We start from the raw sequence: 115,343 nt of genomic DNA on the forward strand, positions 1-115,343 counted from the left end.
CACCCTGCTCGCCCAGGCCGCCGGGACCCGCAAGGACGCCGCCGACGTGGTGCGCGAGGCGCTCGCCGCGCTCCCGGCCGACGCCCCGCTGCGCACCGTCGTCGTCGCCGTCGGTGACGTCACCGCACGGGAGAAGGAGGGCGCCCGGATGCGCCCCGCCACGGCCAAGGCCGGCCCCGTCTTCGACGCCATGGCCGTCGCCCTGCCGCCGGGCGTTCCCGTCCACCTGGAGAACAACGTCAACTGCGCCGCGCTCGCCGAACTGCACGAGGGCGCCGCGCGCGGTCGGCGCACCTTCGGCTATCTGCGGATCGGCGTCGGTATCGGCCTCGGCATCGTGGTCGGCGGCCAGGTGCTGCGCGGAGCCAACGGTGCCGCCGGTGAGCTGGCCCGGCTGCCCTACCCCTGGGACGACGGCCGCGAGCCGCGTCACGAGGCCCTGGAGGAGTACATCGGCGCCCGCTCGCTGCTGAGGCGGGCGGCCGAGGCCTGGCGGGACGAGGACGGGCCGTGCCCGAGCACCGCCGAGCAGCTCTTCGCCCTGGCCGGCGAGGGCCGGGCGGCGGCCCGCGGTGTGGTCGGCCGCCATGCCGCCGACGTCGGCCGTCTCGCCGCCGCCGTGACCGCCGTACTGGACCCGGGACTGATCGTCCTGGGCGGCAGCACCGGCGCGGACCCGCAGGTACTGCCCGGTGTGCGGGCGGAACTCGCCCGGCTGAGCTGGCCCACCGAAGTCGTCAGCAGCACGGTCGGCGATCTCGGCACCGTCGTGGGCGCCGCCCGGCTCGCTGTCTCCCGAGGAGTCCAAACCGTGACCGAGGCCGTGGGGGCGAAGGATTGACGGCCTCCGACTCGACGTGCCAATGTCCGGACAAGCGCTTTCTAAGTCGGCCGGGACGCCGACTCCGGGTGAGCCTCCCGCCCGTACGCGAAGTACGGCAGCCGCACGAGGGCGTGCTTGTGCGACGACGGCCCTCATGGCCGGGGACTCCACCCGTCAAGGCGACGCGGCCGGGCGAGGCCGTGCCCCCGGAAAGCGAAATCTCCTGCAAAATGCACCCGTGCAGCCTCGGCTGGCGCCGTGCTCCGTCCAGTACGACGAAAAGGGATCGAAAATGACCAGTGTGGGTGTGCGGCGCTCCCGCCGACTCGGCCGCGGCGGCATACGCCGTGTGGTTCCCCTCGCTGCCGTGGCCACGGCAGGTGCCCTTCTGCTCACCGCCTGCGGCGGATCGGGGTCCGGCTCGGGCGGGAACTCCAAGTCGCTGACGTTCTGGATCTCCACGGTTCCGGGGCAGGACGCGGGCTGGAAGAAGCTGGTGGCGCAGTACAAGAAGGAAAACGGCGTCGACGTCAAGCTCGTCAACATCCCCTACGACGGCTACGCGACGAAGCTGCACAACGGGGCGCAGGCGAACTCCCTGCCCGACGTGGCGGCCGTGCCGGCGCTGGACCCGATCTGGTCGAACAAGCTCATCGACCTCAGCTCCATCGCCGGCAACAAGAGTTACAACATCAACTCCAACTTCCTGGCGAAGGACACGTCCGGGAAGGTGCTGGCCATCCCCTCGGACGTCACCGCGTCCGGCCTGTTCATCAACAAGACGCTGTTCAAGAAGGCGGGCGTCTCCTTCCCGGCCTCGCCCCAGAAGACCTGGACCTGGACCGACTTCATCGCGGCCGCCAACAAGGTCCGGGAGAAGACCGGCGCCAAGTACTCCCTGACCTTCGACCAGTCGCCGTCGCGACTGCGCGCCATGGTGTACGAGATGGGCGGCAAGTACGTCCACGCGGACTCCTCCGGCAAGTTCTCGGTGGACGCCGCGACCAAGAAGGCCGTGAGCACCTTCGTGGGATGGAACGACGACAAGACCATGCCGAAGTCGGTGTGGACCAGCGGCGCCGACCCGTCGGCCATGTTCCAGAGCGGTGACGTCGTCGCCTACTGGTCCGGGGTGTGGCAGGTGGCCGCCTTCTCGGAGAGCATCAAGAAGTTCGACTGGGCCAGCGTCCCGACCCCCGCCCAGCCCGTGCAGGCCAGTGACGTCAACAGCGGCGGCCTGATGGTGGGCTTCAACAACAACGGCGCCGCGGCGACCGCCGCGAAGAAGTTCATGACCTGGGTGTACGACCCGAAGCAGTACACCGAACTGGTCGAGAGCTCCGGGTTCCTCCCGGTCGAGAGCGGTCTGAACCCGAACTACCCCTTCAAGTCCGAGGCGGCGCAGTCGGCGTTCAAGCTGTACAACGAGGAGATCCCGCTCTACGCCCCGATCTCCGGCTACTTCAACGGCGCGCAGACCGCCTGGGTGCTGAAGGGCAAGAGCCTCACCACCGACCCGACCAAGACGGAGCTCGGCAAGGCGGTCAACGGCCAGCAGTCGGCCGACAAGGCCTTGGAGAACATCGTGACCGGCTACAACCAGCAGGTCGGCGGCGGATCATAGGCCACAGGGCCGGGCGGCGGGGCAGAGGCACCGCCGCCCGGCCCTGGGCGCCCGCGTGATGCCGGGCTCATGGCGTGAGCCCACCGGAATCCCTTCCACCAGCACGGAGTCAGGAAGATGACAAAACGCGCCTCGGACGTGTCCGCGAGCCCGCCCAGGAGACGCAGCAAGTACACCCTTGCGCCGCTCGTCCTCATCGCGGCCAATGTCGTGCTCTTCGCGCTGTTCTTCCTCTGGCCGGCGGTGATCGGGCTCGTCTACTCCTTCACGAACTACACGGGTGTGGGGGCATTCCAGTTCATCGGACTGGACAACTACCACAACCTGTTCGGGGACTCCACGTTCTACGACGCGCTGACCCGTACGCTGCTGTACGCCGTGCTCTTCGTACCGCTGAACTTCGCGCTCTCGTTGCTCGCCGCCAACCTGGTGGTGAACAAGCACGCCAAGGGCGCGTCGGTCGCGCGAATCATCTTCTTCATCCCGTGGCTGCTGTCGCCCATCGTCGTGGGTGTCCTGTGGCGGTGGCTGTTCGGTGAGAACTTCGGACTGGTCAACTACGTCATCGAGAAGCTCGGCGGAAGTGCCGTTCCGTGGCAGTCGAACGCGGACCTGTCGCTGCTGGTGGTGGTGATGGCGGCGTCCTGGGCCTGGACGGGATTCTCGATGCTGCTGTTCATCGCGGCGATCAAGAACGTACCGGTGTCGTACTACGAGGCGGCCGCGCTCGACGGCGCCGGACCGTGGCGCCAGTTCCTCAGCATCACGCTGCCGAGCATCGCACCGACCTCCTTCATCGTCATCCTGCTCAACACGATCAACGCGATGAAGGAATACCCGGTGTTCGTCTCCCTGAACAACGGCGGACCCGGAACGTCGAACAACCTGCTTGTCCAGTACATCTATCAGACCGGCTTCCAACGGGGCCAGATCGGCTACGCGAGCGCCGCGTCGTTCGTGCTCATGCTCATCCTGATGGCCGTCGCGATCATCCAGCTGATCGTCAACCGGCGGGTGGAGAACCGATGACAACCACAGAAATGCCGCGCCGGGCCGACGCCGGTCCCGGACGAGCCGTCTCCAAGAAGCGGCCCCACAGGGCGGACACCGGTGGGATCCGGCAGGCGGTCTCCGCGACGACACTGCTGTGGATCATGGCGTGCCTCTACGGGCTGCCGGTGCTGTGGTTCGTCCTCAGCTCGTTCAAGCCCGCCAGCGACCTGTTCTCCTATCCGCTGACGCTGGTCCCGCACAACCCCACGCTGTCGGGATTCAAGGCGGCGTGGGACAGCGCCAACTTCTCCCAGTACTTCATCAACACGGCCATCGTGTGCGTGATCACGACGATCCTCACGGTGGGAGTCAGCTGCTGCACCGGGTACGCCCTGGCCAAGTACGACAACAAGTGGCTCAAGGCCTTCTTCATCTGCATCCTGGCCACCACGATGCTGCCGGGCGAGGTCATGCTCGCCCCTGAGTTCCTGGTGGTCCGCAACCTCGGCCTCTACAACTCGTTCGCCGGCATCATCCTCCCGGCCGTGCTCACCGCGACCGGATGCTTCATGTTCCGCCAGTTCTTCCTGACGGTTCCCGACGAACTCGTGGAAGCCGCGCGCATCGACGGCGCCCGCGAACTGTCGATCTTCCTGCGGATCATGGTGCCGCTCTCCCGGCCCATCATGCTGACCCTCGCCATCCTGTCCTTCCAGTGGCGGTGGAACGACTACATCTGGCCGCTGCTGATGCTGAACGACCCCAACAAGTTCACCGTGCAGATCGGCATCCAGAGCATCGTCGGCGCGCAGAACATCAACTGGTCGGTACTGCTCGGCGCGTCGGTCATCTCCATGATCCCGCTGATCGTGATCTTCCTGGTCTTCCAGCGCTACGTCATGGGCGCCGACATCAACGCCGGACTGAAGGACTGACCTTGCACAACCCGCTCGACCAGGAGTTCGTCCGCGCGGCGGCCGCGGCTGCCGACCGGTCGGCCCTCCCGATGGCGGCCGCCCCCGACGAGGAGCCCGCCGGTGTGCCGCACCGTGGTCTGGCGCGCGGGGTGAAGACCCTGGTCGCGGCGTACCGTTCCCCGGACTCGGCACTGCACGGCAGCGAGCGGGCCGTCGCCGCCGCGACGACCCACCTGCGCGCCCTGCGGGCCGTGCAGACCGGCACCGGCCTCTTCGCCGGCGGCGACAACGTGCAGTCCCCGCCGGACTCCGCGTTCACCGTCAACGACGTGTGCGACGCGTACGTCCTCGCGGCGGGCGGAGGGCCGGAACTGCACGCGGTCAAGGCGGCGCTGGCCGAGATCGCCGACGCCGCCGCGGACAGTCTCCGGACCGGTGGGGTGCACACTCCGAACCACCGCTGGGAGCTGAGCGCGGCGCTCGCCCGTCTGCACCGGTCGTTCCCCGACGGCCGACTCCTCGAACGCGTCGAGGAGTGGCTCGCCGAGGGCGTCGACATCGACACGGGGGGCCTGTACTCGGAACGCAGTGCCGTCTACGCGTCCCTCGTGACCAACCCGTCGCTGCTGTTGCTGGCCGAGGTGCTCGGGCGTACCGACCTGATGGACGCCGTCGAACGCAACCTCGCCACGACCCTGGACCTGATCAGGCCGGACGGCACGGTGGAGACCGTCCACTCGCGCCGCCAGGACCAGAAGCTTTCGTTCCCGCTGTGGCCCTACCTGCCGCACTACCGGCTGCTCGCGATCCGCACCGGCCGGGGCGACTTCGCCCGCGCGGCCCGCCTGGCGGCCGCCGACGGCATCGACGACCCCGACCTGCTCGCCCAGACCCTCCTCACCCCGGATCTGCGCCGCGCCCTGCCGGCCCCGGACGCGGAGAAGCTCCCGCGCTACGGGTACCTCCCCACCGCGCGCCTCGCCGCACGCGCCTCGGCCACCGCGCACACCGTGGTGTACGGCGGCTCCGACGTGCCCGAGCACCGGCGCATCCGCTCGGGCCTCGCCTGCAACCCCACCTTCCTGCGCCTGTTCGCCGGTGCCGCCGTCCTCGACGCGGTCCGCCTCTCGCGGGTGTTCTTCGACCTGGGCCCGTTCCGTGCCGCCGACATGGAACAGCTCGCCGACAACCGGTACCGGCTCACCCAAACCCTCACAGCCGCCTACTACCAGCCGCTCCCGAAGGACCGGAGGCGCGACGACGGCGCCTACCGCCTGGTGGACGAGGGCCGCTTCTCCGCGGCGATGGCCTTCCCCGACCGCCCTCAGGACGAGGTGTCCCACACGACCCGCGTCGAGGTGGACCTGAGGGAGGACGGCGCCGACCTGCGGATCGACATCAGCGGCCCACCGGTGCCCTGGGCCCTCGAACTGACCTTCCGGCCGGGCGGCGAGCCGCAGGGCGCCGTACCGCTCGGCGACGGAAGCTGGTGTCTGACGACCGAGCCGTTGACCTACCGCGTCGGCGACGACGAGATCCGGGTCGAGGCCGCCGTCGAGGCGGGCGAACCGCTTGCCGGGCCGGACCGGAGCGACATACTGCGGTACGACCCGGGCCAGGACTACACCGTGGTGGGCGGCACCGACGCCACGACCGGGAACCGCGTCTACATCGGTGGACTCGGCCCGCACACCCTGACCCTCGCACTGCGCGCCCGCCGGCCCGCACCCGTCGTGTGACCCCGACGACCCACGCCACGGCCACCTCAGGCATGAAGGGCTGATCCCCGTGCACCTCCTCCACCAGCGCGGCCCGCTGCACGACCTCCCGGACACCCCGGAGGCGTACGACGCCGTCCTCGCCGACGTCGTCGAGCAAGCCCTGCGGCGGATGACCCCGGAGGGCAATCTCGAACACCCCGACTGCGTCGACGACATCGGCGACACCTCGCTCGGCATCACGTCCCTGCTGGTGCTCGCCCTGCAGCGCACCAAGGACACGCGGCTCCCGGAGGCGGTGCACCGCAGCCTCGCCTTCCACCTGCGCGAGCGGGTCCACCTCGACGACAATCCGGGCTACCCGAACCTGAGGATCCGCAACTCGGGCTTCCCGTACGCCCGTTACGTCCTGGAGGCGGGCGCCCACCCCATCGGCGACTGGCCGAGCACGGTCTGGGCGCTGCTTCAGGCGGTCGACATCCTCGACGCGCCGGACGGCCTGGTCGATGCCGACCAGCGCGCCCGACTGCTGGACGTGGCACGGGGCTACTGGCGTTGGCTGACCGAGGCGACCTTCTTCAACCCGCAGGAGGCCGGCAACCAGGCCATCGGGTGCGTGGTCGGTGGCCTGATGCTGGCACGGCATCTCCCGCCGGAGAAAGCGGAACCGGTCCGCGCCCGGGCGATCGGCCTGTACACCGACGAGATCCGCGCGCACCGGGTGACCGATCGGGGCGCCCTGCTGCCCCCGGAGCACGGTGGCGCCTACGACAACAACTACGGCCCGATCTCCCTCTCCTTCCTCGCCCAGGCCCACCGGGTCAGCGGCGAGGAGATCTTCGCGGAGGACGGCGACGCGCTCGCCCGCTACATCGACGCCCGCCTCACGGGCGGCGGCTTCGACAGCGGCGGTCCGCGCTACAGCGAGCAGCACTCCGGCTTCGAGTCGGTCCTCGGCCTGCGCTACTTCGGCCGCCGTATCGGCTCCGACCTGGGCCGCTACCGGGGCGACACCCGCTGGGGGCGGCACGCCGTGAAGCCCGACGGCGGTGTCGACGGGCACTTCGCATGGATGCTGGTCTGGCAGATCCAGGACCCCACGCGCTGGCACCGCACGCCCTCGACCGTGCCCGTGCGCCACCAGCTCCGGGCGGGCACCGTCTCGGTGGCCTTCGACGACCGTATGACCCCGTCGGTCGTCGAGGCGGGCGGCACCTACTACCTGCCCGCGGCCGTGAACCGCCAGCATGGCTTCGGCCCCGTGCTGGACGGATTCGTGTTCTGCCGTCCCATGGGCGAGGTCCGGGTACGGGATGTGCGCATCGACGGGCTGGCGGCGAAGCTGGTCACCAAGCCGGTGGTCGGCCGCGACCACGTCCTGCGGCACGTGCGGTCCCTCTACGTCACCGACGGCACGAGCCTGTGGACGGCGGTCGTCGTGGACCGCCTGCCCTCAGAGCCGTATCTGCTCGCCGGCCTGCCGTACGCGGCCGACGACGGCGACCGGGTGCGCCGGACCGCCGAGGGCGCCGTGGCGTCGGCGGGCACGCTCCGTCTGACCCACCCGCAGGCGCAGGGTTCGGAGCATTTCGACGCCCGTGCGGAACTCACCCAGGAACAGGCGGCCTTCGCGCTCGCCGCCGACCCGCGGGGCTACGGCAACCCCGACGACGGCTGGCGCCACCTGGTGAGCTCCACCGCCCTGGAGGCGGGCCCGGTCCCGGGCGCACCGGATGATCTGCATGCGTTCGCCGTACGGTACGGCTCCGCGGCGCCGCTCACGCTGTCGGTCGAACGGGCGGCGGACGGGCTGCGCATCGAAACCTCGGCCTTCACCGCGGTGATCGGCGCCGACGACGAGCGGGGTGAGCCGCAGCTGACGCTGCGCGCGGTCAGCCCTTGAGGGCGAGTGCGTCCACCGGCACCACCAGGTCCGCCCGGTCACGGGTCGCGGCGACCAGCTCCGCGTTGCGCTGGTCGCTGCGCAGCACCCAGGCCACTGCCTCCTGGTGCGCCTTGCCGAACTCCTCGTGCCGGGCGATCAGCCGCCGGAGGCGTTCCCGCTCGTCCAGTTCGCAGAACCACACCTCGTCGAGCCGGCTGCGGACGCGGGGCCAGGCGCCCGTGTCCAGCAGCAGGTAGTTGCCCTCGGTCACCACCAGCCGTGCCGTCGGCGGCACCGGGACGGCGCCCGCGATCGGCTGCTCCAGCACCCGCTCGAACCCCGGCGCGTACACCACGCCGGCCTCGTCGTTCTCGCGCAGGCGGGCCAGCAGTGCCGCGTACCCGGCCGCGTCGAAGGTGTCGGGCGCTCCCTTGCGGTCCCGGCGGCCCAGCCGGTCCAGCTCGGCGTCGGCGAGGTGGAAGCCGTCCATGGGGACGTGCGCGACCCACGGCTGCTCCGCCGTCCCGTTCAGCTCCCGCACCAGGTTCTCCGCGAGGGTCGACTTGCCTGCCCCCGGGCTGCCGGTGATGCCCAGGACGGCGCGGCGCCCGCCTCGGGAGAGCGCGCGGGCACGGGTCAGCAGATCGTCGAAAGTCAGCGGCACACGGCAGAGTGTGTCACCCGGGTGGCGGTGCGATGAACTGCGGCGGCGCGGGGAGGCGTCTCAGTACAGGGGACACGTCCGTGGTGAGGAAGGGAGCCGGTGCCGTGCCCGACGACGCAGCGCAGATCCGCACACTGATCGAGAAGTGGGCCGAGTCCGTCCACCGCGGCGACCTCGACGGAGTCCTGGCCGATCATGCCGAGGACATCGTGATGTACGACGTCCCGCCCCCGCACGAGGGCATCCACGGACTGGCCGCCTACCGCGCGAGCTGGCCGCCGTTCTTCGCGTGGCAGGCCCAGGGCGCCTGCTTCGACATCGAGTCCCTGCACGTCACCGCCGGCACCGACGTCGCCTACGCGCACGCACTCCTGCGCTGCGCCACCCCGCAGGAACTGGCCGAACACCCCACGCTCCGCCTGCGGTTGACGTTCGGCCTGCGCAAGGAGCGGGACCGCTGGCTGGTCGCGCACGAACACCACTCGTTCCCCCACGACTGACGAGCCCCGCGCCTGCTACTGGCGTTTCCCGCGGTCCTGGTTCAGGTAGGAGTCGGATGTCGGGCCGACGAGGAGGGGGAGTGGCATGACCGCGAGTGACACGGACGGCCGGTTGGGGGAGGAGTTCTTCACTCCGGGAACCGCGTCCTTCACCGAGTTCCTGGCTGCGCACCGCCCCGAACTGCTGCCCACGCGCCGCCCCTTCCCGGACGGTGTCCGGGCCGAGCCCGGCCAATTCCCGCACGGCACCACCGTGCTCGCCCTCGCCTACCGGGACGGCGTGCTGATCGCCGGCGACCGCCGCGCCACGATGGGCAACCTCATCGCCCAGCGCGACCTGGAGAAGGTGCACCCTGCGGACGACCACACCGCCGTGGCCTTCGCCGGCTCCGTCGGACTCGCTCTGGACATGGTGAAGCTGTACCAGGTCGAGCTGACGCACTTCGAGAAGATCGAGGGCATCCCGATGACCCTCAACGCGAAGGCGAGGCGCCTGTCGGGCATGATCCGGCAGAACCTCGGCCAGGCCATGCAGGGCCTCGCCGTCGTACCGCTCCTGACCGGCTACGACGAGTCCGCCCCGGACGGCGAGAAGGGCCGCATCTTCAGCTTCGACGTCGTCGGCGGCCTGTACGAGAAGACGGACTTCCACGCCGAGGGCTCCGGATCGCCGTACGCCCGGGGCGCGCTCAAGAAGCTGTTCCGCAAGGGCATGGACCGGCGCGAGGCGGCACTGGCCGCCCTCCAGGCGCTCTACGACGCGGCCGACGACGACTCCGCGACCGGCGGCCCGGACATCAACCGCCGTATCTTCCCCATCGTGTCGGTGATCACCGAGGAGGGCTTCGAGCGGCTGTCGGAGCCCGAGACGGAGGCGCTGAGCCGCGAGATGGCCGAGCAGCGCCGCAGCCGGCCGGACGGGCCGACCGCCGCTCCCTGAGAGCGGACCCGGGCTTTGGTCTTTCCCCTTCCATGGTGAAGAGCTGTCGCGGCCTTTGCTGCACATAATGTGCAAGTACTGGAGTATGGCACCAGGTTGCGGACGCAGCCGCTGTGCACCCGAAAGAAGACCTCCCCGAATGACGGCCGCCCCCGACACCGCTTCGCCCCTCCCCGTCAAGCGCCCGGCCTGGCAACGCGTCCGCAGTTCCATGACACGGGAGGAGTGGACCAGAATCGGCGGGATGGCAGCGTTCGTGCTGGCCCTGCACGTCGTTGGCTGGTTCACGCTCGTCGGGATCGTCGCACCCGAGCACTACAGCGTCGGCACGCAGTCCTTCGGTGTCGGCATCGGCATCACCGCGTACACGCTCGGCATGCGGCACGCCTTCGACGCCGACCACATCGCCGCGATCGACAACACCACCCGCAAGCTGATGGGCGAGGGACAGCGGCCCCTGTCGGTCGGCTTCTGGTTCTCGCTCGGGCACTCCAGCGTCGTCTTCGCCCTGGCGCTGCTGCTCTCCTTCGGCGTCAAGGCCGTGGCGGGACCGGTCCGCGACGACAACTCCCGGCTCCACGACCTCACCGGCCTGATCGGCACGACCGTCTCCGGGACCTTCCTCTACCTCATCGCGGTCATCAACATCGTGATCATGGCGGGGATCTGGAAGGTCTTCCGGCGCATGCGCTCCGGCCAGTTCGACGAGGCGGCCCTGGAGGAACAGCTCAACAACCGCGGCTTCATGAACCGCCTGCTGGGCCGGGTGATGAAGTCGGTCACCAAGCCCTGGCAGATGTACCCGCTCGGCCTGCTCTTCGGCCTCGGGTTCGACACCGCCACCGAGATCGCCCTGCTCGTGCTGGCCGGCTCCGGCGCCGCCTCGGGACTTCCCTGGTACGCGATCCTGTGCCTGCCGGTCCTGTTCGCCGCCGGCATGTCCCTCCTCGACACCATCGACGGCTCGTTCATGAACTTCGCCTACGACTGGGCCTTCTCCAAGCCGGTCCGGAAGGTCTACTACAACCTCACCATCACCGGCCTCTCGGTCGCCGTCGCGCTGCTCATCGGCACCGTCGAACTCCTCGGTCTGCTCGCCCAGCAGTTCGGCCTGCACGGGGCGTTCTGGGACTGGATCGCCGGCCTCGACCTCAACACCGTCGGCTTCGTCATCGTCGGCCTGTTCTTCGCCACCTGGACCGCGGCCCTGCTGGTGTGGAAGCTGGGCCGCATCGAGGAGAAGTGGACAGCGGGCCTGTCCCGGCCCGCGGAACAGCCCGCGGACTAGACCCGCCGTCCGTTCAGGCTCTCAGTCCCGCAGCTTCAGCTCCTTGCGCCACTTGACGAACTGCTGGTCCGGATCTCCCGTGTACGACCAGGGAGTCCGTGTGGCCCGGCGCCCCAGCATCCCCAGCACGGTGGCGGCGACCTCCGGAACACGAGCGTTGCAGGCCGCGTGTGCCAGGTGGTTGAGGTCGCGCAGTTCGCCGGGGGCGATGCCGCTGTCCGTGCGGCCCATGATCCAGCGCTGCCAGGTGCGGCGCACGTCGCTGACCGCACCGTCGTGGTTCCAGTGCTGTCCGAGACCCACCGCGGACTGGCTGCCCTGCGCCGTGTCGAGGGCGTAGCGGTACTCCTCCACCCGCGCGTACTGCACCAGAACCGGCAGTGCGCAGCCCGCGGGTGCCACTCCGGCCGCGTCGCGGGCGAAGTCGTACATGAGGCCGTGGGTGCCGTGCCAGCGTGCCGAGTAGTAGTGCAGGACCTGGAGGTGGCCCTCCACGCTGTACGGGTCCCGCTGGTGCAACTCGTCCCACCAGCGCGACAGTTCCTGGCGCCGCACCCCCGAGGAGTAGAGCCGGGCCACCGAGATCAGGGAGATCCACGGCGTCGGGTCGTCCAGGTATGCCTCCGCGGCCTGCAGACAGGCCGTCACCGCGGTGTCGATGCGGTGCTGGTCGATCGGCACGCCCCGGCCCGCGGCGACGGCCAGGTTGAACGCGCGGGCCGTCTCCGTCGCCGCCCGCAGCACCAGCGCGTCACCGCTGTGGGGCTCGGCCGCCAGCCACGACTCCACCGTCGAACTGCTCGCGCAGGCCTGTGCGAGCAGCCGGACGCGGTGGCCGCGCGAGAGCCAGTCCGGGCCGGTGGCCCGCAGCAGGTCCCTGAGGCCCTGCCAGCGGCCGATGACGATGTCGTGACGTGCGTTGGTCAGGGACGCGTCCCCGCAGTCGGGGTCGTAGTCGGGAGCGAATCGGTCTCTCGCCATCGGGGTCTGCCTCAGAAGTCGGTGGAGAGACCTTCGTGGACACGGGTGTTCCCCGCCGGCCGGTCGTCGGGCACGTACTCCGCCTCGACGGTGCGGCTGGCGTCCAGGCGGGCGGGCCGGTAGTAGTCGCTGCCCCGCCTCCAGTACCAGAGCATCGGGACCAGTCCGACGGCGAGCCCGCCGATGCCGATCGCGATCGCCGCGGTGTCGAGTTCGCTCAGCGACTCGGCGAAGATCCAGAACATGAACAGCGCACCGAACAGCGGCCACAACCCGCCGAGCAGGAGGTTCGCGGCCGACTTCAGCAGCATCTTGCGGTACGCCACGACCACCGCGAGGCCCGCCAGGCCGTAGTACACGGAGATCTGCAGACCGATCGCCGAGATCGCGTCGGAGAGGATGTCGCCCACCGAGCCGAGCGCGTTGGAGGCGATGAACATCGCCAGCGCCACCCCGCCCACCACCGTGATGGCCACCCACGGGGTGTTCCACGTACGGTGCACCCGACCCAGCGCGGACGGCATCGTACGGTCGCGCCCCATCGCGAACAGCGAGCGCGTGACCTGGATGAGAGTGGTCTCCAGGGTGGCGATGGTCGACAGCATCACCGCCACGATCAGCAGCTTGCCGCCCCAGCCCGGCCAGATCGCCTCGCCGAGCGCGCCCAGCACGTTCGCGTCGTTCGCCTCGATCTGCTTCGAGGTCAGGATGACGTTCACCGCGATGGTGAACACCTCGAAGAGCAGGAAGACGATGCCCACCCCGATCAGGCCCGCGAGTCCCGTCGTACGACGGCTGTTACGGGTCTCCTCGCTCAGGTTGCTGGTGACGTCCCAGCCCCAGTAGTAGAAGGCGGCGACGAGTGCGCCCGACGCGAAGCCCGACACCCCGTCGAAGTGCGAGAAGCCGAGCCAGGACCAGTCGAACGCGCGGGCGTTGCCGGTGTGGAAGACGGCGAGCACCGCGAACAGCGCCAGTATCGCCAGCTCGACGCCCGACATGACGAGCTGGGCGCGGACGGTGAGCCGGGCGCCGCCCAGCACCACGAGCAGCATGATGACGAACCAGGCCGCGCCGACCACCGTCGACAGCGCGGTGTTGTCGGCGAGGCCCTCGTCGAACAGAGCGAGGGTCATCGACCCTGCGGGCAGTGAGCCGGCCACCATGAAGATGGTCGCCGAGATGACCAGCGCCCAGCCGCTGATGAACCCGAGAAAGGGATGGAGTGTGCGCCCCACCCAGGAGTAACTGGCGCCCGCGTTCACGTCGATACGGCCGAGATAGCTGAACGCCAGCGCGATTCCCAGCATGGGTATCGCGCAGTACAGCAGCGCGGCCGGGCTGGCCAGGCCCACCGCGCCGACGAGGACGGCGGTGGTCGCGGCGATCGAGTACGCCGGAGCGCTGCCCGCGACTGCCATCACCACGGTGTCGAACGTACCGAGGGCGTTGGCCTGCAGCCCTCTGCCCCTGCTGTTGCTCATGGTTGCGCTGCTTTCCGTCTTGCACGACGCGAGGGCGACCCGCCCCGACGGCGTAGGGGGAGGTGGGGGGTTGTGAACCCGCCCCGGACCACCGAGGGTTGGCCTCGGAGCAGATCAAGGGCAGCGAAAAACGAGGGGGTGGTGGAGAGCGCACGGCCGCCTGCGTTGTCGTTCGGTCACGCCGTGTATGCGAGTGATGATAGCCCTACTCCTTGACCTTTCAAGATTGACCAAGGGGTAACCTCCTGCGCCGCCGGGGACTCCAGTGGTTGGACGGCGCGCAACGGGAAACGCGGATCGGGACACCGTACGAAGACGACCCGCCGCAGCGCCCGAGGGAGGCACTCATGGGCAGCGAACGCACGCGCCCCGAACCGATGGCCGACGACGCCTACCAGCCCACCGCGACGAACGAGGAGCAGGAGGACGCGGCGCCGCTCGACCTGCAGGACGCCATCGACGAACGCACCTACGACGACACCCTCGACGAGGGCTACTCCCCACCGGAGAAGCCCCTTGGCGTCACCAAACACGGCACGACCGCCGCCGAGCAGCGCACCGGCGAGAGCCTCGACGAACGGCTCGCCGAGGAGGTCCCCGACGGGGCCGGGCCCGCTGGTGACGAGCTCGGCGACCTCCCCGGAGGCGAGGGCGAACCGGTCGACCCCGAGGCCGGCACGGAACGCGCGGGCCGCCTGGTCGCGCCGGACGAGGGCGCCCACCCCGACAGGACCAAGGAAGCGGTCGCCGACGACGTGGGCATCGACGGCGGTGCGGCCCGCGCAGACGAGGCCGCCGTCCACATCGTCGAGGACGGGACGCGGCTGCCCGACGCCGGCCAGGACCGCTGACGCCGGCCCGTCAGTCGCCGATCCGGTCGATCTGCCGGAGCTTGTTCGTGGCGTCGAGGGCGGCTACCTTGTAGGACTCCGCCAGCGTCGGGTAGTTGAAGACCGCGTCGACCAGGTAGTCGACGGTGCCGCCGCAGCCCATCACCGACTGGCCGATGTGGATGAGCTCGGTGGCACCGGTGCCGAAGCAGTGCACGCCGAGCAGGGTGCGGTCCTCGGGGGACACCAGCAGCTTCAGCATGCCGTGCGAGTCTCCGATGATCTGGCCCCGGGCCAGTTCGCGGTAGCGGGAGATGCCGACCTCGAACGGCACGCAGCCCTCGGTGAGTTGGTCCTCGGTCCGCCCGACGAAGCTGATCTCCGGGATGGTGTAGATGCCGATGGGCTGCAGGCTCTGCATCCGGCCGACCGGCTCGCCGCAGGCGTGGTAGGCGGCCGACCGTCCCTGCTCCATCGACGTCGCGGCCAGTGCGGGGAAGCCGATCACGTCGCCGACGGCGTAGATGTGCGGCACCTCGGTTCGGTAGTGCTCGTCGACGGTGATCCGACCGCGCCTGTCCGCGGACAAGCCGGCCTTGTCCAGGTCGAGTTCGTCCGTCAGGCCCTGCCGGCCCGCCGAGTACATCACCGCGTCGGCCGGTATCTTCTTGCCGCTCTCCAGGACGGTGAGCGTGCCGCGCGGATGCCGTTCCACCGCGCCGACGGTCTCGCCGAACCGGAACGTCACCGCGAGATCCCGCAGGTGGTACTTGAGCGACTCGATGACCTCGACGTCGCACATGTCGAGCATCCCGGCACGCTTCTCGACGACCGTCACCTTGCTGCCGAGCGCGGCGAACATGGAGGCGTACTCCATGCCGATGACCCCCGCACCGACGATGACCATGGAACGCGGCACGCGTTCCAGCGCCAGCACGTTGTCGGAGTCCATGATCGTACGGCCGTCGAACTCGACGCTGTCGGGCCGGGCCGGCCTGGTACCGGTGGCGATGACGATGTGCTCCGCGCTGAGCAGCCGTTCGTTGCCGGTGACCTCGCGCAGCGCGATGGTGTGCGGGTCGACGAAACTGCCGGTGCCGGCGAAGAGGGAGACGTGGTTGCGGGAGAGCTGGCTGCGGATGACGTCGACCTCCCGGCCGACCACGTGCTGGGTGCGCGAGGTCAGGTCGGAGACGGTGATGTCCTCCTTCAGCCGGTAGCTCTGCCCGTACAGATCGCGCTGGGTGAGACCGGTCAGGTACAGCACCGCCTCGCGCAGGGTCTTGGAGGGGATGGTTCCGGTGTGGATGGAGACCCCGCCGACCATGTCGGGGCGGTCGACGACGGCGACCCGGCGGCCGAGCTTGGCCGCGGCGATGGCGGCCTTCTGCCCACCCGGGCCGGATCCGATGACAAGCATGTCGAAGTCGGGCACCTTCCGGAGTCTGTCAGCCCCGCCCCCCGCTTCGAAAGACTGAACGGGCAACGATCGCCCACGAAGTGACGGGGCGGGAGCCCCCGAAGGGGCGCGGGACTGCATCGATATGCGGCTCCGCCGCGTGGGCGCGACCAGCCACGATGAACCCGCGGACAACTGACGGCACATCGCGGCACACCCCGGCGGAGCGATAATGCAGCTATGGGCCATCGACTCGCCGACGCGAGCACCCCCGCCCGGCTGGCCGCACCCGACGAGGGCATCGGCCGGGACGAACTGGCGCTCGCCACCCGCAACCACGGCCTCCCCCTCGAGGCACTGCGCTACGACGTCACCCCGCCGGGTCTGCACTACCTGCTGACGCACTACGACATCCCGTACGTCCCCGACGGCACACCCTGGCCGCTGACCGTCGGAGGCCGGGTCCGCCGTGCGCTGCAGCTGGACCTGGCCGAACTGCGCGCCCGTCCCCAGGTCACCACGCGCGTGACCATGGAGTGCGCGGGCAACGGCCGCGCCCTGCTGGCCCCCCGTCCGGTCAGCCAGCCCTGGCTCGTCGAGGCGGTCGGCACCGCCGAGTGGACGGGCGTACCGCTGCGGCTGCTGCTCGCCGAGGCCGGAGTGCAGCCCGAGGCCGTCGACGTGGTCTTCACCGGCGCCGACCACGGTGTGGAACGCGGCGTCGAGCAGGACTACCAGCGGTCCCTGCCGGTGGAGGTGGCCATGGGCACCGAGCCCGAAGTGCTGGTGGCGTACGCGATGAACGGTGCCCCCCTGCTGCCCCAGCACGGCCACCCGCTGCGCCTGATCGTGCCCGGCTGGTACGGCATGGCACAGGTGAAGTGGCTCCGCGAGATCACTGTCACCGACGCACCGTTCACGGGATTCCAGCAGGCCGTCGCCTACCGGCTCCGGCAGGACTCCGCCGACGAGGGCCGACCGGTCACCCGGATCGAGCCGCGAGCCCTGCTGATCCCGCCCGGCTTCCCGGACTTCATGTCCCGCTCCCGCGTGCTGCGACCCGGCCCGGTGACGCTGGAGGGCCGAGCCTGGTCGGGGCGGGCACCGCTCGCGCGGGCCGAGGTGAGCACGGACGCCGGGCGCACCTGGCACGAGGCCGAACTGGAACCCGACGGCGGGCGCCGGTGGGCATGGCGGCGCTGGCACCTCGAATGGACGGCGACCCCCGGCGAGCACGTGCTGAGCGCGCGGGCCACCGACGCCGAAGGACACACCCAGCCGCTGGAACAGCACTGGAACCGTGGCGGCTTCACCAACAACCTCGTCCAGCGGGTGCCGGTGCTGTGCCTGGAGCCCGGCGACACGGACTGAACCGGCACCGGGTCTCCAGAGGGGCGTACGGAACGGGCAGGGCTCTACGGAAGCAGCTTCTCCAGGGCGGCGGGGCCCTCCGTCTCCAGCTTGCGCCTGGCCCATTCGAGGTTGCGCGGGGTGATGTCCCTGCCTGTGGCAAGGACGAGGTCCTCCGGTGACACATCGGTGCCGGTACGGGTGTGGAGCAGGTCGTCCGGGGTGACGCGGTCCTCGGACGGCCCGGACACGTCGGGCTGTGACGTCGGCATGATCTCTGCTCCTCGGGTCCGGATCGCTTCTGCTAACACCATTCATCGCAGGAGCCCGGCGTGCATCCGGAAGAGAACGCAAGCGGCCCGAGATGCCGGAGTGACAGGGCGGGCGTCTAATGAAAAACAACGACCGTCCGGACCGGCAGAGAAGGCCGAGGCCATGTCACCGACCCGCAAGGACGCCGGGGGCGCGGGGGTTGCCAGCGGAGGGGCGCTGCGACGGCTGGGGGAGTGGTGCGCCAGGCACTTCATGATCGTCATAGTGGCCTGGCTGGTGGGGCTCGTGGCCTTGCAGACCCTGAACCGGTCCTTCGGCGGGGAGTACTCCGACAACTTCTCGCTGCCGGGTGTGCAGTCCCAGCAGGGCCTGGACGTCCTGAAGAAGCACGACCCCGCGGCAGGCGGCTACAGCAGCCAGATCGTCCTGCACGACGGGCAGAAGTCCCTCACCGCGCTGAGCTCACAGATGTCCACCACCATCGGCGACGTGCAGAAACTGCCGCACGTCCTGTCGGCACAGAACCCGCTGTCCGCCCCCGCCTCGAAGGTCGGCCCCCTCGCCTCCGACGGGAAGACCGGGTACATCACCGTCCGCTTCGACGTCCAGCCCTCGACCCTGGGCGACACCTACCTGAGCGGCGTGGACAAGGCGGTCCAGCCGCTGCGCTCGGCCGGCGCGCAGGTCGAGTACGGCGGACCGCTCGGCGAACTGGGCCGGCCCGCCCCCGACGACCGGGTCAGCGAACTCATCGGCTTCGCCGTCGCGATCGTCGTCCTGCTCATCGGCTTCGGCAGTGTGATCGCCGCCGGCCTGCCCCTGTTCACGGCACTGGTCAGCGTGGTCGGCGGGCTCGCGATCCTCGGACTGCTCGCGGCCGCGTTCACGTTCGCGACCGTCTCGCCGACCCTGGCGACCATGATCGGCCTCGGTGTCGGCATCGACTACGCCCTGTTCCAGCTCACACGGCACCGCCAGAACCTCATGAACGGGGCGAATCCGGTACGTGCCGCGGGCCATGCCACCGCCACCAGCGGGCGGGCCGTGCTCGTCTCCGGCTGCACCGTGATCATCGCGCTCGCCGGCCTGTACGCGTCCGGCGTGAGCTTCATCGGGAAACTCGGCCTGGCCGCCGCCACGACGGTCGTCTCAGCGGTCATCGGCGCCCTGACACTGGTCCCTGCCATGCTCGGGCTGATCGGCAGACGCATCGACCGCTACCACGTCCGGCGTCCCGTCGCCGAGACCGACGCAGAGCCCGGAGCCGAGCCGACCGGCACCTGGCACCGCTACGCCCAACGCGTGGAGCGCAGGCCCTGGCAATTCCTGGCGGCAGGCGTCACAACCGTCGTCGTCCTCGCCATCCCGCTGTTGTCCATCCAGCTCGGCCACATCGGAGACGGCGCCGACCCCACCTCCTTCACCGACCGCCGCGCCTACGACCTGATGACGAACGCCTTCGGCCCCGGCTCCAACGGCCCGCTCACCGTCGTCATCGACCAGACCTCCGTACCGTCCTCCCAGCGCTCCGCCCTCTCCTCGCAGGCCCAGAAGACCCTGAACGCGGTGGCAGGGGCCTCCACCGTCACGCCGCTGACAGCCACCAAGGACGGGGACGTCCTGGTCGGCACGGTCTACTCGAAACAGTCCCCGCAGAGCGCCACCACCACGGACCTGACCAACCGGCTGATCCACCACACCCTCCCGGACGCGGTATCGGGCACCTCCGCCAAGGGATACGTCACCGGCACCACCGCGGCCCAGGTCGACTTCCGCGACATCGTCGCCAGCCGGCTGCCCCTGATCATCGGTGTCGTGGTCGGCCTCGCGTTCCTGATCATCCTCGCGGTCTTCCACGGCCTGCTCGTCGCGGTCAAGGCGGCCGTCCTCAACGTGCTGTCGATCGGCGCCTCGTACGGCGTCGTGGTGGCCGTCTTCCAGTGGGGTTGGGGCGGGCCCGCACTGGGCGTCCACGGCAAGGTGCCCATCGAGAGCTATGTGCCGATGATGATGTTCGCGATCATCTTCGGCCTGAGCATGGACTACGAGATCTTCCTGCTCTCCCGCGTCCACGAGTCCTGGCTGCGCACCGGGGACGCCAAGGCCTCCGTCGCCCACGCCCTGGAGATCACCGCCCGGGTCATCACCTGCGCCGCCCTGATCATGGTCAGCGTCTTCGCGGCCTTCATCGTCAGCGACAACATCGTGGTCAAGATGCTCGGTCTGGGCCTCGCCGTGAGCGTGCTCATCGACGCGACCGTCGTACGGCTGCTCATGGTGCCGGCCGTGATGACGCTGCTGGGGCCGCACGCCTGGTGGACGCCCCGCTGGCTCGACCGGATCATGCCGCACATCGATGCCGAGGGCGACCAGGTGGAGAGTCCCGCGTCGGACGTCAGCCGCCGTCCGGCGACGCGGGCGTGAGGACGAGCATCGTCACGTCGTCGTCCACAGCAGGGCAGTACCGTACGAGATCCGCCCAGACCCGGTCCGCGAGTACGGCCGGGTCGTCGTCGGCCAGCGCGGCCAGGCGGTCGGTCAGCGGGTAGAAGGTGCCGGACGGGTCGCGGGCCTCGCTGACGCCGTCCGAGGCCAGGAACAGGCTGTGGCCGGGCTCCAGCCGCAGCGTGAGCCCGGTGTGCGGGCCGCCGTCGGACAGGCCGAGACCGAGCGGTGTCCAGGCCGCGAGCTCGATCTCGGTGGCCTGCCGGCCGCGCAGCAGCAGGGGTGCCGGATGCCCGCAGGACACCAACCGGACCGACCGGCCGTCGGGCGAGAACTCCAGCAGTACGGCGGTCGCGAACAGCTCGGCGTACCGGGCCGACGCCGAGTCCAGCTCCAGCCTGCGGTCGAGCCGGGCGGCGACCGACTCCAGGTCCGGCTGGTCCAGCACCGCCTCCCGGAAGGCACCCAGCAGGGAGGCGACGGTGGCGACCGCCGCCAGCCCGTGCCCCTGCACGTCGCCCATCACCGCCCGTACACCGTGCGGCCCCTCGCGTACGTCGAAGAAGTCGCCGCCCACCAGCGTGCCGCGCTGCGCGGCCCGGTACAGGCCGACACAGCGGACCGGGCCGACCCGCTCGGGCAGCGGCGGGACCACGGCGCGCTGCGCGGCCTCGGCGACCGTGCGCTCCAGATCCAGCTGGGCGTCGCGGCGGCTGCGCACATAGGACACGAACACACTCAGCACGGACACGAAGGTGATGGTCAACAGGTCGGTGTTGCCCGGGTGGTTCAGCTGGAAGGCCGGGATGTTGAGCACGGCGACGACCACCCCGCCGAGGAGCGCGGTCGCCAGCGGCCCGTACGAGAGGACGGCCAGCGGCGGGATGGCGCCCAGCAGAAAACCGATGTCGAGGGGGTCGTGGCTGGCCAGGGTGGCCGCACAGACGCCCGCGATCAGGACGAGCGGGAGCAACCGCACCAGCCGGGGCGGTGGCGCGCCCCGCAGCCAGCCCCGCCGGTCGTGGTCCTGTCGCCGTGGTGACAGGAGGTGCACCTTTCCCACAGCACCACGCTCCTACGGAGGGACGCGGCCCGCACGCCGGGCCGGCTGTCGGTGCCGGGTGGCATGCTGATCAATGGCGTTTAGCGGCGGCTTGCGGGGGAGGCGGCATGGGGTTCATGGGCGAGGTCTGGCAGGTGCGCACCGGGAAGGAGCCGGTCGGGGAGATCCTGATCGACGACACCGACTTTCCGTGGCTGTCCGGCCGATTCACGGCCGGTCCGGCCTTCGAGGACGTCCGGGAGCTGTTCGCCCGTGAACTCGCCCTGATCGAGCGGGACGACGAGGAGCACCGGCAGAAGTGGGAGACGGCCTACGACGAGATCACCAGACGGGTGTCCCTGTCGTCGCCGGGCGGACCCGTTCCCGAGTTCCTGCTGCACATCGAGGGCGACCGGGCCTGGTTCCGCTGGAGCGACGAACCGTTCGAGCATGCGTAGGGGAGTGGGGGTGCACGGCGTACGCGTGGTGCTGATCGGAGGCACGTCGAACGTGGGCAAGTCGACGGTCGGGCGAGCGGTCGCGGAGCGTCTCGGGTTCGCGTATCGGTCGACAGACCTGCTGGCCCGTCACCCCGGGCGGCCCTGGAGAACCCCGGAGCGGGAGGTGCCCGGGCATGTCGCCGAGCACTATGCGTCGCTCACGGTCGACGAGCTGATCACGTCCGTGCTCGCCCACTACGAACGGCTGTGGCCCCGCATCCGCACACTCATCGCAACTCATGCGGCCCAGGACGAGGCCGGCGCGGGGCTCGTCCTGGAGGGCTCGGCGCTGTGGCCGGTCCGCGTCGCCGGACTGGATGTCCCGCACACGGCCGCCGTGTGGCTGACGGCCGACGAAGCCGTGCTGCGCGCCCGGGTGCGTACGGGCGGACGGTACGAGGCGGCGACGGCCGAGGAGCGGGCACTGATGGACAGCTTCCTGGCCCGCACGGAGCGCTATCAGAGCCTGATGGTCGAAGCCCTGGACGAGTTGGGCCTCGGCTGCATCGATGCCGGTGCCGGGAGGACGGTCGCCGCGCTGGTCGAGTCGGTGCTGGACGCGGTGGCGGAGCAGGGTGCGGCGGACGGGTCGTGACGCAGTGTCAGCTGACCGCTTCCCAAGGGGCCTGGGCCTCGGCTGCATCGATGCCGGTGCCGGGGGGACGGTCGTCGCGCTGGTCGAGTCGGTGCTGGACGTCGTGGTGAGCAGGGGGCGGCGGATCGGCTGTGACGCCGTGTCAGCCAGCCGAAAGCTCCAACAGGGCCTGGGCCTCGACGAGGATCTCGGTGACCCGCTGCCCGAAGGCGGCGTCGCATGCGTGCGGTCGCCCGGTGTTGGCGGCGGCGAGGAGCGTGTCGGCGGCGCGGACGAGCGCGGCGACGGCTCCCGCGGTGCTGTGCGGCAGCACCGACACCCCTGCCTCGCCCCGGAGTTCGACCGCGGCACCGGCCGCCGCGGGCGGTGCCGACAGACTGAGCGTCACGGTGCTCGACGCGCCGCCGACATGGTCGAGCACCAGATGGGCCGTGTCCCCGGGACCGGGCGCCGCGGCCGCCACCCGACGCACGTCACCGAGGACCGGCAGCAGCACGGACAGGGCATGGGGACCCACGTCCCACAGCGCGCCCTTCTCCTGCCGCCACGGCGAGTCCGCGAACGCGCTGTGGCTGTCACCGCCGAACAGCGACCCGAGCCACTGGGCATGGGCCGTGAACCAGCCCCCCACACCCGCCTGTTCGGCGATCCACGCCTCGGTCTCGGGCAGGAAGCGGCTGGTGAAGAAGACGACGGAAGCGACCCCGGCCTCCCGGACCGCCTCGACCACCGCCCGTCCCTGCCCGACCGTCGTGGCGAGGGGCTTGTCCAGCAGCAGATGGCACCCGGCCCGCGCTGCGCGCACCGCGAGTTCAGCCTGCACGGCCGGCGGCAGGGCGACCGCTACCGCGTCCACATCGGCGAACAGGGCGTCGACGTCGTCGTAGGCACGCGTGCCGAACCGGTCGGCGAGTTGCTTGGCGGCCTCCGAGCGGCGGCCCCACACCCCCACGAACTCCAGCACCGAGTGCTCCTGCAGGGCGGGGGCGTGTGTCATCTCCGCCCAGGGGCCGGTACCGAGAAGTCCCGTGCGCATGCCGCCGCCTCTCCACTCCGCCGCCCGTCGTGACGAGCTGGTCGCCAGTGAGCGTCGCACATCGACCGGCCGGGTGCGCAAGCGGATCCGGTGGACGCGGGGATTCAGTTGCGGGGCTGCTGAATGCGTTCTCTTTCCTCTATTGGACCTGCGGCCCGCGGGCGGGTCAGGCTGGAACGCGTCCGGCTTCGCCGTACTCCATGTGCGGTGGGCCGAACGCCATTCGGTACCGCGCGACAATCGGAAGAGGTCACGAGCACATGCAGACCCGCCGCATCGGTGACGTCGAAGTCAGCGCGATCGGCCTGGGCGGAATGCCCATGTCGATCGAGGGACGGCCGGACGAGGCGCGCTCCCTCGCCACCATCCACGCCGCCCTCGACGCCGGCGTGACCCTGATCGACACCGCCGACGCCTACCACCGGGACGCCCACGAGGTCGGCCACAACGAGACCCTGATCGCCAAGGCCCTCTCGTCCCACGACCGCGGCCGGGACGTCCTGGTAGCCACCAAGGGCGGCCATCTGCGGCCCGGCGACGGCAGCTGGACCCTCGACGGCAGCCCCCGCCACCTCAAGGAGGCATGTGAGGCGTCCCTGCGGCGGCTCGGCGTGGAAGCCATCGGGCTCTACCAGTTCCACCGCCCCGACCCGAGGGTGCCGTACGCCGAGTCCGTCGGTGCCGTCCGGGACCTTCTCGACGAGGGCAAGATCCGGCTGGCGGGCATCTCCAACGCCGACCCCGACCAGATCAGGCAGGCGAACGACATCCTCGGCGGTCGGCTGGTCTCCGTGCAGAACCAGTTCTCCCCGGCCTTCCGCTCCAGCGAGCGGGAACTGGAGCTGTGCGACGAACTCGGCATCGCCTTCCTGCCCTGGAGCCCGCTCGGCGGCATCTCCCGGGCGCGTGAACTGGGCTCCGCCTACGCGCCGTTCGCGCGGATCGCCGAGGCCCACGGGGTCAGCCCGCAGCGCGTGTGCCTGGCGTGGATGCTGGCCAAGTCGCCAGTGGTCGTCCCCATCCCCGGCTCCAGCCGTCCCGAGACCATCCTCGACTCCCTCGCCGCGCCCCGACTGGAACTCGACGCCGAGGAACTCGCGCAGCTCGACGCCGGCTGACACGCCACACACGGTCACCACGGGGGATCCCGCCGATGGCGTCGTCGTCGGAAGGGCCCCTCGACCACCGCTACCGTGACGAACACCCGATCCGCACCCTCGGGTACCTGTTCCGCGCCGACTGCCGCCACCTGATCGCGGCGGTCGGCGTGTTCAGCGTCAGACACAGCCCCGTCCGGCTGCTACCGCTGATCACCGCGTCCATCATCGACACCGTGTCCAGCACCAGCCGACCGGACGGTCCGGCACCGTCATCATGGTCAGCGCCTTCCCGACCACCCTCACCGACTCCACCACCACACTGGCGGGTCCGGCCCCGTCATCACCGAGGGCCTGGAGTCGGTCCGTTCGGTCGGCGAGGTGCTGCAGGCCCCCGAACTCGAGGACAACGACGGCAAGGCGGAGCTCACCCTCACCGTTGCGCCGGGCGAGACCGCCGCCCTCGTCGGCGCGTCCGGCGCCGGCAAGTCCACGGTGCTCAACCTCGTCATAGGGTTCATCCGCCCCATCTCGTGCCGGATCCTGCTCGATGGCACCGACATGAACACCCTCGACCTGCGCACCTACCGGTGCTTCGTGTCGGTGGTGCCGCGGGAGCCGTTCCTCTTTGACGACACCGTCCGCGAGAACGGCGCCTACGGCATGGACGAGGCCGACGAGGAAACGGTGCGTGCGGCGCCGACCGACGCCAACGCCCTGGAGTTCGTCGAACGTCTGCCGCAGGGCCTGGACACCGTCGTCGGCGAGCGGGGCGCCCGCCTCTCCGGTGGGCAGCGCCTGGTGAGGGGCGACGGCCGCATCTGGAGACGCGGACGCACGAGGAACTCCTGCGCGGCGGCGGGGCGTACACGAAGCTGCACGGCGGACAGGTCGCCTGAGCCGCCTCACGTCCGCCCCGCGGCCGTCTCCTCAGGCGGCGCTGCTGCGTCGCATCCCGTGCGGGCAGGTCGAGTCGTGGTGAATGCCGAGGCTCGTCCACCACCGTTCGCAGCACGCGGCGTTCAGCTCACCGCGCACGATCTCGTCGGCGGCCGTCCGCGCCGGGTGGCGCGCCACCACGGCGGCCCTGCGCAGGTCGCGGATCAGGGTCTCGCGGACGACGGCGATGACCGGGACCAGGCTCGCCGCGGCGAACAGACATGCGGCCCAGCGGGGGCCGTGGAGGATTTCGAGGACCGTGGTCCAGGCGAGTTCGGCGCTGGTGGTGAGGTAGAGGGTGCAGAGGAGGCGGCCGGAGCGGTTCATGGGCTTCACCGTTCGTGCTGAGGGGGTTACCCTCTGTTCAACGCCTCGCGGCGCGCTGGGAATCGGGTCGGACGGCGGTTTTGCGTCAATTGAGGCCCGGGGCACGGAAGATGCGATTGGTCCGGGCCTGGCCGGGAAGGCGAGGCGAAACCAAAGAGAGGGGCGCTTCGTGCTCGTTCCGGACCCGAAGGTCGTCAGAACCTTGCTCACCAGATACGCGTCACTGCGCATCTCGCAGGCGGAGTGTGAGAAGCCGCAGACCGTACGGGAGTTGGCGGACGTCAGCCGCGCACTGTGCGCCACCATGGGAGTTTCGAGCGTCGAGGACGCGATCGCGCAGGCGGACGCCCTGCTGATCTCCTCGCGGCGGGCCGCTGACGGGGACGGCGGTCTGTCCCTGGCCGTCTGACGCGACGACGGCAGCAGTGAGGAAGCGCTCAGGCAACCGCCGGCTGTTCGTGCACGATGAACTCGGCCTTCCCACCATCCCGTTCGGGGTGCGTGACGCACGTCCGGCCGGTCACACCGTCGTGCCGGGGTCAAGTGCTCCTGGAGAATTCACACCCACGTATCCCGGGGCGCATACACTCGACAGCCGTGCCCATGTGCATGGGCCACCACACGAAAGGCGCGTCGGTGTTCCAGGATTCCCCGATCTACGACCGACTCGTCGCCGAGCGCGGCGACGTCCCCACTCAGGCTCGCCGGGAGGCCGAGCGCGTGAGCCGGGAACTGGAGTACGCCATGCGGCCGCTGCAGTCCTTCGGCGCCGTACCCTCCCCCGATCGCCATTCCTCCCCGGGGGCCGGGTGGCAGCGGACCGCTCTGCTGCCCGGCTCGCTGCCCCACTGACCGTCGTCCTCAACACGCCGTGGTGCTGGAGCCGTTGACTCGTGTCCGCGGCTCCGGCCCGGGACGGGCCAGCCACTCCGCGATCGTCCGGGCGATCGGCAGACCCGTCTCCACCTCGACGAAGCCGAACTGCCCGGACTGATTGCACTCCAGGAACCACCAGGTCCCGTCGGCGTCCTCGGCGAAGTCGAAGGCGCCGTAGGCCAGTTCGGCCTCGCGCAGATAGGAGCGGACGGCGTCGGCGACACGCGGCGGGACGTCGGTCGGATGCCACGGTATGCCGGCCGGGGCGAAGCGCACGTCCACCGACCCGGGATCGTCCGGATCCGCGTCCTGCGCCGTCGCCTTGCGGGCCGCCAGCAGCCGCTCGCCCACCACGGTCAGCCGTACGTCGGCCCGCTTGCCGACCCGCCGCTGCAGCAGCGTCGGACCGAACGCCACGGCGGAGAAGTCCGTGTCCGGCGCGACCCGGCTGGTCGGCACGGCCCGGGGCGGATCCTGCGGATGCGCCCCGGAGACCGGCTTGACCACCAGATCCGGATAGCGGTCGGCGAACTCCCGGGCCGCCTGCGGGAACGTCGTGATCAAAGTGGCCGGCACGGGCAGTCCGCAGCGCTGGGCGAGCCGCAGCTGCCACGGCTTGTGGCGGGCCCGGCGGGCCGCGTCGGGGTGGTTCATCCAGCGGGCGTCCGAGCCGAGCAGCATGCCGTAGAGCGCCTGGGCGGACTCCTCGGTCAGCCACGCGGAGGGCTGGGCCGCCCGGGCTGCCGCGTCCCCCGGCCTGCGCACCCAGACCGACCGCAGCCCGGCGATGCTCACCAGGCGGCCCGCGGACTGGAGGTGGCCGCGGAAGCGGCCGTGCACGTACTCACCGGACAGCGCGACACCCCCGGGGAGGTCGGCGGGGTCCAGGCGGACCACCGGGACCCCGGACGCGTTCAGGTGCACGACCACCATGTCGGCGGTCACGTCCTCTTCACAGGTCAGGATCAGCACGGTCATGTTCGGCGGTTCCGCGTTCAGTCGTCGAAGTGTGTCTTGGAGCCGGCGGTGGACGTCGTGGTCCCCAACTCTCTGAGCAGCGCGAGGTCACCGGCGGCGACCCGGCCGTCCATGAGCACGTTCAACTGCAGCCCGGAGTCGTAGACGTACGGAGTCGTGGCTTCCAACTCCACCGCCGGACGTGCGTAGTTGAGCGCGAACGGTTGCATCGTGTCTCCCTCGTCAGTGCAGCACCGACCCGGCGGTCCGCTCCCCGCGGCGCCACCCGGCCCGCCGACTGCATTGCCCTTCCAGTCACTTATACGAATCGAACGAGTGATTGGTTTCGTTACGCTGCGTAGTCACAGGGAGGATTCATGATGATTCGGCCCCTCCAGAGGGCCGCGCATGCTGCGCAGAGCGAGGAGAAGGACGCCGATGTCGTCCAGGTAGACCGGGTCGGGCAGCAGGTCGGTCGGCAGCAGGAAGTACAGGACGGCACCCCAGAAGACCCAGCGCCGACGGGTCGGAAGCCCGGCACGCCTGAGGTCGCGCCGCGCCCGCACCAGCCGCACGAGCAGAGCGATGGCCACGGCGAGCGCGAGTGCCGCGAGGGCAACGGCGACCACGATCACCGCTGTGGTCCATGTCACGATCCTCCTCCATCCGGCGTGCCGAACGGCGCGCCCCTTGTCTCGGATTCCCGCATCCGGCGTTCGTACGTGTCCCCCGTCGATCCGTCGCCCCGTCAGAAGCGCGGCGCGGGCTCACACCTGTGGCCCATCCCGACTGGCACGGACCGGAAGCGGCACTTAGTAATGGCACTGCATCGCTACGTCGTGAATCGCGCCGGGAGATGCGAGAGCAGGTGAACCGTTCCGTCTATTCCATGGAGGAGAGTCATGAGCATCCGCTCTTCGTCACCCCGTCCCTACGACCCCTCCATAGTCGGCGCGCACGACGACCCGGCCAGCGCCTTGGTGCACGCCGCCATCGCGGACCGGCCTCTGGAGGAAGTCGCCAACCTGATCACCATGCTGGAGCAGTCCCCGCAGTATGCGAGGGCCACGATCGACGCGCTGCGCGCGGTCGGCACCGACCGCTCCGTGGAGGACGTCACCCGTCTGGTCACCCTGCTGACCCAGCCACCGCGCGACCCCTCCAGTGCGGACGAGGTAATCCGTGCGGCGGCCGAGAACCGTCCGGTGGAGGAGGTGACCCGGCTGATGGCGCTGCTGCACCTGCCGTCGACCGAGCGCCGCTTCGGGCAGGAGGCGGCAAAGGCGGTCGCCGCGGCGCGGTCCGTGGAGGACCTCGTGGAACTCATCGGCCGGCTCAGCACGGAACGCGCCTCCCACTCCGGCCCACCGAAGACGGAGCCACCGCCTCCACAGCCCGGCGAGACGGACTGGCGCCAGGAAGGCACCGGCCTCCCACCCTTCCCCACGGTCCTGCCTTCCTACGGCGGCGACACCATGCCGAGGCAGCCCGTCGGTGCGCCGCATCGCGCGGCCGAGCGTCCGCCGTGGGCGGGCCTGCTCGTCGCAGCCGCACTCTTCCTGTGCGCGCTGCTCTGGTTCCCGATGTACCAGTCCGGTGAGCCCGTCGACGTCTACGCCTCCGGTATCGCGGTGTCGGTCCTGTACGCGTTGCTGGCCGTGCTGGTGACCCTGCGGCCCGTCCGGGCCGTTCTCGTGGTCGCGGTCATGCTGCCGACGCTGCTTGCCGGGGCCGAGCTGTACCGGGGGCTCCGCTCGTCGTCGCAGTTCCGGGCGCTCGACCTCACGCTCGCCCCGGGCTGGCTCGCGGGCCTGGCCGCCGTGATCGCGGCACTCACGGCACTGACGGCCCTGGTCCTGCGCGCAGCCGCCCGCCCGCCCGCCCTGGGCGCTCCCGCCCGCCCCCTGGCCACGGCGAGGCGAATGGACTGAGGCACCGGTTCCCCGACGGCCACAGGCCGTTGTGGTCCCCCGCCCGCGGTTCTCCGGACCGCGGGCGCTTCAGCGACTCCGGACAAGCCCCCGCACAGGCGGGGCTTGTCCACGGTCGCTCAGCGGCCGGACTCGTCCGACCGCTCGACTGCGCCTTCCGGCTCCCGCCCGCCGTCCGCGGCGGACGCGGGACGCAGGGCCTTTGCGGTGTCCTTCAGGCGCTCCAGCCTCCGGGTCAGCTGCTGGAACGGGGAGCCCTGGGCGGCGGCGGGCGGCTGCGGCCGGGCGGGCGGGCCGTCGCCGTTCTCGCGGTAGACGGCCAGTGCCTCGTGCGCGCGCTCGGCGGCCTCGCGGTACAGATCCCGGGACTTGGTCATCGCCTCGAGCGCCTCGGCGTACATGGCCACGAGCCCGCGTGCGCGGGCGAGTTCCTCCTCGAGCGTCATCAGCTGCCAGTCCTCCCGCAGCGCGGTGACGACCCCCTCGGCGCCGTCCGGCTGCGGAAGCGGCAGCGCGGCGTAACGCGCGAGGGCGTCGAGAAGTTGTGCCGGCCGTGAGCCGTCGAGAAAGACGGTGCGTACGGAGAAGTCGTCCCCGTCGAAGCCTTTCGGGGCCGGCGCGGGGGGCAGCAGGACGGCCCCGCCGCGCGGGACCTGCACCCCGAACTCGCGCAGGACCCGGTTCACGATGCGCAGCTGGTCCGGTGCGGCACGGTGCTCCAGCACGCGATGCCGCAGGCTCGGCGGCAGCAGCGGGCCGATCGGCAGCCGGCCGCGCTCGTCGGGGGTCATCGCCTCATGCACGACCAGGTTGATGTTCCATCCTCCGCGCACGGAGTTGCGGAGCAGCCGCCGGATCTCCTTGTCGTCCGTGGGAAGGCGGTTGGCCTCCCGCAGGCGCAGCCCCGTGACCGGCTGGCGGTCCCAGGGCGCATCCGGCTCCGCGGGCCAGAACATGGTGGCGGGGGACGGCCATCCCTGGTCCCACGGTCGTTCCGCCTCCGCCGCCAGCACCCAGTCCGCGCCGGGCTCGGCATCGTGCACCAGGGTCAGCCGGGCTCGCACGGTCACCGAATCGGCGACCGTCCAGCGCGCCTCGAAGACGGAGTCCGAACTGCTGCTCGCGGTGGCCTCGGGGACAGCCACTTCGAGATGGTCGTCGATGGTCCCGTCGTCCTTGAGCCGGTGCAGCGTCCGGCGTACGACGTCTTCGGCATCGGGTTCGGGATGGCGGCCGCGGGCCAGCCACAGCGTGGGGGACGGGGTCGGGCGGACGGAGGGCGAAGTACGCATGAGTCCATCTGAGGGCGGGGGCACGTGCACGCACCAGTATTGTCGCCGCGCGTCGGCGGGGTTCGCCCGGGGTGGTCGCACGGGAGCTGCCCGGCGCACTCGGGGTGCGAGGAGTCCACTCCAGGAGACCCGGTTCACCCGTATCCCCGGCGCACCGGGCCCGCCACAATGGCGCCCGCGAACAGGGCCCGCCCACCATCCGCTTAGGGGCGGGTCCTGTTCGCGCCTCCCCACGACGTATGACTCGCCCTTGCGCTATATATCGGAAGCCGAGATATCATGGCAGCATGGCATCGAGGAGCATGACTCAGGCGGCGTTCTTCGTCCTCACCGCTCTGGCCGACCAGCCCCGGCACGGCTACGGGATTCTGCGGGAGGTCGAGGAACTGTCCGACGGCGCGGTGCAGTTGCGCGTCGGCACCCTGTACGGCGTGCTGGACAGACTCACCGCGGACGGGCTGATCGTCCTGGACCGCGAGGAGGTGCACGAGGGCCGGCTGCGGCGCTACTACCGCCTCACCCCCGAAGGGATGCAGGCCCTCGGCACGGAGGCGGAGCGCATGGCTGCCGGCGCCAGCGCCGCCAAGGAGCGGATCGCCGCGGGGCGCAGGGCCCCCGGCGCGGTCGCGAAGCCGTCCGCAGGGCCCGGATTCGCAGGAGGTGTGGCATGACGACGCTGCTCGAGACGCGCTACCGCACGGTGCTGCGCCTGCTCCCCGCCTACTACCGACGGCACCGGGAGGAGGAGATGGTCGAGGTGTACCTGTGGGACCTCGACGAGGAGACCCAGGACCAGAGCAGGCCCACGCTGGGCGAGGTGGCGAGCGTAGCCGCCCTCGCCGTACGCAGCAGGCTGGCCGCCACCGGCGCGCCACGGCCGTACGCGGTCCTCGGGTCGGCCGTCCGGCACTTCGCGCTGTTCGCCGTGCTGTTGCAGGCGGCCGCCGCGCTCGTCGACCGGGTTCTGGAGCTGACCTGGGCGGCCACGCACGGAGCGGGCGACTGGCACATGTTCCTGTCGGGGTTCACCGGCCGTGGCCCCCTGATGGGGGTCGTCGAAGTCGCCCAGTGGACGCTGCCGCTGCTGTGGACGGTCGGATTCTTCGCCCTCCTGCACGACCGCCGACGCCTCGCCCGGACGTCCGTGCTGCTCGCCGCGCTGCCCACGCTGTGGCCGTTCGCCGGTCCGCTGGTGAGTGGACTGGAGCCGTGGGACCCGTGGTTCGCCACCGCCGGAGCACTCTTCGCCTGGCTGCCGGCGCTCGCCCTGTGCGCCGCCCACCACCGGGACGCGCCCGCGGCGGTTCTGCCCGCCGGCACCCCGGGCCTCGTGTTCGCGGCCTGCAGCGTGGTGACGGGCGCGTCCGAGGTCCTCCTGTCCGTCACACCCGACGCGGCCTGGGCACCGGTCACCTGCTTCGTCGTCGGGGCGCTCGGCTGGCTGCTGCTGCGCCGTCGTCGTGCGGATGCGAGCGCTGCCGGCGGTGCCGTGGCCCTGGCCGCGCTGAGCCTGCTGCTCCTGGCGGTGCGGATCGCCATGCTGTATCCGTGGCTCGGCCTCCCCGTCCCCGTCGTCTTCATCGGCGGCGCGCTGGCCCAGGCGGCCGTGCTCACGCTGCTGACCGTGGCGCTGGCCGTCCTGGCCCGGCGCGACCTCGCCGCGCGCTGACTCGCGCGGGTTGCAGTCCGGCACGTCCTGTCGGCCCGGTCCGCCGTCGTGTGCCGTCCGGTTGCCGGTCCGTGCTCAGTGCGGGTAGGCCCGCGGCGGCCGCTGGCGGACCGGCCCGGCGCGGAAGTCCTCGATGACGGAGCTGATCTGGCGCATGAGCGCGGTGTTCTCCAGCCGGTCCAGGTAGAGGTTGCGACGGGCGAGGCCGGCGGCGTCGACGCAGAAGTACAGGGACATCAGCGGGTTGACGAACAGTTCGCTGTCCTTGGTTCGCCGCGTGAAGCGGACGTCGCCGAAGTCGCCGCGTACGGCCGCCGCCACGGAGCCGTTGACGATGCTCGGGTACTCGGGCGTGCTGCGCTGGGCGTGGGCGACCGCGTCGAGGTAGAGGGCGCCCTCCCGGCTCTCGCGCGGCAGCGAGAACGCGCCCAGGTAGGCGCCGTCCCGGTCCAGCGCGGCCAGGTTCTCCAGCACCAGGGAGTGGCTGACCCCGTGGTGGGCGTCCACCCCGAACCCCAGGCAGGCGACGAGCCGTTGGGGTATCCCGTCCAGTCCGTTCACGGCGGCCAGGCTTGCCATGTCCTCCTCCGGCGTGCCCAGCCCGTGCTCGTCACCCCGCATGAGGATGTCGGTTCCGCCGTCCACCAGTACCACCGCGTCCACGCCGCCGAGATGGTCGACGAGCGCGCGATACGCGGCGCGCAGTGGCCGGACCCCGGTCTGCGGGAACGCATACACCGTGTCCGGCAGTCCCTGCCCCGCCAGCCACCGGGCGAGTACGCGCTCCGGGAAGTAGTCGCCGCGCGCCGCGGTGCCGGGCCCGATGGCCGCGACGTCCGGCTCCAGCCAGACGTCCGTGTCCAGCCCGTACAGGTCGGCGAAGGACAGGTTGGCCAGATGGACCTCCTTGCCCGCCGAGCGCAGCGCGAGGGCCAGCGGGAGGCCGGCGTACACGTCGAAGCCGCCGCCCGCTCCGGCGACGAGAATGCGCCGGGCATCGCGGAGACGAGTGAAGAAGGGGGGCTCGGTGAGGGAGAACACCGGGGGACGGTAACAGCCTGAGGGGGTGTGGGGGCGGTTCCTTTTCCGGCCCCTGGTCGATGCCCGGGACGGTCACGCGTTCCGGGCGGGCTGTCCTTCCCGGATGTCGGACTCCCACTCCAGCAGCCGTATCAGTCCGTCCTCCTCGGACCGCGTGGGAGCCGCACCCCGGCGCCCCGTGGGAGACGGGGAGTGCGTGCCCCGGGAGATGTTCCCGCTGACGGTGATGTTGTGTTCGACGCGCGGGCGGCGCAGGTCCTCGTACAGGGTGAGCGCCGTGTCGGTGTCCGGTGCGTCGCGCAGGCACTTCGCGAGGACCACCGCGTCCTCCAGCGCCATGGACGCGCCCTGACCGGTGGCCGGGGAGGCCGCGTGCGCGGCGTCGCCGACGAGCAGCGTGCGGCCGGAGCGCCAGGGGCTGCCCGCGGGTATCTCGGTGGCGTTGGTGACCAGGACGTCGTCGCCGGCGGCCGCGACGATGTCCGCGGCGGGCGTGGGGTCCTCGCGCAGCAGCGGGACGAGCAGATCACGCCAGTCGGCGGGCGAGCCGTCCGCGGGTTCGTCGGCGGGCAGGGGCTCGCCGGATACGCGCGCGAACCAGTACGTCTCCCCGTCGGGCGAGACGGCGTAGCCGAAGGCGGCCGTGCTGCCGCGCACCATGGTGATCCGCGCGTCCGGTTCGGACCGGTCCGCGGCGCGGGTGTAGCCGTAGAAGACCCGCTGGCCGGCGTAGCACGGCTGCGTCTCGGGGGTGATGTGCCGGCGGACCGTGGAGTTCAGGCCGTCGGCGCCGATCAGCAGGTCGCCGGTGGCGGTGCTGCCGTCGGTGAAGTGCGCGGTGACGCCGTCGGGGCCGTCCTCGACGGAGGCGAGTCGGGCGCCGTGCCGGACGGCGATGCCCCGGCGCGCGGCCTCCGCCTGCAGGGCCGCGTTGAGGTCGCCGCGGCGCAGGCAGCGGTACTGCAGGAGGGGGTCGGCGGCTTCGCCGAGGGGGACCTGCGCCAGCTCGGCGCCCGTGTCGTCCATGACCCGCATCGAGGTGAGCGGGAAGCCGAGCGCCGTGACCGCGGCAGAGGCGTCGAGCTGTGCGAGGGCGCGCATGCCGTTGCTCGCGAGGGTGAGGAACGCCCCCAGGTCCTCTGCCGAACCGGGGTGTGCCTCGTGCACGGTGACCTCGAAGCCCGCCTTGCGCAGGGCCAGAGCCACCGCCGTGCCGGCTGTTCCGCCCCCGATGACCAGTACTCGTGTCACGCCCCACCCCGTCCGTCTGCGAACGGCCCCCGCGGTCGCACGCACACAGGGAGGAACGCCTGAACGACACCAAGGGTTCCGTGCAGAGGCGACGATGCCTTCGCGGTCGGTGCCATACGCGACGCCGGTCGTGTCACGCCCTTCCGGCGGTCGTGTCACGCCCTTCCGGCGAGCGTGACACGACCGGCGTTCGTCCGCGTCAGGCGCCGCTCGCCCCGAGCATGTCCGCTCGCTCGACGATCTTCACGCGCTCACGGCCCTGCGGCTCGCCCAGCGCCTTCTCCGCGGCGTCCAGCTTGTACCAGCCCTCCCAGGTGGTGAAGCGGACGCCCCGCTCGGCGAGGAACGCGTCCACGGCCTCCGGCTCGGGTGAACCCGGCGTCTGCAGACGGCCGTTCGCGTGGTCGTCCAGCAGATTGGCCACCGTCTCGTTGGCGTCGCCCTTGGTGTGGCCGATCAGGCCCACCGGGCCGCGCCGGATCCAGCCGGTGACGTACGTCGACTGCAGGTGCTCGCCGGACTCCTGGACGACCCGGCCGCCCGCGTCAGGCACCGTGCCCGAGTCGATGTCCCAGGGCAGCTTGGGGAGCTTGTCGGACAGGTAGCCGACCGCGCGGTAGACCGCGGTGACGTCCCAGTCCTTGAACTCGCCGGTGCCCCTGACGTTGCCCGTGCCGTCGAGGGCGGTGCGCTCGGTGCGCAGCCCGACGACCTTGCCGTCCTCGCCGAGGACCTCGGTGGGCGACTCGAAGAAGTGCAGGAACAGTTTGTGCGGGCGGTCGCCGACGTCGCGGATCGCCCAGTTCTCCAGGGTCTTGGCGACCATGTCGGCCTGCTTGTTGCCGCGCCGGGTCTCGATCGAGCCCGCGTCGTAGTCGATGTCCTCGGGGTCGACGATGACCTCGATGTTGGGGGAGTGGTCCAGCTCCCGCAGCTCCATCGGGGAGAACTTCGCCTGCGCCGGGCCGCGGCGGCCGAACACGTGGATCTCCAGCGCCTTGTTGGCCTTCAGACCGTCGTAGACGTTCGGCGGGATCTCTGTCGGCAGCAGCTCGTCCGCCGTCTTGGCGAGGATGCGGGCCACGTCGAGCGCGACGTTGCCGACGCCGAGCACGGCGACCTTCTCGGCCTCCAGCGGCCAGGTGCGCGGCACGTCCGGGTGGCCGTCGTACCAGGACACGAAGTCGGCCGCGCCGTACGAGCCGTCGAGGTCGATGCCGGGTATGCGCAGCTCACGGTCGGCCGTCGCGCCCGTCGAGAAGATCACGGCGTCGTAGAAGGCGCGCAGGTCGTCCAGGCTGACGTCGTTCGGGTAGTCGACGTTGCCGAAGAGACGGATCTGCGGCTTGTCGAGCACCTGGTGGAGGGCCGTGATGATGCCCTTGATGCGGGGGTGGTCGGGGGCGACGCCGTAGCGGATCAGGCCGAACGGGGCGGGCATCCGCTCGAAGAGGTCGATGGACACACCGGGGTCGGCGGCCACCTCGGACTTGAGCAGGGCGTCGGCGGCGTAGATCCCGGCGGGGCCGGCTCCGACGATGGCTACCCGCAGGGGGCGCGGCATGATCAGGTTCCCTTCGAGCGAGGACAGACGACTCGAACGGGAAGCTTAAGCTAAGGCAAGCCTAAGTCGGTACGCGGGTCCGGTCTATGGGCCCATAGATCAAATTTATGAGCAGGGAGCGGGAACTCGAATACGGGCATCGGCCAACAGGAGTCGACCATGTCCGCGACCTCGAGGGAAGCCATGAACCTGAAAGGCGACCGGCGTTCGCCTTGCCGAGCATCGGAGTTCCTCCGGCCCTCGGCCCGCCCGACGACTCCGCCTCCGAAGCCTCGGTCATCGAGCTGTCCTGGGACGAGCCCGACGCGTCCGCGGTGCTCTTGAACCGTTACGCCGACGACATCCACCGCTACGCGGCCAGGCGGCTGGGCACCGAGACCGCCGACGACCTGATGGCCGAGGCCTTCGTGATCGCCTTCCGGCAGCGGCGCCGCTACGACGTGTCGCGGCCCCAGGCGCGTTCCTGGCTGTACGGCATCGTCGCCAACCTCGTCGGCCGGCACCGGCGCGCAGAGGCCCGCCGGCTCAAGGCACTCGCCCGCGTCGCCACCACCCGCCCGGCGGAGGTCGAGCCGCTCGCGGACCGGGTGGCCGCCAAGGTCAGTGCCGAGAGCTCCCGCGCCCGACTGGCGGGCGCCCTCGCGGCGTTGCCCGCCCGGCACCGGGACGTGCTCCTGATCGCCTGGGGCGACCTCGACTACGCGGAGGTTGCCGAGGCCCTGGGCGTGCCGGTCGGAACCGTGCGCTCATCGCCGCCCGGCGCGACGGGGGCAGGGATGTCCCGCGGCTGACCACACTGAGCGCGGTGCGGTTCCTGCACAGGGCTGCGGACCGGTCCCGCGCCGACGGCGCCGGGATGCCGATTCCGCGCAACGACCAGTACCTGTACAGCAAGACCTGCATCACCCGGACCTATGTGGAGGGCGGCAGGACCAGGACCTGGACGGACGAGAGCCGGCTCTCGGTGGGGCCGCGGGGCATGCCGCCCGGTCTGCAAGCCGCCGCGTTCGAGGCCGTCGCGAGGATTCCTGGCATCAGGCCCGACCATCACGAGGTGGACGCCCTCGGTCGCCGCGGGATCGCGGTCTCGTGCCCGAAGATGTCCTTCACCTTCCTCTTCGACCCGAAGACCTGTGCCTACCTGGGGCTCCTGGTGACGGGGAGCAGCGCGAAGAGGATCAACGGCGAGTGGCGGCAGGGCGGCTGCTACCACGACATGCGCGGCCTGGAAGAAGCGGGCGTCGTGGACCGCATCGGCCAACCCCCCTGGAACCGCTGGGCCGCCGTACCGCGCAGGGGGGCGGTACGGCGGCCCACGGCCCGGTCAGCCGATGTGGTAACTGTCCCCGTACACCTTCCAGTTGAGCGGGGTGTCGAGGCAAAGGTTGCCGTTGCGCAGGAAGACCCGCTGCTCGGTGTCGACGCGGCTGGTGTCGCTGTGCGCCTCCTCCTGCTTCATGGCCCACACCCGGGCGTCGAGGAAGGCGTTCAGGTACGCCACCTCGTCGCCGCCCTGCGCCGGCGGCTTCGCCTTGTTCAGGGCCCGCTTGCGTATGTTGCGGAAACTGGTCGGGTCGTCGCCGTCGCCGTGCATGACGATGGCGTCGTAGTACGCGAACTGCCCCAGCGTCCCGATCCGGTCCGCCTTGCCCTGCTGTACGGCCGGGTTGAAGTACACGCGGTCGCGCTCGTCGTTCTGCGCCTGCTGGAACGCGGTGTCCTGGGCGGCCTTGCGCCAGTCGCGGGGGAAGTTCGGGTCCAGCCCTTCGTGCGAGTCGGAGCCGTTCACCGCGCGCAGTGCCGGGAGGTATTTGGAAAGTACGTTGCCGGGCTTGCGGTCGGTGTAGAGCTGGACGAGGTCGAGCATGTCGCCGGTGCCGGAGCAGAAGCCGATGATCCCGGCGGTGTAGCCGCGGCCATCGCCGATGTCCTCGATGTACTTGTACTGCGCCTTCCAGTCGAGCGAGGAGTTCTCCGCGCTCGACACCAGCTTCATGGCGATCTCCTTCTTCGCCGGGTCGTCGAGGCCCACGCAGCCCGCCGAGGCAGGGCTGGCCGAGGCGTGCGAGGGCCGCAGCAGGGGTGCCGCGGCCAGGGCTGCGCCGGCCGCCACGAGGACGGTGCGGCGCGAGATGCGGGAGGGATGTGCAGGGTCGCTGGAGGGGTGCCTCACGGGGGCTCCAAGTGGTGGTGGGGGGTGGAGAGTTGGCCGTCACTGACTCTGATAGGAAGGTTTCCTATCAGATGGCGGAGGCAGCGCACACCCGTCGCGGCAGAAGTTCGTAGGGACGCACGAACCAGGTACGGACCAAAACGGGGTGAGTCAGGGCAGCGGCTGTTCCGCCCAGATGACCTTGCCCTCGGGGGTGTACCGGGTGCCCCAGCGATCGGCGAGCTGGGCCACCAGGAACAGCCCGCGGCCGCCCTCGTCCGTCATCGCCGCGTACCGCAGATGCGGTGACGTGCTGCTGCTGTCGAAGACCTCGCAGATCAGGGTGCGGTCGAACAGCACGCGCACGCGGATGGGATCGGCGCCGTAGCGGATCGCGTTGGTGACCAGCTCACTCAGGATGAGCTCCGTGGTGAACGTCAGCTCGTCGAGCCCCCACCCGGTCAGCCTGCGGCTGACGGAGGCACGTACCTCCCCGACGGCCGCCGGGTCGTTCCGCACCTCCCAGTCGGCGATCCGGTCGGCGTCCAGCGCCCGGGTGCGGGCCACGATCAGCGCGACGTCGTCGCTGGGACGGGCCGGCAGCTGCGAGTCGAGCACGACCTGGCAGGTGTCCTCCGGGGACTCACCCGCACGTTCCAGCGCACCCCGCAGAAGCGCGAGGCCCTCGTCGATGTCCCGTTCCCGGTCCTCGACCAGCCCGTCGGTGTAGAGGACGAGACGGCTGCCCTCCTCCAGCACGAGGTCGGCCGTCTCGAACGGCAGTCCTCCCAGGCCGAGCGGGGGGCCCGCGGGCACGTCGGGGAACTCCACGCCGCCGTCGGGCCGGACCAGCGCCGGCGGCGGATGGCCGGCCCGGGCGATGGTGCACTTCCGCGACACCGGATCGTAGATCGCGTACAGGCAGGTGGCGCCGGTGACCGGGGCGTTGCCGCCGTCCGCCGTCTCGTCCTGGTCGATGCGCCCCACCAACTCGTCGAGCAGAGCGAGGAGTTCGTCGGGCGGCAGGTCGAGGGCGGAGAAGTTGTGGACCGCCGTGCGCAGCCGTCCCATGGTGGCCGCGGCGTGCAGCCCGTGCCCGACGACGTCGCCGACGACGAGGGCGACCCGGGCGCCCGAGAGCGGCAGCACGTCGAACCAGTCGCCCCCGACCCCGGCCTGCGCGGGCAGATAACGGTAGGCGATGTCCAGGGCGGTCTGCTCGGGCAGTCGGCGCGGGAGCAGGCTGCGCTGCAGGGTCACGGCCATGCTGTGCTCGCGTGTATAGCGGCGGGCGTTGTCGATGGAGACCGCGGCCCGGGCCACCAGCTCCTCGGCGAGGGCCAGTTCGTCCGGGTCGAAGGGCTCCGGTTTCTCGGAGCGCCAGAAGCTGACCACCCCTAGCACCAGGGAACCGGCGCGCAGCGGCACGGTGATCAGCGAATGGATGCCGTACTCGACGACCTGCGCGGTGCGCTCCAGATCCTGGGCGTGCCAGCCCGGCGCCGCGCCGAGGTCCGGTTCCAGCACGGCCTGTCCGGAATACAGGCTGCGGGCATGCGGCGAGGAGTCGACGAACTTGATCTGCCGGCCCACCTTGTAGAGCGGGGCGTCCTCGCCGATCCCGCTCGACGCGGTACGGCGCAGGGAAGTCACCCCCTCCGGCTGGCCCCCGCCCAGCACCGCGTCGAACAGGTCGACCGTCGCGAAATCGGCGAACCGGGGCACGGCAAGTTCCGCCAGCTCCTCCGCGGTGCGGGTGACGTCCAGACTGGTGCCGATGCCCACCCCGGCGTCGTACAGCATGTTGAGGCGTTCCCGCGCCGTCTCGGCCCGGCCGGACAGGGCGCGCAGCTCGGTCGAGTCGCGCAGCGTGGCGACGCTGCCCGGCGGACCGCCCTGGACGTCCGTGGGCCGCTGGTTGACCGCGAGGAGCCGGTCCTTGACCAGATGCACCTCGTCGGTGGCGACGCGCCCCGAGGCCAGCAGCTCGGCCGTGTCGGGGGCGAGGCCGAGGTCGAGGGCGCACCGGCCCTCGGCGTCCGCGGGCAGGTCCAGCAGACGGTGCGCCTCGTCGTTGGCGAGCAGCAGCCGGCCCTCGCCGCTGACGATGAGCACGCCCTCGCGCACCGCGTGCAGCACCGCGTCGTGGTGCTCGTACATGCGGGTCATCTCGTCCGGGCCCAGGCCATGGGTCTGGCGCAGCAGCCGTCTGCTCACCAGTGCGGTGCCCCCGGTGGCCAGGGCGAGGCCACAGGCCGCGGCGAACAGGACGAGGGGCAGCTGCCGGTCGGCGGTGCCGCCCACGGTCGCGGTGGTGATGCCTGCGGACACCAGGCCCACGACCTTGCCCTGGGGATCCTTGATCGGCACGACCGCCTGCACCAGCCGCCCGATCGTCCCGTTGATCTCCTCGACCACCGTCCCGCCGGCCAGCGCGGGCGCGATGGTCCCCACGAACTTCTTGCCGATGCGGTTCGGTTTGGGGTGGGTGTAGCGGATGCCGTCGGTGTTCATGACGACGATGAAGTCCACGCCGGTCGCCTTGCGGGCGGCCTCCGCCCGCGGTTGCAGAATCTTCGTGGGGTCGGGGCTGCTGAGCGCCTCGCGGGTGCCCGGAGCGTTGGCGAACGCCTGGGCGACGGCGACCGACCGGTTGCGAGCCTCCTGCGTGCTGTCATGCCGGACCTGCAGATACAGCGCCACCACCGCGGCGACCACCAGCAGCAGCACGATCACCACCTGCAGGACGAACACCTGCCGGGCGATGCTGCGTCCGGTGAGCGCCGACCGCAACGCCGTGATGCGGCCCGGTTCCACCTCGCCCGGGTGTCCTGGCCGCAGGGTGGGCGTACGGCCCGGCGTCCGGGTCGAGCGCCGCCCGTGCACCGCGTGGGCGCGATCGGTCGCGCGGCGGGCACGGGGACCGCCGGGACGGCGGTGCGACCGGGCCCCGGAACGGTCCGGAAGTCGGACCATGTGCCATGTCTACACTGCCGGGCCGCGTGAGGCGAGAGGCGTCACAGCGGGTGACGGAGATCGCCCCCTGTCCGAGTGCCGATGTCACGGGCGGGAGACCGTTTCACTGCTGGTTCCCGTGCGCCGCACGGCGCGTGGCGAGAAGCAGCGCGATGTCGTCGGGGCGGTCCGCGGAGTGCCGGGCCGTCGCGGTGAGGCGGTCGGCGATCCCGGCCAGCGGACGGCGCCCCGGGCGGACGGCAGGTGAGCCCACCTTCGCCAGGGCGACCCGCAGGGCCGTGATGCCCTCGTCGATGTCGACACCGGGCCGCTCGACGAGCCCGTCCGTGTACAGCGCGAGGAGGGCGCCGGGCTCGATGCGCAGCTCGGCGACGGGGTACTGGGCGTGCGGATCCACCCCGAGCACCACCCCGCCGGGCAGGTCCAGCACCTCGGTGTGGCCGTCCGGGTGACGCAGCAGCGGCGGCAGGTGCCCCGCGCGGGCCGCCCGCGCAAGGCCCGAGGCAGGGTCCAGCCGGATGTAGCAGCAGCTGGCGAACTGTCCCGGATCGAGGTCGATCAGCAGATGGTTCGTGCCGCTCATCACCTCGTCGGGCGGCCGGTCACCGAGCGCGAACGCCCGCACCGCACTGCGCAGTTGACCCATGGTGGCCGCCGCCTGCACACCGTGCCCCTGTACATCGCCGATGACCAGCGCCAGACCGTCCCCCGCCTCCACGACGTCGTACCAGTCACCGCCCACCTCCATGCCCTGCGTGCCCGGTAGGTAGCGCCCCGCGGTCTCCACCTGCGGGTGGGCCGACAACCGGCGGGGGAGCAGGGCCTGCTGCAGTCCGCGCGCGAGCGCCGCCTCGCTCTCGTAGCGCTTCGCCTTCTCCATGGCGTGGGCGATCAGCCCGGCGAGCGCGGTGAGCACCGTGCGCTCCTCGGTGCTGAAGCTGCGGGAGCCGTCGAAGCCCAGGATGCAGGAGCCCACCGGACGCCCGGAGGCGATCAGCGGCAGGAAGGCACGGGCCCCCTCGTCCGCGTCCAGCGCGATGCCGGGGTAGGCGGCGGCCAGCTGCTCCATGGAGTCGAAGAAGATCGGCCGGCCGCTGGTCAGCGTCTCGACGCCGGGCAGATGGGCGTCCATGCCCACGCCCTCGAAGGGGGCGAGGAACCCTTTCGGGAAGCCGTTCTCCCAGGCCAGATAGAGGTGGCGGTCCTGCAGCAGATAGATGGCGAGTCGGCGGCCGCCGAACGCGGGCAGCAACTCCCGCATGACCACGGCTGCCACCTGCCGTGCGGTGACCGCCTCCGTCAGCGCGATGGCGAGAACGATCGGGCGGTACAGCGGAGCCATCGACGGGACCCCGGACGAGGCGGCGGCCGACTGCGTCAGGTCGGCGGCGGCGTCCGCCACGCGGTTCGCCGGGCGGAACGTGCAGGTCAGCACGGAGGGGCCCGGATAGACGCACACCTCGAGCCAGGCGCCCTCGTACGACGGGCCCTCGCCCTGCCCGCCGTCCGTGCCGGGCCGCGCGACATGGAAGCGCACCGGGTCCGGGGACAGCAGCGCGCCGCGCAGACGGTCCTCGAAGGCGGGCTGGTTCAGCCACGGCACGCCCTCCCACAGGGGACGGCCGAGCAGCCGGGTCCGGGAGCGGTGCAGCAGCTGTCCGGCGCGCGGGTTGGCGTAGAGGACCAGCCCCAGCCGGTCCAGGCACAGGACACCCTCGGGCAGCAGATCGGCCGCGGCGTCGGCCGCCGCGCCGGGACCGGGATCGACGACGAAGCCTCGGACCGGATGCGCACCGGAGGGTGTGCCGGGCGGGGCGGGGGCCGCGTACGGGCTCCACAGCTCCACCAGCCGCAGTGCGCCGTCCTCGGCCCGTACGTACAGCGGCAGAGGCGGCGGTCTGCCGGCGGCCGTCTCCCGCAGCGCGGCCAGGACCCGCTGGGTCTCGGCCGGCGCCACGGCGTCCGCGAGCGCCTCCACGGACGTGGCGAACGCGTCGACCGGCACCCCCAGCAGGGCGGGCAGCCGCTCGTCCACGGTGACGACGTCCGTCACCGGATCCCAGGCGAAGCCCCCGGCACGCCCCGCGGGCGGACGCGTGCCGGGCGGCCGTACGCACACGGGCTCAGCGTCCCAGGCGACCAACGACCTGCCGCCGTCCTCCAGCCGCCGCAGGGCCGTGCCCAGGTCCTCGGCCAGCCGCACCATGCGATCGCGGTGGTGGAGCAGCTCGGCGGCGTCCGCGGTGGAGGGCCGCAGCACGGTCAGCACACCGAAGGTCGTCGACCCGCATCCGATCGGTACGTACAGCGACCCGAACTGGAACGGCAGCCCGGCCGCGAACTGGGGATAGCGGCGCATCGTCTCCGTGGCGTTCGGCAGGACCACCTGAACCCCGAGCCGGTAGGAGTCGGCCACCGGGAAGGGGCGGTCCACATGCAGTCGCCACCAGGGCCGGAACAGCGGGCCCGGCAGCCCCGCGAGCACCGCCAGCCGCAGCAGTCCGGGCGTGCCGGAGCGCAGATAGACCCCTCCCGAGTGCCCGCCGGCCGCGCCGATCGCCTCCGTGGAGGCGTCGATCAGCAGCGCGGCCAGCTGCCCGGGCGTCCGGTGTGCGTACTCCGCGCGAGTCATCGGCCCTACCTCGTCCGTACGCCGTCCAGCGGGCGACACAGCAAGAATGCGCCACCACGGGCCTGTGGCGCACCTGGGCGGCGCCGTTCTGCGCCGCCGACGCATCACGGCTCGCGGGCGTTGCCTTCACGGCGCTCCCCTTTTGAGCCGCGGCACAGAACATTGTGGGAGCGCTCCCCATTGGGCAGGATGCTGCGGTGACTCCGACGCCCGTCATTCGCCCCTACCGCACCGAGGACCGCGAGGCCCTCGACGACATCTGCATCCGCACCGCGCACAAGGGCCAGGACAGCCGCCCGGTCTACGCGGACCCCACCATCTTCCCGACGATCTTCGCGGCGCCCTACGTGGTGCTGGAGCCGGAGCTGGCCTTCGTCCTGGACGACGGGCGGGGCCGGGCCGTGGGCTACATCCTGGGCACCGCGGACACGCCCCGCTTCGTCGAGGCATTCCGCACGAAGTGGCTGCCCCTGGTCGCCGACCGCCACCCGGAGCCCGCCGGCCCACCGGCGACCCCGGACGAGGAGATGATCCCCCTCCTGCACCACCCCGAGCGGATGATCGTCTCCCAGGTCGCCGCGTACCCCGCCCATCTGCACATCGACCTGCTCCCCGCATGGCAGGGCCGTGGACATGGCCGCGAGCTGATGCGGACCTTCCTGCGGGCCCTGCAGGACCACGGTGTCGCCGCCGTGCACCTCTCCATGGTCACGGTCAACACCCCGGCCAGAGCGTTCTACGACCGCCTGGGCTTCCACCGGATCGACGTGCCGGACCCGGGTCCGGTCACCTATCTCGGGCGCTCGACGGGCGAGTTGGAGTCGCTGTGACGGCCGGGCACGTGAATTGCGGCTTCATATCCACGTGTCCAGCCACATCCGGGCACGCCAGTCGCCGTACGGGATCGTCGTGCCCGTGTAGAGCGGGTAGAAATAGATGAAGTTCCAGACGATGAGCAGCACCAGGACACCCGCGCTCACCGCGCCGATCAGCCGGCGCCGCTCGTTCGCCCCCGACGGCCCGAGCAGCGCGCCCACCGACATGGCCACGGCCAGGCACAGGTAGGGCACGAACGCGACGGCGTAGAAGGAGAAGATGGTGCGGTCCTGGTAGTTGAACCAGGGGAGGTACCCGGCGGCCACCGCGCACAGGACGGCGCCCGCGCGCCAGTCGCGGCGCAGCGCCCACCGGAACAGAAGGTAGAGCAGCGCGCCGCAGGCAGCCCACCACAGCAGCGGAGTGCCCAGGCCCAGGATCTCCTGCGAGCAGCCGGTGGCGGTGTGACAGCCCTGCTCGCCGGCCTTCGGTGACTGGTAGTAGAACGCCACGGGGCGCCCCTGGACCAGCCAGCTCCACGGGTTGGACTGGTAGCGGTGCGGGGCGTGGAGGCCGATGTTGAACTGGTAGACGGCGTGTTCGTAGTGCCACAGGCTGCGCAGCGGAGCCGGGATCCAGGACCAGGTGCCGCCGCGGCCGTCCGCCCAGTGCCGGTCGTAGCCGTTGTCGGACGCGAACCATCCGGTCCAGGTCACCAGATACGTCAGCACGGCGACCGGGACCAGGGAGACCACCGACCGGCCGAGGTCCTTGCGCAGCACAGCCCGGTACGGGTGGCCCGCCCCGGCCACACGCCGGGAACCGAGGTCCCACAGGAGGGTCAGGGCGGTGAAGAAGACGAGGAAGTACAGGCCGTTCCACTTGCTCGCGGCGGCCAGTCCCAGCAAGACACCCGCCGCGATCCGCCACGGACGCAAGCCGGTGCCGACCTGTTCGCCGGTGTACGGGTCGGGACGCGCGAAGCCGCCGTCGCCGGCGGGCAGCGCCGCGGCCAGCCGGGCCCGCGCCCTGTCCCGGTCGACGAGCAGACAGCCGAACGCCGCCAGCGCGAAGAACATGACGATGAGGTCGAGCAGGGCGGTACGGCTCATCACGAAGTGCAGGCCGTCCACCGCCAGCAGCGCCCCGGCGAGACAGCCGAGCAGCGTCGAGCGGAACAGTCGGCGCCCTATTCGGCACAGCATGAGCACCGACAGGGTGCCCAGCGCCGCCGTCATGAACCGCCAGCCGAACGGGTCGAGTCCGAACAGCCCCTCCCCGAGGGCGATCACCCACTTGCCCAGCGGCGGATGCGCGACGAAGCTGCCGGCGTCGGAGAGCGGGATCACCTGCCGGTGCGCGAGGATCTGCGGATCGGCGATCTTCCGGTCCGGCCAGCTGCCCTCGTAGCCGAGCCGCAGCATCGCCCAGGCGTCCTTGGCGTAGTACGTCTCGTCGAAGACGACGGCGCTGGGCCGGCCCAGCCGCCAGAAACGGAGCGCGCCGGCCAGCAAGGCGACGAGGACCGGTCCCAGCCAGCCCATGGAGTGCGCGAGTCGGCGGGCCGTTCGAGGACCGAGGCCCACCAACTCCCAGACCCTTGTGCCCGGTTCGGGAAAGGGCGGCACCAGGCGGGCACGGGCATCGGTCCGGGGACCTGCCGCGTACCCGAACCGCCGCAGCCGCTGTGCCCAGGGGGTCGCCTCGGGCACAGCGGTCGCGTGGGTGTCCTCGTCGACGTCGGCGCGTGTGGGGGTGTCACTCGTCACCGGGTCATCGTAGGGAACGCCAGTGCGGTTCGGGTTCGGCGCGCGCGTGCGGGTGCGAACTCGCGGTAGCGCCCAGCCACTTCAGTCCGTCGAGCAGGAAGCGGTTCTGCGTCCGGCTCGCGAACGTCGACGACAGGGTGGTGTCGGTGTCGTAGTCCATCGCGTTGTGGCCGAAGTCGGCGTACAGCATCCGGTACTTCGTGTTCGTCCACAGGATCGGGTAGTAGCCGCTGTACCAGCTCTGGTCGGGATCCGTGCCGAGCGGGAAGCTGCTCGGGTCGACGGAGGCGAGGATCCTGATGTCGGGGTTCCTTCGCAGGTCGTTCGACCAGCTGTACCACTCGCTGACGGAAGAGGTGAAGGTCGCCGGCAGGTTCCTCGTGGACGGGTGCGTACGGTCCTCGACCCGCAGGACCGCGGTCGTCGGTCCCCAGGTGTTGGACTTGAAGTTGCCGCTGCCGAGAAACTGGTCGTGGTACCAGGGCCAGCTCTGCGCGTCGGTGGTGAACGCGGAGACGTGGAAGCCCATCCAGGCCCCGCCGCCCCGCATGTAGCGCTCGAATCCGGTGCGTTGGGCGGCGGACTGCGGGAGGTCGTCGAGGAACAGGACGACTTGGTAGCCGTTCACGCCGCCGTTCGCGAGCAGGTCCCAGTTGTTGCTCGCCGTGTAGCTGAAGCCGTTCTGCGCGGCCTGCCGCGGGAACCAGTCGTTGGCCTCGTGGACGAAACTGATGTGTGCCGCGTCCCAGGTGCCGTTGTAGAGAGCGAGCACCCTGAACGGCTGGGCGGACGCCTGGGCGCGTGGAGCGGACAGCCCCGTCAGCAGGATCGCCAGGAGCACGAGGACGCGTACGGCGCCCGTTCGGATGGCGTGCATCGGCTGAACTCCTCTCCGGTTCACGGATAGTTGACGAGGTCGGCCACGTTGCTGGACGAGTCGGACGGTCCGCCGCGGTCGTTGACGATATGCCGGATGGTGCCCGTGCCGCCGAGGGAGACGGTCACCATGTCGGTGAAGCGGACGTTCGGGTTGTTCGGGGCCTCGATGGCGTGCTCGGCGGTCACGCTCGGGTTGGCGTTGAAGTAGCAGTAGCTGCCGAAGCCGTACACCTGGTGGCTGGTGACGGAGTCCGCGACCTTGTAGGCGGCGTAGCCCTCCGTGGAACCGTTCATCCAGGCCGCCTGGTCGGGCGGGTCGTACGGCATCTCGTTCTGGTAGAAGTACGTGCGGCCGCCGTTGCCGTTCCAGATCGTCTGGTGCTTCTGGTAGTGCTCGACGAACAGGCCGTACATGGTCACGTCGTCGCCGTTGACCACGAGCCCGGTGTCCGCGGTGTTGGTGGTCCAGCCCACGCCGCTGCCGTGGTCGGCGCGCCAGATCCACAGATGGTCGCCGATGACGTCGTCGCTGTTGATCGTGAGGCTGGTCGTGGCCCTGCCGACGCCCGCGCCGCCGACGCGGAAGAACACGTCGTGCAGGGAGCTGGGATCGCCGCTGTGGTGGGCCGACGATCCGCTCGGGCCCATCTCCAGCAGCTGCGCGGAGTTGGTGGTGCCGGCGTCGATGAGCAGCCCGGCGAGCTGGACGCCGTTGACATCGGCGACGGTCATCGCCGTGATGCCGTTGTCGGGGACGAGGGTGGCCAGCCCCAGGCCCAGGACCACCGTGTCGGGCCTGGTGACCTTGAGGGTCTGGTCGAGATGGTAGACACCCGGAGTGATCAGCAGGTGCTTGCCCGCCGCCAGCGCGTCGTTCATCTGTGCGGCCGTCGCGCCCGGCTTGACGATGAAGAAGTCGGACAGCGGCAGCGAGGTGCCTGCGGGCGTGCCCGAACCCCAGCTGGTTCCAGTGGAGTTGGTGCGCACGGCGGGCACGAACACCTTCCAGGCGCCGGATGCGTCGACGTACAGGAACGGCTTCTCCCGTGTGACCGGGCTCTGCGCCACCGTCGTGTACGGCGGGCTGGGGAAGCTGGTTGCGGGCACGCCCTGGCTGCCGACGAAGACCATGTTCCAGTTGGAGCCCGTCCAGCTGCCCAGCTGGGAGTTGCGGGTCAGCCACTGCTGCTGAGAGCCCGAGCGGACCTGCCCGTCGACCTTGGTGTCGGCCATGTACCCGCCGCTGGACCAACCACCGTCGTCCAGCTGGAGGTTGCCGCGCAGATGCATACGACGGTACGGCGCCGCCTGCGACACCGCCCAGCGGTCCGTGCCCGACGTGGGGGTGACCGAGAGGTTCTCCGCCGACCGCCAGAAGTTCTGGGTGGCGTTGCCCTGGAACCAGTCCGCCTCGGCGTGCACCGCACCCCGGATGGTCACGTCGTCGGGGGAGAGGCCGAGCCCGGCGACCTGTGTGTAGAAACCCACGTTGGCGTCGGCGTCGTAGGTGCCCGGCTTGAACAGGAACGCCTTGCGGGCCGTGCCGAACTGGTTGGTCTCCTGCTGCGCGAAGGCGGCGTCGAGGCTGCTCTGGACGGTGGTGGCCGGGGTCGACGGGTCGAAGACGGTGACGTTCGGGCCCAGGTCCGGAGTGCCGGGCGGCTGTTGGGCCTCCACCGGGTTGACGTAGAAGGACTGCGCGGCGCTTGCGTTGCAGGTGTACTGCTGCAGCTGGACGCTGTCGGCGGTGGAGGCGGACGGCACGTCGAGGCACTTGCCGCTGTCGCGGTTGACGAAGTGGTAGGCGCCGTCGGCCTCGGCGACCGCCTGCCACTGCTGGTTGGCGCCGCCGCCGTAAGTCCACAGCTGCACGGGCGCACCGTCCGCCGTGGAGACGCCGGTGACGTCCCACACCTTGGCGCTGTCGTTCCTGTTCCCGATCTGGACCCGGCCGTCGGACGTGTCCTGGAACCGCCACTGCTGGGCCTGGCTGGAGTTGCACGCGTACTGCTGCACGACGGTCCCGTCGGCGGTGGCTGCGCCGCGCGCGTCGACGCACTTGCCGCTGCCCTTGTTGACAACCGTTGCCCAGCTCGTAGGCAGCGCCGCGGCCTGGGCGCCCTGTGCGATGTGCGGTACGACGACCGCGAGACCGGAGCCGGTCACGGCGAGCGCGAAAGCGGTCAGCAGCATCCGTATACGACGGTTTCCGGCGGTTCTTCTCTTCGATCCGGGCACGGCTGTCTCCCATGCGGGTGGGGGGTGGGAAGTACGTACGGCTGCGGTGGGGTTCAGCCGGTGTACTGGGCGAAGACGCGCGTGTAGTCCCAGGCCTGCTGGCCGACGCCAGAGCAGCTGTCCGCGCCGCCGCCGGTGCAGGGGCGGTCGCGGTTGGCGGACCAGAAGGTGAGCCGGGCCAGGTGGTGCTGCCGGGCGTAGCCGAGGATCGTGCGGAAGTCGGCGACGGTGACTTTCTCGTTCTGGTCCGTGATCCCGTTCATGGAGGAGATGCCCATGGTCCGGTAGGCCTGGTCGTCGCCGTAGCCGTAGGCGCTCTTGAGCGCGGACTTGAGGCCCTCGGCGGCCCGCAGGGTCAGCGTCCCCATGTTCTTCCCGGCCCCGCCGAAGTCGAACGGCATGATCGCCCAGGCGTCCACCGACAGACGGGACGCGGCCGCCCGTTCGATGAGACTCGTGTCGGGCCCGCTCTGGTCGGTGCCGATGGTGACGTACACCTTCAGGCCCGGGTTGTTCGCCTTCACCGTCTTGAGGGCGTCCACGGTGCGCTGCTGCACCGTCGGGTTGCTGTAGGCGTCGGCCTCGATGTCGATGTCGATCGCCTTGAGCCCGTAGGCGCCTATGACCTTCTGGTACGCGGCTGCCAGCTGCCCCGCCCCGGAGCAGGAGCTCTCCAGCTTGTTGCCGCTGTACCCGCCGAAGGAGGGGATGACGTCACCGCCGTTCGCACGCACGGTGTTGACGGTCCGCTGGTCGACGCCACCGGTGAGCGGGCGGCTGCCGTCCCACTGCGGATTGCAGTGGCCGTTGCTGAGGACGAAGGCCAGGGTGAACCACTTGACGCCGGTGGCGTGGGTGATGGTGCTCGGGTCGGGCGGGCTGCCCCAGCCGTTGTAGAGGTACGGCGCGACCGCCATGGGGGCGGCGGCCGGGGCGGCACCTGCGGGAGCGGTGGTGAGGGCTCCTGCGGAGAGGGCGGACACGGCTATGGCGAGACAGGCGCGCAACACGGCGCCATGGGTGGGGGGCCGGGTGTTCATGGGTGGGGGCACAGCCTTTCGCCGGCAACGGACGGTGGGGGAAGAGGCAGGCAGTACAAGGGAGTTCACGTGAATGAACTTGGGGCGTACTCGTGAAGCTGTGTGACCGGGAACCTAAAGGTCTGAACCAAACACGTCAAGAGGTGAAGTCACGGTGACACGAGTCCGCTTCATCGCTTCAAGAAATGAGTGCACGCAGAACCCGAGTGCGGCGGCGGGGCTGGTTCGCCCATCATGAGCGGATGACTTCGCTGACCTTCGACCGCTGCTGTCGCGAAATCGTCACCCAGACCGACCTGCTCAGAACGCAGATGAGGGGGACGGACACGAGCACCCCGGTGTCCACGTGCCCCGGCTGGGATCTCGGCCGGCTGCTCAGGCACGTGGGCGGGGACCGCCGCTGGGCGGAGGAGGTGGTCAGGACGCGAGCCGTCGAACCCGTTCCCGGCGACCCTGTCGACGACCCGGCCGTATACGCCCACCTGGACGGCGGCGCACTGGACGGCTGGCTCGCCGAGGGAGCAGCGGAACTCGGGGCGACGCTGCGCGATGCCGGCCCCGATGCGCGGGTGTGGACGCCGGCCCACGAGCGGAACACGTCGTTCTTCTGGGCCAGGAGGATGACGCACGAGACCGTCGTGCACCGGGCCGACGCCGCGCTGGCGACCGGCGCCGCGTTCACGCTCGACGACGACCTGGCCGCGGACGCGGTGCAGGAGTGGATGGAGTTCGCGACGGTCCCCGAGGCGTACGAGCCCCGGCCGGGAGCACCCGGACTGCTCGGCCCCGGTCGTACGCTCCAGTTCGAGTCGACCGGGGCCGGACGGTGGCACGTCGACCTCGGCGGCGACCGGCCCGTGTGGCACACCGGGCGCGCGACGGCCGCCGTCACCGTACGCGGACCGGTGACGGACCTGCTGTTGTTCCTCTACCGGCGACCCGCTCCGGCCGTCGAGACCCACGGCGACACGGCGCTGCTCCAACTCTGGCTGATCCGCACCGGGTTCTGGCTGGAAGCGTAAAGGGACAGTCAGGACGGGCGTGGCGGAGGACACGCGGCACGTCGGATTCCCCCAGGTGTGCGACTGGGCAGACTTAAAGGCGAAATGATCACCTTGAAGGGAGCATGACGCCTCGTGACGCTTGCAGCGCCTCCCCCCATACCGCGTGCGGCGGGATCACTCCCGTTTCTGGGGCACGCGATACAGCTCATGCACGACAACCTCGGCTTCACCACCTCGCTCCGCCGTAGGTACGGCCCGCTCGTCGAGATCACCCTGCAACCGGGCACCCGCACACTGGTCGTGCAGGAGCCCGCCCTCATCAGGACGATGCTCACCGATCTCGCCCCCACACTCGACAAGGGCCGCTTGTTCGACAAGATGGGCCAACTCCTGGGCGAATCGGTGATCACCGTCGCCGGACAGGACCACGTCCGCAAACGGCGTCAGCTCCAACCCGCCCTGGGCCGCGCCGAGATCGCCGGCTACGTCGACGTGATGCGCGGGCAGGCGACCGAGGCCGTCGACAGCTGGCGGCCGGGGCAACGCCTCGACGTCCGCGACACGATGGTCAAACTGTCGCTGGACATGCTCACCCAGACCATCTTCTCCGGCAGCCTCGACGCTGACACCTTCCGCCGGCTGCAGCAGAACATCGTCGTGGTGATGGACGGCGTGGGCGTGCGCCTCATCCTGCCCGACTGGGTGGAGCGCCTGCCGCTGCCCTACAACCGCCGCTTCATGCGGGCCCGTGACGCCGTGCACGCCACCGTCAGCGAGGCGGTCACCGGCCTTCGCGCCACCGGACACGACACCGGCGACATGCTCTCCATGCTGCTGCGGGCCAAGGACGAGTCCACCGGCCTTCCACTGTCCGACCAGCAGATCTGCTCCGAGATCCTCACTCTCGCAGTGGCGGGCACGGAGACCACGGCCACCGTTTTCGCCTGGACGATGTACGAACTCGCCAGGCACCCGGACATCGAGGCCCGCGTCCTGGCCGAACTCCACGAAGTGCTCGGCGCCCGGCCCGTCACCTTCGACGACATCCCCGCGCTGCCTTATCTGAACCGGGTCGTCACGGAGATCCTGAGGCTGCATCACATGGGGTGGATCGTGACCCGGCGCACCCTGACCGAGACCCGGCTGGGGGAGTGGACCCTGCCCGCCGGCACCGATCTCGCGTACTGCCAGCACGCCCTGCACCGCGACCCGGAGTACTACCCGGAACCACTGAAGTTCGATCCGGACCGGTGGCTGGACGACAGGCAGAAGCCCCCGCCGGGCAGCTTCCTTCCCTTCGGCGCGGGCAAGCACAAGTGCATGGGGGACCGGTTCGCGATGACCGAGCTCACCACGGGCCTGGCCACGATTCTGCGCCGGGTGCGGTTGGAGCTGGCCCCGGGCCAGACCGTCCGCCCCGTCGGCCGGGCCACCGCACGGCCCGGGAAGATGATGATGACCGTGCGGGAGCGCGGGGAGTTCGCGGCCGGCTGAGACGACGGACGACCGGCGACAGGCCGTCCCCTGTCCCGTGCCCGAACGCGCGGTTCACGTGTCGCTGATCCGACGCCGTGGCCGCACCTTCATCGGGGTCTCGCCGGGCCACGGCGTCTCGGTCACCGAGCTGCGCGGCGAACACCGGCACCACGGACCGGCCGTCAGCGGTCGACGGCTCCCGCCCTGCGACCCCGTACTCCCCAGGCACGTGCCCGAAGCTCGATCGAGCCGTCCGGGCGAACCTGTACCCGCTCCCGGAGCGCATTCCGCGCCCGCTCCTCGGCGGCCGGCGCGAGCGAGGCGACCTAACCGGGGGCGGGCCCCTGCCCGGCCAGGAGCGGATCCCACAGGTCGGCGAAGTCGGTGAAGCGGGTCGGGACTTCGATGGGTGCGACCTCCACCTCGACCAGCGCGGCCTCGCTCCACAGGCGCCGCAGTGGGGCCGGCCGGCACAGCGGGAAGCGGCGGCCCTCGTCCAACTCCGCCGCCGACGACGGATCGACGGCGGTCACGGCGTCCCAGAAGTGCCGTAGGAACCCCATGCCCTCGGCGTAGTCCCACACGTAGGCGGCGACCAGCCCGCCGGGCGTCACCACGCGCGCGGCCTCGGCGACCGCGGCGCCGGGCTCGGGGAGGAAGTTGAGGACCAGTCCGCTGACGGCCACGTCCACCGCGGCGTCGCCCACGGGAAGGGCCTGGGCGTCGGCCCTGGCGAAGAGGGCGGGAGAGGACCCCTGGGCCCGGGCCGCGGCCACGAACCCTGCGGACCGCCCCACCCCGAGCAGCGTCCGGGGCCGGCATCGGCGCGCCACTGTCGATGCCAACGCGCCCGAACCGCAGCCGACGTCCAGCCAGTGAGCTCCGGGCGCACAGGCCGGCGGGCCACGAACTCGTCGGCCACCAGGCGGCTCCACCGCCCCATGTACCGCTCGTACGCGTCCCCGGCGGTCCACACGTCGAAGTCCTGCCCGGTCACCCTCCCACTGTGCCGTGCTGCCCCGGTTTGCGCCACGTGTGGGGATGTGGGGGCACGCGCTTACTGAGAGGTTCCTATGAATCTGTGGGGTGCTTGAACACGCTGGTTGCGCAGTCCGTATGTGGCGAGGGATTTCCATGCCTGACCGCCATGATCCGTAGGAGAACTCTCGTGGGACGCAACACGCGCAGACGCCCAACAGGCCCGCGCCGCGCCACCTTTGCGGCATTCGCGCTGATGCTGGGCGGAGGCGGGCTGGTGGCGGTCAATGTCTACGCCTCCGCGACGGAAGGCGGTTCGGGCGCAGACGCGCAGACGCTCAGTGCCGCGGGCGGCACGATCGACTGCCCGGACGTCGGCAGCAGGTTGACGCGGGTGCCGGACCGGGCGCGGGGCGATGTCGACAAGGAACTCGCCTCCATGGACCAGCAGATAGCGGAGGCCTACCAGCGGCTGCAGGCGGCGACGCCGGAGCAACGCCAGGACAGCGGCTACACCGACGACCAGGTCATGAACCCCCTGAAGCAGCAGCGGAGCGAGTCGCTCGACCGCATCGGCAACGACATGAACCAGGCCGGCGAGCGTCCTGACGGGCTCGGCTCCATGGCGGACTGCTCGATGCGCACCTGGAACGGCCAGAACGGCGGCCAGGGTTCGCAAGGCGGTCAGCAGCAGGGCCAGGGAGACCAGCAGAACGGCGGCGGTCAGCAGAACGGCGGTGGTCAGCAGAACGGCAACGGAGGGCAGGCCGGCAACGGCCCGGTGGCCGCGGACTACCAGGACATCAACACCGTCCAGCCGGGCGCCCCTGCCCCGGACCTCAACTCCTTCGTCTCCAAGGGCACCTTCACCACCAGCTGCGGAGTGAACGCCAACGGGCTGTTCAACTCCGACAACGTCATCGTGGCCCCGGGCGTCACCAACGGTGCCCACCACTTCCACGACTACGTCGGCAACCAGTCCAACAACGCCTTCGCCAGCGACGACGACCTCGCCAAGGCCGACACGAGCTGCGAGAACCCGGGCGACAAGTCCACGTACTACTGGCCGGTGCTGCGCCTGCAGAACGGCACCCAGGAGCAGGACGCGAACAAGCCCGGCGGCGGGATCGAGGGCAACGCCGGCGAGATCGTCACGGCCAAGCAGGTCACGATGACGTTCATCGGCAACCAGCGCAGCCAGGTCACCGAGATGCCCCGCCTGCTGCGCATCATCACCGGCGACGCCAAGGCGTTCGTCAACGGCCCGGCCAACGCCAACGCCTCCTGGAGCTGCACCGGGTTCGAGGACCGGCAGCTGAAGGACAAGTACCCGCTGTGCCCGCAGGGCAGCGACGTGGTCCGCACCTTCCGGTTCCAGAGCTGCTGGGACGGCCGCAACATCGACAGCGCCAACCACCGCACCCACGTGGCCTTCGCCGACGCCTCAGGCAACTGCCCGAACGGCTTCAAGGCCATCCCGCAGCTGGTGCAGCGCATCGTCTACGACGTCAAGGCGCCGAGCCTGCAGGACGGTGGCCGTACGACCCCGTTCTTCGCGGTGGACTCCTTCCCCGAGCAGCTGCACAAGCCGGTCACCGACCACGGCGACTTCATCAACGTCTTCGACGAGGGCCTGATGAAGGAGGTCGTGTCCTGCATCAACGGCGGCCGTGAGTGCGGCGCGGGCACCGCCGAGGACCCGGGCTCGACCGGGGGAGCGACCCAGCAGCCGACCGAGAAGCCCACCGACCAGCCCTCCGCCCAGCCGACGGCCACCGATCAGCCCACCCAGGAGCCGACCGCCCAGCCGACCGCCGAGCCGACCGGCGGCCCGACCACGCCGCCCGCCGGCGACGACAAGGGCAACGCGGGCGGCGCGTCCGGCAAGGGGAACTCCGGCAGCGGATCCGACGGCCAGAACACGCAGCCCACGACCACCGCGCCGGAGACCGGACAGCCGGCGAACAACGACGAGCCCACGATCTCCAGCACGACGGAACCCCGGGTCTACGCGACGTCCAAGGCCTCCCGGAGCGCCGCGGCCGCCCCGGCGAACGACGGTACGAGCGCGGGCGACAGCTCCGCCCAGCCCCAGGCCACCGGCGGGAACGCTCCTGCCGCCGGCAGCCAGACCGAGCCGCAGGCGGTCCAGGCCGGCGCGCTGGCCGAGACCGGCACGACCTTGTGGCCCGCCACGGCCGGGACCGTGCTGCTCCTCGCAGGACTGTTCCTGCTCACCCGCACCCGCCGCAGCTTCCGGCGCTGACGCCCGGGAGCGCTGAGCAGAGGCACGGACGGCCGGGGGCCGCCGCCGATCCGGCGGCGGCCCCCGGCCGTGCTCCAGCCCACGGTGCTACGCTCCTGCCCTCTGCCGCAGTCGGCCGCGCACCTGGAAGCTCCAGACCAGCAGGGCCGCCAGGGCGATCGACCCGACGGCCGTCGACATCCCGGCCTGGACGCCGGCCCGCACCGTGAGAGTGCCGGCCACCAGCGCGCCGAGCGGAACACCCAGCCCCGAGGAGAGCATCCGGCGCGTGGTGTTGACCCGACCCTGGAGCTCAGCCGGTGTCACCTCCTGGGAGTAGGTCATCGTGTTCACCAGGACGACGAGGTAGGCCGAGCCCCACAGGGTGAGGGCGGCCATCGTGACCCTCCAGTCCGAGCTGAGGACGACCACCAGGCCGAGCAGGGAACCGAGGGGCAGCACCCCCAGGAGAAGGGGGAAAGCCTCGAAGTGGCGCCGCAGCCGGGGCAGCAGGAACGACCCGCCGATGCCTCCGGCGCTCCATGCCATGTACAGCAGGCCGATCCGTCCGTCGGACCCGTGGATGCCCAGCACGCGGTCGGCGAAGACGACGAGCTGGCCGATGATGGCCCCACCGGAGAAGGACTGCAGGGTGCCGACCACGGTCATCAGGCGCAGCGTCGGGTGGTGGTGGAGGAAGCCGAGCCCTTCCCTGACGGACTCCTTGAACCCCGGCCGCGTCGCCACCTGCTTGTCGGACCGGGCGGTGGTGTGCGTGACCGCCTTGAGGAGCAGGGCGGAGGCGGCGAAGGACAGGGCGTCCAGGGCGAGCGTTCCGGCCGGGCGGAACAGGACGATCAGAGCTCCCGCCACCGCGTTCCCGGCGATGCGTACGACGGTCTGCGCTCCGTAGACGGCGCTGTTGGCCTCGGTGAGCTTGTCCTTGCCGACGATGTCGGGGACGAAGCCGTAGACCCCCGCGTCGAAGAAGAGGCCGAGGGCGGCCGAGACGAGGGCGACGAGAAGAACCTGGCCGCCGGTCAGTATGCCCAGGGCGGAGGCGGCCGGCACGGAGGCGATGCAGCCGGCGTTGAGCCAGTCGGTGAGGATCATCAGGCGGCGCCGGTCGGTCCGGTCCGCGACCGTGCCCGCGATCAGCCCGAAGACCACGTAGGGCAGGGTCGCGGCGGCCGCCACCAGGGAGACCATCAGGGGCGAGCCGGTCTCCTGGAAGGCCAGCACGGGCAGGGCCACCGTGGTCACGGCGGATCCCAGCCCGGAGACCACGCGCGACAGCCAGAACCAGCGGAAGTCGGGGACGAGGCGCAGTGGGATGTCCGGTGCTTCGGGCGTGGGATCGTCGATGTCTTTGTCGGGCAGGGAGGTCATCGCGGTCGGTGCGTCCTTTCAGCAGTGAGGTGGCCGTCCGGCGCGTTCAACAGGGGCCGGGGGCAAAACGCGTGACACCCCATCAGCAGCCTGCTGATGGGGTGTCACATGGAGTGCGGTGCGTTCGTGTCAGTCGATACGACGACAGGTACCGAGTGATACGCGGAAGCTGGTTTCCCGATGCGGAACCGGCCGATCCGATGGGGGCCCGCCCCGTCCGCGGAGCGGACCGTGAGCGATGAGGTTCCGGAAACCCGCAAGATCATAGCAGGTGGTGGCACCCTGGTGGCACCACCTGCCGGTCGGTGGCCGGTCAGTTCCTCTGCTCGGACTGCCGTACCGCCTGCTCGACCTCCGCCTCGACCTCGTTGCGGGACTTGCCCGACTGCTTGGCGTACTCGGTGACCGACGTCCGCGCCTCACGGGCCAGGTCGCGCCAGGCGCGGCGGGCGGTCTCGTAGGTGTCGGCCTGCTGTCCGCTCCAGCCGCCGGGCTGCGTCACCGGGCCGTACGAGTGCTGCAGCTTCTCGACACGGAGGTGCGCCTCGTCGGCCGCGCGCTGTTTCTCGACCAGCTCGTCGAAGGTATGTGTCACGCAAATGGAGCATAAGCGCACATTAGCCATTTCGCGCGGCGAGCCGGCGCCGGGCTCTCACTCCGTGTGGGTCAGGGCCTCGCCGAGCAGTTCCCGTGCGGCGTCCAGCGCCGCCGCACGATCCGCCGGTACCACGCCGATCCGGGTGCGGCGGTCGAGGACGTCGGCCTCGTCGAGGGCGCCCTCGTGGCGCACCGCCCACAGCAGTTCGGCGGCGGTGACGGGATGGCTCGGCAGCACCCGCTCGCCCAGCCGCGGGTCGTCCGCGGCGAGTGCGAGGACGGCCGGTGCCTCGGTGCCGTAGCGCCGTACCAGATGGCGAGGTGCCCGCACCGCGTCGAGCGCCCGAGGGGACGCGGCGCCGACGAGCGGGAGTGAGGCCGTGGGGGAGGGGCCGGCGGTGAGGCGGCGGGCGGTGACGGCGGCGTCCACGGCGTCCTCAGCCATGCGCCGGTAGGTGGTGAGCTTGCCGCCGACCACGGTGATCACGCCCTCGGACGAGGTGAGTACCGCGTGCCGGCGGGAGATGTCGGCGGTCCTGGCCGCGGCACCGGGCCCGGCCTCCGACGCGGTGTCCAGGAGGGGGCGCAGTCCCGCGAAGGCCCCGACGACGTCCTCGCGCCGGGCCGGGACGTCGAGGACCGAGCCCAGGACGTCCAGGAGGAAGCCGATGTCCGTCTCGGGCGCCTCGGGCGCCTCGGGCACGTCGGGGATGTCGCCCTCGACGGGTTCGTCGGTGAGGCCGACGTAGACGCGGCCGTCGCCCTGGGGCAGGACGAGGACGAAGCGGTTGGTCTCCCCGGGGATGGGGATGTGCAGTCCGGCCGGGAGGGGGCCGAGGTCCTCGGAGCGCAGGATCAGGTGGGTGCCGCGGGAGGGGCGGATGCGGATGCCGTCCACCAGGCCGCCCGCCCAGACGCCGGAGGCGTTGATCACCGCGCGGGCCCTGATCTCGCCCTCCTCGCCGGTGAGTTCGTCGCGGACGCGGGCGCCGGAGGCGGTCAGTTCCAGGGCCCTGACGCGGGTCAGGATCCGTGCGCCGCGCACGGCCGCGGTGCGGGCGACGGCGGTCACCAGGCGGGCGTCGTCGACGAGCCGGCCGTCCCAGGACAGCAGGCCGCCGCGCAGACCGCCGGTGCGCAGGGCGGGAGCCAGATGGCGGGTCTCCGGCGCGGAGAGCCGGCGCGGGGCGGGCAGCGTGGCCCGGGCGGTCCGTGCTGTCAGGCGCAGGGCGTCGCCCGCCCGGAAACCGGCCCACGCGAGCGCCGCCTGGCCGCGGGAGACCAGCGGGGTGAGAGGCAGGACGAACGGCTGCGCCCGGACCAGGTGAGGTGCCGTGCGCTCCATCAGCACGCCCCGCTCGACCGCGCTCTCGTGGGCGACGTCGAGCTGGCCGGAGGCGAGGTAGCGCAGCCCGCCGTGGATCAGCTTGCTGCTCCAGCGGGAGGTGCCGAAGGCCAGGTCGTGGGCGTCGACGGCGGCGACGCTCAGGCCGCGCGCCGCGGCGTCCAGGGCGGCTCCGGCACCGGTGGCGCCGAGCCCGACGACGAGGACGTCCACGGCGGGACCGCCGACGGTCCCGGCCAGTTCGCGCGAGCGCCGGGCGGCGGAAAGGGACGATCCGGAAGCGGGGCTGGGGCTCATGGCGTGAGGGTCCTCTCCAGGATGGAGCGCAGCTCCGTGAGGAAGGCCGCGGAGGACAGGTCGGCGTCGTCCTCGTCGGTCATGGTCCGCAGGGACAGGGTGAAGGACTGGACGATCAGCAGCAGGGCGCGGGCCTGACGCTCGGGATGGCCGACGCGGACGGACCCGTCGGCGTGACCTTCCTTCAGGCCGTTTGCCAGCAGTTCCAGGAGCGCGATCTGACTGGCGCCGCGACGGTCCAGGACGTACGGGAGGAGCAGTTCGGGATCGACGTCGACGATCTTGCGGAAGAGGGGATGGGCGCGGAAGGACTCCACTCCCGCCACCAGCCCTTCCACCAGCAGGCCGCGCGCGTCCGCCTCCGGCCTGCGCTCGGGTATCGCCCGCGTGGCCACGTCGACCCACTCACGGGTCATCAGGTCTCCGACGAGGGTGCGCACATCGGGCCAGCGCCGGTACAGCGTCATCCGGGAGACGCCCGCGCGGCGGGCCACGTCGGTGAGTGTCGTACGGCGGACCCCGACGGCCAGGACGCAGTCCCGCACCGCGTCGAGCACCGCATCGCTGTCCGAGCTGTTGTGACGAATAGGCGTCATGTGTCACAGTGTAACGCCTCGGCGCCCCTCAGGGCGCGTCGGGAGCAGCTCGAACGGAATCGCTCGAATCGACCGGTGAGGACGACAGTCATGGACATGCTGTGGAGCGGCTGGGGCGACCCGGCCAGGGCGACGCCGCTGCCCGGCACGGTGATCGGGCTGTTGCGCGATCTGCTCGGTGTCAAGCCGCGCGGCGCCGAGCCGGTCGGTCTGACGGACATCGCCGTTCCGGAAGGGCAGTTGGAGCCCGCCGTACACCAGGCCCTGGTGGCGGCCGTGGGCGGCGAGGAGTACGTGCGCACCGACGCGGAAACCCGCATCCGGCACACCCGTGGCAAGTCCACCCCCGATCTGCTGCGCATCCGGGAGGGCGACGTCGCCGACACCCCGGCGGCGGTGCTGCTCCCGGCCGGCCACGACGAGGTGTTCGCCGTGCTGCGCGCGTGTGCCGAACACGGCCTGGCGCTCGTCCCGTTCGGCGGCGGCACCTCCGTCGTCGGCGGACTCGCCCCGGGGCGGGGCACGTTCGTAGCGCTGGATCTGCGACGCATGGACGGCCTGCTCGCCCTCGACCCGGTCTCCCGCACCGCCACCCTGCAACCCGGCCTGCGCGCCCCGCAGGCGGAGGCGCTGCTGGCCGATCACGGCTTCACGCTCGGCCACTTCCCGCAGTCCTACGAGTGGGCCACCATCGGCGGTTTCGCCGCAACCCGCTCCAGCGGCCAGGCGTCCGCCGGCTACGGCCGCTTCGACGAGATGGTCCTCGGGCTCACCCTCGCCACCCCCGAGGGCACCGTCGACACGGGCCGCGCCCCGCGCTCCGCCGCCGGGCCCGACCTGCGCCAGCTCGTCCTCGGCTCGGAGGGGGCGTTCGGCGTGATCACGTCCGTGACGGTCCGCGTCCGTCCGGTCCCGCAGACCCGCCTCTACGAAGGCTGGCGCTTCGCCTCCTTCGAGGAAGGGGCGGCCGCACTGCGCCGGCTCGCCCAGGACGGGCCGCGCCCGACCGTGCTGCGCCTGTCCGACGAGACGGAGACCCTGATCGGCCTCGCCCAGCCGGACGCGATCGGGGCTTCCGACGCCCCGACGGCCGCCGGATGCACGGCGATCGCGGGCTACGAGGGCACGGTGGAGGACGTCTCGTACCGTCAGGAGCGCGCCGCGGTCGTCCTGCGCGAGTGCGGCGGCACACCGCTCGGCGAGGAGCCGGGCGAGCGCTGGGCCCACGGCCGTTACTCGGCCCCTTATCTGCGCGACGCCCTGCTCGACGCGGGCGCCTTCGCCGAGACGCTGGAGACGGCGACCTTCTGGTCCCGCGTCCCCGAGCTGTACTCGGCCGTACGCGACGCGCTCACCGGCACACTCACCGAGCAGGGCACCCCGCCCCTGGTCATGTGCCATATCTCGCACGTCTACGAGAACGGTGCCTCGCTGTACTTCACCGTGGTCTGCGCCCAGGGCGAGGACCCCGTCGCGCACTGGACCCGCGCCAAGCACGCCGCCAACGAGGCAATCCTCGCCGCCGGCGGCACCATCACCCACCACCACGGCGTCGGCACGGACCATCGCGACTGGTACGTCCGCGAGGCCGGCCCCCTCGCGGTCGAGGCCCTGCGCGCCGTGAAGCGGCGACTGGACCCGGACGGACTCCTCAACCCCGGGGTCCTGCTGCCCCTCGACGACTGACCGCCACTCCCTGTTCCGCAGTACCGACCCGTCCGCCCTCGGAGGCACCCCGATGCGACAGTTCACCGCCGTCGTCAACCCCACCGCGGGCGGATCCGCCGGCGCCGCCGCGCTTCTCGCCGTGGCCCGGCTGCTGCGGGAGGCGGGCGCCGAGCTGCAGACGGAGTACAGCCGCAGCCTCGCCCACGCCCGGGAACTCGCCCGGCAGGCGGGCGGCCAGGGCCGGGTGGTGCTCGCCGTCGGCGGGGACGGTATCGCCGGCGGCATCGGCGGCGCCCTCAGCGGCACCGGAGCCGTAGTCGGCCTGGTCCCGGCCGGGCGCGGCAACGACTTCGCCCGGGCACTCGAACTCCCCACGGAACCTGCGGAGTTGGCAGAGGTTCTGCTCCGCCACGGACCGCGCGCCGTGGACACCATCGAGGTCGAATCGGCCGTCCATGACCGCACCGTGGTCCTCGGCAGTGTGTACGCGGGCGTCGACGCCCTCGCCAACCGCCACGCCAACCACGCGAAACTCCTGCGGGGAGCGGCCTCCTACTACGCCGGCGGACTCCGGGCCGTCACCACCTGGCGCCCGGCGCACTACCGGGTCACCGTCGACGGTGAGGAGCACCGGCACACCGGCTACACGGTGGTGGCCGCCAACTCCGGCTACTACGGCTCCGGCCGCCTCATCGCCCCCGACGCCCGCGTGGACGACGGCCTGCTGGACGTGGTGATGATCAGCGAGGCACCCCGGCGGCTCTTCTTCGCGATGATGAACGAACTCAAGACGGGCGCCCACGTCGACCGGCCACAGGTGCGCATCCTGCGCGGCCGGGAGATCACCATCTCCGCCGACCGCGACGTGCCCTACGGCGCCGACGGAGAGGTCGAGGCCGTCCTGCCCGTCACGGCCAGGGTCCTGCCGGGAGCGCTGCGGGTGCTGTGCTGAGCGGTCGCGGGGCGAGCCGTGCCGCTCGCGAAGGGGGCCGTGTCGGCTCTGAACTAGGGTGCGTGATGTGCCCACCCTGCTGATCGTGCATCACACGCCCTCGCCCAACTGCCAGACGATGCTGGAAGCCGTCCTCTCAGGTGCCACCGCGCCCGAGATCGAGGGCGTCGATGTCGTGCGGCGGGCTGCGCTGGCGGCCACGGCGTACGACGTACTGGCCGCCGACGCATACCTGCTCGGCACCCCGGCCAACATCGGCTACATGTCCGGAGCCCTCAAGCATTTCTTCGACCAGATCTACTACCCGTGCCTGGACGCCACGCAGGGCAGGTCCTTCAGCTACTTCGTGCACGGCGGGAGCGACGTCACGGGCGCGGTGCGCGGGATCGAGGCGATCACGACCGGCCTGGGCTGGCGCCGCACGGCCAAGCCCGTCACCGTCACCGGGGAGCCCGCGAAATCGGACGTCGATGCCTGCTGGGAGCTGGGTGCGACGCTCGCCGCGGGACTGCTCGACTGACCCCGAACCGGGGCGAGGCGACGAGACGCAGGTCACAATCAGGTGTGTCACAAGCTGCCGGGCCGTGCCGTCAAAGAGGTGTAACCACCGACAACGGCACAGGAGCACACCATGGAAGCTCGTCTCAACCTCTTCGAGAACCCCGTCGCGGGCAAGCTCTTCCGGCACCTCAACTCGGCGGGCAAGGTCGTCTCGGACTCGCCGCTGCCCCTCGCGACGCAGGAGCTGGTGAAGCTCCGCGCCAGCCAGATCAACGGGTGCGGCATGTGCACCGACATGCACGTCAAGGACGCTCTCGCCGCGGGGGAGGACCCACAGCGTCTCCATCTGGTCGCGGCCTGGCGGGAGGCCAAGGTGTTCACCGACGCCGAGCGCGCCGCCCTGGAGCTGGCGGAGCAGGGCACCCGCATCGCCGACGCGGCCGGCGGCGTCACGGACGAGGCCTGGGCGAACGCGGCCAAGCACTTCGACGAGGACCAGCTCGCCGCCCTGGTCGCGACCATCGCGGTGATCAACATGTACAACCGCTTCAACGTCATCGTTCAGCAGCCGGCCGGCGACTACCAGCCCGGCATGTTCGGATGACACCGGTCATCTGACTCCCACCGGCAACGGCACAAGGCCCGGGCGCCTCGCCCGGGCCTTGTGCCGTCCATGCGCACTGCATTTGAGACAGTCTTCCCGCAGAAAAGGTACGGACTATTCTCGCGCCCCCTGCCTTTCGTGGGCAGTGCGGTGCGCATGAACCCGGGATCGGGCGCGTGAATGAGTCAGCGTGGGAAATTCACCCCGCCGTGCGGTTGATACTTCAATGGGCGCGCTGCAATACTCCGGCTTCCGGTCCCGCCCCCACCCAGCGGCGAGCCCGAAGGGATTCGCAAAGCGACCATTCCGGATTCACGAACCCCCCACAAAGTCCGCACGGTGGTCTGCTCCGGCATTCTTTCCCGGCGCGTGTGCGGCACCGAGAAGTGGAGAAGGTGTGCCCGCGTGAATATCGAGCAGGCGAAACGACGAGAGATATCCGACAGCCCTGAATTCCAGCTGCTGCGCCGTGCGCACCGGCGATCCGGGGTACGGATGACGGCAGTCGGCGTCGGCGGGTTCCTGCTGTACGTCCTGTTGTCGAGTTTCGCGCCCGAGCTCATGAACACTTCACTGCACGGTCACCTCACCCTCGGACTGGCCCTCGGGCTCGGTCAGTTCGTGGTGATGGCCCTGATCGCGCGACGCCACATCGTGCACACGCGCACACACGTCGACCCCATCGTCCGCGGCTTCCGCACCCAGGCCCGGGCCCGCCGGCCGCAGCCCGAACAGTCGCGCCGTCCTGCCCGGTCACCCGCCCCCCGGCGCAGCGAGGGGTACCGCACATGGTGACGACCGCGGCCGTCGTCGTGGACCGCTTCAGCCTGCAGCTGACGTTCCTGCTCTTCCTCTCCGTGGTCGTCGTCACCCTGTTCACCGCGCTGCTGACCGCTCCGCAGCGCGACGAGATCGGCGAGTTCTACCTCGGCAACCGCACCATGTCGCCCCTGCGCAACGGGCTGGCGATGTGCGGCGACTACCTTTCCGCCGCCACCCTCCTGGGCAGCACCGGCCTGGTCGCCCTCACCGGATACGACGGGCTCCTCTACCTCGGAGGCACCGCGGTGGCCTGGATGATGGTCCTGCTGCTGATCGCCGAACCCCTGCGCAACGCGGGCAGGTTCACCCTCGGCGACACCATTGCCCTGCGCATGCCGGCCCGGCAGCGCCCGGTCCGGCTCGCCCTGTCCCTGTGCACCCTGGCCGTCACCACCCTCTACCTCGTGGCCCAACTCGTCGGCAGTGTCGCCCTGTTGACCCAGTTCACCGGCGAACCCAGCGCGGCCACCCGCACCCTGTGCGTGGTCGTCATCGGCACGATCGTCGTGGTGTACGCGGCGCTCGGCGGCATGCCCGGAGCCACGTTCATCCAGATCGTCAAGGCAGTGATGCTCATCTCCGGCGTCACCGTCACCGCCGTGATGGTGCTCCACCACTACCACTGGAACATCGACGCCCTGCTGACGGCGGCCGCCGACAACAGCGGCATGGGAACACGCTTCCTGGAGCCCGGACTTCGCTACGGCGCCAGCACCACCAGCAAACTCGACTTCCTCAGCCTCCAACTGGCCATCGTGCTGGGCCTCGCGGCTCTGCCGCACGTCATGATGCGGCTGCTCGCCCCCCGCTCCACCAACGTGCTGCGCAGCTCGGTCGTGTGGGCGATGGGCCTGGTGGGCCTCGTCTGTCTGGCGGCCGGCGTCCTCGGCCTGGGCGCCACCGCCGTCGTGGGCCGGGACACGATCGCACGCATGGACTACAAGGGCGACGCGGCCGTGCTGCTGCTCGCGCACGCACTCGGCGGCGGCGTCCTCACGGCCCTCCTGTCCTGTCTGGCCTTCGTCACGCTCCTCGCGGTGGCCGCCGGACTCACCCTCGCCGCGGCCTCCTCCGCCGCCCACGACCTCTACGGCGAGGTCATCCGCAAGGGCCGGGCCGAACAGACCGAGGAACTCCTGGTCGCCCGGCTCGCCGCAGCCGTCATGGGCGTCCTCGCCATGCTCCTCGCCCTCGTGTCCTGGGGCGCCAACACCGCCACCCTGGCCTTCCTCGCCTTCGCGATCGCCGCCTCCGCCCTGCTGCCCACCCTCGTCTACACCCTGTTCTGGCGGCGCTTCACCGCGACGGGCGCCCTGCTCAGCCTCTGCGGCGGCCTGCTGTCCTCCGTACTCCTCGTCGTGTTCTCACCCGTCGTCTCCTCCACCCCGGCCTCGCTCTACCCGGACGCCGACTTCGCCTGGTTCCCGCTGCAGAACCCCGGCATCGTCTCGATCCCGGCCGGCTTCCTCCTCGGCTGGCTCGGCACCGTCCTGAGCCGGCCCGAAATCCCCGACGCATACGACGAGTTCGAGGTCCGTGCGCTGGTCGGAGCCGCCGACTGAGCTGAGCCCGCCGGGGTGCGGTGGCGGATTTCGCGTACCTTATGCTCCTCGCCATGAACGACGGGGACACCGACAGACGGGTTGTCGACGGCCGCTTCGAGCTGGAGTCCCGGGTCGGTGGCGGCGGGATGGGTACGGTGTGGCGCGCCCGCGACCTGCTGCTGCACCGCAGCGTGGCCGTCAAGGAGGTCCGGCCCGCCGACCCGGACCTCGCCGAGTACGACCCGGACTCCGCGCGGATGCTCCGCGAGCGGGTCCTGCGCGAGGGGCGCGCCCTGGCCCGGGTACAGCATCCGAACGTCGTGACGATCCATCACATCGTCGACGGCGGCGAGGGCACCTACCCGTGGATCGTCATGGAACTGGTCGAGGGCGGTTCCCTCGCCGACCGCCTGGCCCGCGCACCGATGACGCCGGCCGAAGCCGCACGCCTCGGCCGCGGCGTGCTCGACGCCCTGCGCGCCGCGCACGCCGCGGGCGTCCAGCACCGCGACGTGAAGCCCGCCAACGTGCTGCTGCGCACCGACGGCAGGCCCGTCCTCACCGACTGCGGGATCGCCGCGATCCGCGACTCCACCGCGCTGACCGCCACCGGATCGATCATAGGCACCGCCGACTACATGGCCCCGGAGCGCGTGACGGGCGGCGACGGCGGGCCCGCGGCGGACCTGTGGTCGCTCGCGATGATGCTGTACGTGGCCGTCGAGGGCCACCACCCGCTACGGCGCGGAACGACCCTGGCCACGCTGGCCGCCGTACTGCACGAGGACGTACCTCCGCCGAGGCAGGGCGGGGCGCTGGCGCCCCTCCTCGCCGCGGTGCTGGTCCGTGATCCCGGGGCACGGCCGGACGCGGAGACGACCGACCGAATGCTGGCCGCCGCGGAGCAGGCCGGTGACGAACCCACGGCCACCTCGTACCCCCTGGCACCTGCGCGGAACGCCGTCCCGGCGCCGATACCGACCCCCTCCGACACCGTCGTGCCCAGCCTCGACCGTCAGGTGCGGGTGCGCCGGGCCGCGCTTGCGTCCGTCGCGGCCGGTGCCGTGCTGGTGGGCGGGATCACCTGGGTGGCCTGGCCGGACGGCAACGGCAACAAGGCGTCGGCGTCCACGACGACCGGCGGGCAGCACAGCACCCCCGCCTCCACACCACGGGCAGACACGCCGCTGCCCAGCCCCGCGACCAGACTCGCCACCGGCATGCTCACCCCCGACGGCATCCGGATGGCGCTCAAGGCCATCGAGGACAAGACCGGCAGGGACACCTTCGGCGATCTCGCCGTCTACCCCGAGTACGTGTCGGTCAAGGCCATGGTTCCCGGCAGCCGGACCCGCTACGACAGCTACACGTACCACCCCGGTCGCGGAGTGGAGAAGGGCCCGCTGAACGGCACCCTGATGGGCACGGAACCGGTGAGCCTGAAGAACTACAGGTGGGACCTGCTGCCCGCACTGCTCACCCTCGCCGAGCAGAAACTCAACGTCGACAAGCCCATGAGCCGCTATCTGCTCCTGCAGGCGCCGAGCAGGCTCAGCAACACCCCTGCCGGCATGGCGGTCTACCTCAGCGACGACTACGCGACCGGCTATGTGCTGGCCACCCCCCAGGGCAAGGTGACGAACGTGGTGCCGGCCGACGGGTGAGCCGTTGGGCCGTATGCAGCAGCCGGAAGAGCCGCACCTCGGGCGCGGGGGCAGGCTTGGCCTGCAACTACGGCCCGCCTCGGGAGACCTGATGCCCCTTCGCTCCGCTCCGGCCCGTCCCTTCCCGCTTCGGTCCCGCCTGCGGGCGGCCTGTGCCGCCGCGGTCTGCCTGGCAGCGCTCTGCCAGGCTCCCGCGAGCACCGCCGCCGTTCCCGCGGGGCGCGACAGCGACCTGCAGCAGCAGGCCGAGCAGCTCGTCCACGCCCCCGGCGGACCCCCCGGCGTCATCGCCGTGCTGCGCACCGACGGCCGCACCCGCATCGTCAGGGCCGGTGTCGCGAACCTCGCCACGGGCCGTCGCCCGCAGCCCTACGACCACATGCGCATCGCCAGCACGGCGAAGGCCTTCAGCGGAGCCGTGGCCCTGTCCCTGGTCGACCGGCACGCCCTGCGCCTCAACGAGACGCTCGGCGAACGGCTGCCGCAACTGCCCAAGGCCTGGCACCGCGTCACGCTCCGGCAGCTGCTCAACCACACCAGCGGGCTGCCGGACTTCAGCGCGGACGCCGAGTTCCGGGCCATCCTCCAGGCCGACCCGCACCACCACTTCGACTCCCGCCACCTGCTCGACTTCGTCGCCGACCAGCCCCTCAACTTCCGACCGGGCAGCCAGTACCGCTACTCCAACTCCGACAACATCGCCGTCGCCCTGATGGCGGAGGCGGCGACCGGAACCCGGTACGAGCTGCTGCTGCGGATGCTGGTCTACCGGCCGTTGGGCCTGCACGACACGACCCTTCCCCAGGGCTACATGATCCCCGATCCCTATCTGCACGGTTACGACGTGGCCGGGCCGCCGCCCCCGGAGGACGTCAGCGAACTCGTCGGCGCCTCAGGCTCCTGGGCGTCGGGAGGCATCATCTCGACACCCGCCGACATGACCCGCTTCATCCGCGGCTACGCGGGCGGCGCGCTCTACGGGAAGAACGTCGTGCGTGAGCAACGGCGCTGGATCGCCGGCGCGTCCGAACCGGCGGGCCCCGGACGGAACACGGAGGGCCTCGCCATCTTCCGCTACGCGACGCGCTGCGGTGTCGTCCTCGGGCACACCGGCAACACCCCCGGCTACACCCAGCTCATCGCCGCCACCCCCGACGGCCGCCGCTCCCTGACCTTCTCCGTCACCACGCAGATCAACAAGTCCCAGACCCCGCAGCTGCTCAACCGACTGCGCGCCGTTCAGGAGAACTTCGTCTGCGCGCTGCTCACACGTTCCAAGCACTGACCCGCTCTCGCTCGCCGCCGCCATGACGAGGGAAGATGGGGCGGCAAGCGTTTTGGTCAACCGATGTGGAGGAGCGGGCACATGCAGCACGAGCGAGCGGGCAGCCCGGCACGCCCCGAGGACCTCGTCGACGTCGCCCGGCTGGTCACCGCGTACTACGCGCTGCACCCGGACCCGGCCGACCCGGGGCAACGGGTGGCGTTCGGCACGTCAGGACACCGCGGGTCGTCCCTGGCGACCGCGTTCAACGACGACCACATCGCCGCGACCAGCCAGGCGATCTGCGAGTACCGCGCCGAACAGGGCACCGACGGCCCGCTCTTCCTCGGCGCCGACACCCACGCCCTGTCCGAGCCCGCGCGGGTGACCGCCCTCGAGGTGTTCGCGGCCAACGAGGTGACCGTGCTCATCGACAGCGCGGACGGCTACACGCCCACCCCCGCCGTCTCGCACGCCATCCTCACCCACAACCGGGGCCGCACCTCCGGCCTCGCCGACGGCGTGGTGGTCACCCCTTCCCACAACCCGCCCGCCGACGGGGGCTTCAAGTACAACCCGCCCAGCGGCGGCCCCGCCGGCTCCGAGGCGACCTCCTGGATCCAGGACCGGGCCAACTTCATCATCGCGAGCGGGCTGAAGGACGTACGGCGCATCCCGTACGCCCGGGCGCTCGCGGCGGAGACGACCCGACGCCACGACTTCCTCGGGGCCTACGTCGCCGACCTGCCGAACGTGCTGGACCTGGACGCCATCCGTGCCGCGGGCGTCCGCATAGGCGCCGACCCGCTCGGCGGGGCCTCGGTCGCCTACTGGGGCCGTATCGCCGAGCAGCACCGCCTCGACCTCACCGTGGTCAACCCCCTTGCCGACCCCACCTGGCGTTTCATGACGCTCGACTGGGACGGCAAGATCCGTATGGACTGCTCCTCGCCGTACGCGATGGCCTCGCTCATCGGACAGCGCGACCGCTTCCAGGTCGCCACGGGCAACGACGCGGATGCCGACCGGCACGGCATCGTCACCCCCGACTCCGGTCTGATGAACCCCAACCACTACCTGGCCGCCGCCATCGCCTACCTCTACGCGCACCGCACGGAGTGGCCCGGCGACGCCGGCGTCGGCAAGACCCTGGTGTCGTCCGGCATGATCGACCGGGTCGCCGCCGACCTGGGACGCCGTCTGGTCGAGGTGCCGGTCGGGTTCAAGTGGTTCGTGGACGGGCTGGTCGGCGGCTCGATCGGCTTCGGCGGGGAGGAATCGGCCGGGGCGTCCTTCCTGCGCCGGGACGGCTCGGTGTGGACCACCGACAAGGACGGCATCATCCTGGCGCTGCTCGCCTCCGAGATCATCGCCGTCACCGGGAAGACACCGTCGGAGCACTACGCCGCTCTCACCGCCCGCTTCGGCGAGCCCGCCTACGCGCGCATCGACGCCCCGGCGACCCGCGAGGAGAAGGCGCTGCTCGCCAAGCTGTCGCCCGCGCAGGTCACCGCCGACACCCTGGCCGGGGAAGCCGTCACCGGAGTGCTCACCGAGGCCCCGGGCAACGGTGCCTCCATCGGCGGCATCAAGGTGAGCACCGAGAACGCCTGGTTCGCGGCCCGCCCCTCGGGCACCGAGGACGTGTACAAGATCTACGCCGAGTCGTTCCGTGGCCCCGGCCATCTGCGCCAGGTGCAGGAGGAGGCCAAGGACGTGGTCATGACGGCCCTCGGCGGCTGATCCGGACACCACGCGACAGGGCGGCCGGACCGTGGCAGGGCGGCCCGGTGGGGCCGCGGAGCGGACTTCACCGACCGCCGTGTCGCGCACATCCACCTAAACGCATAATCTGTGGATTTGCCCCGAAGGGGCCATGGCCCACGGTCCCGCCGGAGTGATCAATGTCCCTCGAGCGTCCGACAGAGGACGGCGACGAATTGCTTGCCAGACTCGGGTCGCTGACCGCCCAGGCACGCGAACTCGCGGAGCTGCAGCGCTCCCGGGTGGAGCTGGCCCTCGCCCTGCAGCGCGGCATGCTGCCCCGGGACCTGCCCGCGGCCTGCCGCTACCACCTGGCCGTCCGCTACGCACCGGCCTGCCAGGGCCTCAACGTCGGCGGCGACTGGTACGACGCCTTCACCCTTCCCGACGGCCGCATCGGCCTGTCCATCGGCGACGTCCAGGGCCACAACATCGAGGCGACCGCCTTCATGGGGCAGGTCCGGGCCGGGCTGCGCGCTCTCGCCTCCGTCACCAGCGAGCCCGGCGAACTGCTCACCCGGACCAACGACCTGCTCCTGTCGCTCGGCAGCGACCTCTTCGCCACCTGCACCTTCCTGCGTCTCGACCCCTCCACCGGCGTCCTGGAGAGCGCACGGGCCGGCCACATCCCCCACATCTGGGCCACGGCGGACGGACAGTCCGGCATCGCCGAGGACGAGGGCGGCCCACCCCTCGGCATCGAGGCGGGCATGCGGTACCCGGTCACCCGCTACCGGCTCACCACGGGCGGCGTCTTCGTCCTGGTCACGGACGGAGTGGTGGAAGGGCCCTCGCTGAGCGTCGACGAGGGCCTCGACCAGGTCGTGCGGCTCGCGGGCGTCGCCGCGGTGGCCGGAATGGAGGCCGACGCCCTCGCCGCGGGCGTGATGAAGATCGCCGAGCGGGTCGGCCACGAGGACGACGCGGCCGTCCTGGTCGTCACCCACGACGGTCCCGGCATTCAGCCATAGGGCCGTACCCGGCGCCTTTCGCCTCGCCGACCGTGCGGTACCGATGTCTGATGGCAGCCGTGGTGGGCATCCAGGAACTGCGCCGACCGGCCGTCTGCACCCTCCAGACGCTGGCCGTCGCCGCCTGCTACTTCGCCGCCGGGCGGCTGGGACTCCTGCGGCAGCTCGTCGTCGGGGGCGCCGTCGTCACCCCCATCTGGCCGCCCACCGGCGTCGCGGTGGCCTGTCTGCTCCTCTTCGGCCTGCGGATATGGCCCGGCATCGCCCTCGGCGCACTGCTCGTCGTCATGTCCATCAGTTCGGTCCAGCCCGCCGTGATCGGCACCCTCGTGGGCAACACCGCCGCCCCGGTCTGCGCGTACTACCTGCTTCGCAAGGTCGGTTTCCGCACCGACCTCGCCCGGTTGCGGGACGGCTTCGCGCTGGTGTTCCTCGCCGCGCTGACCGCCACGCTGATCAGCGCGACCGCGGGCGCAGGTCTGCTGGTCCTGACCGGCAAACTCGCCACGGACGGCTTCTGGCTCGTCTGGTCGGCGTGGTGGGCGGGAGATGCGATGGGCGTCCTGATCGTCACTCCGGTCCTGCTGGTGCTGTACGGCGCACACCGCCGTCGCCGCGCGCTGCGGTGGAAGGAGGCGGTGGGCCTGGCCCTCGTCGCCTGCGCTCTCGTCCCCTTCGCCGCCCGCAGCTCGGTGAGCCTTCTGTTCCTGGTCTACCCGCTCCTGATCTGGGCGGCCCTGCGCTTCCAGCTCGCGGGCAGCATGCTGTGCGCCCTCTTCGTCTCCGTCATGGCCACCATCGCGGCGACGGACCGGGTCGGGCCCTTCGCCCGGCTGACCGGCGTGGAGGTGATGATCAAACTCCAGGCATTCAACGGCGCGATGGCGCTGACCGCCCTGCTCCTGTCAGCCGTGATCACCGAGCAGCTGAACACCAGACGGTCGGTGGAACAGGCCTGCCAGGAACTGGTGGAGGTCCTGGAACACCTCACCGCGGGGGAGAACCCGCACGGTCGGCCGCCCGTGGAGGCGGACGACCGGCACTGACCTCAGTTCCACAGGGGATACGTCACCGTGGGCGGGAACGTGTCCGGTCGGCCGGCGGGGTATTCGAGGGTCATCCGGCTGTAGTGCTGCAGGTGCGGGCGCTTCTTCCAGGGCTGCGCCCGGTCGAGCCGGACCACGACGGGGTACGAGTGGAACCTGCCCGCCGCGCAGTAAGGCTTGCAGTCGTTGACGATGTTGACGCCCACGGCCTTCGCCGAGGCCTGCCCCCATCGGGACCAATGCAGCGACGTCAGGCGGCTGTTGCCGTCACCGCAGGCGAGCACGAAGTCGGTGGGCCGGACTTCCGGGTGGAAGAAGCAGTCGACGAGCACGGGCACCCTGGCCTGCTGCCGTGCGGTCTGAGAGGCCGGCGGGGACGCCGGCCGGGCTTCGGAGGGCGCGCTCGCGGCCGCCGCGAGCGAGGCGGCGAAGCAGAGCGTGACCGCCGTACTCAATGTGTGCCTGCGCATGTCCGCTCTCCGCTGCCGTCTCCTACCGACGCTATGACGTTCTGACGCCACGACTCGTTCCGACGCTACGACCGCGGGGAGGGATACACCACTCGGACGGAGCAACGCCTCCGGCCGAGCCTCGTCGTGTCACTCCTCGTGGTTCAGGGCGAACGTGGTGAGGACCGCCGCGTGGTCCGACGGCCAGTCGTTGCCCGCGACGTCCGGCCACGCGCGCGGGACGCCGGTGACGACGGTGCGGGAGTCGACGACTTCGAGGCCGTGACCGTTGTGGAGCACGTAGTCGATGCGGTCCTGCGGTTCGGGGCGGGTGATGTCGTCCTCGTTGTGGAGGTGGACCGGAGACCAGGTGTGGCCCGGTGAGCGGTCCGGGTCCGGGTGGGCCTCCCGGTAGGAGTCGCGCAGTCCGGCATCCTCGGCCGCCCTGGTCACCGGCCAGGCCACGTCGGGCCAGTCCAGATGGGAGGGACTGTTGAAGTCACCGGTCAGGATCACGGGTGTCGTCCCCTCCGCCGACTCCGCGATCCGCCGCAGGGTCTCCCGCATCTGGGCCAGCCGTACCTCTTCGTGGGCGATCAGCCCGGCCGGCCCGAGCCCGTCGAAGGCCGCTTCGTAGGGACCGTACGGCGTGTAGTGGAGATGAGCCGTCCACACGTCCACCTCGTGTGCGCGGCCGATGCGGATACGGGCGCCGGCCGCTCCGTAGAAGCCGACACCGGGGTCGCCGAGGCGGGCCGTGATGGGATGACGGCTGATGATGCCGAGGTTCTCGCCGGCCTGGTGGTGGTGCCAACCCAGTGCGTCGGCGAGTTCCCGGGCCGCCGTACCGGCCGTCTCCTGGAGGCCCACGACATCGGCCTCGGTGTCCAGGATGACCTTGAGCTGCTTGGCGCGGTGGTCGTCGACCTTCGCGCCGCCGAACCAGAGATTCCAGCTCAGCACGCGCAGGCGAGGGACCACCAGGGCTCGCAGCCGGTCCGGGGTGACCTCTTCCAGACTCGCCACGACCGTCCGCCCGGGAGCCGCCCCGATCGGCGCCAGCGACGGCACCGCCAGTACGGCGCACCCCGCGGCCTCCGCGGAGCTGACCCCCGTGGCGGTGTCCTCGACGGCCACACAGCGGGCCGGGTCGACGCCGAGGGCGCGGCAGGCGGCGAGGTAGGGGTCGGGGGCGGGCTTGGTCTGCTCGGTGTCGTCCGCGGTGACGGAGACCAGGAAGCGGTCGGCGCCGAGCACGGCCAGGACGCTGTCGGCCACCGCGCGCGGCGAGGCCGTGACCAGTGCGGTCGGTACGCCGTCGCGGGCGAGGGCGTCGAGGAGGCCGAGCGCGCCGGGACGCGGCACGATGCCGGTGCGCACGCGGTCGCTGAACTCGGAGTGCAGCCGGCCGGCGAGATCCGGTGTGCCGGTGAGCCGGCCCAGCCAGGCCGCGGTGTGCTCGACCGGCCTGCCGAGCACCTCCGGCTGGTCGGCGTCGGTCAGTGGCCGGCCGAGGCCCGTGGCGACCTCCTGCACCGCCTCCCACCACAGCCGCTCGGTGTCGACGAGCGTGCCGTCCATGTCGAACAGGACGGCCTGGAGCGGGGGCTGGGTCACGGTCTCTGCTTTCGTGTGTGGGGGGATATCCGGGCTTCACGGGGTTTACTGCGGGCGGTGCCCGGTGTCTCACGCCGTCCGTTCGGCGATCAGCACCGGACGCTCGGGCAGCGACACCCGTGCGGTGGCTCCGGCTCCCAGCGTGGCGGACTCGTGGGTGGGCAGGTCGGCCTTGACCTCGGTGCCGTCGGCCAGGCGCACGGTGATACGGGTGGCCGCGCCGAGGAACGCGGTGGCGATCACCCGTGCGTCACCGGTGGAGTCCGCGGTGACGTGCACGGCCTCGGGCCGTACCAGCACGTCGACCTCCGTCGCCGTGGGGAGGGTCCCTTCGGCGGGCAGCCGCAGGCCGAGGACGTCCACGGTCGTCCCTGACAGCCGCCCGGGGATCCGGCTCATGGTGCCGACGAACTCGGCGACGAAGGCGGTTGCCGGACGCCCGTACAACTCGGCCGGTTCGGCGCACTGTTCGAGCCGCCCGGCCCGCATCACGGCGACCCGGTCCGCCACCGACAGGGCCTCCTCCTGGTCATGTGTCACGAACAGGGTGGTGATGCCGAGTTCCTGCTGCAGCCGCCGGATCTCCTCGCGCAGCGTGAGCCGCACCTTGGCGTCGAGGGCGGACAGCGGCTCGTCCAGCAGCAGGACGCGGGGCCGCAGCGCGAGCGCGCGGGCCAGCGCGATGCGCTGCTGCTGGCCGCCGGAGAGCTGGTGCGGAAACCGGTCGCCTTTGTCGGCGAGACCGACCAGCTCCAGCAACTCGGCAGCGCGGGAACGGCGTTCGGCGGTACGCACCTTGCGCATCCGCAGCCCGAAGGCGACGTTGTCGAGGGCGCTCAGATGCGGAAAGAGGCTGTACGACTGGAAGACCATGCCGGCGTCCCGGCGGTGCGCCGGCACATGGGTGACCTCCTCGCCGTCGACCAGCACCGCACCGGAGTCGGGATGTTCGAACCCGGCGAGCATGCGCAGCGCGGTGGTCTTGCCGCAGCCGGACGGGCCCAGCAGCGCCAGGAACTCTCCCGGCTGCACGGTCAGGTCGAGGCCGTCCAGGGCGACGGTCGCCCCGAACTCGCGGCGCAGCCCCCGGAATTCGACGGTAGCGGCCTTGTCGAGCGTGGTCTTCTCAAGAGTGGTGGCGGTCATGGTTCATCCCCGGGACGAAGCGGTACGGGTCCGCCCGCCGACACCGGCGAGCGCGAGCAGCAGGGCCCATGTGACGAGCAGGCTGAGCACGGACACGGCGACGGACAGTTGGGCCTGGGAGCCGCCGACGCTGTAGATCCACACGGCGAACGGCTGGAAGCCGAGCAGCTGGGCCACGGTGAACTCGCCGAGCACCAGCGCGAGCGTGAGGAACGAGGCGTTCAGCAGGGCCCCGCGGAGATTGGGCAGCACGGCCTGTACCAGCGCCTGCGGCCAGGCGGCCCCGCAGCTGCGGGCGGCTTCCACGAGGGTGCGTACGTCGATGGCGCGCAGCCCCGAGTCCAGCGCCCGGTACACGAACGGCAACGCCATCACGACGTACGCGAGGACGAGCACGAACGGGAAGTTCTGGTTCTGCACGGCCACGAACGTCTCGAACAGCGGGGTGCGCGAGAGGTATTCGGGGCCCCACTTCAGCACGGTGGCGATGCCGGCGACGAACGCGATCGGCGGCACGACCAGCGGCAGCGAGCACACCACCTCGACGGCCGGCCGCAGCCGGGGCGCACCCAGCCTGAGCGCGACCATGGCAGGGACCATGAGCAGCAGGACGATCGCGATGGTGGCGGCCGCCAGCTCCAGCGAGAGCTGCAGGCTGGAGCCGAAGCCGTCGGTGGAGACGATCTGGCTGTAGGCGTCGAAGGTGACGCCCTGTCCCGGCACGTCGATCGTGAAGATCACGGATGCGGCGAGCGGGACGAGGAAGTACAGGGCGGCGAGGCCGAGGACGACCCACCGCCACAGGTTCAGGCGTCGAGCCATCGCGCGCTCCGTCGTTGCAGGGGCAGGTACACGGCCATGACCAGGCCCGCGACCAGGACCATGTCGAGGCTGAGGGCGAGTGCCACGTTCTCCTGGCCGACCAGTACGTTGCCGGAGATGGCGTCGGCGATCTGCAGGGTGACCAGCGGGACCGAACTGCCCACCATGGCAGCGGCGGTGGCGTAGGCGGCGAACGCGCTGCCGAAGAGGAGCACGAACCCTCCCAGCAGCGACGGCAGGAGCACCGGCAGGGCGACGTGCCGCCAGTACTGCACGGCGGTTGCCCCGTTGTTCTGCGCCGCCTCGCGCCACTGGGAGCGCAGACCCTCCAGGGCGGGGGTGATGGTGAGGACCATCAGCGGGATCAGGAAGTACAGGTAGACGATCACCAGGCCCCAGAAGCTGTAGAGGTCCCAGCCGTGGTCGGCGAGGTGGAGGTGCTTGGTGAGTACGCCGGCGTTGCCCAGGGTGGCGACGAACGCGAAAGCCAGTGGGACACCGCCGAAGTTGGCGAGCACCCCGGACGCGGTGAGCACGGCCTCGCGCAGCGCCCGGAACCGGGAGGTGACCACGACCTGCGCGAGCGGCAGCCCGAGGACCGTTCCGATACCGGCGGAGACGGCGGACAGTTTGATGCTGCCGAGCAGGGCGGTCAGATAAGCGCCCTGCAGCGAGGCCGTGAGGTTCTCGGTGCTGTACGAACTGGCACCCGTGGCCTGGTCCTTGACGCTGAAGGCGCCGTTCAGCATGGCGATCGAGGGCACCCCGAAGGCGACCGCGACGAACACGAGCAGCGGGGCGACGGCGAGCCAGCCGGGGACCCGGCGCCGCCGCTTCACCGAAGTGACCGGCGGCGCCACGTCCACGCCCGTGAGGGTGGCCGTCATCCGGAGACGGCCTTCGCCCAGCCCTGCGCGATGACCGTCTTGGCCTTGCTCTGCTGGGCCTCCGTCGGGAAGGACGGCGTACCGGAGACCTTCGGCAGCTTGGCCGCGGCCGTCTTGTCGAGTGTGCCGGCCTTCTCCATCGCCACCATCAGGGCCGGGCGGGCGTACCCCTTGAGCCACAGGTTCTGGCCCTCGGTGCTGTACAGGTACTCCTGCCACAGCCGGGCGGCCGCCGGGTGCGGGGCGTCCTTGTTGATGGCCTGCGAGTAGAACTGCGAGAACTGGCCGTCGGTCGGCACCGCCACCTTCCAGTCGACGCCCTTGGACTTGAACTCGTCCGCGTAACCGGCGTTCAGGTAGTCCCAGTCGATACTGATCGGCGTCTCACCCTTCTCGACGGTCGCCGGAGTCGACTCGACGGGCGTGTAGTTGCCGTTCTTCTTCAGCTTGGCGAAGAAGTCCAGGCCGGGCTGGATGCTGTCGAACGAGCCGCCGTTCGCGAGCGCGGCCGCGTACACCCCGCCGAAGGCGGAACCGGACTTGGTGGGGTTGCCGTTGAGGGCGACCTGCCCCTTGTACTGCGGCTTGAGCAGATCGGCGAAGGTGGTGGGGCAGGTCTTGACGCGCTTCGCGTCGCAGCCGATGGAGATGTAGCCGCCGTAGTCGTTGTACCAGCGCGCCTGCGGGTCCTTCTGTCCGGCGGGGAGCTCTGCGTACGAGGCCACCTTGTACGGCGCGAGCAGGCCCTGCTGGGCGGCGCTGAGCGCGAAGGAGCTGCCGAGGTCGAGGACGTCCGGGGCGCGGTCCTGGCCCTTGCGGGAGGTCACGGCGTTGATCTCGTCCTGGCTGGTGCCGTCCGGGTTCTCCACCGTGATCTTGATGCCGTACTTCTTCGTGAAGCCGTCGATCAGGGCGCCGTAGTTGGCCCAGTCGCGGGGCAGCGCGATCGCGTGCAGCGTGCCCTCCTTCTTCGCGGCCTTCGCCAGGGCGTCGAGGCCGCCGAAGTCGGCGGCCGAGGTGGCGGTGGCGGCGTTCTTGCCGTCGGCGGTGGTCGACGCGTTGTCGGGAGCGGCGCCGCAGGCGCTCAGGGCGAGCGCGGCTACGACGGCGAGGGAGCCGGCCAGGGCGGCTGTTCTCGGCTGGGACACGGTGACTCCAGAAGGGGGCGCAGGGGAGGACGCACAAGGACGCACAGGGCTGAGAACTTGTCTGAACAAGTTGGCCTCAGTAAGGCCGCCTGTGGTGACCTCTTGGTAAACAGTGGCGAAATTGTGACCTCACATTCCCTGCACAGTTCGGGGCGAGCGCGATCACCTGCCGGTCTCGATTAGGCTGGTCACGCTGTGCACAGCAGCTGACTCGGAGGGAAACGGTGGCGACACGACACGAGGAGATCGCCGACGAGCTGCGGCGGGCGATCGACCGTGAGGAGTACACGGTCGGCAGCAGGCTGCCCGCCGAGACGGAACTCGCCGCCCACTACGGCGTCTCGCGCGGCACCGTCCGCCAGGCCGTCGCCGCGCTGACCGCCGAGGGCCTGATCGGCTCCCGCCAGGGTGCCCGCCGGGTCGTCCTGGCCAGCCGCCGCAGCCAGAGCTTCGCCGAACTGCGCAGCTTCGCCCAGTGGGCCCGCGCCATGGGCCGCGAGGCCACCGGTCAGGTCGTGGCCCAGGAGTACCTGCCCGCCACGGCGCAGGACGCCGCCCGTCTCCAACTCCGCGAAGGGGCACGGGTGTTGCATGTCCTGCGGGTCCGCGGGCTGGACGGCGAACCGGTCCTCGTCGAGCGCACCGTGTACGCCGACTGGATCTCACCCGCCGTCGAGGCGATCGACCCGTACGCCCCGTCCGTGACCCAACTGCTGTTCGACAGCACAGGCCTGGTCTTCGCCTACGGCGAGCACGTCATCGACGCGGTCGCGGCGAGTGCGCAGGACGCCGAACTCCTCGGTATCCGCCGTACCAGCCCCCTGCTGCGCGTCCGCCGCGTCACGACCACCCGCGAGGGGCGCCCGGTGGAGTGGTCGGACGACCGCTACCGTTCGGACGCCGTGAGCTTCAGCGTGCACAACTCGATAGACAACAACGCGCTGGCCCGCAAGACGGCGGAGTGAGGCATCAGGAGAGCGTGGAGGCGGCCTTCCCGCCCGTGACGCGCAGCAGATCCAGTCGGCCCGCGTCGTCACTGCCGGCTTCCGCGGTGTAGGTGACCATGCGAAGGTCCGCGCCCGGGACGACGAGCACGTCGCAGTCGAGGACGATGTCGCCGATCTCCGGATGCCGCACGGTCTTGCGGTCGGTGGTGTGCTCGGCGGTCGCCGCCGTCTCCCAGAGACCGGCGAAGACGACGGAAGTCTCCTTCAACTCCTGTACGAGGCGGGAGAGCTGAAGGTCGGCCGGGTAGCGCGAGAGGGCGTGCTTGAGATCGCCGACGATCGACGCGGCGAAGCTGTCGGCGCCGCGCTCGGAGTGAACGGGCCGCATCGCCTCGTGGGCCGCTCCGGTACCGAACACGGCGCGGGCGAGGTTCCGTTCGACGGGCGGCACCGCGGCGGGATCGCCGTGCAGGGCACACCACATGGCGTTCCACCACACCAGGCTCCAGTCGGCGGCGAAAACCCCGATGGGAACGTCGGCCAGCCGCGCGGTCAGACGCTGGACACCCGCCGGCACACGGGTGTCGATCGTGGCGTCCCGCGGCGGCAGCAGCCCCGCGCTCCGGTACAGCAGATCGCGTTCGGCCCGCGAGAGCCGCAGCGCCCGGGCCAGGGCACCGACGACCTGCGCCGAGGGGCTTGTCGCGCGTCCCTGTTCCAGCCGCAGTACGTAGTCCACCGACAGTCCGGCCAGCTGCGCCAGCTCCTCGCGACGCAGCCCCGGAGCGCGCCGCCCGCCAGTCGCGGTGAAACCGGCGTCGGCGGGGGAGAGGCGATCGCGCCAGCCGTGCAGCAGCGGGCCGAAATCGGAGCGGGAGGCAGTCATGCGTCCCATTGTCTTCGTCCGCGGCGGCAACAGCCTGGGTACTGCCGGTCCTAGTGACGCGGACGGCACTGGCTGACGGTGGTCGTGGCGGCGAGCCTGGCTGACAGCGCTTGCCGCCCGACCAGCGAAGGAGTCATCCATGCCCGCCACGATCGTGATGACGGGAGCAGGCCGCGGTATCGGCCGCGCTGCCGCCGAGCGCATCCTGCGCGAGTCACCGGACACCCACCTCCTCCTCGTCGCCCGCTCCCCCCTGACCGGTGTACTCGGCATCGGCGGACGCTCGGTCTCCTCCGTCACGGCGGACCTCGCCTCACTCGACAGCGTCCGGACGGCGGCCGTCGAGATCCGCACCCGCCTCGACCACGGTGACCTGCCGCCGCTGCACGGCTTCGTGGCCAACGCGGGCGTGCAGTACACGAACGCGCGCACCGAGACCCCCGACGGATTCGAGGCCACCTTCGCGGTCAACGTGCTCGCCAACCACCTGTTCCTGCGCCTCCTGCAAGGCTGCTTCGCTCGCCCCGCCCGCATCGTGATCACCGTCAGCGACACCCACTTCGGCGACTTCAGACACAACCTCGGCATGGTCCCCGGCCCCGTCTGGGACGCTCCGGACGCCCTCGCCCGCCCTTGCGCCTTCCCGGACCCGGACACCACGACCGCCGGCCGCACTGCCTACTCGACGAGCAAGCTGGCCGCCATCCACCTGGTCCACGAGTACGCCCGCCGCCTTCCGGCCGGCATCGACGTCATCGCCTACAACCCCGGCTTCGTCCCCGGCACGGACCTGGCCCGCGACGCCGGCCCCTTCTCCCGCTTCGCCGTGCGCCGCATCCTGCCGGCGCTCAGCCTCACTCCCCTCGCCACCAGCCGCACCACCGCGGGCCGCCACCTCGCCGACCTCGCCCTCGGTGCGATCTCCGCACCGACCGGTTCCTACGTCGACCACGCGCGGGTTGCCCGGTCGTCGGAGGAGTCGTACCACCCTCGGCGCGAACATGAACTCTGGGAGGTCGCAGAGCGGTTGGTGGGCTCTCCCGGATGATCACGGACTGAACAGGGGGGATCCATGCGGAACCTGGTGACTGCGGAGACGGTCGCGATGACGTGTCTGCCGGCGGGGGCGGGAGTATCGGGAACAAGGCGGCCGAGGTGCTGGACACGAAGGGCCTCACCGACTGACGGGGCGAGCCAGCAGCTGGGTGACGTGTTCCCGTACGGTCTCCCACGCCACGGAGGGGAGGGAGCCGAGCGCGGTGTCGGTCAGCGCGACGGCCGCCTCCTCGCTCCCGGCGTCACAGGAGACATCGGCCGTGAGCACGTCGTAGCCGTCGCGTACGGCGACGTACAGGCGGTGGAGTCCTCCGTCACGGGCGTGCACCGCGGCGGCGACCACCAACGGCGGCTGCCCGCCCGCCTCGCCGGGCAGCTTGCGGTAGCTGCTGGCGAGCGGTTCACGCCAGTGCAGGCTGAGCAGGACGTGGTGCTTGGCCAGGACTTCGGCGAGGTCGGCCTCGTAGACCCGGTCCCGGTCCAGCACCGTCGCCCAGGCGTTCAGTACCAGCGCGGCCGGCAGCAGGCAGCGCAGCGTGCTACCGACGAGGTTGCCGCCCACGGTGGCCGTCCGGCGCACGGCTCCCGTCCCCACCGCGGCGGCCGCATGGCGCAGCACCTCGGGCACCCGGTCGTCGACGGTGTTCAGCACCACGGCCGCGCCCAGCGCCCCGCCCCCGATGACATTGGCCTCCGGCAGGCTGCGCAGCGACACGGCCTGCTCGGGGAACCCGTCGCGTTGCCAGCCGGCCCAGATCAGCGTCGCCCCGCCGACGGGTACGGCTCCCTCGGCGAGGCACTGCTGCGCTTCGGACACGGACTCGGGCAGACGTAGCAGCACGGGAGCCGACCTGCTTTCTCGACTAGTGGGAGCTGAGGTGCACGGTGTCTCGGCCACTGGAGCGGCGAGATGTCGTATTTTCCCCACCTGCGTGGAGGCGTGTACAGGGCTCATTGATCTACTGCGTGCGCCCCCTCCGCGGAGCCGCCTCGGAGCTGTGGGGGAGGATGATGGCGTCCGGAGTGGAGAGGTGCCGTACAGGTGAGGAACCGTGGGGCAGTGCAGGGCAACGAGTCGGCGCTGATCGTGCGGCACGCGCCGCCCGAAGGCGTGGCCGCGGCGATCGTGACGCTGCACGGCGGTCACGAGCTGAGCCACCGGACGGCGCACCCCTGGCAGCCGGCCGCGCTCCGGATGCTCCCGGTCCTGCGGGCGGCCGCTGCGGCCTCACCCCCGGATGTCCTGCTCGGGCAGGTCCACTACCGGTACCAGGGCTGGAACGACGCCGATCCCGCCCACGACGCGCTGCGGGCGCTGGACGAACTCCAGCGGCTGGCGGGAACGGTGCCCACCGTCCTCGTAGGGCACTCGATGGGAGCCAGGGCCGCCCTGCGGGCCGCGTCGCATCCGCTGGTGTGCGGCGTGCTGGCGCTGGCACCGTGGTGTCCGCCCGAGGATTCCGCCCGCCACCTCGACGGTGTGCGGCTGGTGGTCCTGCACGGCGACCGCGACCGCGTGACGCGGCCCGCCGAGTCGGCCGACTACGTGCGCAGGGCCCGGAAGGCCGGGGCCCGGGCCGGCCTGGTGCTGGTCCGCGGCGCGGACCATGCGATGCTGCGCCGCAGCGCCGACTGGCACCGGGCCACGGCCGAGATCGTCGCTCGAATGCTCCAGCCGGAGCCGGACACCGAGGGGCTGGCCGCGCAGGCCTGCGCGGCGGACGGCGCCGTCCAGCTGTAGCGGGGACGGCGCCGCAGTCCGGCGGAGGGGTTCAACCAGGAACGACCGTCAGCACGCCCCCTCGTCCTGCCAGGGCCCCCAGTCGGTGGCGGCCGGCGTCTCGTTCTGGGTCCACCACTTGGCCTTCCAGTTGTGCTTGTTGTACGAGACCTCGTCCCCGGCGGTGTAGACGGCGCCCGAACTCCAGGCGGCCTTGCACGCGGTGGGGGTCGGCGTCGGGGTGGGCGTGGGGGTGGGAGTCGAGTCCGGCGGGGTCGCGCCGGCGAACTTCACCGAGTACTTCGCGAAGTCCCAGGAGTTCTGCGCCACGCTGGAGCAGGTGCCGGACGTGCGACCGCCGTTGTCGGGCGGCGTGCACTGACGGTCACGGTTGAGGGACCAGAAGGTGAAGCGGCCCATGTTGTGGCTGGCGGCGTAGTCCAGCACCGTCTGGAAGTCGGCCTGCGTGAAGATCTCGCCGGTGTCGCTGCGCCCGTTCATCCCGGAGAAGCCCTCGTGCGCGTAGGCCGTCGCCTGGTCCCAGCCGAACGTCGACTGGAGGACGGAGTTGAAGTTGGTGAGCGCGCTCGTCTGCGAGGCCCCGCCGTTGAAGCCGCCGTCGAACGGCATGATGGAGAAGTTGTCGGGGGTGAAGCCCTGCGACTTCGCCTCCAGCAGCATCTGCTTGCCGAACCAGCCGGTGCCGTCGGCGGTGCCGGCCGTGGTGACCGAGACGTACAGTCCGGGGTTGTTCTGCTGGAGGATCTTCGCGGCGCCGATCTCGTTCCTGATCGCCGCGGTGTTCTCGTACTCCGGCTCCTCCAGGTCGAAGTCGATCGCGTGCAGGCCGTACTTGGTGATGACCTGCTGGTACGCGGCCGCCGTCGCCGCCGCGTCCGAGCACACCTGACCGAGCTTGGTGCCGCCGTACCCGCCGATGGAGACGGACACGTCGCCGCCCTTGCCGCGGATCGTGTTGATGACGGACTGGACGGCGGCGTCCGAGGAGACAGGGGCGGTGCCGCCCCAAGTGGGGGAGCAGCCGCCGCCGTTGGGGGCGAGGACGAAGGCGAGCTGGAAGGCCTTCAGACCGGTGGCGTCCATGATGGCGCCCGGGTCCGGCGGGTCGTTGTCCAGCGGCATCAGGTACGGGGCCGCCGCGTACCAGCGGTTGCTGAGCGCGGCGGTCGCGCCCGAGGCGTTGCCCGCTACCAGGGCTGTGGTTCCTGCGGCGGTGAGTCCGACGGCGGCGGCTGCGCCCAGGCATGCACGAAGACGTCTCACGGTGTGCCTCCGATGGGGTGGGGGAAGTGCCCCAGCTTCCTGCCGGACTGTGACCGCGTCCATGCTTTGGACTAGACCAAATGACTTCTTGGTCTAGACCATTCGATTCCTTTGCGTTGTACCTGTCAGATACCCCGGCCGCCTCGGGGGGCCTGCGCGGACATCCTCGCGATCGCCGCCGCGATGCTGGACGGAGAGCTCGACTACCGCAGGGGAAACCACGACGCGGCCTTCGCGGCCCTGCGCCGCTCGATCGAACTGGACGACGGACTTCCCTACGACGAACCCTGGGGTTGGATGCAGCCCACCCGGCACGCCTACGGGGCACGGCTCCTCGAACAGGGCCTGGTCGCGGAGGCCGAGGCCGTCCACCGGGCCGACCTGGGCCTCGACGACACCCTGCCGCGCGCACAGCAGCACCCCGCCGACGTCTGGGCCCTGCACGGCTTCCACGAGTGCCTCGTGCGACTCGGCAAGGACGCCGAGGCGCGGATCGTGGCCCAGCAGCTGAAGATCGCCACGGCCACGGCGGACGTACCGATCGAGGCGTCCTGCTGCTGCCGACTGGAGACCCGCTCCGGTTGGTGCCCTACGGCCGGGCCCCCGGCCGCGAGTCGGCCACCTCGTCGTAGTACGACTCGGCCGACGGGCCGAGGATTTCATGGGCCTCCAGGAACATCTCGTGCGCCTCGTGGCCCACCCAGCCCGCCGGGAGGAGTTCGGTCGGCAGATCCGGGTCACGGAAGGGGAACTTGCGGTAGTCGTACGTCAGCCGCATGCGCTCCACCAGCGCCTCCTGCGGGCTCAGCGCCCCGGCCCGGTAGGACGGCATCCGGACGCGATACGTGCGCAGCAGCGCCCGGTAGTCCTCGTTGAGCGCTGCGAGGTCCCAGCTGCGCGCCGCCATCTCGCGGTCCACCGGCAGGCCGCCGGACTGGCAGCGCAGCGTGTCCAGGCGGACGGCCGGCTCGTCCGCGAACCTCTCCCGGACCTGCTGCAACCGGTCGTGCGGGCAGACATAGGTGGACGGGGCCAGCGGGCCGAAACCCAGCCAGGCCAGCTCCTTGCGGATGTGGTCGCGGACCGCGCGCTCGGACTCCGGGACCGAGTAGATGACCATGTACCAGTGCCGGTCCCAGTCGGAGGGCGCCCGGTCGAAGATCCGTGAACGGCCCTCGTCGAGGAGCTGGAGGCTGCGCTTGTTGAGCGCGTAGAGCGTCTCGCGGCCCTCGCGCCGGACATCGAACCAGTCCTCCTTGCGCAGGCGCGCCAGCACCACCCGCACCGTGCTCTCGCCGACACCGAAGCAGCCCATCAGCGTGCTGAGGGTGCGCAGTCGGGCGGCGCCGCCGCGGTAGCGGACGTAGTCGCCGAACAGGTCGAAGACGATCGATCGAGGCTTCACGTAACCGACTATGTCACACGGACGGCCGTCGCGAGGATGGCCGATCGAGCCGAGGAAACCCCTGAGATGCAGTTATTCAGGCGCTCCAGCGGCGCCCAGAAAGCGATACAAATTATTGACGTCCGTGTATCTATTGACACAGAACATAGTCGGGCCTGACTCTGGGCCTGTACTCGAGCTGGAGGCAGGAGCCATGGTTTCTCGGATCGCCTGTGTGGGAGGCGGCCCCGGTGGGCTGTTCTTCGCGGCGCTGATCAAGCAGGCCGATCCGTCGGTCGAGGTGACGGTCTTCGAGCGCAACCGCGCGGAGGACACCTTCGGCTTCGGTGTGGTGTTCTCGGACGCGACCCTGGCCGCGATCCATGCGGCGGACCCCGTCCTGCGCACGGCTCTCGCCGAGTACGGCAGGCACTGGGACGACATCGAGGTACGGCTGAAGGGGCAGCGGATCCGCTGCGGCGGCAACGGCATGGCCGCCATCACCCGCAAGACCCTCCTCCAGCTGCTGCACCGGCGGGCCGAGGAGGTCGGCGTCGAGCTCCGCTTCAGCCACGACATCCCCGCGGATCCGGCCGAGCCGGCCGGCTACGACCTGATCGTGGCCGCCGACGGGGCGAACTCCCGCTTCCGCGACCGGCTCGCCGATGTGCTCGTACCGGAGGTGGAGGTCGCCACCGCCAAGTTCATCTGGTTCGGCACGGACTATCTCTTCGACGGTCTGACCTTCGTGCACGAGCACGGCCCGCACGGCACCTTCGCCGTCCACGGCTACCCGATCAGCGACGGCGTCAGCACCTTCATCGTGGAGACCGACGAGGAGTCCTGGCGCCGGGCGGGGCTCGACGAGTTCGACACCGCGCAGCCGCCCGGCCCGAGCGACGAGAAGAGCAAGGCGTACCTGGAGAAGCTCTTCGCCGAGCAGATCGACGGCCGCGAGCTGCTGGTCAACAACTCCCGCTGGGGCAACTTCCGCACCCGGCGCACCCACCGCTGGCACAGCGGCAACACCGTCCTGCTCGGCGACGCCGCCCACACCGCGCACTTCTCCGTCGGCTCCGGAACCAAGATGGCCATGGAGGACGCCGTCGCCCTCGCCGACAGCCTCCTCGCTCACCGCGACGACCTGCCGAGCGCCCTGGAGGCGTACGAGACGGCGCGTCGCCCCTCGGTGGAGAAGATCCAGAACTCTGCCCGGCCGAGCCTGTCCTGGTGGGAGCACTTCGGCCGCTACCACGACGCGTTCGAACCGATGCAGTTCGCCTTCCACTTCATCTCCCGCAGCATCGGCAAGGAACGGATCGCGCGCCGCGATCCCGACTTCGTCGACCAGGTCGTACGTGACTGGCGGGCCGCGCACGACGGCCACGCGCCCCTGGACACGCCACTGCGGCTGGGGGAGCGGGAGTTCACCGTACGGCACCTGGCCGAGGCCGAACTCGCGGAACTGCGCACCGAGGCGGGCCTATGCCTCACCGCCCCCGGCAGCGAGGCTCAACTACCGCCGATCTACGACCAGTTGGCCGACGCCATGAGCGGGGACACACCTCCGGAACTGGTTGCCGTGCAGGGTGGAACCCCCCTCACCCGGTCCCTGCTCGCCGAACAGGCCCGGCTGGTGCACGGCGTGCCCGCGCTGATCGTGGAGGACGGGATGGACGAGGACCGGGCCGAGACGCTGCTGCTGTCCGGCCGCGCCGACCTGGTGGGGCGGGAGCAGACATGAGCACGAACCTGAGCCCGCTGTTCGCGCCGGAGGGCGTGGTGGTGATCGGCGCCTCGCGGCAGAGCGGAAAGCTGGGCGCCGCCATGGCCCGCTCGCTGGCCTCCTTCCCCGGCGCCCGGGCCCTGGTCAACGCCCGGCGCCCGGAGCCCGGCGAGGGCCTGTACGCCTCCGTCGCCGAGGCCGTCGCACACACCGGAGCACGGCTCGACCTGGCCGTTCTGTGCGTGCCCGCGGCCGGCTGCGCGGACGCGCTGGCCGAGGCGGCCGCCGCCGGCTGCCGTGCCGCGCTGGTCTGCGCCGGCGGCTTCGGCGAGACGGGGCCGGAGGGCGGGGCGCACGCGGACGCGCTGCGCCGGGTCGCCCACCGGACCGGGGTGCGGCTGCTCGGACCGAACACCTCCGGTTTCTTCGCCCCCCACCTTGGCCTGACGGCCAGCTTCGTGCCCGCGGCCGGGCAACTACCGGCCGGGGACGTCGCGGTGGTCGCGGCCAGCGGCGGCGTCAACCACGCCCTCGCGTTCGACCTGGTAGCCGCCGGCAACGGGATCAGCCTCGGCGTCGGCATCGGGGCCGGCCTCGACGTCACCTCCGCGGACATCCTGGAGCACCTCGCGGGCGACGGGCGTACGACGGCCGTGGCGCTGCATCTGGAGACGGTTCCGGACGGGCCCCGGCTGGTGGAGGCCGTACGGCTGGTGGCTGCCGTCAAGCCGGTCGTGGCCCTCGTCGTCGGCCGTACGGATGTAGGAGACTTCGCCCGGTCGCACACCGGAGCGCTCGCCACCTCCTGGCGCACCACGCGAGCCGCGCTGCGGCAGGCCGGAGCCGTGGTCGTGGACGACGAACGCGAGATGGTGGACGCACTCACCGCCCTCTCCCGCATCCAGCTGCGCCCCCACCCGGACCCGGGACTCGGCCTCGTGACCGCCCAGGCCGGCCCCGGGCTGCTGATCGCCGACCGTGCGGGCACCGACGGCATCCGGATGCCCGAGCTGGCCGACACCACCCAGGGCACCCTGCGCGGACTGCTGCCTCCGCTCACCTACCAGCGCAACCCGGTCGACACCGGGCGGCCCGCCGAGACCTTCGCCCGCGTCCTCGCCGCCACGGCCACGGATCCGCAGGTGGACCTGCTCGCCGTCTACGCCCTCACCGAGCCCGACAGCGTCGACCTCGCCACGGCCGCGCAGGACGCCGGCCTCGGTGCGGACTCCCCGGCCGTGGTGGTCGTCGCAGGACTGCCCGAGGACGTCGCCGAGCAGCGGGCCCGGCTGCACAAGGCCGGGATTCCCGCACTGACCGGACCGGCCTCCGCCGCCAATGCCGTACGAGCCATGGTGACCCATGCCCGGCAGCGTGCCGTGCCCACCGGGGGAGCAGGACAGGAGCCGGCCGCCTCCGTGCCGTCCGGGCAGCTCGACGAGGACGCCGCAAAGACGTTCCTCACGGAACTGGGCATCCGCACCCCTGAACGCGTCGCCTGCGCTACCCGCGCCGAAGCCCACTACGCCCTGCACCTGCTGGGCGGGCCGGTCGCCGTCAAGGTGCTGGACGCCGCGATCCTGCACAAGACGGAGACCGGCGGAGTCCACCTGGGCGTACGCACCCCCGACGAGCTCGACGCGGCGCTGGACGCCATCGGGCCTGACCTCCGCTATCTGGTCGAGGCCATGGCCCCGCCCGGCGTCGACCTCATGCTCGGCGTGCGCCGCGACCCCGTCTTCGGACCGGTCGTCCTCGCCGGGCTGGGCGGCACGGCCGCCGAGGCACTCGCCGACGTCGCCATCCGGCTCGCCCCGCTCTCCGCCGACGAGGCCGCCACAATGCCCGACGACCTGGCCGCCCGAGCCCTGCTCGACGGCTGGCGCGGCGGACCGGAGCTCGACCGCGCCGAGTTCGGACGGGTCGTGTCGGCGCTGGCCACCGCCCTCGCCGTGAGCCCCGACACCGCCGAGTTCGAGATCAATCCGCTGCGTCTCACCGCCGACGGACTGATCGCCCTGGACGCCGTGATCGTCCCCGCCGCTCCACCCGCACAGGACCACTGAGCACCGCTGAGGAGAACGACCATGCCCAGGCCGAGCAGCAACGGCGCTGTGCCCTGGCCCGAAGAGTACGCCAGGCGCTACGCCGACCAGGGCTACTGGGAGGGCCACGCGATCGGCGACACGCTCCACACCGTCGCCGACGCCACTCCCGACGCCGTCGCACTCGTCGATGGCGACCGGCGGCTGACGTACCGTCAACTCGCCGAGCGGGCCGACGCCGTGGCACTGCGGATGACCGCACTCGGGCTCCGCCCGGACGACCGGCTCGTCGTGCAGCTTCCCAACACCGCCGAGTTCGTGATCCTGACCTACGCCTGTCTGCGCCTCGGCGTCATCCTGGTGATGGCGCTGCCCGGACACCGCAGGCACGAGGTCGGTCATCTGGTCGAGCACAGCGAGGCGGTCGCCGTCGCCGTCCCCGACCTCCTCAAGGGCCACGACCACCGCGCGATGGCATTCGAGATCGCCGCGGACTCCCCGACCCTCCGGCACGTCCTCGTCCTCGGCGACAAGGCCGGCGACGACGCCGTGGACCTGCGGGAGCTGTGCGCCACGCCGGCCACGGCCGGGGACCGGGCCGCCGTGGACGCCCACCGGCCCGACAGCTCCTCGATCGCCGTGTTCCTGCTCTCGGGCGGTACCACCGGGCTGCCCAAACTCATCGCCCGCACCCACGACGACTACGTCTACAACGCCCGGCGCAGCGCCGAGGTCTGCGCGTTCGGCCCAGGCACGGTCTACTTCGCCGCCCTCCCGCTCGGCCACAACTTCCCGCTCGCCTGCCCGGGCCTGCTCGGCACCCTGCTCAACGGCGGCCGCGTGGTCCTCGGCTCGCCCAACCCGGAGAAGGCGTTCCCGCTCGTCGAGCGCGAGGGCGTCACCGCGACCGCGCTGGTACCGGCCATCGCCCAGCGCTGGCTGGACCACCGCCAGGAACACCCCGGCAGCGACCTGAGCTCCTTGCGGGTCCTGCAGGTCGGTGGCTCCCGGCTCGCCGACCACGTCGCCCGCCGGGTGCGGCCCGAACTCGGCTGCACCCTCCAGCAGGTGTTCGGCATGGCGGAGGGCCTGCTCAACTACACCCGCCTGGACGACCCGGAAGACATCATCTGCACGACCCAGGGGCGCCCCATGTGCGAGGACGACGAACTCCTCGTCGTCGACGAACTGGGCAACCCCGTCCCCGACGGGACCCCGGGCGTGCTGCTCACCCGAGGCCCGTACACCCCGCGCGGCTACTACCGCGCCCCGGAGCAGAACGCCCGCGCCTTCACCGACGACGGCTGGTACCGCACCGGCGACATCGTGCGGCTGCGGCCCGACGGCAACCTCGTCGTCGAGGGCCGGGACAAGGACATGATCATCCGGGGCGGGGAGAACATCTCCGCGGAGGAGATCGAGAACTTCGCCTACCAGACCCCCGGTGTCGCCCGCGCCGCCGCCGTGGCGATGCCCGACGAGCGACTGGGGGAGCGCGTCTGCCTCTACGTCGTCCCGGAGCCGGGCCACACGGTGACCCTCGACGACATCCACCACGTCATGGAAGGCGCCGGCGTCGCCCGCTTCAAGTTCCCGGACCGGCTGGTGACCGTCCCCGAACTCGCCGCCACCAAGGTCGGAAAGATCGACAAGAAGGCCCTGCGCGCCGACATCGCGCACCGCCTCGACACCGAAGGAACCCGAGATGACCAGTGACTCCGTGGCAGTCCCGGAGGAACCCTCGACGACCGGCGGCTCCGTCCTGGCCCCCGAGGAGACGGACCCCGAACTGCGCAAGCTGTACGACGGTTTCGCATCCGCCGGGCTCATCCCGCTGTGGACCGAGATCGGCAACCTCATGCCGCTCACCCCGCACCCTGAGGCCGTCCCGCACATCTGGCCCTGGGACACCCTCCTCCCGCTCGCCCGCAGGGCCGGCGACCTCGTGCCGGTCGGCCGCGGCGGCGAGCGCCGCGCGATCGCGCTCGCCAACCCGGGCCTGCCCGGCCGGCCGTACGCAACTCCCAACCTGTGGGCGGCGATCCAGTACCTCGGCCCCCGCGAGGTCGCCCCCGCGCACCGCCATTCCCAGGGTGCCTTCAGGTTCATCCTGTCGGGCGAGGGCGTGTGGACGGTCGTCAACGGCGACGCGGTGGAGATGCGCCCCGGCGACCTGCTGCTCACCCCGTCGATGCACTGGCACGGCCACCACCACGTCGGCGACGCGCCGATGGTCTGGCTGGACGGACTCGACATCCCGCTCGTGCACCGACTGGACGCCGGATTCTTCGAGTTCGGCGAGGACGGCGTCTCGGATCGCTCGACCCCGTCCCGGTCGCGCAACGAACGCCTGTGGGGCCACCCGGGCCTGCGCCCCCTCTCGGCGCCCGACAGCCCCGACTCCCCGCTCATGGCCTACCGTTGGGCCGACACCGACGACGCCCTCACCGCCCAGCTGGAACTGGAGGACGAGGGACACCCCGGCGTCCTGGAGCCCGGCCACGCCGGCATCCGCTTCACCAACCCCGCCACCGGCCGCGACGCCCTCGCCAGCCTGCGCACCGAGATGCACCGCCTGCGCTCCGGCGCCACCACGGCTACCCGCCGCACGGTCGGCTCCTCCGTCTGGCAGGTCTTCCGCGGCAGCGGCACCGTCATCCTCGACGACCGGGTGACCGAGGTGTCCGCCGGTGATCTGATCGCAGTCCCGTCCTGGTGCGCGCTGACCATCGCCGCCGACACCCGGCTCGACCTGTTCACCTTCAACGACGCGCCGCTCTACGAGGCGCTGAACCTCCACCGCACCGAAACGACCGGGAGCACCACCGCATGAAGCTCGCCACCATCCGCACCGCCGACGGCACGGCGGCCGTCCGCCTCGACGGCGACCGTGCCGTCGAGACCGGCGCCTCCGACGTCGCCGCTCTGCTGCGCCGCCCCGACTGGCGCACCCACGCCACCGCCGCCGAGGGCAGGACGCACGACGTGGCGGCGCTCGACCTCGCCCCGGCCGTCACGACCCCCGGCAAGATCTTCTGCGTGGGCCACAACTACCGCGCCCACATAGCGGAGATGGGCCGCGAGATGCCTTCGTACCCCTCCCTGTTCGCCAAGTTCGCCAACTGCCTGCTCGGCGCCCGAGACGACATCGTCCACCCGGCGGAGACCGGGCAACTGGACTGGGAGGCCGAACTCGGCTTCGTCGTCGGCGCGCCACTGCGCCGCCGGGCCGGCAAGGAGGAGGCGGCGGCGGCGATCGCGGGCTACACCGTCGTCAACGACATCTCCATGCGGGACTGGCAGTGGCGCACCCCGCAGTGGCTCCAGGGCAAGGCGTGGCAGGCCAGCACTCCGACCGGCCCCTGGCTGGTGACCGGCGACGACATCGACGACGCCGCCGACCTGGAGATCCGCTGCGAGGTGGACGGGCAGAGTATGCAGCGCTCCCGCACCTCCGACCTGCTGTTCACTCCGGCCGACATCGCCGCGTACCTCAGCACCTTCACCACGCTCGAACCGGGCGACCTCATCCTCACCGGCACCCCCGGCGGAGTCGGAGCGGCACGCGACCCGAAGGTGTTCCTGCGGCCCGGCCAGGTCGTACGGACCGTGGTCGAGGGCATCGGGGAATGCGTCAACACCATCGTCGAGGACAAGCCGTGACGGTGCTGCAGTGGGTCCAGGACGGACAGCGCCGCCTGCAACAGGCGGTGGACGCACTGCCCGGGACCGCGGTCTTCGAACCCTCCGCACTGCCCGGCTGGACCCGCGGCCACCTCCTCACCCACCTCGCCCGCAACGCCGACGCCCTGGTCAACCTCCTGACCTGGGCACGGACCGGTACCCCGACCCCCATGTACACCTCGCCGGACCGGCGCGTCACGGACATCGAGGCCGGCGCCGGACGGCCCCTCACCGAACAGCAGAGGGACGTACGGCAGTCCGCCGCCCGTTTCGCCGCAGCGGCCGAGGCGCTCACGCAGGAGGCCTGGTCGGCCACGGTCGTCAGCGGACAGGGCCGCGAGATCCCGGCCTCCGAAGTGCCGTGGCTGCGCGCCCGCGAGGTCTGGATCCACCTCGTGGACCTGCGCGTGGGCGTCGCCATGGACGCGCTGCCGGCCGACTTCGCCTGGGCCCTCGTGGACGACGTGGCCGGATGGATGTCGGCCCGCGTCGCCCCGGGCGCCGGCGCCGAGTTGACGGCGGAGGGCTTCGGCACCGTCGTACTCGGAAGGCCCTCCGTCGACGTCACCGTCACCGGATCGCCGAACGCCCTCGCCTCCTGGCTCACGGGCCGGGGCGCCACCGACGAGCTGCATGTCAGGGGTGAACTCCCCGGTCTTCCCCGGTGGTTGTGAGCCCCCTGGCCGACTCGATCGGCACTTCCCTCCGATCAAAGGAGATCGACATGAGCGAGACCTTCGTCCTGGTGACCGGCGCCTGGCACGGCGGCTGGGCCTGGCGTCCCGTCGCGAACGAACTGAGGGCGGCCGGGCACCAGGTCCACACCCCGACCCTGGCCGGGCTCGGCGCCGATGACGACCCGCGCGGCGTGACCCTGACCGACTGTGTGAACAGTCTCGTGGAGTACGTCGAACGGGCCGGGCTGAACGACATCACCCTGGTCGGACACAGCTGGGGCGGATACGTCCTGACCGGCGCCGCGCCCAGGCTCGCCGCCCGGATACGGCGACTGGTGTTCTGGAGCGCGTTCGTGCCGCAGGACGGCGAGTCGCTGATCGACGCATGCCCGCCGCACTACGGTGAGATGTTCCACGCCCTGGCGGCGGCCTCCGGCAACGACACGGTGACACTGCCCCTGGAGGTCTGGCAGCAGGCGTTCATGCAGGACGCCGGTGAGGAGACCCAGCGGACGGTGCACTCCCTGCTGGTGCCGCAGCCCCTGGGCACCTTCACCGAGAAGCCGGACACGACGGCGTTCACCGCGCTCGACATCCCCACCGCCTACATCCTCTCCACCGCGGACCTCTCCCTTCCCGGCGAGTGGGCATGGGCCGGCCGCTTCCCGCAGCGACTCAAGAACCCGCTGGTCCTGGAGGCGCCGGGCAGCCACGAGGGGTGCTTCACCCGCCCCGCCGAACTGGCCGACGCGTTCATCAGGGCCTGCGCGGCGTAGAACGGCCAGAGCGGCCCGAAGGGCGTCCGACCGTCCGGCACCGGTCGGTCGGACGCCTCGATCGTGGTGTCCCGCCGCAGCCTGTCGTCGCTGCCGGCACCGGTCGGGCCGCCCCCGGGGCAGCGCGCTCGCGGCCACAAGACCGCCACGCATGGCTCGCCCCGCTCTGGTTCGCGCCCACGGCCGGTGCGGAGGGTGTCCTGGCGCCGTCCTCACCGCCTGGCCGCGGGGCGCGCGGAGGACGACGGCGCTGCCCTGGCCGCGCGCTCGCGCCAGGTCGGACAGCGCCGAGTCCGCCCCCGAACTCCCGGCGGCGCAAGGTCGGTTCAGGCCGCCTGCCGCGGCGTCACCGGGCTCGGCTCCGGTCTCTTCGCCGTGAATCCGTCTCCCGGCACATGGCCGCGCAGGCGTCGCCACAGCCAGGGCCCGACATGGTCCACGGCCCAGCGCACATCGGCCCCCACGGCACGCAGCACCGGGACCGGGGACAGCGGAGGCAGGGGCTCGGCCCAGTCGTCGTGGCCCGGCAGCCCGAACGTGTGGGCCATGCCGGCGGCGATCCGGGCGTGCCCGACCGGACTCGCATGCAGCCGGTCGTCGCTCCACAGCCGCGGGTCGGCCGTGAACGGATGCGGGAAGACGTCCAGGACGGCGACCCCGTGCCGTGCCGCGAGGCTCCGCAGGCGTGCGTTGAGTTCGACGATCCGGGGCCGCACCCGTCGCGCGACCGGTGACACCTTGCCCAGGTCCGGGAAGGTCATGGTGGCGACGCGCGCGCCCGACGCGGTCAGCCGGGCGAACGTCTCCTCGATGTTCGCGGCGACCGCCTCGGGGTCGTAGCGCGGCCGTACGACATCGTTCATGCCCGCCGTCACCGTCACCAGGTCGGGCTGCAGCGCGAGAGCGGGGCCGAGCTGGTCGGCCCTGATCTGCGTGCTGGTCTTTCCGCGGACGGCGAGATTGGCGTACGTGAGACCCGGTTGCGCCTGCGCGAGGATCTCGGCGAACCGGTCGGCCCAGCCGCGGTGCCCGCCCGCCGGACCCGGATCGCCGATCCCCTCCGTCAGACTGTCGCCGATCGCGACGTAGCGCAGATACGGGTGTGAATCGGTCATGCCGCGTGAGTCTAACCTCGGTTCACCCGGAGTTCAGACCCGCATGGTCGACCCGCGCTCCCGCATCCGCGGCGCGCACAGCACCCGCTTCTTCCGCACCCGCCTGCCCTCGATGGCCGCCACCGTCAGCCGGGCCGCCGCGGCCGCGATCTCGCTCAACCCCCAGTCCACCGTGGTCAGCGGCGGCGTGAGGACCCGCGACACCGGATGGTCGTCGAAGCCGACCACGGAGACGTCCCGGCCCACCTCCAGGGAATCCTCCGCCGCGGCCGCATACACCCCGTAGGCCAGCGAGTCCGAGAAGCAGAACACGGCCGTCGGCGAGTGCGCACCCTGGAGCACGCGGCGCGCCACCGCGGTCGCCTCGCCCAACTCCTGCGGGCAGGGCACCAGTTCGGTCCGCAGTCCGAGCCGGCCGGCGGCCTCGCCCACATACACATCGGCCGGCCGGTCCGGTGTGCTGGGCTGGGTCGGGGTCAGGACGCTCACCCGGCGGTGGCCCAGACCGTGCAGATACTCCAGTACGGCGTCGATGCCGGCCCGGTTGTCGAAGATGACCTGGCCGGCTGTGCGGGCCCGGCTCAGCGAGTCGCCGACGGCCACCACCGGCAGCGCCTCCGCGATCGCGGCCCACCCCTGCGCCGAGGGATCCACGGGGGACACCAGCAGCGCGTCGACCCGTTGATCGCGCAGCTGCTTGGCGAGCCCCAGCTCACGGTCGGGGTCCCCGCCCGCGTCCAGGATCAGCGCATAGCGGTCGCCGGCCAGCAGTTCCCGGCCGATGGCCGCCATCAGCTGCTGCTGCCACAGGTCCTGGAGGTCGCCCGCGAGAACGCCGACCATGCTGGTGCGACCGCTGGCCAGGGCGCGCGCGATGGGATCGGCCTCGTAGCCGAGCTCGGCCGCCGCCTTCCGCACCCGTTCCTCGGTCTCCTTGGAGACGTGTTTGCCGCGCAGGGCGTAGGAGACGGCTGCGGTGGAGAGGCCCGTGGCCTCGGCCACCTCCCGGAGGGTGGTGCGCTTGTTGGGCCTGGCCATGCCGCGAAGCCTACCGGGGCGCGTCCGCATTGTGGTCGAACCTTCCACCCATCGTCTCGACACCGTTGACACCCCTCCTTGTCAAGCGGTTAAGTTAACCGCATCAGTGAAGCGCTTAACACCGCACTGCTCAGCGAGGACCGCCGCGTGTCCACCGACGTCCACCAGCACCTCTGGCCGCCCGCCCTCATCGAGCTGCTGCGCTCCCGCACGACACCTCCGTACCTCGATGCCCGGACCCTGCACCTGAACGGCGAACCGCCCTACGCGGTCGACCCGGACGACCACGACCCCGCGGCCCGCACCCGCCTCGCCGTCACCGACGGCCTCGATCTGGCCCTGGTGTCCCTCTCCAGCCCCCTCGGCATCGAGTACCTGCCGCCCGCCGAGGCCGCCCCGCTGCTGGCCGCGTTCCACGACGGCGCCCTCGCTCTGCCGGCCCCCTTCGCCGTCTGGGCCTCCCCGTGTCTGTCGGCACCGGACCCCGATGCGGTGGAACGCGAACTCAGCCGCGGCTGCGTCGGCCTCCAACTCCCCGCCACCGCCCTCCTCGACGCGGCGGGCTGGGCGCACTGCGCACCCCTCCTGGACGTCCTCACCCGCCACGACAAGCCCCTCTTCGTCCACCCCGGCGCAGCCCCGCTCGCCCATGACACCCCGCCGTGGTGGCCGGCCCTGGTCCCGTACGTACAGCAGCTGCACGCCTCCTGGTTCGCGTTCCGCGCCTTCGGCCGCGCCCGCCACCCGGCGCTGCGCGTCTGTTTCGCCGCTCTCGCGGGCCTCGCCCCCCTGCACGGAGAACGGCTCGCCGCGCGCGGCGGCGGGCGCGGCGAGATCGACTTCGATGTGTTCTACGAGACCTCCTCCTACGGCACCCGGGCCGTCGACGTACTCGTCCGGGCCGTCGGCATCGACGTGCTCGTCAGCGGCAGCGACCGCCCCTACGCGCAGCCCGTCGTCCCCGACCTCGGCGCGGACGCCGCCGTCCACGCCCTTCGCACCACCAACCCCGCCCGCCTGCTGCACGGCCGCACCTGAACCACCGTGCCCCGCGCCCGACGCAGCCCCGAAAGGAGCCACCCATGACGTACGAGTCCCTGCCCGAGCGGACCCTCGACAAGCGCGAACTCCAGGCACTCGTGACGGACCTCGCCGCCCGCCCGGACCTCTGGCGCGTCCACGTGGCCTTTTCCGACCACGAGCGGCACTACGCATCCCTGTACCGCGACACGTACGTCGACGTCTGGCTGCTGTGCTGGACCCGGCAGAACGACACCGGCTGGCACGACCACGACCTCTCCGCCGGCGCCGTCAGCGTCGTGCAGGGCGCGCTCGACGAGTCCACCCCGCGCATCGGCGGCAGCCATCTGCGCGTCACCGTCGACGCCGGCGAATCCTTCTGCTTCGGACCCGAGCACATCCACCGGCTCACCGGTGCCACCGACGACGCCGTCTCGATCCACGCCTACTCCCCGCCGCTGTGGCGGCTGGGCCAGTACGACATCTCCGAGGACGGCCTGATGCGCCGGATCTCCGTCTCGTACGCGGACGAGCTGCGCCCCCTGGACACTCCGGCCGCCTGACGAAGCCGGGCAAGTCAGGTCTGGGGACGGCGAGTTCGGGCTTCCGGAGGACCGTGAAGGGAACCGCCCCCGGAACCGCGAATTGCCGTCTCGCGCATGGCTCACCCAATCGGCCGCGCTCGGAGCGAAATTGGCCGCTGGGGTGTGCAAGGTGGCTGCATGAACACAGCACAGGGGAACAACCCCACTCGCCCCGGCCGCGCCAACAAGATCGCTTTCCGCCTTCCGCGAATATTCGCGGTGAGTGCCGTACTGGGCATCGCCTGCGCGGCCGGGGCGGCCACCGTCACTTCCGCCGCTGCCGCGACGCCCGCCGCGCAGCTCACCGCGAAGACGACCGCTGCCGAGCGGGGGTCCGCCCCGGCCCACAGTGCCAGCCGCGGCCACGTTGGTGGCCATGACGATGACGACGGCGACTGCAATGGCCTGATCGTCCTGATCTGCGTCTGATCACCGGTAGCAGGGACGGCACCACCACAGGGCGCTCGGGAAGAGGAACAGCCCCCTTTTCCCGACCGCCCTGCCGGGCTCAAGTGCCCCTGCGTACCACCAGCGGAGCGCTTAGGGTCGTCGTCATGACCGAAGACTCCCTGCGCTCCGTCACCGTCGAGCGAACCAGCACCGGACACTTCGTCGCGACGAACGCCCGCGGCGGCACGATCAGCTTCGGGAGCGGTTCCGAACCCCAGGGGGAGGCCGCGTTCACCCCCGTCGAGTTGCTGCTCGCCGCGCTGGGAGGCTGTACGGCGGTCGACGTGGACATCGCCACCAGCCGTCACTCCGAGCCGAGCAGGTTCTCCGTCGCGGTGACCGGCAACAAGATCAATGACGAGCTGGGCAACCGGATGACCGATCTCCAGATCACGTTCTCCGTGGCCTTCCCGGACGGTGAGGGCGCGGACCGGGCCCGTGCGATTCTTCCCCGGGCCGTCAGGACCTCCCACGACCGGCTCTGCACGGTCAGCCGCACGGTCGAGACCGGCACGCCCGTCACCGCCACGGTCGAGGACGCCTGATCGCACGCCACGGGCCGTCCTGCGGCAGGTGTGTCGGGACGTGTTCCCGGACCTGTTCCCGGACGGAAGCGGAGAACATCCACGGTTACGGCTCGTTCGGCACGCACCCGAAGAACCTGCGGAAGGCCACCCGTCCGCGTGAACCGGAGTCAAGCACGACGGAACCCTTGCGCGGGTCGGTGTCCGCGAGCTCGATGTGCGGCGCCTTGACCGGCTCGGCGAGCCGGAACAGTGCCACGTCGTCGACGCCGTCGGTCTCCAGGTGCCGGATCTTCGTCACGGCGGCCTTGCCGCGTGCCCGGTCCGCACGGAGCCGACCCGGACCGACATCTTGCCCGGCTGGTCGTCGTAGCGGTGATAGGCGGTGGGTGAGCACCCACCGGCTGCTGAGCGCCGTGCTCAGCCTTTCGGCCGAGGGGGAGCGAGCCGGTCGGGCAGGCTCGGGGACAAAGACGCGAGGCCGGGCGTCCTCCGGCAGGCACTGGGCTGTGCCTCAGGACGCCCACCGCACCGGATCTGCGGGCTGCGCGCGGCGCTCGGCCACGTGGTGGCGGCCGGGCTCGCCCGTCGGGCGCCAGGCCCTGGGAGCGACGGGCCACGTGGGCGGCTCTCGGCGGAGCGGTCGTGCTGCCGCTGCTGGTGCTGATCGCGATGGGCGCCGCGCAGTCGGAGGTCCACGTCGTCGAGAATTCCGGGAGCCGGCTGCCGCACTCGGGCAGCCCCTGCCCGCCACATCCCGCGGACGTCGGCGACTACCCCGACTTCCTGCTCTTCGGCGCCGGCGGGGCGACCGGCGTCGGTGCGCTGCTCCTGACGCACGTCGTGGTCGCCGCGGCCGCGGTGTTCAGCTACCGCAAGGTCATGACCCTGTCGTAGTGACGAACGCCTCCGCGGTGCTCGGCACCGCGCCTCCGGCAGCCCAGCGGCGAGGAAAGGAGTCACCCCCGGTACGCGGGAGACGAACTCGCCGCCGGAGAAGGCCGCCGACCCACGGCATACGGAGGACGGCCGCACGACGGCGGCTGACTCCGGGCAGCGGCGTGCGGGTAGGGACGACCAAGGGCCGCCCCTTACCTCGGACGCCATGGGCAGGGAACATCCTGTCTGATGCGCCCTCACCCTCCTTGCATCCAGGCCCGGGTGCCGAACGAGGCACACGCCCGCGAGGCCACCTGGGCCGCACCCCGCAGGGCCTGCACGAAGGCCTGCGACGTCAGGTGGCCCTGAACTGCGAGGCCCTGAACCGCCAGGTGATGAGCAAGGGCCCCGTGCAGCACGTCCCCCGCGCCGAGCGTGTCCGCCACACGGACCGCCGGTACCTCCACCGTGCCACCGCTGTCGGGGCCGGCCCACTCGATGGGCCGCCCTCCACGGCTGACCGCCGACCAGGCGACCCCGTGCTCCCGCAGGAACCGCAGCGCGTCCGTCGCCGTGCCGGCGCCGGGCGGGCGGAAGTCGGCGGAGCAGACGGCCACGTCGATGAAGGGCAGCAGGTTCTGTGTGCCGTCCTTCCAGCTGCCGCCGTCGAGGACGGTCGGCCGCCCGGCGGCACGCGCGAGCCGGGCAGCGGCCACGGCCAGATCCATGTGGTGGCCGTCGAACTCCGCGATGTCGCAGGCGGCCACCAACGCGTAAAGATCGTCGGGCGGGGTGAGCCGGTGGCTCGTCGCATTGGTCGAGGCCACGGCTCGTTCCCCGCTGGACGCGGTCACCAGAACGGACGACACGGCCGGTGGCTCGGCCGAGTCCGCTGCCAGGTCCGACACGGCCACGCCCAAGCGGTCGAGGTCCGCTGTGATCCCGAGCCCCAGCGGATGGGAGCCGATCGCGGTGAGCAGCCTGGCCGTGCCACCCAGGTGGCTGAAGGCCGCGGCCGCGTTCGCCGCCGGACCGCCTGCCGCGACGACCTGCTCACGAGCCGTCAGCTTCTCGTCGGAAGCCGGAACATGGTCCACGAGCTGGATGACGTCCAGCGTGCACAAGCCGACGAACAGCCCTTCAGGACGTCCCCTCGTCGTCGGCACCACCTACCAGCACCTCCTCCCGCCCGGGTGTGCGGGCAGTGTACGAACCCATCGAAACGGCAACAGGCAGAAACAGCGCTGTCGGCACGCCCATTGGAGTACTCCGACACCGGGGATGGCTTCATTGGGCGGTACATGACGTGCGGTGCGGCCCGCCCCGGGGTCAGATGGGTTGCGTGCCAAGCTGCTTCCGTCCTCAGCACGGCCGCTCGCGCTGGCGTCTCATCGCTGCCCTGACCGGCCTCCTCCTCACCCTGCCCGCAATGCCGCCCGCGTACTCGGCGGCCGGACCCTGGCCCGATCCCGTACGCGGCAGCGCCTATATGGGAATGGGCGTCGGAAAGTACGAGGGAATGGGCGCTCACGCCGATCCCGATCCGGACCCCGATCCTCCGCCCCTGCAGGGCGGCCAGACCGAGGGCGTCGACGTCTCCAGCTACCAGGGCGATGTCGCCTGGTCCGCCCTGTGGAGCAGCGGCGTCCGGTGGTCGTACACGAAGGCCACAGAGGGGACGTCCTACCAGAACCCCTACTTCACCCAGCAGTACGACGGCGCCTATGGCGTCGGCATGGTCCGCGGGGCGTATCACTTCGCCGCACCGGATTCCAGTAGCGGCGCCGCGCAGGCCAACTACTTCGTCGACCACGGCGGGCGCTGGTCCGCCGACGGCCGGACGCTGCCCGGTGCCCTCGACATCGAGTGGAACCCCTACGGTGACGCCTGTTACGGCAAGTCCAAGAGCGGCATGGTCGCCTGGATCCATGACTTCCTGAACCGCTACAAGGCCCGCACCGGTCGCCAGGCCGTCATCTACACGGCCACGAACTGGTGGAACAGCTGCACGGGCGGCTACAAGGGCTTCGGCTCCACCAACCCCCTGTGGGTTGCCCGGTACGCCTCGTCGGTGGGGGAACTGCCGGCGGGCTGGTCGTCGTACACGATGTGGCAGTACACGTCGTCCGGGGCCACCGTGGGCGATCACAACAGGTTCAACGCTTCCGCGGACAAGCTGCGGGAGTTCGCGGCCGGGCGACGGGCCGAGTGACCCGTCCCGTGCCTGCCGGCCGACGACCTGATCGGCCCGCGGGCACGGGCTGACTGCCCGCGCAGACGCGGCCGCGGAGACGTGCGGCCGGCCCTGCGCGGTCCGGGCGTCGGGCAGGAGCGGTCACGGCCTGCCGGTTCGGGAGCGGAGCATGCGGCGGACCGTGTCCGAGCGTTCCAGGAGAGTGTTGCGGACCACGGGCGCTGCCTTGTCCGACGTCCGTTGGGCGGTTTCGATGTAGCCGGAGCCGACGGCGTGCAGTGGGAAGAGGTGGCTCGTGAACACCATCGCCGGGATCATCCCACCCTGGTGCAGGTGGGGGACCGCCTCGAGGTAGCGCTCCGCGTACGGGGCGAGGAGGGCGTCCTGGGCGGGGCGCCAGAAGGCCGCTGCCACCTGGCCGACCGCGGAGACGGGGACCGCGCGGTCGACGGCGAGCTTCTGCCAGACCTCTGCCTTGGCGGCGGCGTCGGGCACGGCGGCTCGTACCGTGAGGGCGCGGATCCAGGCGTCGGGGTCCGGGTCGCGGTCCAGCAGACGGGCGGCCTCGGACGAGACGTCCCCGCCCAGTTCGGCCGCACGGACCAGCGCGCGCCAGTGCAGGTCCACATCGTCGCCCGCCTGCTCGCGCAGCCACGCGAGGTCCTCGGCGGTGGCGGCGGTACGGGCCAGGCCACGCAGAGCGACCTGGCGGCGGCCGGAATCCGCGGCGAGGTCCCGACAGGTCCTGGCCACCGCTGCCGTCAGTTCGGCGCCTTCACCGGGCGGCGCCCAGAGTTCGGCGATGTTCGCGGCGAGCGTCAGATACGGCTCGATCACGGCGTCCGACGTCTCGGCCGCAAGGACCGCGGTGATGCACTGCCCGGCTTCGGCGGCGGTGGCCTCACCGGTGGTCAGCATGTCCCACACGGTGGCGGCGGCCACGCCCCGGGAGATGGCCGTGGGCAGCTGAGCGGCCGTGTGGAAGAGGACGTTTCTGGTCGTGGGGTCCGGGCGGGCCGTGGCGAAGGTCAGGTCGTCGTCGTTGATCAGCAGGACATCCGCGGGAGGGAGGCCGGGGACCGGGGTACGGGGCTGCGTCACCTCGACGCGCACCAGTGCCCTGCGTTCCAGGACCTCTCCCTTCCGGGCGTACGCGCCCACCGCCAGAACCTGCGGGCGTGGCGTGCCGGCGGCCACCAGCGTGACGGTCTCGCCGTCGGCCTCCAGCGAGAAGCGGTCCGTGCCCGCCGTCGCCAGCCAGGCGGTGCGCCAGCCGTCCAGGTCCCGCCCACTCGCCTTGCCGAGAGCGTCGGTCAGGTCCTGCAGCGTGGTGTTGCCCCATGCATGGCGGGCGAAGTAGGCGGCCATGCCGGCCCGGAAGCTCTCTTCGCCGACATACGTCATGAGCTGCTGGAGGACGGAGGCGCCCTTGGGATAGGTGATGTTGTCGAAGATCGACGCGGCCTGGGCCACGTCGTGGATGGGCTGGTGGATCGGGTGGGACACCGGACCCTGGTCGGCCAGGTAGGCCTTCAGCTTGTCGCCCACCAGGTGGCCCGCCCATGCGTCGGTGTACCGGGTGGCGCGCTCGGCGGCCCAGTGGCAGGCGAACTCCGCGAACGCCTCGTTCAGCCAGAGGTCGTCCCACCAGCGCATGGTGACGATGTTGCCGAACCACATGTGCGCCATCTCGTGCAGCAGCACCTTGGCGAACAGTTCCTGCTCGGCGGGCGTCGGCGCGGCCCGCCGCAGGAACATGTCCGACCAGGTCACACAGCCGTAGTTCTCCATCGCCCCGCCGAACTCGGGCACGAACACCTGGTCGTAGCGGCGCTGCGGGAACTGCATCGCGAAGGCCTCGCCGTAGAAGGCGAGGCCCTGGCGGGTGAGGGTGAAGATCTCGTCGGCGTCGCGGTCGAGGACCTCGGCGAGCGAACGGCGCGCGTACAGGCCGAGGTCGTGGCCGTCGGCCTCGCGGCGGATCTCGTGGAAGGGGCCCGCGTTGACGACGGTGTTGTACACGGCCAGGGGCGGGGTGTCGGGGAAGGTCCAGCGACGGGCCGTCCCCAGCTCCTCGACCTGTGCCTCGCCGGAGTTGCCGGTGACGGCCCATGCGGCGGGGGCCGTGACGGTGAAGGCGTGCACGGCCTTGAGATCGGGCTGGTCGAAGCACGCCCAGACGAACCGGGCCTCGTCCGGTTCGAAGCTCATCCAGACGTAGACCTCGCCGTCCGCGGGGTCGACCGCCCTGTGCACGCCCCCGCCCGCGGCTGTGTCCGCCTGGATGCTCTCCACGCGCAGCACGTTGTGCCCGGCCAGGTCGGGCAGGGGGATCCGGCCGTCACCGGCAGGGGTGACAGCGGTTCCGTTCAGAGTGGCGCTGACGACCTCTGCCGCGCAGTCCACGAAGCTCTCCGCGCCCGGCTCGTGGCACGTGAAGGTCACGGTGGACACGCACCGCACCTCGGGCCCGTCCGGCAGCGCCGTGAGGTCGACGTCCACGTCGTACCGCTCGACGGTCAACAGTGCGGCCCGGCGCTCGGCTTCGGTACGGGTCAGGCTTCGGATCCCCATGCATCCTCCTCGGCAGACAGCGGGCGTCAGCGTATGCCGGAGAGCGACGGCGCGCGCAGGGTTTTCCGCCGTGCCGAACGGGCGGCGGATGCCTGGCAGTTGGCGTACCGGCACGGATGCGTGCCGCGGCCATGGAGTCAGTGGCACACGGTCACCACGCACCCGACGGCGAACGACGCGACCGCAGGCTCCGGAAAGCCGGCCGGTTCCCTCTACGCCTGCTCAGGGGAAGTGCCGGGGCGCAGCGCCCGCGGGTTTGCTCAGGCGGGGTACGCGTGCGTCTGAGCCGCCTTCACCGTCGCCCAGACCGTGGCGCCGGGGTACAGGTCGAGTTCCGCGGCGGCGACCGTGGTGAGGTCGGCGGCGAGGGGGAGTTGGCCGGTGAGGGCTGCGCGGATCTGGTCGCCGTGGGTCTCCAGGCCGGCCACCTCGCAGCGCCAGAGGTTGCGGGCGCTGGCGCCGGTGGGGCGCTCCCGGTAGAGGGTGACCGCGCCGGGCGGGAAGGCCACGAAGACCGGCCCGCTGAGGTCCTCCTCGGTCGTGATCCCGGGGCCGCCGTCAAGGCGGACCGTGTGGCCTTCGGCCTCCCCGCGGTAGAGGTTCAGTCCGACGAGGTGGGCGATGTAGTCGGTGCGGGGGTGGCGGGCGATGTGCGCTGGGCTGCCCTCCTGGACGATGTGGCCGTCCTCGATGACGACGAGGTGGTCGGCCAGGACCATCGCGTCCAGTGGATCGTGCGTGACGAGTACGGCGACGGCCTCGAAGTCGGCCAGGTGGTGGCGGAGTTGGGCTCGGATGTCGAGGCGGGTGCGGGCATCGAGGGCGGCGAGCGGTTCGTCGAGGAGCAGCAGGCGCGGGTGGGTGGCCAGGGCGCGGGCGAGTGCGACGCGCTGGGCCTGGCCGCCGGAGAGGCGGCGGGGTTTGGCGGTGGCGTGGTCGGTGAGGCCCATCCGGGCCAGCCACTCGGCGGCCCGGGCACGGGATTCTGCCTTGGTGGCGCCCTGGCAGCGTGGCCCGAAGGCCACGTTGTCCAGAGCGGACAGATGGGGGAAGAGCAGGTAGTCCTGGAACACGACGCCGACGGGGCGGGACTCGGGCGGCGTACGGTCCAACTCCTCGCCGTCCAGCCGCAGATGGCCGCCGGAGAGCGGGACGAGACCGGCGAGGGCGCGCAGGGCGGTGGTCTTGCCGGCGCCGTTGGGGCCCAGCAGGGCGACCACGTCACCGGGTGCCGCGCTCAGTGTCACGTCGAGGCGGAAGGAGCCGCGCTCGACCAGCAGCCGGGTGTCGAGACCCTCGCCGGTGGAGGCGGGAGCATCCACGGTGGCCTTCTCGATGTCGGTCATGAGGCGGTCATCCAGCGGTCACGCAGCCCCGCCAGCACGGCGATCGACACGGCCAGCAGGACCAGGCTGAGGGCGATCGCCGCCTCCGGGTCGTTCTGGAGGGCGAGGTAGACGGCGAGGGGCATGGTCTGGGTGCGGCCGGGGAAGTTGCCGGCGAAGGTGATCGTGGCGCCGAACTCGCCGAGCGCCCGGGCCCAGGCCAGCACTGCGCCCGCGGCGACGCCGGGGGCGATGAGCGGCAGGGTGACCCGGCGGAAGGCGGTGAAGCGGGAGGCGCCGAGCGTGGTGGCCGCCTCCTCGTAGCGGGGGTCGGCGGCGCGCAGGGTGCCCTCGACGCTGATGACCAGGAACGGCATCGCCACGAAGGCTTCGGCGACCACGACCCCCCAGGTGGTGAAGGGCAGCGTGATGCCGAACCAGCTGTCCAGCCACTTCCCGACGACGCCGTTGCGGCCGAGCGCCATCAGCAGCGCCACACCTCCAACAACCGGCGGTAGCACGAGCGGGAGGGTGACGAGGGCCCGTACGACACCACGTCCCGGGAACTCGACCCGGGCCAGCAGCCAGGCCAGCGGCACCCCGAACACCAGACACGCCGCGGTGGCGGCGGTGGCGCAGAGCAGGGACAGCTGGAGGGCCTGCCACACCTCGGTGCTGGTCAGCAGGTGGGGCATGCTTCGCCACGGGGCCCGGATCAGCAGGGCGACGAGCGGCAGGATCAGGAAGGCCAGGCCGATCAGCGCGGGCAGCAGGAGAGGCAGTGGGGCGCCCGCGCGCACGCCCTTGAGGACCCGGCGGCGCCGCGGGCCACCCGCGAGGGTGTCCGCGGCACCGGCCCTGCCCGGGGAGCGAGAGATCACGGCTTGAGGAACCCGGCCGCGGTCAGGACCTGCTGGCCCTCAGCGGACTGCACCAGGGCGATGAACGCCTTCGCCGCGTCCGCGTTCGGGGCGTCCTTGAGCAGGGTGATCGGGTAGTCGTTGATGGCGTCGGCGGACTCGGGGAACTCCACGCCCTGCACCTTGCTGCCCGCCGCCTTCACATCGGTCTTGTAGACGACCGCGGCGTCGGCCTCCTTCAGCACCACCTTGTTGAGGGCGGACTTGACGTCCTGCTCGTAGGAGACCGGGGTGAGCTTCAGCTTGCTGGCGGTCAGGGCCTTCTGGGCGGCGGCGCCGCAGGGCACTGTCTTGTCGCACAGCACGACCTTCAGCGAGGACTTGGTCAGGTCGTTCAGGGACGACACCTTGTCGGGGTTGCCCGGCAGGGTCGCGATCTCCAGCTGGTTGCGCACGAAGGTGGCCGGCGTGCCCACTGCGTCGCCCTTGCCGGTCACGATCTTCATCGTCTTGGGGCTCGCCGCGGCGAACACGTCGGCCGGGGCGCCGCCGGTGATGCTCGCGGCCAGGGTGTCGCTGCCGCCGAAGTTGAAGGTCACCTTCGTACCCGGGTGTGCCTTCTCGAACTCCTTGCCCAGCGTCGTGAAGCTCTCCTTCAGCGAGGCGGCGGCGAAGACGGTCACCGTACCCGACAGCTTCGGCGACGACGAGGCCGACGCGGAGGAGTCCGATTTCGTCGAGGAGTCGTCGGAGGACGAACAGGCGCTCAGGGCCAGCAGCGCGGCGGCGCTCACACCGGTCACCTGCAGTATCCGGCGGGTCCGACGCACGGAACGGGTCATCACGGGTAACTCCCTCTGGTCCTGACGGACTCAGCTACGGTCTTGCGACCTTGTCTTACGGTCTCTCGACGACCACGTTGGTCGACTTGATCACGGCTTCGGCCGGAACACCGGGCTCCAGCTTCAGGTCCTCAGCCGACTCGCGGCTGACCATGGCCACCACCCGGAACGGCCCGGCCTGGATCTCCACCTGCGCGGAGACGTCCCCGAGGATCACATCGGTGACGATGCCGGAGAACCGGTTGCGGGCCGAGGAGCCGGTGGACTCCCGCTCCGCCCGGTGTGTCTCGCGGGCGTAGACCGCAAGAGCCGGCCCGGGGATGATCCGGTGGCCCAGCTCGTCGCGTTCGGCGGTCAACTTCCCTGCGTCGACCAGACGCCGCACGGTGCCGGGGCTCACGCCGAGTAAGGCGGCGGCATCCCCGATCCGGTAGGTGTGCATGCGCCGATGATACTGCCGCAGATGCAAGGCGAAAGTCTGCTGTCACATCGCATGAGCCGGAACTGCGATCTGTCGGCATGGCATGTGCGTTTGTACGGGAGTGCGGTCCGGGTACGGTCATGCGGGAGGTGGTAGCCAGTGAGCCAGACCCTCGCAGCTGCCCGTACGGCCGCCGGACCGGCGGCGGAACTCGTCCTCACCGGCGACCTGGAGCGACCGGCCCGGCTGACGGTGCCCGACCTGCTCGCCTGGCCCCAGCACCGTGCCGAGGTCGCCTTCGAGTGCGCCACCAGCGGCGTCCAGCACCACACCTTCACGGGCCCTCTCCTTCACGACGTCCTCATGGACGCGGGCCCCGTCTTCGATCCCGCCCGCCGCAAGGACCGCCTCCGCTTCCTCATCGCCGTGCACGGCACGGACGGCCACCACGCCCTGCTCTCCTGGGCCGAGATCGACCCCGACTTCGGCCGCGCCCCGGTCCTGCTGGCGGTCACCCTCGACGACACCCCGCTCGACCGCGCCGGCGCCCAGCTCGTGCTGCCCCAGGACCGCTGCGGCGCCCGCTACATCAGCGGCATCGACGCGATACGCGTGGACGGCGGATACACCGCCTGGACCTGACGGCGGCGGCGACCGGAGAAACACGGTGCAGCTCGACCCGGCCGCCCTCATGCTGCGCACGTGCCGTATCCGGGCGGGCCACCCGGTACCCGGGACTCTGCACCGCATCACGGCCCTCGTGGTGATGGGCGAGGCGGCTGCCGCCTACGAGGACTGGCCCGGCCGTACCGCCGAACCGGCGCTGACCACCCCACCTCCATGCGGCCGCCCGCCGCCTTCGTACTCGCGCTCGATGTCCTGCGCCCCAACCGCCGCCGGTGGAGGCGCCGTTGCTCCGACATCGCGACCTCTGACGGCCACTTGCTCTGGTCCGGGACGGTCTTCGTTGGGTACGGCCCCGGTCAAGGGCCGGTCATAGGTGGGAAAGCGGGGTTGAGGCGGGAGTATCCTGTGTGCGGTTTGACGAGACACCTCGTTCGGTGAGGCGTCTTCACGGACACAGGCCACTGATCCCACCCGTCGAGAGACGCTCCGGATCAGGACAGGTCTCCCCGGCCCAAGGGGTGACCCCAAGTGGCTTCTCCCGCGGGGCTCGCGGGGGATCACGCCGTGGAGTGCCAAAGCTCTGACGAGTTGGGGTGGGCCGGAGCCGTGTGCTCTCGGCTGCCCCTTGCCGCATGGCCGCGACATCTGGTGCGCGGCCGGAACCGGGAGGAGGCGAGATGGACAGTAGTCCGGGTCATAGTCGGCCCTTCTCCGTGTTGTCCGCGCCGTCCTTCCGCGGCCCCGGACAGCCCGTCCTCTCCTGATCCGCCCAGAGCACCGGCCTTGTCGGGCCGGGTGTCGGCATGCCCTCGGCGCATCGCCGCCACCGGTCGGGGAGAGGCGCGCTGCCGGTCGCCGCCCGCTGCCCCGCCCTCGCGGGGCAAGGGGGTATTCATCGTGGCTGCCCACACCCTGTTCATGTCCACCTCGGCCCGCCTGCGCGACCGCCGGGTCACTCTGGAACGCCGTGCCACCGCGTCCAAGGCCGTGCGTACGTCACTGGTGTCGCTCGCCGGGCTCGTCGGGGGACCGGTCACCAACCAGTCCGGCGAGGAGGTCGGGCGCGTCGTCGACGTCGTCGCCCGGCTGTACGGACCCGAACCGTACCCGCCCGTCACCGGGCTGATCCTGCGCATCGGCCGACGGCGAAGCTTCCTGCCCGCCGACGCCGTCGGCAAGGTTCTGGCCGGGCATGTACGGCTGCGTACCGCGCGCGTCGACCTTCGAGACTTCGCCCGCCGCCCCGGCGAGGCACTGCTGGCCAAGGACGTCCTCGACCACCAACTGGTCGACGTGGACGGCGTCCAGGTCACACGCGCCGCCGACCTCTACCTGGCGCCCCTGGTCGACCAGGTCGTACTGGTCGGAGTGGACGTCTCACTGCCCACCCTCCTGCGCAGGCTCGGCCCGCGCCGCTGGCAGGCGAGGCCGACCCCGGAACGGGTGCTCGACTGGCAGGCGGTGGCTCCCTTCGCCGAACAGGCCACCGAGGGGCCGCCCGAGGTACGGCTGCGCGCCTCGCGGACCGCGCTGCACCGGCTGCGTCCGGCCGACCTGGCCGACATCCTCGAAGACCTGGGGCGCGCCGAGCGACAGCAGCTGCTGGGCTGGCTGGAGCCGGAGCAGGCCGCCGACGCCCTGGAGGAGATGGAACCGGCCGAACTGGAGAACCTCCTGCGCGAGGCCCGGCCGGAGCACGCGGCCCGGCTGGTGGACGAGATGGAGCCGGACGAGGCCACCGACGCCCTGCGCGACCTCACCGGCGAGGAGCGAGAGGCGCTGCTGACGCGGATGCCGGCCGGTGAAGCGGCCGAGCTGCGGCGGTTGCTGACCCACCGTGAGGGCACGGCGGGCGGCGCGATGACCACCCTTCTGGTGACCGCCCGCCCTGACGAGACCGTTGCCGAGGTGCGGGGGCGGCTGGCCGAACAGGCCGAGCACCGCACCGAGATCGACGCCGTCGCCGTCGTGGACGACGAGGGCCGACTGCTGTGCGACATCGCCCTGTTCGACCTGGCGGTGGCCGAGGACTCGGCCCCGGCGGCCGATCTGGTGGCCTGGCGTGCGCAGTTCGGCCCGCCCGTCTCCGTGCATGCCGACACTCCGCTGGCCGAGGCCGCCGACGACCTGGTCGCCGCCCGCGCCTCCTCGCTTCTCGTGGTCGACGACGGCGACCGCCCGCTCGGCCGGATCCTGGCCGACGACCTTCTCGACGCCCTGCTGCCCGACCGGGGGCGCCTGCACTTCCGGAGGTTCCTCCAGTGACCCGCGACCTCGACACCGCCCCCGCGGCCCCGGAGGCTCCCGCACGCCGCTCCGGCTGGCGGCGCATCACCCTGGTCGCGGCGATCGCCGGTCCCGGCCTGGTCGCCGCGAACGCCGGCAACGACGCCGCCGGCATCGCCACGTACGCCTCGGCGGGCTCGCAATTCGCGTACGGCACCCTGTTCTTCATGGTGCTGGTCACCATCGCCCTGGTGATGGTGCAGGAAATGGCGGTCCGCCTCGGCGCCCACACCGGCAAGGGCCTCGGCGCCCTGATCCGCGAGCAGTTCAGCCTCCGCCTGACCGCCCTGGCCGTCTTCTGCCTCCTGCTCGCCAACACGGGCCTGGTGGTGAGCGAGTTCGCCGGCATCGGCGCCGCCTTCGAACTCCTCGGCGTCCCCAAGTGGACGGTCATCCCGCCCGCCGCGATCCTGCTGTGGGCGCTGGTGCTGTTCGGCTCCTACCACTGGGCCGAACGCATCTTCCTGATCATGTCGCTGGCGTTCTTCGCCTACCCGGTCGCGATGATCCTCGGCCACCCGAACTGGGGCGCCGTAGGCCATCACCTGGTGGTCCCGCACGTCGAGCCGAGCAAGGACTTCATCCTGCTGGCGGTCGCGTTGATCGGTACGACGGTCAGCCCGTACATGCAGTTCTACGCCGCCGCAGGCGTCGTCGACCGGGGCGCCAAGCCCGCCGACTACCCCCTCATCCGTGCCGACGCGATCCTCGGCGCCGTCTTCGCCTGCGTCATCAGCCTGACCATCATCGTCGCCACCGCCTCAGCCATCGGCGGCACCGGTCCGCTCAACTCCGCCGCCCAGGCCGCCGAGGCGCTGAAACCGGTCGCCGGCCAGAACGCGGAACTGCTCTTCGCCCTCGGCCTGATCGGCGCCTCCGCCCTGGCCGGAGCCGTGGTCCCGCTCTCGGCCAGCTACGCCGTGGGGGAGGCGGCCGGTGTGGAACGCTCCGTCTCCCGCAGCTTCCGTGACGCCCCGCTGTTCCTGGGCCTGTTCACGGCCCAGATCGTGCTCGGTGCCACCGTCGCGATGACCCCGGTCGACGTCATCCAGTTGCTCATCGGTACCCAGGTCCTTCAGGGCCTGATCAGCCCCGTCGTCCTGGTGTACCTCCTGGTGCTGACCAACCGCCGTTCCGTCCTCGGCCCTGCCGCCAACGGCCCCCGCTACCGCGTCGCGGCCACCGCCGTGGTCGTCGGAGTCGGCGGCATGTCCACCATCCTGCTGGTCCAGACGGTGCTCGGCTGGTTCGGCCTGGGCTGACGTCCTGACGAGCGCGGGATCACAGGGAACGGTGGCCGCAGGGTCTCGTTCCCCGCGGGACGCGCAGCGCCACTCGTACGCCGACGGTCGGCGGAACCGGTGCCGGTCGGGCGGGTCGGGACGCGTTCCACGACACGGCGGCCGGTGACGCCCTGTCAGGGGGTGTGCGGCGCCGGGGCAGCGCAGCCGGCCCGAGGCGCACGGCGGCGTACGACTCGGTTCGCCGCCGTCTTCTGGAGGAGCCCGTAGGCAAGGACGGGCAGGAGCAGATGTGGCTTGTCGGGCAGGGCGGTGGTGATGAGCACCGCGCCGGCGCTGCTGTTGTTCATGCCGCAGGCGAGGGTGAGCGAGGAGGCGGCCGGGGCGTCCAGCCGCAGCAGACGGGCGGCGGACCGTCCGAGGGTGAACGACAGCAGGCAGACCAGCGTCGCCACGGCCACTGCGGCGGCCAGCAGCAGCGGGCGCGGGCGGGCCAGGAAGGAACCGAGTGCGCCGCTGGCGTTGACGTAGGTCAGGACGAGGGAGCCGACCAGGGCCACGGGCACGATGACGCCGAGGACCCGGCTCAGCCAGGACGCGGGCAGTACTGGTCGGCACAGGAGGCCGGCGGCGCAGGGCAGGACCACGCCGACGAAGGCGAAACCGCCGTGGGCGGTGTGTCCGGTCGTGGCGAGGGTGTCCGCGTAGCCCTCGTCCAGCAGCGGCAGCAGGGCGCTGATGACCAGCGGAATGGTGAGCGGGCTGAGGAGGGTGGAGGCGAGGACGAGCCCCACCATCGTCGGCTGGTCGCCCTCGCCCTTGCCGGTCCAGACGGTGGCTCCGGCGGCGACGGGCATCGCCACGATCAGGATCATCGCGGTGATCAGTCCGCTTCCGCCGTCGCTGTCGGGGGACTGGTGCAGCAGGAACGCGACGAGGGGGATGACCAGCAGCGGGATCGCCAGGTGCAGGGCGAGTCCGGCCAGGAGGGCCCTGGGGCTGCGCAGCAGACCACCCAGCGCGCGGACGGGGACCTGCAGTCCGGCCGAGAAGAGCACCAGGGAGAGCAGGATCGGGGCCGAGTGGAGCGGAACGTGCAGCACGCCCCCGAGCGGCACGGTGTGGGACCGGCGCAGCCACAGCCCGGGGGACGGGAGGAGCACGGCGGCTGCGTAGGACAGCACCACCGCCCGGCCGAGTCGGCGCCGCAGCCAGGCGGTGGCGCGGTCAGTCGGTGTGTGGGCGGCAGATCGTGCGGTCGTCAAGGCGGCCTTCTTCCGTCGCGGAGGCAGAGGTGGGGGCGGGGGCGGGACGGATGGCCGCTATACGGAGACGGACTGCGCTGGTGTTCATGCTGCTCATACTGGTCGTGTGCGACGGGCGGGGCAGGCGGTGCCGCGCGGCAGTCAGGATGCGTTCAGGTACCCCATGGCAGGCCGGGCACCATGACCTGGGAGACGTCTGAGACAGTTGCGATTCCGGCTGCTGGTGGGCCCACCGTGCGTGCAGTTCCGTACGAGCGCCTGCCGGGCCGGTGCGTACTGGCCGGCCGTGCTGTTCGGCCGACCGGGGACGGCGCCGTCGGGGTTGTCCGAGAATTCCGGACTCGGGTACACCGGCGGTGTTCACTGCGGGTGATTGCTGCCGAT

101 protein-coding genes, 3 pseudogenes and 1 riboswitch (1 of these 105 only partly in view) are annotated in these 115,343 nt (G+C 71.3%); of the genes and pseudogenes, 57 read left to right on the plus strand and 47 right to left on the minus strand.

All coding sequences use genetic code 11. The features are described from left to right. The 6 genes from LJ657_RS13155 to LJ657_RS13180 form a co-directional block, all read left to right on the plus strand. On the plus strand, positions 1–841 hold the 3' portion of the coding sequence (locus LJ657_RS13155; RefSeq protein ID WP_232648733.1) for an ROK family transcriptional regulator. The gene continues 293 nt to the left of window position 1, outside the view; 841 of the gene's 1,134 nt are visible here — the last part of the coding sequence; its start codon lies beyond the left edge, outside the window; the stop codon is at positions 839–841. A gap of 274 nt (positions 842–1,115) precedes the next feature. Continuing rightward, positions 1,116–2,447 carry an ABC transporter substrate-binding protein gene (locus LJ657_RS13160; RefSeq protein ID WP_232648734.1) on the plus strand — a complete coding sequence of 444 codons (1,332 nt, stop codon included), beginning with the start codon at positions 1,116–1,118 and terminating at the stop codon, positions 2,445–2,447. Positions 2,448–2,564: 117 nt separating this feature from the next. Continuing rightward, the gene (locus LJ657_RS13165) at positions 2,565–3,476 is read left to right on the plus strand and encodes a carbohydrate ABC transporter permease (RefSeq protein ID WP_232648735.1); all 912 of its coding nucleotides are present in this window, start codon (positions 2,565–2,567) and stop codon (positions 3,474–3,476) included. Beyond that, on the plus strand, positions 3,473–4,375 hold the full coding sequence (locus LJ657_RS13170) for a carbohydrate ABC transporter permease (RefSeq protein ID WP_232648736.1): 903 nt from the start codon (positions 3,473–3,475) through the stop codon (positions 4,373–4,375). The genes LJ657_RS13165 and LJ657_RS13170 overlap by 4 nt, the downstream gene beginning before the upstream one ends. 2 nt (positions 4,376–4,377) lie before the next feature. After that, complete coding sequence (locus LJ657_RS13175; RefSeq protein WP_232648737.1) at positions 4,378–6,096, plus strand: hypothetical protein; 1,719 nt, start codon at positions 4,378–4,380, stop codon at positions 6,094–6,096. 49 nt (positions 6,097–6,145) lie between these two features. Beyond that, entirely contained in the window at positions 6,146–7,978 is a 1,833-nt protein-coding gene (locus LJ657_RS13180) for a hypothetical protein (protein WP_232648738.1), read from the plus strand. On the opposite strand, the gene LJ657_RS13185 is transcribed toward LJ657_RS13180, so the two are convergent. Next, on the minus strand, positions 7,968–8,624 hold the full coding sequence (locus tag LJ657_RS13185) for a nucleoside/nucleotide kinase family protein (protein WP_232648739.1): 657 nt from the start codon (positions 8,622–8,624) through the stop codon (positions 7,968–7,970). The genes LJ657_RS13180 and LJ657_RS13185 overlap by 11 nt on opposite strands. Positions 8,625–8,728: 104 nt before the next feature. Between LJ657_RS13185 and LJ657_RS13190 the strand changes: the two genes are divergently transcribed. From LJ657_RS13190 to nicT, 3 genes are all read left to right on the plus strand, one after another. After that, the gene (locus LJ657_RS13190; protein WP_232648740.1) at positions 8,729–9,124 is read left to right on the plus strand and encodes a YybH family protein; all 396 of its coding nucleotides are present in this window, start codon (positions 8,729–8,731) and stop codon (positions 9,122–9,124) included. Positions 9,125–9,209: 85 nt separating this feature from the next. Continuing rightward, a complete protein-coding gene (gene prcB, locus LJ657_RS13195; RefSeq protein ID WP_232648741.1) occupies positions 9,210–10,064 on the plus strand; it encodes a proteasome subunit beta in 855 nt (284 codons plus the stop codon). A 139-nt stretch (positions 10,065–10,203) separates the two neighbouring features. Next, on the plus strand, positions 10,204–11,352 hold the full coding sequence (gene nicT, locus LJ657_RS13200; RefSeq protein ID WP_232648742.1) for a Nickel transporter NicT: 1,149 nt from the start codon (positions 10,204–10,206) through the stop codon (positions 11,350–11,352). 21 nt (positions 11,353–11,373) lie between these two features. Here nicT and LJ657_RS13205 read toward each other — a convergent pair whose 3' ends face one another. After that, positions 11,374–12,333, minus strand: coding sequence for a hypothetical protein (locus tag LJ657_RS13205; protein WP_232648743.1), 960 nt, complete (start codon positions 12,331–12,333; stop codon positions 11,374–11,376). A gap of 11 nt (positions 12,334–12,344) precedes the next feature. After that, complete coding sequence (locus LJ657_RS13210) at positions 12,345–13,817, minus strand: APC family permease (RefSeq protein ID WP_232648744.1); 1,473 nt, start codon at positions 13,815–13,817, stop codon at positions 12,345–12,347. A gap of 347 nt (positions 13,818–14,164) precedes the next feature. Between LJ657_RS13210 and LJ657_RS13215 the strand changes: the two genes are divergently transcribed. After that, the gene (locus LJ657_RS13215) at positions 14,165–14,668 is read left to right on the plus strand and encodes a DUF5709 domain-containing protein (RefSeq protein WP_232648745.1); all 504 of its coding nucleotides are present in this window, start codon (positions 14,165–14,167) and stop codon (positions 14,666–14,668) included. Between the two features lie 10 nt (positions 14,669–14,678). Here LJ657_RS13215 and sthA read toward each other — a convergent pair whose 3' ends face one another. Then, positions 14,679–16,082 carry a Si-specific NAD(P)(+) transhydrogenase gene (gene sthA, locus LJ657_RS13220; protein WP_232648746.1) on the minus strand — a complete coding sequence of 468 codons (1,404 nt, stop codon included), beginning with the start codon at positions 16,080–16,082 and terminating at the stop codon, positions 14,679–14,681. 204 nt (positions 16,083–16,286) lie between these two features. On the opposite strand from sthA, the gene LJ657_RS13225 reads away from it, so the two are divergent. Next, positions 16,287–17,417 carry a sulfite oxidase gene (locus LJ657_RS13225; protein WP_232648747.1) on the plus strand — a complete coding sequence of 377 codons (1,131 nt, stop codon included), beginning with the start codon at positions 16,287–16,289 and terminating at the stop codon, positions 17,415–17,417. Between the two features lie 44 nt (positions 17,418–17,461). On the opposite strand, the gene LJ657_RS13230 is transcribed toward LJ657_RS13225, so the two are convergent. Continuing rightward, the gene (locus LJ657_RS13230) at positions 17,462–17,668 is read right to left on the minus strand and encodes a hypothetical protein (protein WP_123969739.1); all 207 of its coding nucleotides are present in this window, start codon (positions 17,666–17,668) and stop codon (positions 17,462–17,464) included. Between the two features lie 163 nt (positions 17,669–17,831). On the opposite strand from LJ657_RS13230, the gene LJ657_RS13235 reads away from it, so the two are divergent. Further along, complete coding sequence (locus tag LJ657_RS13235) at positions 17,832–20,093, plus strand: MMPL family transporter (RefSeq protein WP_232648748.1); 2,262 nt, start codon at positions 17,832–17,834, stop codon at positions 20,091–20,093. Here LJ657_RS13235 and LJ657_RS13240 read toward each other — a convergent pair. After that, positions 20,065–21,177 (minus strand): PP2C family protein-serine/threonine phosphatase, encoded by a 1,113-nt coding sequence (locus LJ657_RS13240; RefSeq protein WP_232648749.1) that lies wholly within the window; start codon positions 21,175–21,177, stop codon positions 20,065–20,067. The two genes, LJ657_RS13235 and LJ657_RS13240, sit on opposite strands and share 29 nt — an antisense overlap. Before the next feature lie 107 nt (positions 21,178–21,284). Between LJ657_RS13240 and LJ657_RS13245 the strand changes: the two genes are divergently transcribed. After that, positions 21,285–21,614, plus strand: coding sequence for a hypothetical protein (locus LJ657_RS13245; RefSeq protein WP_232648750.1), 330 nt, complete (start codon positions 21,285–21,287; stop codon positions 21,612–21,614). Further along, positions 21,607–22,251, plus strand: coding sequence for an ATP-binding protein (locus LJ657_RS13250; RefSeq protein WP_232648751.1), 645 nt, complete (start codon positions 21,607–21,609; stop codon positions 22,249–22,251). Before LJ657_RS13245 ends, LJ657_RS13250 begins: the two co-directional genes overlap by 8 nt. Before the next feature lie 142 nt (positions 22,252–22,393). Here LJ657_RS13250 and LJ657_RS13255 read toward each other — a convergent pair whose 3' ends face one another. Next, positions 22,394–23,287, minus strand: coding sequence for a Gfo/Idh/MocA family protein (locus LJ657_RS13255; protein ID WP_232648752.1), 894 nt, complete (start codon positions 23,285–23,287; stop codon positions 22,394–22,396). Between the two features lie 260 nt (positions 23,288–23,547). Between LJ657_RS13255 and LJ657_RS13260 the strand changes: the two genes are divergently transcribed. Together LJ657_RS13260 and LJ657_RS13265 are read left to right on the plus strand one after the other, a co-directional pair. Beyond that, positions 23,548–24,405 carry an aldo/keto reductase gene (locus tag LJ657_RS13260; protein WP_232648753.1) on the plus strand — a complete coding sequence of 286 codons (858 nt, stop codon included), beginning with the start codon at positions 23,548–23,550 and terminating at the stop codon, positions 24,403–24,405. A gap of 244 nt (positions 24,406–24,649) precedes the next feature. After that, a pseudogene (locus LJ657_RS13265) lies at positions 24,650–25,283 on the plus strand (ATP-binding cassette domain-containing protein); the annotation flags it as partial. Between the two features lie 31 nt (positions 25,284–25,314). On the opposite strand, the gene LJ657_RS13270 reads toward LJ657_RS13265, so the two are convergent. Beyond that, on the minus strand, positions 25,315–25,650 hold the full coding sequence (locus LJ657_RS13270; protein WP_232648754.1) for a hypothetical protein: 336 nt from the start codon (positions 25,648–25,650) through the stop codon (positions 25,315–25,317). Positions 25,651–25,819: 169 nt separating this feature from the next. Between LJ657_RS13270 and LJ657_RS13275 the strand changes: the two genes are divergently transcribed. Together LJ657_RS13275 and LJ657_RS13280 are read left to right on the plus strand one after the other, a co-directional pair. Continuing rightward, positions 25,820–26,059 (plus strand): DUF5133 domain-containing protein, encoded by a 240-nt coding sequence (locus LJ657_RS13275; protein ID WP_232648755.1) that lies wholly within the window; start codon positions 25,820–25,822, stop codon positions 26,057–26,059. A 227-nt stretch (positions 26,060–26,286) separates the two neighbouring features. After that, positions 26,287–26,502 carry a hypothetical protein gene (locus LJ657_RS13280; protein WP_232648756.1) on the plus strand — a complete coding sequence of 72 codons (216 nt, stop codon included), beginning with the start codon at positions 26,287–26,289 and terminating at the stop codon, positions 26,500–26,502. Between the two features lie 9 nt (positions 26,503–26,511). Here LJ657_RS13280 and tgmB read toward each other — a convergent pair whose 3' ends face one another. The 3 genes from tgmB to LJ657_RS13295 all read right to left on the minus strand — a co-directional run bounded on the left by tgmB (position 26,512) and on the right by LJ657_RS13295 (position 28,136). Then, positions 26,512–27,504 (minus strand): ATP-grasp ribosomal peptide maturase, encoded by a 993-nt coding sequence (tgmB, locus tag LJ657_RS13285; RefSeq protein WP_232648757.1) that lies wholly within the window; start codon positions 27,502–27,504, stop codon positions 26,512–26,514. A 17-nt stretch (positions 27,505–27,521) separates the two neighbouring features. Further along, the gene (gene tgmA / locus LJ657_RS13290; protein ID WP_099933570.1) at positions 27,522–27,713 is read right to left on the minus strand and encodes a putative ATP-grasp-modified RiPP; all 192 of its coding nucleotides are present in this window, start codon (positions 27,711–27,713) and stop codon (positions 27,522–27,524) included. A gap of 132 nt (positions 27,714–27,845) precedes the next feature. After that, positions 27,846–28,136 (minus strand): YkvA family protein, encoded by a 291-nt coding sequence (locus LJ657_RS13295; protein ID WP_232648758.1) that lies wholly within the window; start codon positions 28,134–28,136, stop codon positions 27,846–27,848. A 249-nt stretch (positions 28,137–28,385) separates the two neighbouring features. Here LJ657_RS13295 and LJ657_RS13300 point away from each other — a divergent pair, with 249 nt between their 5' ends. Next, the gene (locus tag LJ657_RS13300) at positions 28,386–29,414 is read left to right on the plus strand and encodes a hypothetical protein (protein ID WP_232648759.1); all 1,029 of its coding nucleotides are present in this window, start codon (positions 28,386–28,388) and stop codon (positions 29,412–29,414) included. Between the two features lie 119 nt (positions 29,415–29,533). Here LJ657_RS13300 and LJ657_RS13305 read toward each other — a convergent pair whose 3' ends face one another. Then, complete coding sequence (locus tag LJ657_RS13305) at positions 29,534–30,706, minus strand: hypothetical protein (protein ID WP_232648760.1); 1,173 nt, start codon at positions 30,704–30,706, stop codon at positions 29,534–29,536. A gap of 302 nt (positions 30,707–31,008) precedes the next feature. On the opposite strand from LJ657_RS13305, the gene LJ657_RS13310 reads away from it, so the two are divergent. Together LJ657_RS13310 and LJ657_RS13315 are read left to right on the plus strand one after the other, a co-directional pair. Beyond that, a complete protein-coding gene (locus LJ657_RS13310) occupies positions 31,009–31,377 on the plus strand; it encodes a PadR family transcriptional regulator (protein ID WP_232648883.1) in 369 nt (122 codons plus the stop codon). Beyond that, positions 31,374–32,375 carry a hypothetical protein gene (locus LJ657_RS13315; protein ID WP_232648761.1) on the plus strand — a complete coding sequence of 334 codons (1,002 nt, stop codon included), beginning with the start codon at positions 31,374–31,376 and terminating at the stop codon, positions 32,373–32,375. Before LJ657_RS13310 ends, LJ657_RS13315 begins: the two co-directional genes overlap by 4 nt. A 75-nt stretch (positions 32,376–32,450) precedes the next feature. On the opposite strand, the gene LJ657_RS13320 is transcribed toward LJ657_RS13315, so the two are convergent. The 3 genes from LJ657_RS13320 to LJ657_RS13330 form a co-directional block, all read right to left on the minus strand. Beyond that, positions 32,451–33,416 (minus strand): DUF1152 domain-containing protein, encoded by a 966-nt coding sequence (locus tag LJ657_RS13320; RefSeq protein WP_232648762.1) that lies wholly within the window; start codon positions 33,414–33,416, stop codon positions 32,451–32,453. A gap of 72 nt (positions 33,417–33,488) precedes the next feature. Continuing rightward, entirely contained in the window at positions 33,489–34,667 is a 1,179-nt protein-coding gene (locus LJ657_RS13325) for an FAD-dependent oxidoreductase (RefSeq protein ID WP_232648763.1), read from the minus strand. A 199-nt stretch (positions 34,668–34,866) separates the two neighbouring features. After that, on the minus strand, positions 34,867–36,231 hold the full coding sequence (locus LJ657_RS13330) for an FAD-dependent oxidoreductase (RefSeq protein WP_232648764.1): 1,365 nt from the start codon (positions 36,229–36,231) through the stop codon (positions 34,867–34,869). Positions 36,232–36,452: 221 nt separating this feature from the next. Between LJ657_RS13330 and LJ657_RS13335 the strand changes: the two genes are divergently transcribed. Beyond that, on the plus strand, positions 36,453–37,022 hold the full coding sequence (locus tag LJ657_RS13335; protein WP_372487914.1) for an RNA polymerase sigma factor: 570 nt from the start codon (positions 36,453–36,455) through the stop codon (positions 37,020–37,022). Positions 37,023–37,555: 533 nt separating this feature from the next. Here LJ657_RS13335 and LJ657_RS13340 read toward each other — a convergent pair. From LJ657_RS13340 to LJ657_RS13350, 3 genes are all read right to left on the minus strand, one after another. Further along, positions 37,556–38,404: a chitosanase gene (locus tag LJ657_RS13340; RefSeq protein WP_232648766.1), complete on the minus strand. Its 849-nt coding sequence runs from the start codon at positions 38,402–38,404 to the stop codon at positions 37,556–37,558. A 150-nt stretch (positions 38,405–38,554) separates the two neighbouring features. Next, positions 38,555–41,359, minus strand: coding sequence for a SpoIIE family protein phosphatase (locus tag LJ657_RS13345; RefSeq protein WP_232648767.1), 2,805 nt, complete (start codon positions 41,357–41,359; stop codon positions 38,555–38,557). Between the two features lie 103 nt (positions 41,360–41,462). Then, positions 41,463–43,991, minus strand: coding sequence for a SpoIIE family protein phosphatase (locus LJ657_RS13350; RefSeq protein ID WP_232648768.1), 2,529 nt, complete (start codon positions 43,989–43,991; stop codon positions 41,463–41,465). A 197-nt stretch (positions 43,992–44,188) separates the two neighbouring features. Between LJ657_RS13350 and LJ657_RS13355 the strand changes: the two genes are divergently transcribed. Beyond that, positions 44,189–44,821: a GNAT family N-acetyltransferase gene (locus LJ657_RS13355; protein WP_232648769.1), complete on the plus strand. Its 633-nt coding sequence runs from the start codon at positions 44,189–44,191 to the stop codon at positions 44,819–44,821. A gap of 24 nt (positions 44,822–44,845) precedes the next feature. Here the strand turns inward: LJ657_RS13355 and LJ657_RS13360 are convergent, their stop codons facing one another. From LJ657_RS13360 to LJ657_RS13375, 4 genes and pseudogenes are all read right to left on the minus strand, one after another. After that, a complete protein-coding gene (locus tag LJ657_RS13360; protein WP_232648770.1) occupies positions 44,846–46,576 on the minus strand; it encodes a dolichyl-phosphate-mannose--protein mannosyltransferase in 1,731 nt (576 codons plus the stop codon). Positions 46,577–46,586: 10 nt separating this feature from the next. Further along, positions 46,587–47,453: pseudogene (locus LJ657_RS13365) on the minus strand (ThuA domain-containing protein); the annotation flags it as partial. Between the two features lie 20 nt (positions 47,454–47,473). Next, a complete protein-coding gene (locus LJ657_RS13370) occupies positions 47,474–49,648 on the minus strand; it encodes an RICIN domain-containing protein (protein WP_232648772.1) in 2,175 nt (724 codons plus the stop codon). A gap of 98 nt (positions 49,649–49,746) precedes the next feature. Next, complete coding sequence (locus LJ657_RS13375; RefSeq protein ID WP_372487912.1) at positions 49,747–50,802, minus strand: chitinase; 1,056 nt, start codon at positions 50,800–50,802, stop codon at positions 49,747–49,749. Positions 50,803–50,975: 173 nt separating this feature from the next. Between LJ657_RS13375 and LJ657_RS13380 the strand changes: the two genes are divergently transcribed. Further along, positions 50,976–51,755 (plus strand): maleylpyruvate isomerase family mycothiol-dependent enzyme, encoded by a 780-nt coding sequence (locus tag LJ657_RS13380; protein ID WP_232648773.1) that lies wholly within the window; start codon positions 50,976–50,978, stop codon positions 51,753–51,755. A 114-nt stretch (positions 51,756–51,869) separates the two neighbouring features. Next, positions 51,870–53,231: a cytochrome P450 gene (locus tag LJ657_RS13385; protein ID WP_308117027.1), complete on the plus strand. Its 1,362-nt coding sequence runs from the start codon at positions 51,870–51,872 to the stop codon at positions 53,229–53,231. 308 nt (positions 53,232–53,539) lie between these two features. Here the strand turns inward: LJ657_RS13385 and LJ657_RS13390 are convergent, their stop codons facing one another. Beyond that, the gene (locus LJ657_RS13390) at positions 53,540–54,439 is read right to left on the minus strand and encodes a class I SAM-dependent methyltransferase (protein ID WP_308117028.1); all 900 of its coding nucleotides are present in this window, start codon (positions 54,437–54,439) and stop codon (positions 53,540–53,542) included. Between LJ657_RS13390 and LJ657_RS13395 the strand changes: the two genes are divergently transcribed. After that, the gene (locus LJ657_RS13395) at positions 54,382–56,457 is read left to right on the plus strand and encodes a DUF1996 domain-containing protein (protein WP_232648776.1); all 2,076 of its coding nucleotides are present in this window, start codon (positions 54,382–54,384) and stop codon (positions 56,455–56,457) included. The two genes, LJ657_RS13390 and LJ657_RS13395, sit on opposite strands and share 58 nt — an antisense overlap. Positions 56,458–56,544: 87 nt before the next feature. On the opposite strand, the gene LJ657_RS13400 is transcribed toward LJ657_RS13395, so the two are convergent. The 4 genes from LJ657_RS13400 to LJ657_RS13415 all read right to left on the minus strand — a co-directional run bounded on the left by LJ657_RS13400 (position 56,545) and on the right by LJ657_RS13415 (position 60,660). Next, a complete protein-coding gene (locus LJ657_RS13400) occupies positions 56,545–57,825 on the minus strand; it encodes an MFS transporter (RefSeq protein ID WP_232648777.1) in 1,281 nt (426 codons plus the stop codon). A 313-nt stretch (positions 57,826–58,138) separates the two neighbouring features. Next, positions 58,139–58,420 carry a hypothetical protein gene (locus LJ657_RS13405; protein ID WP_232648778.1) on the minus strand — a complete coding sequence of 94 codons (282 nt, stop codon included), beginning with the start codon at positions 58,418–58,420 and terminating at the stop codon, positions 58,139–58,141. 57 nt (positions 58,421–58,477) lie between these two features. After that, complete coding sequence (locus LJ657_RS13410; RefSeq protein ID WP_232648779.1) at positions 58,478–60,064, minus strand: glycerol-3-phosphate dehydrogenase/oxidase; 1,587 nt, start codon at positions 60,062–60,064, stop codon at positions 58,478–58,480. Further along, on the minus strand, positions 60,061–60,660 hold the full coding sequence (locus tag LJ657_RS13415) for a TetR/AcrR family transcriptional regulator (RefSeq protein ID WP_232648780.1): 600 nt from the start codon (positions 60,658–60,660) through the stop codon (positions 60,061–60,063). The genes LJ657_RS13410 and LJ657_RS13415 overlap by 4 nt, the downstream gene beginning before the upstream one ends. Before the next feature lie 90 nt (positions 60,661–60,750). Here LJ657_RS13415 and LJ657_RS13420 point away from each other — a divergent pair, with 90 nt between their 5' ends. The 11 genes from LJ657_RS13420 (at position 60,751) to LJ657_RS13470 (ending at position 73,460) form a co-directional block, all read left to right on the plus strand. Further along, positions 60,751–62,346 carry an FAD-binding oxidoreductase gene (locus LJ657_RS13420; RefSeq protein WP_232648884.1) on the plus strand — a complete coding sequence of 532 codons (1,596 nt, stop codon included), beginning with the start codon at positions 60,751–60,753 and terminating at the stop codon, positions 62,344–62,346. Positions 62,347–62,398: 52 nt separating this feature from the next. Beyond that, positions 62,399–63,280, plus strand: coding sequence for a YegS/Rv2252/BmrU family lipid kinase (locus LJ657_RS13425; protein WP_232648781.1), 882 nt, complete (start codon positions 62,399–62,401; stop codon positions 63,278–63,280). 67 nt (positions 63,281–63,347) lie between these two features. After that, positions 63,348–63,800, plus strand: a complete 453-nt coding sequence (locus LJ657_RS13430; protein ID WP_232648782.1) for a flavodoxin family protein — start codon at positions 63,348–63,350, stop codon at positions 63,798–63,800. 111 nt (positions 63,801–63,911) lie between these two features. Then, positions 63,912–64,385 carry a carboxymuconolactone decarboxylase family protein gene (locus tag LJ657_RS13435; protein WP_232648783.1) on the plus strand — a complete coding sequence of 158 codons (474 nt, stop codon included), beginning with the start codon at positions 63,912–63,914 and terminating at the stop codon, positions 64,383–64,385. A 405-nt stretch (positions 64,386–64,790) separates the two neighbouring features. Next, positions 64,791–65,180, plus strand: a complete 390-nt coding sequence (locus tag LJ657_RS13440) for a DUF485 domain-containing protein (protein ID WP_232648784.1) — start codon at positions 64,791–64,793, stop codon at positions 65,178–65,180. Next, the gene (locus tag LJ657_RS13445; protein ID WP_232648785.1) at positions 65,174–66,769 is read left to right on the plus strand and encodes a solute symporter family protein; all 1,596 of its coding nucleotides are present in this window, start codon (positions 65,174–65,176) and stop codon (positions 66,767–66,769) included. The genes LJ657_RS13440 and LJ657_RS13445 overlap by 7 nt, the downstream gene beginning before the upstream one ends. A gap of 53 nt (positions 66,770–66,822) precedes the next feature. After that, the gene (locus LJ657_RS13450) at positions 66,823–68,415 is read left to right on the plus strand and encodes a serine/threonine-protein kinase (RefSeq protein WP_232648786.1); all 1,593 of its coding nucleotides are present in this window, start codon (positions 66,823–66,825) and stop codon (positions 68,413–68,415) included. A 91-nt stretch (positions 68,416–68,506) separates the two neighbouring features. Beyond that, entirely contained in the window at positions 68,507–69,700 is a 1,194-nt protein-coding gene (locus LJ657_RS13455) for a serine hydrolase domain-containing protein (protein WP_232648787.1), read from the plus strand. 81 nt (positions 69,701–69,781) lie between these two features. Next, positions 69,782–71,422 carry a phosphoglucomutase (alpha-D-glucose-1,6-bisphosphate-dependent) gene (gene pgm, locus LJ657_RS13460; protein WP_232648788.1) on the plus strand — a complete coding sequence of 547 codons (1,641 nt, stop codon included), beginning with the start codon at positions 69,782–69,784 and terminating at the stop codon, positions 71,420–71,422. A gap of 161 nt (positions 71,423–71,583) precedes the next feature. After that, positions 71,584–72,414: a PP2C family protein-serine/threonine phosphatase gene (locus tag LJ657_RS13465; protein WP_232648789.1), complete on the plus strand. Its 831-nt coding sequence runs from the start codon at positions 71,584–71,586 to the stop codon at positions 72,412–72,414. Between the two features lie 50 nt (positions 72,415–72,464). Continuing rightward, positions 72,465–73,460: an MASE1 domain-containing protein gene (locus LJ657_RS13470; RefSeq protein ID WP_232648790.1), complete on the plus strand. Its 996-nt coding sequence runs from the start codon at positions 72,465–72,467 to the stop codon at positions 73,458–73,460. Between the two features lie 2 nt (positions 73,461–73,462). On the opposite strand, the gene LJ657_RS13475 is transcribed toward LJ657_RS13470, so the two are convergent. The 6 genes from LJ657_RS13475 to LJ657_RS13500 all read right to left on the minus strand — a co-directional run bounded on the left by LJ657_RS13475 (position 73,463) and on the right by LJ657_RS13500 (position 79,529). Next, positions 73,463–73,930, minus strand: a complete 468-nt coding sequence (locus LJ657_RS13475; RefSeq protein ID WP_232648791.1) for a hypothetical protein — start codon at positions 73,928–73,930, stop codon at positions 73,463–73,465. Positions 73,931–74,059: 129 nt separating this feature from the next. Next, positions 74,060–75,526 (minus strand): HAD-IA family hydrolase, encoded by a 1,467-nt coding sequence (locus tag LJ657_RS13480; protein WP_232648792.1) that lies wholly within the window; start codon positions 75,524–75,526, stop codon positions 74,060–74,062. 69 nt (positions 75,527–75,595) lie between these two features. Beyond that, complete coding sequence (locus LJ657_RS13485; RefSeq protein ID WP_232648793.1) at positions 75,596–76,672, minus strand: ABC transporter ATP-binding protein; 1,077 nt, start codon at positions 76,670–76,672, stop codon at positions 75,596–75,598. A 3-nt stretch (positions 76,673–76,675) separates the two neighbouring features. After that, positions 76,676–77,494, minus strand: coding sequence for an ABC transporter permease (locus LJ657_RS13490; RefSeq protein ID WP_232648794.1), 819 nt, complete (start codon positions 77,492–77,494; stop codon positions 76,676–76,678). After that, positions 77,479–78,381: an ABC transporter permease gene (locus LJ657_RS13495; RefSeq protein WP_232648795.1), complete on the minus strand. Its 903-nt coding sequence runs from the start codon at positions 78,379–78,381 to the stop codon at positions 77,479–77,481. The genes LJ657_RS13490 and LJ657_RS13495 overlap by 16 nt, the downstream gene beginning before the upstream one ends. Continuing rightward, positions 78,378–79,529 (minus strand): ABC transporter substrate-binding protein, encoded by a 1,152-nt coding sequence (locus LJ657_RS13500; RefSeq protein ID WP_232648796.1) that lies wholly within the window; start codon positions 79,527–79,529, stop codon positions 78,378–78,380. The genes LJ657_RS13495 and LJ657_RS13500 overlap by 4 nt, the downstream gene beginning before the upstream one ends. Positions 79,530–79,753: 224 nt before the next feature. Between LJ657_RS13500 and LJ657_RS13505 the strand changes: the two genes are divergently transcribed. Further along, positions 79,754–80,494, plus strand: coding sequence for a GntR family transcriptional regulator (locus LJ657_RS13505; protein WP_232648797.1), 741 nt, complete (start codon positions 79,754–79,756; stop codon positions 80,492–80,494). A 4-nt stretch (positions 80,495–80,498) separates the two neighbouring features. Here LJ657_RS13505 and LJ657_RS13510 read toward each other — a convergent pair whose 3' ends face one another. Beyond that, positions 80,499–81,362, minus strand: coding sequence for a helix-turn-helix transcriptional regulator (locus LJ657_RS13510; protein WP_232648798.1), 864 nt, complete (start codon positions 81,360–81,362; stop codon positions 80,499–80,501). A gap of 139 nt (positions 81,363–81,501) precedes the next feature. Between LJ657_RS13510 and LJ657_RS13515 the strand changes: the two genes are divergently transcribed. Beyond that, positions 81,502–82,410, plus strand: coding sequence for an SDR family NAD(P)-dependent oxidoreductase (locus LJ657_RS13515; RefSeq protein WP_232648799.1), 909 nt, complete (start codon positions 81,502–81,504; stop codon positions 82,408–82,410). A 126-nt stretch (positions 82,411–82,536) separates the two neighbouring features. Here LJ657_RS13515 and LJ657_RS13520 read toward each other — a convergent pair whose 3' ends face one another. Beyond that, complete coding sequence (locus tag LJ657_RS13520) at positions 82,537–83,259, minus strand: FAD binding domain-containing protein (RefSeq protein WP_232648800.1); 723 nt, start codon at positions 83,257–83,259, stop codon at positions 82,537–82,539. A 219-nt stretch (positions 83,260–83,478) separates the two neighbouring features. Here LJ657_RS13520 and LJ657_RS13525 point away from each other — a divergent pair, with 219 nt between their 5' ends. Then, the gene (locus LJ657_RS13525) at positions 83,479–84,159 is read left to right on the plus strand and encodes a dienelactone hydrolase family protein (protein ID WP_232648801.1); all 681 of its coding nucleotides are present in this window, start codon (positions 83,479–83,481) and stop codon (positions 84,157–84,159) included. Between the two features lie 48 nt (positions 84,160–84,207). Here the strand turns inward: LJ657_RS13525 and LJ657_RS13530 are convergent, their stop codons facing one another. Further along, positions 84,208–85,422, minus strand: a complete 1,215-nt coding sequence (locus LJ657_RS13530) for a chitinase (RefSeq protein ID WP_232648802.1) — start codon at positions 85,420–85,422, stop codon at positions 84,208–84,210. Positions 85,423–85,575: 153 nt separating this feature from the next. Between LJ657_RS13530 and LJ657_RS13535 the strand changes: the two are divergent. After that, a pseudogene (locus LJ657_RS13535) lies at positions 85,576–86,004 on the plus strand (hypothetical protein); the annotation flags it as partial. Between the two features lie 7 nt (positions 86,005–86,011). Here LJ657_RS13535 and LJ657_RS13540 read toward each other — a convergent pair. Continuing rightward, positions 86,012–86,827 (minus strand): PaaX family transcriptional regulator, encoded by an 816-nt coding sequence (locus tag LJ657_RS13540; RefSeq protein WP_232648803.1) that lies wholly within the window; start codon positions 86,825–86,827, stop codon positions 86,012–86,014. Between the two features lie 193 nt (positions 86,828–87,020). On the opposite strand from LJ657_RS13540, the gene LJ657_RS13545 reads away from it, so the two are divergent. Genes LJ657_RS13545 through LJ657_RS13575 form a run of 7 tightly spaced genes read left to right on the plus strand, consistent with a single transcriptional unit; the run spans position 87,021 to position 95,714 of the window. Next, positions 87,021–88,550, plus strand: coding sequence for an FAD-dependent monooxygenase (locus LJ657_RS13545; RefSeq protein WP_232648804.1), 1,530 nt, complete (start codon positions 87,021–87,023; stop codon positions 88,548–88,550). Next, positions 88,547–90,598, plus strand: a complete 2,052-nt coding sequence (locus tag LJ657_RS13550) for an acetate--CoA ligase family protein (RefSeq protein ID WP_232648805.1) — start codon at positions 88,547–88,549, stop codon at positions 90,596–90,598. The genes LJ657_RS13545 and LJ657_RS13550 overlap by 4 nt, the downstream gene beginning before the upstream one ends. Positions 90,599–90,619: 21 nt before the next feature. Beyond that, the gene (locus tag LJ657_RS13555) at positions 90,620–92,293 is read left to right on the plus strand and encodes a (2,3-dihydroxybenzoyl)adenylate synthase (protein ID WP_232648806.1); all 1,674 of its coding nucleotides are present in this window, start codon (positions 90,620–90,622) and stop codon (positions 92,291–92,293) included. After that, the gene (locus LJ657_RS13560) at positions 92,283–93,410 is read left to right on the plus strand and encodes a cupin domain-containing protein (protein WP_232648807.1); all 1,128 of its coding nucleotides are present in this window, start codon (positions 92,283–92,285) and stop codon (positions 93,408–93,410) included. The genes LJ657_RS13555 and LJ657_RS13560 overlap by 11 nt, the downstream gene beginning before the upstream one ends. Then, positions 93,407–94,240, plus strand: coding sequence for a fumarylacetoacetate hydrolase family protein (locus tag LJ657_RS13565; RefSeq protein ID WP_232648808.1), 834 nt, complete (start codon positions 93,407–93,409; stop codon positions 94,238–94,240). Before LJ657_RS13560 ends, LJ657_RS13565 begins: the two co-directional genes overlap by 4 nt. Beyond that, a complete protein-coding gene (locus tag LJ657_RS13570) occupies positions 94,237–94,935 on the plus strand; it encodes a maleylpyruvate isomerase family mycothiol-dependent enzyme (protein ID WP_232648809.1) in 699 nt (232 codons plus the stop codon). The genes LJ657_RS13565 and LJ657_RS13570 overlap by 4 nt, the downstream gene beginning before the upstream one ends. 50 nt (positions 94,936–94,985) lie before the next feature. Further along, a complete protein-coding gene (locus tag LJ657_RS13575; RefSeq protein ID WP_232648810.1) occupies positions 94,986–95,714 on the plus strand; it encodes an alpha/beta fold hydrolase in 729 nt (242 codons plus the stop codon). Between the two features lie 326 nt (positions 95,715–96,040). Here the strand turns inward: LJ657_RS13575 and LJ657_RS13580 are convergent, their stop codons facing one another. Together LJ657_RS13580 and LJ657_RS13585 are read right to left on the minus strand one after the other, a co-directional pair. After that, the gene (locus LJ657_RS13580) at positions 96,041–96,829 is read right to left on the minus strand and encodes an SGNH/GDSL hydrolase family protein (protein WP_232648811.1); all 789 of its coding nucleotides are present in this window, start codon (positions 96,827–96,829) and stop codon (positions 96,041–96,043) included. A gap of 33 nt (positions 96,830–96,862) precedes the next feature. After that, positions 96,863–97,867 carry a LacI family DNA-binding transcriptional regulator gene (locus LJ657_RS13585; protein WP_232648812.1) on the minus strand — a complete coding sequence of 335 codons (1,005 nt, stop codon included), beginning with the start codon at positions 97,865–97,867 and terminating at the stop codon, positions 96,863–96,865. 147 nt (positions 97,868–98,014) lie between these two features. On the opposite strand from LJ657_RS13585, the gene LJ657_RS13590 reads away from it, so the two are divergent. The 4 genes from LJ657_RS13590 to LJ657_RS13605 all read left to right on the plus strand — a co-directional run bounded on the left by LJ657_RS13590 (position 98,015) and on the right by LJ657_RS13605 (position 100,466). Beyond that, entirely contained in the window at positions 98,015–98,905 is an 891-nt protein-coding gene (locus LJ657_RS13590) for an amidohydrolase family protein (RefSeq protein ID WP_232648813.1), read from the plus strand. A gap of 44 nt (positions 98,906–98,949) precedes the next feature. Continuing rightward, complete coding sequence (locus LJ657_RS13595) at positions 98,950–99,450, plus strand: cysteine dioxygenase (RefSeq protein ID WP_232648814.1); 501 nt, start codon at positions 98,950–98,952, stop codon at positions 99,448–99,450. A gap of 159 nt (positions 99,451–99,609) precedes the next feature. Beyond that, positions 99,610–99,900, plus strand: coding sequence for a hypothetical protein (locus LJ657_RS13600; RefSeq protein ID WP_232648815.1), 291 nt, complete (start codon positions 99,610–99,612; stop codon positions 99,898–99,900). Positions 99,901–100,025: 125 nt separating this feature from the next. Next, positions 100,026–100,466, plus strand: coding sequence for an OsmC family protein (locus LJ657_RS13605; RefSeq protein ID WP_232648816.1), 441 nt, complete (start codon positions 100,026–100,028; stop codon positions 100,464–100,466). Positions 100,467–100,551: 85 nt separating this feature from the next. Here LJ657_RS13605 and LJ657_RS13610 read toward each other — a convergent pair whose 3' ends face one another. Next, positions 100,552–100,746, minus strand: coding sequence for a hypothetical protein (locus LJ657_RS13610; RefSeq protein ID WP_232648817.1), 195 nt, complete (start codon positions 100,744–100,746; stop codon positions 100,552–100,554). A gap of 344 nt (positions 100,747–101,090) precedes the next feature. On the opposite strand from LJ657_RS13610, the gene LJ657_RS13615 reads away from it, so the two are divergent. Further along, positions 101,091–101,342, plus strand: a complete 252-nt coding sequence (locus LJ657_RS13615; RefSeq protein WP_232648818.1) for a hypothetical protein — start codon at positions 101,091–101,093, stop codon at positions 101,340–101,342. Between the two features lie 239 nt (positions 101,343–101,581). On the opposite strand, the gene LJ657_RS13620 is transcribed toward LJ657_RS13615, so the two are convergent. Beyond that, positions 101,582–102,490, minus strand: a complete 909-nt coding sequence (locus tag LJ657_RS13620) for a PfkB family carbohydrate kinase (protein WP_232648819.1) — start codon at positions 102,488–102,490, stop codon at positions 101,582–101,584. A gap of 167 nt (positions 102,491–102,657) precedes the next feature. Between LJ657_RS13620 and LJ657_RS13625 the strand changes: the two genes are divergently transcribed. Next, a complete protein-coding gene (locus LJ657_RS13625) occupies positions 102,658–103,536 on the plus strand; it encodes a lysozyme (protein ID WP_372487913.1) in 879 nt (292 codons plus the stop codon). Between the two features lie 123 nt (positions 103,537–103,659). On the opposite strand, the gene pepN is transcribed toward LJ657_RS13625, so the two are convergent. The 5 genes from pepN to LJ657_RS13650 form a co-directional block, all read right to left on the minus strand. Then, complete coding sequence (pepN, locus tag LJ657_RS13630; RefSeq protein WP_232648821.1) at positions 103,660–106,092, minus strand: aminopeptidase N; 2,433 nt, start codon at positions 106,090–106,092, stop codon at positions 103,660–103,662. Between the two features lie 260 nt (positions 106,093–106,352). Continuing rightward, positions 106,353–107,438 carry an ABC transporter ATP-binding protein gene (locus LJ657_RS13635; RefSeq protein ID WP_232648822.1) on the minus strand — a complete coding sequence of 362 codons (1,086 nt, stop codon included), beginning with the start codon at positions 107,436–107,438 and terminating at the stop codon, positions 106,353–106,355. Then, a complete protein-coding gene (gene modB, locus LJ657_RS13640; RefSeq protein WP_232648823.1) occupies positions 107,435–108,298 on the minus strand; it encodes a molybdate ABC transporter permease subunit in 864 nt (287 codons plus the stop codon). The genes LJ657_RS13635 and modB overlap by 4 nt, the downstream gene beginning before the upstream one ends. Beyond that, positions 108,295–109,119, minus strand: a complete 825-nt coding sequence (gene modA, locus LJ657_RS13645; protein WP_232648824.1) for a molybdate ABC transporter substrate-binding protein — start codon at positions 109,117–109,119, stop codon at positions 108,295–108,297. Before modA ends, modB begins: the two co-directional genes overlap by 4 nt. A 55-nt stretch (positions 109,120–109,174) precedes the next feature. Beyond that, positions 109,175–109,561 (minus strand): TOBE domain-containing protein, encoded by a 387-nt coding sequence (locus LJ657_RS13650; RefSeq protein ID WP_232648825.1) that lies wholly within the window; start codon positions 109,559–109,561, stop codon positions 109,175–109,177. 138 nt (positions 109,562–109,699) lie between these two features. Here LJ657_RS13650 and LJ657_RS13655 point away from each other — a divergent pair, with 138 nt between their 5' ends. The 3 genes from LJ657_RS13655 to LJ657_RS13665 all read left to right on the plus strand — a co-directional run bounded on the left by LJ657_RS13655 (position 109,700) and on the right by LJ657_RS13665 (position 113,715). Then, positions 109,700–110,182, plus strand: coding sequence for a molybdopterin-dependent oxidoreductase (locus LJ657_RS13655; protein WP_232648826.1), 483 nt, complete (start codon positions 109,700–109,702; stop codon positions 110,180–110,182). A gap of 404 nt (positions 110,183–110,586) precedes the next feature. Continuing rightward, positions 110,587–110,767: riboswitch (M-box (ykoK) riboswitch) on the plus strand. Positions 110,768–111,064: 297 nt separating this feature from the next. Next, positions 111,065–112,432, plus strand: coding sequence for a magnesium transporter MgtE N-terminal domain-containing protein (locus LJ657_RS13660; protein WP_232648827.1), 1,368 nt, complete (start codon positions 111,065–111,067; stop codon positions 112,430–112,432). Beyond that, positions 112,429–113,715, plus strand: a complete 1,287-nt coding sequence (locus LJ657_RS13665) for an NRAMP family divalent metal transporter (protein ID WP_232648828.1) — start codon at positions 112,429–112,431, stop codon at positions 113,713–113,715. The genes LJ657_RS13660 and LJ657_RS13665 overlap by 4 nt, the downstream gene beginning before the upstream one ends. A 155-nt stretch (positions 113,716–113,870) precedes the next feature. On the opposite strand, the gene LJ657_RS13670 is transcribed toward LJ657_RS13665, so the two are convergent. Next, positions 113,871–114,959, minus strand: a complete 1,089-nt coding sequence (locus tag LJ657_RS13670) for a bile acid:sodium symporter family protein (protein ID WP_232648829.1) — start codon at positions 114,957–114,959, stop codon at positions 113,871–113,873. Positions 114,960–115,343: the final 384 nt, after the last annotated feature.

It is taken from the genome of Streptomyces guryensis (assembly GCF_021261325.1).
Classification (GTDB): Bacteria; Actinomycetota; Actinomycetes; order Streptomycetales; family Streptomycetaceae; genus Streptomyces; species Streptomyces guryensis.

Bases quoted from the DNA above. Each gene is read 5' to 3' on its own strand.
- LJ657_RS13160 (WP_232648734.1), top strand. From the start codon at position 1,116: ATGACCAGTGTGGGTGTGCGGCGCTCCCGCCGACTCGGCCGCGGCGGC.
- LJ657_RS13165 (WP_232648735.1), top strand. From the start codon at position 2,565: ATGACAAAACGCGCCTCGGACGTGTCCGCGAGCCCGCCCAGGAGACGC.
- LJ657_RS13170 (WP_232648736.1), top strand. From the start codon at position 3,473: ATGACAACCACAGAAATGCCGCGCCGGGCCGACGCCGGTCCCGGACGA.
- prcB (WP_232648741.1), top strand. From the start codon at position 9,210: ATGACCGCGAGTGACACGGACGGCCGGTTGGGGGAGGAGTTCTTCACT.
- nicT (WP_232648742.1), top strand. From the start codon at position 10,204: ATGACGGCCGCCCCCGACACCGCTTCGCCCCTCCCCGTCAAGCGCCCG.
- LJ657_RS13205 (WP_232648743.1), bottom strand. From the start codon at position 12,333: ATGGCGAGAGACCGATTCGCTCCCGACTACGACCCCGACTGCGGGGAC.
- LJ657_RS13210 (WP_232648744.1), bottom strand. From the start codon at position 13,817: ATGAGCAACAGCAGGGGCAGAGGGCTGCAGGCCAACGCCCTCGGTACG.
- LJ657_RS13215 (WP_232648745.1), top strand. From the start codon at position 14,165: ATGGGCAGCGAACGCACGCGCCCCGAACCGATGGCCGACGACGCCTAC.
- LJ657_RS13225 (WP_232648747.1), top strand. From the start codon at position 16,287: ATGGGCCATCGACTCGCCGACGCGAGCACCCCCGCCCGGCTGGCCGCA.
- LJ657_RS13230 (WP_123969739.1), bottom strand. From the start codon at position 17,668: ATGCCGACGTCACAGCCCGACGTGTCCGGGCCGTCCGAGGACCGCGTC.
- LJ657_RS13235 (WP_232648748.1), top strand. From the start codon at position 17,832: ATGTCACCGACCCGCAAGGACGCCGGGGGCGCGGGGGTTGCCAGCGGA.
- LJ657_RS13245 (WP_232648750.1), top strand. From the start codon at position 21,285: ATGGGGTTCATGGGCGAGGTCTGGCAGGTGCGCACCGGGAAGGAGCCG.
- LJ657_RS13250 (WP_232648751.1), top strand. From the start codon at position 21,607: ATGCGTAGGGGAGTGGGGGTGCACGGCGTACGCGTGGTGCTGATCGGA.
- LJ657_RS13255 (WP_232648752.1), bottom strand. From the start codon at position 23,287: ATGCGCACGGGACTTCTCGGTACCGGCCCCTGGGCGGAGATGACACAC.
- LJ657_RS13260 (WP_232648753.1), top strand. From the start codon at position 23,548: ATGCAGACCCGCCGCATCGGTGACGTCGAAGTCAGCGCGATCGGCCTG.
- LJ657_RS13270 (WP_232648754.1), bottom strand. From the start codon at position 25,650: ATGAACCGCTCCGGCCGCCTCCTCTGCACCCTCTACCTCACCACCAGC.
- tgmB (WP_232648757.1), bottom strand. From the start codon at position 27,504: ATGACCGTGCTGATCCTGACCTGTGAAGAGGACGTGACCGCCGACATG.
- tgmA (WP_099933570.1), bottom strand. From the start codon at position 27,713: ATGCAACCGTTCGCGCTCAACTACGCACGTCCGGCGGTGGAGTTGGAA.
- LJ657_RS13300 (WP_232648759.1), top strand. From the start codon at position 28,386: ATGAGCATCCGCTCTTCGTCACCCCGTCCCTACGACCCCTCCATAGTC.
- LJ657_RS13305 (WP_232648760.1), bottom strand. From the start codon at position 30,706: ATGCGTACTTCGCCCTCCGTCCGCCCGACCCCGTCCCCCACGCTGTGG.
- LJ657_RS13310 (WP_232648883.1), top strand. From the start codon at position 31,009: ATGACTCAGGCGGCGTTCTTCGTCCTCACCGCTCTGGCCGACCAGCCC.
- LJ657_RS13315 (WP_232648761.1), top strand. From the start codon at position 31,374: ATGACGACGCTGCTCGAGACGCGCTACCGCACGGTGCTGCGCCTGCTC.
- LJ657_RS13330 (WP_232648764.1), bottom strand. From the start codon at position 36,231: ATGCCGCGCCCCCTGCGGGTAGCCATCGTCGGAGCCGGCCCCGCCGGG.
- LJ657_RS13345 (WP_232648767.1), bottom strand. From the start codon at position 41,359: ATGGTCCGACTTCCGGACCGTTCCGGGGCCCGGTCGCACCGCCGTCCC.
- LJ657_RS13350 (WP_232648768.1), bottom strand. From the start codon at position 43,991: ATGACTCGCGCGGAGTACGCACACCGGACGCCCGGGCAGCTGGCCGCG.
- LJ657_RS13370 (WP_232648772.1), bottom strand. From the start codon at position 49,648: ATGCTGCTGACCGCTTTCGCGCTCGCCGTGACCGGCTCCGGTCTCGCG.
- LJ657_RS13380 (WP_232648773.1), top strand. From the start codon at position 50,976: ATGACTTCGCTGACCTTCGACCGCTGCTGTCGCGAAATCGTCACCCAG.
- LJ657_RS13390 (WP_308117028.1), bottom strand. From the start codon at position 54,439: ATGCCGCAAAGGTGGCGCGGCGCGGGCCTGTTGGGCGTCTGCGCGTGT.
- LJ657_RS13400 (WP_232648777.1), bottom strand. From the start codon at position 57,825: ATGACCTCCCTGCCCGACAAAGACATCGACGATCCCACGCCCGAAGCA.
- LJ657_RS13410 (WP_232648779.1), bottom strand. From the start codon at position 60,064: ATGAGCCCCAGCCCCGCTTCCGGATCGTCCCTTTCCGCCGCCCGGCGC.
- LJ657_RS13415 (WP_232648780.1), bottom strand. From the start codon at position 60,660: ATGACGCCTATTCGTCACAACAGCTCGGACAGCGATGCGGTGCTCGAC.
- LJ657_RS13420 (WP_232648884.1), top strand. From the start codon at position 60,751: ATGGACATGCTGTGGAGCGGCTGGGGCGACCCGGCCAGGGCGACGCCG.
- LJ657_RS13425 (WP_232648781.1), top strand. From the start codon at position 62,399: ATGCGACAGTTCACCGCCGTCGTCAACCCCACCGCGGGCGGATCCGCC.
- LJ657_RS13435 (WP_232648783.1), top strand. From the start codon at position 63,912: ATGGAAGCTCGTCTCAACCTCTTCGAGAACCCCGTCGCGGGCAAGCTC.
- LJ657_RS13445 (WP_232648785.1), top strand. From the start codon at position 65,174: ATGGTGACGACCGCGGCCGTCGTCGTGGACCGCTTCAGCCTGCAGCTG.
- LJ657_RS13450 (WP_232648786.1), top strand. From the start codon at position 66,823: ATGAACGACGGGGACACCGACAGACGGGTTGTCGACGGCCGCTTCGAG.
- LJ657_RS13455 (WP_232648787.1), top strand. From the start codon at position 68,507: ATGCCCCTTCGCTCCGCTCCGGCCCGTCCCTTCCCGCTTCGGTCCCGC.
- pgm (WP_232648788.1), top strand. From the start codon at position 69,782: ATGCAGCACGAGCGAGCGGGCAGCCCGGCACGCCCCGAGGACCTCGTC.
- LJ657_RS13465 (WP_232648789.1), top strand. From the start codon at position 71,584: ATGTCCCTCGAGCGTCCGACAGAGGACGGCGACGAATTGCTTGCCAGA.
- LJ657_RS13470 (WP_232648790.1), top strand. From the start codon at position 72,465: ATGGCAGCCGTGGTGGGCATCCAGGAACTGCGCCGACCGGCCGTCTGC.
- LJ657_RS13475 (WP_232648791.1), bottom strand. From the start codon at position 73,930: ATGCGCAGGCACACATTGAGTACGGCGGTCACGCTCTGCTTCGCCGCC.
- LJ657_RS13485 (WP_232648793.1), bottom strand. From the start codon at position 76,672: ATGACCGCCACCACTCTTGAGAAGACCACGCTCGACAAGGCCGCTACC.
- LJ657_RS13490 (WP_232648794.1), bottom strand. From the start codon at position 77,494: ATGGCTCGACGCCTGAACCTGTGGCGGTGGGTCGTCCTCGGCCTCGCC.
- LJ657_RS13495 (WP_232648795.1), bottom strand. From the start codon at position 78,381: ATGACGGCCACCCTCACGGGCGTGGACGTGGCGCCGCCGGTCACTTCG.
- LJ657_RS13510 (WP_232648798.1), bottom strand. From the start codon at position 81,362: ATGACTGCCTCCCGCTCCGATTTCGGCCCGCTGCTGCACGGCTGGCGC.
- LJ657_RS13515 (WP_232648799.1), top strand. From the start codon at position 81,502: ATGCCCGCCACGATCGTGATGACGGGAGCAGGCCGCGGTATCGGCCGC.
- LJ657_RS13545 (WP_232648804.1), top strand. From the start codon at position 87,021: ATGGTTTCTCGGATCGCCTGTGTGGGAGGCGGCCCCGGTGGGCTGTTC.
- LJ657_RS13550 (WP_232648805.1), top strand. From the start codon at position 88,547: ATGAGCACGAACCTGAGCCCGCTGTTCGCGCCGGAGGGCGTGGTGGTG.
- LJ657_RS13555 (WP_232648806.1), top strand. From the start codon at position 90,620: ATGCCCAGGCCGAGCAGCAACGGCGCTGTGCCCTGGCCCGAAGAGTAC.
- LJ657_RS13560 (WP_232648807.1), top strand. From the start codon at position 92,283: ATGACCAGTGACTCCGTGGCAGTCCCGGAGGAACCCTCGACGACCGGC.
- LJ657_RS13565 (WP_232648808.1), top strand. From the start codon at position 93,407: ATGAAGCTCGCCACCATCCGCACCGCCGACGGCACGGCGGCCGTCCGC.
- LJ657_RS13575 (WP_232648810.1), top strand. From the start codon at position 94,986: ATGAGCGAGACCTTCGTCCTGGTGACCGGCGCCTGGCACGGCGGCTGG.
- LJ657_RS13580 (WP_232648811.1), bottom strand. From the start codon at position 96,829: ATGACCGATTCACACCCGTATCTGCGCTACGTCGCGATCGGCGACAGT.
- LJ657_RS13585 (WP_232648812.1), bottom strand. From the start codon at position 97,867: ATGGCCAGGCCCAACAAGCGCACCACCCTCCGGGAGGTGGCCGAGGCC.
- LJ657_RS13595 (WP_232648814.1), top strand. From the start codon at position 98,950: ATGACGTACGAGTCCCTGCCCGAGCGGACCCTCGACAAGCGCGAACTC.
- LJ657_RS13600 (WP_232648815.1), top strand. From the start codon at position 99,610: ATGAACACAGCACAGGGGAACAACCCCACTCGCCCCGGCCGCGCCAAC.
- LJ657_RS13605 (WP_232648816.1), top strand. From the start codon at position 100,026: ATGACCGAAGACTCCCTGCGCTCCGTCACCGTCGAGCGAACCAGCACC.
- LJ657_RS13625 (WP_372487913.1), top strand. From the start codon at position 102,658: ATGGGTTGCGTGCCAAGCTGCTTCCGTCCTCAGCACGGCCGCTCGCGC.
- pepN (WP_232648821.1), bottom strand. From the start codon at position 106,092: ATGGGGATCCGAAGCCTGACCCGTACCGAAGCCGAGCGCCGGGCCGCA.
- LJ657_RS13635 (WP_232648822.1), bottom strand. From the start codon at position 107,438: ATGACCGACATCGAGAAGGCCACCGTGGATGCTCCCGCCTCCACCGGC.
- modA (WP_232648824.1), bottom strand. From the start codon at position 109,119: ATGACCCGTTCCGTGCGTCGGACCCGCCGGATACTGCAGGTGACCGGT.
- LJ657_RS13650 (WP_232648825.1), bottom strand. From the start codon at position 109,561: ATGCACACCTACCGGATCGGGGATGCCGCCGCCTTACTCGGCGTGAGC.